General features: G+C 71.4%; 79 protein-coding genes and 2 pseudogenes. 38 read left to right on the forward strand and 43 right to left on the reverse strand.

Features of this window, described 5'->3' with window-relative positions:
- Positions 1–155: 155 nt before the first annotated feature.
- Together AB0J71_RS37195 and AB0J71_RS37200 are read right to left on the reverse strand one after the other, a co-directional pair.
- A complete protein-coding gene (locus tag AB0J71_RS37195) occupies positions 156–470 on the reverse strand; it encodes a hypothetical protein (protein ID WP_364418662.1) in 315 nt (104 codons plus the stop codon).
- Positions 467–1024 (reverse strand): helix-turn-helix domain-containing protein, encoded by a 558-nt coding sequence (locus AB0J71_RS37200; RefSeq protein WP_352331188.1) that lies wholly within the window; start codon positions 1022–1024, stop codon positions 467–469. Before AB0J71_RS37200 ends, AB0J71_RS37195 begins: the two co-directional genes overlap by 4 nt.
- Positions 1025–1100: 76 nt before the next feature.
- On the opposite strand from AB0J71_RS37200, the gene AB0J71_RS37205 reads away from it, so the two are divergent.
- The gene (locus AB0J71_RS37205; protein WP_364418664.1) at positions 1101–2129 is read left to right on the forward strand and encodes an acyl-CoA desaturase; all 1029 of its coding nucleotides are present in this window, start codon (positions 1101–1103) and stop codon (positions 2127–2129) included.
- The gene (locus AB0J71_RS37210; protein ID WP_364393828.1) at positions 2126–3658 is read left to right on the forward strand and encodes an MFS transporter; all 1533 of its coding nucleotides are present in this window, start codon (positions 2126–2128) and stop codon (positions 3656–3658) included. The genes AB0J71_RS37205 and AB0J71_RS37210 overlap by 4 nt, the downstream gene beginning before the upstream one ends.
- Positions 3659–3722: 64 nt before the next feature.
- Here the strand turns inward: AB0J71_RS37210 and AB0J71_RS37215 are convergent, their stop codons facing one another.
- The gene (locus AB0J71_RS37215) at positions 3723–4277 is read right to left on the reverse strand and encodes a helix-turn-helix domain-containing protein (RefSeq protein WP_352325136.1); all 555 of its coding nucleotides are present in this window, start codon (positions 4275–4277) and stop codon (positions 3723–3725) included.
- Positions 4278–5146: 869 nt separating this feature from the next.
- Between AB0J71_RS37215 and AB0J71_RS37220 the strand changes: the two genes are divergently transcribed.
- Entirely contained in the window at positions 5147–5602 is a 456-nt protein-coding gene (locus AB0J71_RS37220) for an HIT family protein (RefSeq protein WP_352325143.1), read from the forward strand.
- A 282-nt stretch (positions 5603–5884) separates the two neighbouring features.
- On the opposite strand, the gene AB0J71_RS37225 is transcribed toward AB0J71_RS37220, so the two are convergent.
- The 7 genes from AB0J71_RS37225 to AB0J71_RS37255 all read right to left on the reverse strand — a co-directional run bounded on the left by AB0J71_RS37225 (position 5885) and on the right by AB0J71_RS37255 (position 11962).
- The gene (locus AB0J71_RS37225) at positions 5885–6718 is read right to left on the reverse strand and encodes an alpha/beta fold hydrolase (RefSeq protein ID WP_352325144.1); all 834 of its coding nucleotides are present in this window, start codon (positions 6716–6718) and stop codon (positions 5885–5887) included.
- Between the two features lie 27 nt (positions 6719–6745).
- On the reverse strand, positions 6746–7168 hold the full coding sequence (locus AB0J71_RS37230) for a DoxX family protein (RefSeq protein ID WP_352325145.1): 423 nt from the start codon (positions 7166–7168) through the stop codon (positions 6746–6748).
- Between the two features lie 103 nt (positions 7169–7271).
- On the reverse strand, positions 7272–8117 hold the full coding sequence (locus AB0J71_RS37235) for an ABC transporter permease (RefSeq protein WP_352325146.1): 846 nt from the start codon (positions 8115–8117) through the stop codon (positions 7272–7274).
- Complete coding sequence (locus AB0J71_RS37240) at positions 8114–9079, reverse strand: ATP-binding cassette domain-containing protein (RefSeq protein WP_364418666.1); 966 nt, start codon at positions 9077–9079, stop codon at positions 8114–8116. Before AB0J71_RS37240 ends, AB0J71_RS37235 begins: the two co-directional genes overlap by 4 nt.
- Positions 9080–9183: 104 nt before the next feature.
- On the reverse strand, positions 9184–9825 hold the full coding sequence (locus AB0J71_RS37245) for a PadR family transcriptional regulator (protein WP_352325148.1): 642 nt from the start codon (positions 9823–9825) through the stop codon (positions 9184–9186).
- Positions 9826–9929: 104 nt separating this feature from the next.
- On the reverse strand, positions 9930–10178 hold the full coding sequence (locus AB0J71_RS37250) for a hypothetical protein (RefSeq protein WP_364418668.1): 249 nt from the start codon (positions 10176–10178) through the stop codon (positions 9930–9932).
- Positions 10179–10708: 530 nt separating this feature from the next.
- On the reverse strand, positions 10709–11962 hold the full coding sequence (locus tag AB0J71_RS37255) for a hypothetical protein (RefSeq protein WP_364418670.1): 1254 nt from the start codon (positions 11960–11962) through the stop codon (positions 10709–10711).
- Between the two features lie 224 nt (positions 11963–12186).
- Here AB0J71_RS37255 and AB0J71_RS37260 point away from each other — a divergent pair, with 224 nt between their 5' ends.
- Together AB0J71_RS37260 and AB0J71_RS37265 are read left to right on the forward strand one after the other, a co-directional pair.
- Positions 12187–13281, forward strand: coding sequence for a tyrosine-type recombinase/integrase (locus tag AB0J71_RS37260; protein ID WP_364418672.1), 1095 nt, complete (start codon positions 12187–12189; stop codon positions 13279–13281).
- 737 nt (positions 13282–14018) lie between these two features.
- Positions 14019–14366: a hypothetical protein gene (locus tag AB0J71_RS37265; RefSeq protein WP_364418762.1), complete on the forward strand. Its 348-nt coding sequence runs from the start codon at positions 14019–14021 to the stop codon at positions 14364–14366.
- Positions 14367–14423: 57 nt separating this feature from the next.
- On the opposite strand, the pseudogene AB0J71_RS37270 reads toward AB0J71_RS37265, so the two are convergent.
- Both AB0J71_RS37270 and AB0J71_RS37275 read right to left on the reverse strand, forming a co-directional pair.
- Positions 14424–14606 (reverse strand): annotated as a pseudogene (locus AB0J71_RS37270) (Tn3 family transposase); the annotation flags it as partial.
- A gap of 545 nt (positions 14607–15151) precedes the next feature.
- Positions 15152–15346 carry a hypothetical protein gene (locus AB0J71_RS37275; protein WP_364418674.1) on the reverse strand — a complete coding sequence of 65 codons (195 nt, stop codon included), beginning with the start codon at positions 15344–15346 and terminating at the stop codon, positions 15152–15154.
- A 116-nt stretch (positions 15347–15462) separates the two neighbouring features.
- Between AB0J71_RS37275 and AB0J71_RS37280 the strand changes: the two genes are divergently transcribed.
- The gene (locus AB0J71_RS37280) at positions 15463–15825 is read left to right on the forward strand and encodes a DUF2255 family protein (protein WP_364418676.1); all 363 of its coding nucleotides are present in this window, start codon (positions 15463–15465) and stop codon (positions 15823–15825) included.
- On the opposite strand, the gene AB0J71_RS37285 is transcribed toward AB0J71_RS37280, so the two are convergent.
- On the reverse strand, positions 15799–18465 hold the full coding sequence (locus AB0J71_RS37285; RefSeq protein ID WP_364418678.1) for a LuxR family transcriptional regulator: 2667 nt from the start codon (positions 18463–18465) through the stop codon (positions 15799–15801). The two genes, AB0J71_RS37280 and AB0J71_RS37285, sit on opposite strands and share 27 nt — an antisense overlap.
- Before the next feature lie 109 nt (positions 18466–18574).
- Between AB0J71_RS37285 and AB0J71_RS37290 the strand changes: the two genes are divergently transcribed.
- From AB0J71_RS37290 to AB0J71_RS37310, 5 genes are all read left to right on the forward strand, one after another.
- On the forward strand, positions 18575–19912 hold the full coding sequence (locus tag AB0J71_RS37290; protein ID WP_364418680.1) for an MFS transporter: 1338 nt from the start codon (positions 18575–18577) through the stop codon (positions 19910–19912).
- The gene (locus AB0J71_RS37295; RefSeq protein WP_352331255.1) at positions 19909–21246 is read left to right on the forward strand and encodes a carotenoid oxygenase family protein; all 1338 of its coding nucleotides are present in this window, start codon (positions 19909–19911) and stop codon (positions 21244–21246) included. The genes AB0J71_RS37290 and AB0J71_RS37295 overlap by 4 nt, the downstream gene beginning before the upstream one ends.
- Positions 21243–21683 (forward strand): SRPBCC family protein, encoded by a 441-nt coding sequence (locus AB0J71_RS37300; RefSeq protein WP_364418682.1) that lies wholly within the window; start codon positions 21243–21245, stop codon positions 21681–21683. Before AB0J71_RS37295 ends, AB0J71_RS37300 begins: the two co-directional genes overlap by 4 nt.
- A gap of 534 nt (positions 21684–22217) precedes the next feature.
- On the forward strand, positions 22218–23165 hold the full coding sequence (gene pip, locus AB0J71_RS37305) for a prolyl aminopeptidase (RefSeq protein WP_364418684.1): 948 nt from the start codon (positions 22218–22220) through the stop codon (positions 23163–23165).
- Between the two features lie 472 nt (positions 23166–23637).
- Positions 23638–24729 (forward strand): glycosyl hydrolase family 18 protein, encoded by a 1092-nt coding sequence (locus tag AB0J71_RS37310; RefSeq protein ID WP_364418686.1) that lies wholly within the window; start codon positions 23638–23640, stop codon positions 24727–24729.
- 1048 nt (positions 24730–25777) lie between these two features.
- Here the strand turns inward: AB0J71_RS37310 and AB0J71_RS37315 are convergent.
- The 5 genes from AB0J71_RS37315 to AB0J71_RS37335 all read right to left on the reverse strand — a co-directional run bounded on the left by AB0J71_RS37315 (position 25778) and on the right by AB0J71_RS37335 (position 36441).
- Complete coding sequence (locus tag AB0J71_RS37315; protein ID WP_364418688.1) at positions 25778–27043, reverse strand: pentapeptide repeat-containing protein; 1266 nt, start codon at positions 27041–27043, stop codon at positions 25778–25780.
- Between the two features lie 878 nt (positions 27044–27921).
- The gene (locus AB0J71_RS37320; protein WP_364418690.1) at positions 27922–28392 is read right to left on the reverse strand and encodes a GNAT family N-acetyltransferase; all 471 of its coding nucleotides are present in this window, start codon (positions 28390–28392) and stop codon (positions 27922–27924) included.
- A gap of 244 nt (positions 28393–28636) precedes the next feature.
- On the reverse strand, positions 28637–32293 hold the full coding sequence (locus tag AB0J71_RS37325; RefSeq protein WP_364418692.1) for a hypothetical protein: 3657 nt from the start codon (positions 32291–32293) through the stop codon (positions 28637–28639).
- 106 nt (positions 32294–32399) lie between these two features.
- Positions 32400–36122, reverse strand: coding sequence for a WD40 repeat domain-containing protein (locus AB0J71_RS37330; RefSeq protein ID WP_364418694.1), 3723 nt, complete (start codon positions 36120–36122; stop codon positions 32400–32402).
- On the reverse strand, positions 36109–36441 hold the full coding sequence (locus AB0J71_RS37335; protein WP_352331082.1) for a CU044_2847 family protein: 333 nt from the start codon (positions 36439–36441) through the stop codon (positions 36109–36111). Before AB0J71_RS37335 ends, AB0J71_RS37330 begins: the two co-directional genes overlap by 14 nt.
- 210 nt (positions 36442–36651) lie before the next feature.
- Here AB0J71_RS37335 and blaOXA point away from each other — a divergent pair, with 210 nt between their 5' ends.
- Both blaOXA and AB0J71_RS37345 read left to right on the forward strand, forming a co-directional pair.
- Positions 36652–37518 carry a class D beta-lactamase gene (gene blaOXA / locus AB0J71_RS37340; RefSeq protein WP_364418696.1) on the forward strand — a complete coding sequence of 289 codons (867 nt, stop codon included), beginning with the start codon at positions 36652–36654 and terminating at the stop codon, positions 37516–37518.
- Positions 37515–38768: an MFS transporter gene (locus AB0J71_RS37345; RefSeq protein WP_364418698.1), complete on the forward strand. Its 1254-nt coding sequence runs from the start codon at positions 37515–37517 to the stop codon at positions 38766–38768. The genes blaOXA and AB0J71_RS37345 overlap by 4 nt, the downstream gene beginning before the upstream one ends.
- Here the strand turns inward: AB0J71_RS37345 and AB0J71_RS37350 are convergent.
- The 10 genes from AB0J71_RS37350 to AB0J71_RS37395 form a co-directional block, all read right to left on the reverse strand.
- Positions 38758–39102: a ferredoxin family protein gene (locus tag AB0J71_RS37350; protein WP_352328960.1), complete on the reverse strand. Its 345-nt coding sequence runs from the start codon at positions 39100–39102 to the stop codon at positions 38758–38760. The genes AB0J71_RS37345 and AB0J71_RS37350 overlap by 11 nt on opposite strands.
- Complete coding sequence (locus AB0J71_RS37355; RefSeq protein WP_352328962.1) at positions 39099–40682, reverse strand: FAD-binding protein; 1584 nt, start codon at positions 40680–40682, stop codon at positions 39099–39101. The genes AB0J71_RS37350 and AB0J71_RS37355 overlap by 4 nt, the downstream gene beginning before the upstream one ends.
- A gap of 83 nt (positions 40683–40765) precedes the next feature.
- Positions 40766–41791 carry a 2-oxoglutarate and iron-dependent oxygenase domain-containing protein gene (locus tag AB0J71_RS37360; protein WP_364418700.1) on the reverse strand — a complete coding sequence of 342 codons (1026 nt, stop codon included), beginning with the start codon at positions 41789–41791 and terminating at the stop codon, positions 40766–40768.
- The gene (locus AB0J71_RS37365) at positions 41788–42459 is read right to left on the reverse strand and encodes an alpha/beta fold hydrolase (RefSeq protein ID WP_352328966.1); all 672 of its coding nucleotides are present in this window, start codon (positions 42457–42459) and stop codon (positions 41788–41790) included. The genes AB0J71_RS37360 and AB0J71_RS37365 overlap by 4 nt, the downstream gene beginning before the upstream one ends.
- A 22-nt stretch (positions 42460–42481) precedes the next feature.
- Entirely contained in the window at positions 42482–44413 is a 1932-nt protein-coding gene (locus AB0J71_RS37370; RefSeq protein ID WP_364418702.1) for an ABC transporter ATP-binding protein, read from the reverse strand.
- Complete coding sequence (locus tag AB0J71_RS37375) at positions 44410–45243, reverse strand: ABC transporter permease (protein ID WP_364393778.1); 834 nt, start codon at positions 45241–45243, stop codon at positions 44410–44412. Before AB0J71_RS37375 ends, AB0J71_RS37370 begins: the two co-directional genes overlap by 4 nt.
- Positions 45240–46190, reverse strand: a complete 951-nt coding sequence (locus AB0J71_RS37380) for an ABC transporter permease (RefSeq protein WP_364418704.1) — start codon at positions 46188–46190, stop codon at positions 45240–45242. Before AB0J71_RS37380 ends, AB0J71_RS37375 begins: the two co-directional genes overlap by 4 nt.
- Positions 46190–47839: an ABC transporter substrate-binding protein gene (locus AB0J71_RS37385; RefSeq protein WP_364418706.1), complete on the reverse strand. Its 1650-nt coding sequence runs from the start codon at positions 47837–47839 to the stop codon at positions 46190–46192. The genes AB0J71_RS37380 and AB0J71_RS37385 overlap by 1 nt, the downstream gene beginning before the upstream one ends.
- A gap of 102 nt (positions 47840–47941) precedes the next feature.
- Complete coding sequence (locus AB0J71_RS37390; protein WP_364418708.1) at positions 47942–48157, reverse strand: hypothetical protein; 216 nt, start codon at positions 48155–48157, stop codon at positions 47942–47944.
- Between the two features lie 123 nt (positions 48158–48280).
- Positions 48281–48769 carry a GNAT family N-acetyltransferase gene (locus AB0J71_RS37395; RefSeq protein WP_364418710.1) on the reverse strand — a complete coding sequence of 163 codons (489 nt, stop codon included), beginning with the start codon at positions 48767–48769 and terminating at the stop codon, positions 48281–48283.
- Between the two features lie 398 nt (positions 48770–49167).
- Between AB0J71_RS37395 and AB0J71_RS37400 the strand changes: the two genes are divergently transcribed.
- On the forward strand, positions 49168–50226 hold the full coding sequence (locus AB0J71_RS37400; protein WP_364393773.1) for an LLM class flavin-dependent oxidoreductase: 1059 nt from the start codon (positions 49168–49170) through the stop codon (positions 50224–50226).
- Between the two features lie 686 nt (positions 50227–50912).
- On the opposite strand, the gene AB0J71_RS37405 is transcribed toward AB0J71_RS37400, so the two are convergent.
- From AB0J71_RS37405 to AB0J71_RS37415, 3 genes are all read right to left on the reverse strand, one after another.
- Positions 50913–51707, reverse strand: coding sequence for a neutral zinc metallopeptidase (locus tag AB0J71_RS37405; protein WP_352327162.1), 795 nt, complete (start codon positions 51705–51707; stop codon positions 50913–50915).
- A gap of 497 nt (positions 51708–52204) precedes the next feature.
- Positions 52205–53242, reverse strand: coding sequence for an aldo/keto reductase (locus tag AB0J71_RS37410; RefSeq protein ID WP_364418712.1), 1038 nt, complete (start codon positions 53240–53242; stop codon positions 52205–52207).
- A gap of 78 nt (positions 53243–53320) precedes the next feature.
- The gene (locus tag AB0J71_RS37415) at positions 53321–53782 is read right to left on the reverse strand and encodes a VOC family protein (RefSeq protein ID WP_352327160.1); all 462 of its coding nucleotides are present in this window, start codon (positions 53780–53782) and stop codon (positions 53321–53323) included.
- Between the two features lie 138 nt (positions 53783–53920).
- Here AB0J71_RS37415 and AB0J71_RS37420 point away from each other — a divergent pair, with 138 nt between their 5' ends.
- The 3 genes from AB0J71_RS37420 to AB0J71_RS37430 all read left to right on the forward strand — a co-directional run bounded on the left by AB0J71_RS37420 (position 53921) and on the right by AB0J71_RS37430 (position 57147).
- On the forward strand, positions 53921–54916 hold the full coding sequence (locus AB0J71_RS37420) for a YafY family protein (RefSeq protein ID WP_364418714.1): 996 nt from the start codon (positions 53921–53923) through the stop codon (positions 54914–54916).
- 1054 nt (positions 54917–55970) lie between these two features.
- Positions 55971–56435 (forward strand): sigma-70 family RNA polymerase sigma factor, encoded by a 465-nt coding sequence (locus AB0J71_RS37425; RefSeq protein WP_352327158.1) that lies wholly within the window; start codon positions 55971–55973, stop codon positions 56433–56435.
- Positions 56436–56580: 145 nt separating this feature from the next.
- A complete protein-coding gene (locus AB0J71_RS37430; RefSeq protein WP_364418716.1) occupies positions 56581–57147 on the forward strand; it encodes a hypothetical protein in 567 nt (188 codons plus the stop codon).
- 69 nt (positions 57148–57216) lie between these two features.
- On the opposite strand, the gene AB0J71_RS37435 is transcribed toward AB0J71_RS37430, so the two are convergent.
- Positions 57217–58170 carry a helix-turn-helix domain-containing protein gene (locus tag AB0J71_RS37435; protein WP_364418718.1) on the reverse strand — a complete coding sequence of 318 codons (954 nt, stop codon included), beginning with the start codon at positions 58168–58170 and terminating at the stop codon, positions 57217–57219.
- Positions 58171–58655: 485 nt separating this feature from the next.
- Here AB0J71_RS37435 and AB0J71_RS37440 point away from each other — a divergent pair, with 485 nt between their 5' ends.
- The 7 genes from AB0J71_RS37440 (at position 58656) to AB0J71_RS37470 (ending at position 68235) form a co-directional block, all read left to right on the forward strand.
- A complete protein-coding gene (locus tag AB0J71_RS37440; RefSeq protein WP_364418720.1) occupies positions 58656–59564 on the forward strand; it encodes an LLM class flavin-dependent oxidoreductase in 909 nt (302 codons plus the stop codon).
- Positions 59565–60188: 624 nt separating this feature from the next.
- Positions 60189–62903 (forward strand): AAA family ATPase, encoded by a 2715-nt coding sequence (locus AB0J71_RS37445; RefSeq protein WP_364418722.1) that lies wholly within the window; start codon positions 60189–60191, stop codon positions 62901–62903.
- Positions 62904–62971: 68 nt separating this feature from the next.
- Positions 62972–64219: a M24 family metallopeptidase gene (locus AB0J71_RS37450; RefSeq protein WP_364418724.1), complete on the forward strand. Its 1248-nt coding sequence runs from the start codon at positions 62972–62974 to the stop codon at positions 64217–64219.
- Positions 64216–64632: an SRPBCC family protein gene (locus tag AB0J71_RS37455; protein ID WP_364418726.1), complete on the forward strand. Its 417-nt coding sequence runs from the start codon at positions 64216–64218 to the stop codon at positions 64630–64632. Before AB0J71_RS37450 ends, AB0J71_RS37455 begins: the two co-directional genes overlap by 4 nt.
- Positions 64633–64634: 2 nt before the next feature.
- Positions 64635–65618, forward strand: a complete 984-nt coding sequence (locus AB0J71_RS37460; protein WP_364393835.1) for an MBL fold metallo-hydrolase — start codon at positions 64635–64637, stop codon at positions 65616–65618.
- 106 nt (positions 65619–65724) lie between these two features.
- Positions 65725–67368 (forward strand): alpha/beta fold hydrolase, encoded by a 1644-nt coding sequence (locus AB0J71_RS37465; protein ID WP_364418728.1) that lies wholly within the window; start codon positions 65725–65727, stop codon positions 67366–67368.
- 30 nt (positions 67369–67398) lie between these two features.
- Entirely contained in the window at positions 67399–68235 is an 837-nt protein-coding gene (locus tag AB0J71_RS37470; protein ID WP_364418730.1) for a serine protease, read from the forward strand.
- A 15-nt stretch (positions 68236–68250) separates the two neighbouring features.
- Here the strand turns inward: AB0J71_RS37470 and AB0J71_RS37475 are convergent, their stop codons facing one another.
- Positions 68251–68820: a DUF2332 family protein gene (locus AB0J71_RS37475; protein ID WP_364418732.1), complete on the reverse strand. Its 570-nt coding sequence runs from the start codon at positions 68818–68820 to the stop codon at positions 68251–68253.
- A 188-nt stretch (positions 68821–69008) separates the two neighbouring features.
- On the opposite strand from AB0J71_RS37475, the gene AB0J71_RS37480 reads away from it, so the two are divergent.
- The gene (locus AB0J71_RS37480) at positions 69009–69245 is read left to right on the forward strand and encodes a DUF6289 family protein (RefSeq protein ID WP_352329212.1); all 237 of its coding nucleotides are present in this window, start codon (positions 69009–69011) and stop codon (positions 69243–69245) included.
- 30 nt (positions 69246–69275) lie between these two features.
- On the opposite strand, the gene AB0J71_RS37485 is transcribed toward AB0J71_RS37480, so the two are convergent.
- Together AB0J71_RS37485 and AB0J71_RS37490 are read right to left on the reverse strand one after the other, a co-directional pair.
- Complete coding sequence (locus AB0J71_RS37485; protein WP_364418734.1) at positions 69276–71654, reverse strand: glycoside hydrolase family 65 protein; 2379 nt, start codon at positions 71652–71654, stop codon at positions 69276–69278.
- Positions 71651–72409, reverse strand: a complete 759-nt coding sequence (locus AB0J71_RS37490) for a beta-phosphoglucomutase family hydrolase (RefSeq protein WP_364418736.1) — start codon at positions 72407–72409, stop codon at positions 71651–71653. The genes AB0J71_RS37485 and AB0J71_RS37490 overlap by 4 nt, the downstream gene beginning before the upstream one ends.
- 164 nt (positions 72410–72573) lie before the next feature.
- On the opposite strand from AB0J71_RS37490, the gene AB0J71_RS37495 reads away from it, so the two are divergent.
- Entirely contained in the window at positions 72574–72798 is a 225-nt protein-coding gene (locus tag AB0J71_RS37495; RefSeq protein ID WP_352327468.1) for a 4-oxalocrotonate tautomerase family protein, read from the forward strand.
- 13 nt (positions 72799–72811) lie between these two features.
- Here AB0J71_RS37495 and AB0J71_RS37500 read toward each other — a convergent pair whose 3' ends face one another.
- On the reverse strand, positions 72812–73369 hold the full coding sequence (locus tag AB0J71_RS37500) for a PadR family transcriptional regulator (RefSeq protein WP_364418738.1): 558 nt from the start codon (positions 73367–73369) through the stop codon (positions 72812–72814).
- 61 nt (positions 73370–73430) lie between these two features.
- Between AB0J71_RS37500 and AB0J71_RS37505 the strand changes: the two genes are divergently transcribed.
- The 3 genes and pseudogenes from AB0J71_RS37505 to AB0J71_RS37515 form a co-directional block, all read left to right on the forward strand.
- Positions 73431–74189 (forward strand): alpha/beta hydrolase, encoded by a 759-nt coding sequence (locus AB0J71_RS37505; protein WP_364418740.1) that lies wholly within the window; start codon positions 73431–73433, stop codon positions 74187–74189.
- On the forward strand, positions 74186–74734 hold the full coding sequence (locus tag AB0J71_RS37510; protein ID WP_364418742.1) for a hypothetical protein: 549 nt from the start codon (positions 74186–74188) through the stop codon (positions 74732–74734). Before AB0J71_RS37505 ends, AB0J71_RS37510 begins: the two co-directional genes overlap by 4 nt.
- 280 nt (positions 74735–75014) lie before the next feature.
- Positions 75015–75788 (forward strand): annotated as a pseudogene (locus tag AB0J71_RS37515) (S8 family serine peptidase); the annotation flags it as partial.
- On the opposite strand, the gene AB0J71_RS37520 reads toward AB0J71_RS37515, so the two are convergent.
- Complete coding sequence (locus AB0J71_RS37520) at positions 75773–76012, reverse strand: hypothetical protein (protein ID WP_364418764.1); 240 nt, start codon at positions 76010–76012, stop codon at positions 75773–75775. The pseudogene AB0J71_RS37515 and the gene AB0J71_RS37520 overlap by 16 nt on opposite strands.
- A 752-nt stretch (positions 76013–76764) precedes the next feature.
- Here AB0J71_RS37520 and AB0J71_RS37525 point away from each other — a divergent pair.
- Together AB0J71_RS37525 and AB0J71_RS37530 are read left to right on the forward strand one after the other, a co-directional pair.
- Entirely contained in the window at positions 76765–77517 is a 753-nt protein-coding gene (locus AB0J71_RS37525) for a hypothetical protein (protein ID WP_364418766.1), read from the forward strand.
- A gap of 126 nt (positions 77518–77643) precedes the next feature.
- Positions 77644–80028 carry a cellulase family glycosylhydrolase gene (locus tag AB0J71_RS37530; RefSeq protein WP_364418744.1) on the forward strand — a complete coding sequence of 795 codons (2385 nt, stop codon included), beginning with the start codon at positions 77644–77646 and terminating at the stop codon, positions 80026–80028.
- 64 nt (positions 80029–80092) lie between these two features.
- On the opposite strand, the gene AB0J71_RS37535 is transcribed toward AB0J71_RS37530, so the two are convergent.
- Positions 80093–81031: an MBL fold metallo-hydrolase gene (locus AB0J71_RS37535; protein ID WP_364418746.1), complete on the reverse strand. Its 939-nt coding sequence runs from the start codon at positions 81029–81031 to the stop codon at positions 80093–80095.
- Positions 81032–81106: 75 nt separating this feature from the next.
- On the opposite strand from AB0J71_RS37535, the gene AB0J71_RS37540 reads away from it, so the two are divergent.
- Both AB0J71_RS37540 and AB0J71_RS37545 read left to right on the forward strand, forming a co-directional pair.
- A complete protein-coding gene (locus tag AB0J71_RS37540) occupies positions 81107–81778 on the forward strand; it encodes a TetR/AcrR family transcriptional regulator (protein ID WP_352327476.1) in 672 nt (223 codons plus the stop codon).
- Between the two features lie 176 nt (positions 81779–81954).
- The gene (locus tag AB0J71_RS37545) at positions 81955–83280 is read left to right on the forward strand and encodes an erythromycin esterase family protein (protein ID WP_364418749.1); all 1326 of its coding nucleotides are present in this window, start codon (positions 81955–81957) and stop codon (positions 83278–83280) included.
- A gap of 99 nt (positions 83281–83379) precedes the next feature.
- On the opposite strand, the gene AB0J71_RS37550 is transcribed toward AB0J71_RS37545, so the two are convergent.
- From AB0J71_RS37550 to AB0J71_RS37565, 4 genes are all read right to left on the reverse strand, one after another.
- On the reverse strand, positions 83380–83532 hold the full coding sequence (locus AB0J71_RS37550; RefSeq protein ID WP_352327478.1) for a hypothetical protein: 153 nt from the start codon (positions 83530–83532) through the stop codon (positions 83380–83382).
- A gap of 101 nt (positions 83533–83633) precedes the next feature.
- Positions 83634–85508, reverse strand: a complete 1875-nt coding sequence (locus AB0J71_RS37555; protein WP_364418752.1) for an alpha/beta fold hydrolase — start codon at positions 85506–85508, stop codon at positions 83634–83636.
- Positions 85505–88264, reverse strand: coding sequence for a class IV lanthionine synthetase LanL (gene lanL / locus AB0J71_RS37560; RefSeq protein WP_364418754.1), 2760 nt, complete (start codon positions 88262–88264; stop codon positions 85505–85507). Before lanL ends, AB0J71_RS37555 begins: the two co-directional genes overlap by 4 nt.
- Positions 88265–88497: 233 nt before the next feature.
- Complete coding sequence (locus AB0J71_RS37565) at positions 88498–88635, reverse strand: hypothetical protein (protein ID WP_352329937.1); 138 nt, start codon at positions 88633–88635, stop codon at positions 88498–88500.
- Positions 88636–88989: 354 nt separating this feature from the next.
- Between AB0J71_RS37565 and AB0J71_RS37570 the strand changes: the two genes are divergently transcribed.
- The 5 genes from AB0J71_RS37570 (at position 88990) to AB0J71_RS37590 (ending at position 93025) form a co-directional block, all read left to right on the forward strand.
- On the forward strand, positions 88990–89973 hold the full coding sequence (locus AB0J71_RS37570) for a winged helix-turn-helix domain-containing protein (RefSeq protein ID WP_352329940.1): 984 nt from the start codon (positions 88990–88992) through the stop codon (positions 89971–89973).
- Between the two features lie 100 nt (positions 89974–90073).
- A complete protein-coding gene (locus AB0J71_RS37575) occupies positions 90074–91009 on the forward strand; it encodes an alpha/beta fold hydrolase (protein WP_364418756.1) in 936 nt (311 codons plus the stop codon).
- A 9-nt stretch (positions 91010–91018) separates the two neighbouring features.
- On the forward strand, positions 91019–91627 hold the full coding sequence (locus tag AB0J71_RS37580; protein ID WP_364418758.1) for a TetR family transcriptional regulator C-terminal domain-containing protein: 609 nt from the start codon (positions 91019–91021) through the stop codon (positions 91625–91627).
- Positions 91628–91742: 115 nt separating this feature from the next.
- Positions 91743–92204 carry a nucleoside deaminase gene (locus tag AB0J71_RS37585; RefSeq protein WP_352331298.1) on the forward strand — a complete coding sequence of 154 codons (462 nt, stop codon included), beginning with the start codon at positions 91743–91745 and terminating at the stop codon, positions 92202–92204.
- 263 nt (positions 92205–92467) lie between these two features.
- Positions 92468–93025, forward strand: coding sequence for a DUF2165 domain-containing protein (locus AB0J71_RS37590; protein WP_364418760.1), 558 nt, complete (start codon positions 92468–92470; stop codon positions 93023–93025).
- A gap of 88 nt (positions 93026–93113) precedes the next feature.
- On the opposite strand, the gene AB0J71_RS37595 is transcribed toward AB0J71_RS37590, so the two are convergent.
- A partial coding sequence (locus AB0J71_RS37595) for a proprotein convertase P-domain-containing protein (protein WP_364393735.1) occupies positions 93114–93548 on the reverse strand: 435 nt, incomplete at its 5' end.

Genomic DNA, 93548 nt, shown 5'->3' on the forward strand with positions numbered 1-93548 from the left:
GGCCATGACCTTCATCTCCCACGCAGCATTGCAATCAGAGATGTCTGCCTACATAACATTCCTCCTGCATTCGTGACACACGGAAGCGATCTTCAACGCTGCACCATTCCTCCAGGCGGGCCGTACTCGTGAACACCCCCAGGCTGTCCGTAGGCTCAACCCCGGACCCAGGATCCGGGCAGCAGCCCCACCGCTCGCAGTCCCTCTTCATAGCCGCCCTCGGAACATGCCCAAAATCGCTCGGCGGCGGTGATGACCGCCAGGCGCTGGCATGTCGTCCATGCTTTGATCACGTCCAACAGGGCGCGCCCTTCCTCCGCCCATACCGCCTCCGCGCCCAACGCGATCACTGCCTCCACTTCCCGTGCCAGCAGGCGCGTGTTGGCCAGGCGGTCGGCGGAGTCCATGCCGTTCACCGCATCCACGATCAGCAGGGCCTGACGCAGGGTGAGTGAAGGCATCGCCGTCATGCGGTGACACGTGCACGTACGGCACGCAGCGCCTCCGTCAGCGATTCGGCGGTGGGGGCGCGCTCCGGGTCGATGAGGCGTTGCATGATCAGCCCCGTCAGCAAGGTCAGATAGAAGGCGCCGACCGCCCGCTGCGTCGCCGGGGGCGACGTCGCTTCAGCGAGCCAGTGGGTCAACTCCAGGCGGGCGGCCTCCTGGGCGTCGGCCAGTGCTTGGCGCAGCTGCGGCCGGCGCTCGGCCTGAGCGAAGACCTCGATGCTTGCCACGAAGACGGGGCGGTGGAGGTCGAGCAGCTCGATCGCCTGCTGCCACAACTTCTCATCCCCCTCGCGCGGCACTTCGCCCGCCATGGCCTGGCGCAGCCTGTCGGCCCACTCGGCGGTCGCCTCGACCATGGCCTCGGCCAGCAGCGCGTCCTTCGATCCGAAGTGGTAGCCGATGGAGGCCAGGTTGGCGCCGGAAGTCCTGGCGATATCGCGTGCCGTGGTGTGCGCGTAGCCGCGTTCCTGCAGGCAGCGTTTGGCGCCCTCGATCAACTTGTCTCGCTCTTTCATCCTCCCACCTTATCCAAACAAACGTCAGAAACAGATGTTTTGCACAAGCGTTTCAAACATGTGTATGGTCGTCGGCATGGCACAAGCAACCGCAACGGCCACGGCCGCGAGCGACTTCAGCCGCCTGTCCAGACTCATCCGGCAGGCTGGACTCCTCGACCGGCGCCCCCGCTACTACCTGATCCGGACCGGTGCCGTCGCAGCCGCCTACCTTGCAGGAGCGGCAGCGTTCCACTGGCTGGGCGACTCCTGGCTCCAGCTGCTGCTGGCCGTCTACTTCGCGATCGTCTTCGCGCAGGTCGCCCTGGTTCTGCACGATCTGGCTCACCGGCAGGTCTTCACCAACCGCCGCCCGAGCGAGATCCTCGGGCGGCTCGGCGGCAACCTCGCCATCGGCCTCGGCTACGGCTGGTGGATGAACAAGCACACCCGCCACCACGCCAACCCCAACCACGAGGAACTCGATCCGGACGTCACACCCGACGTCCTGGTCTGGTCACAGGAACAGGCACGCAACGCGCGTGGCCTGGCTCGGCTCATCGGCGGCCGGCAGGCGTTCCTCCTCTACCCGCTGCTCCTGCTCGAAGGGCTCAACCTGCACGTCAGTGGTGTGCGGGCACTGCGGCAGCCCTGGATGAAACAGCGCTTCCTGGAGGGCGCGCTGCTGTTCGCGCACTTCGCCTGTTACCTGGGCGTGCTGGCTTGGACCCTGCCACCGGGCAAGGCACTGGCCTTCTTCGCCGTTCACCAAGGTCTGTTCGGCGTCTACATGGGCTGCGTGTTCGCCCCCGGTCACAAAGGAATGCCGACCCTGACCGGGGCGGCCCAGCTCGACTTTCTGCGCAAGCAGGTGCTCACCACCCGCAACGTGCGCGGCGGCCGGTTCACCGACCTCGCCATGGGCGGACTCAACTACCAGATCGAACACCACCTGTTCCCCAACATGCCCACCCCCAACCTGCGCCTGGCGCAACCCATCGTGCAGGCCCACTGCCGGCAGCTGCGCCTGCCGTACCACGAAGTGAGTTTCGTCGCCTCGCACGGCGAGGCGCTGCGCCACCTGCACCAGGCCGGTGCCCCGCACCGAAAGAAGGGCCGCTCATGAAAGCCGGACGCAAACAGTGGATCGGACTGGCCGTTCTGGTCCTGCCGGTGTTGCTGATCTCCGTCGACCTGCACGTGTTGTCGTACGCGCTGCCGTTCATCAGCGCCTCCCTGGCGCCGAGCGGCTCCCAGCTGCTGTGGATCATCGACATCTACCCGTTCATGCTGGCCGGCCTGCTGCTGCCGATGGGCACGCTCGGTGACCGGGTCGGGCGGCGCCGCCTGCTGATGGCCGGGGCCGCCGCGTTCGGCGCCGCCTCAGCGGTCGCCGCCTTCTCTCCCAGCGCCGACCTGCTGATCGTCACCCGCGCCCTGCTCGGGGTGGGTGGCGCCACGTTGATGCCCTCGACGCTGTCGCTGATCCGCAACATGTTCCACGACGACGGCCAGCGCCGCGTCGCGATCGCCATCTGGACCGGCGCCTTCGCCGGCGGCGCCATGCTGGGCCCGCTGATGGGCGGCGCGTTGCTCGAGCACTTCTGGTGGGGCTCGGTGTTCCTGGTCAACCTGCCGGTCATGGCGCTGCTGCTGATCCTGGCCCCGCTGCTGCTGCCCGAATCGCGTGACCCGCGTCCGGGCAGGTTCGACCTGCTCGGCGTGGCCCTGTCGCTGGGCGCCATCCTGCCGACGATCTACGGGATCCAGCACATCGCCCAGGACGGTCTCGGCTTGGCGCCGGCGCTGGCCATCGTCGCCGGGCTGACGCTGGGGGCCGCCTTCGTCAGGCGCCAGCGCTCGATGGCCGATCCGATGCTGGACGTGCGCCTGTTCGGCAGCCGCGCCTTCACCGCCGCGATCGGCGCCAACACCCTCGGGGTCTTCGCCATGGTCGGCTCCAGCCTGTTCACGACGCAGTACTTGCAGATGGTCATGGGCGCCAGGCCGCTCATCGCCGGGCTGTACGCGCTGCCCTCGGCGGGCACGGCGATGCTCGCCGCCGGGCTCGCGCCGGCGCTCGTCCGCAAGGTCAGGCCAGGGCTGGTGGTCTGCGCCGGGCTGCTCGTCGGTGCGAGCGGGTTCATGCTGCTGTCCCGGCTGGACGTGACGGGGCAGAGTGGTCTGCTGATCGCCGGGATCATGCTGATGGCCGGGGGCGTCACCCTCGTCCTGACGGTCTCCTCCGACCTGATCATCGCCACCGCTCCGCCGGAGCGCGCGGGATCGGTCGCCGGGCTGTCACAGGTGGCCACCGAGTTCGGCGGCGCGCTCGGCATCTCCCTGCTGGGCAGCATCGGCACCGCCGTCTACCGGGGACACCTCGCCGAGACGGGCGCCCCGTCAACGGCACTCGACACCCTGGGCGGCGCCCTGGAGTCCGCGCGGCAGCTGACGGACCCGGCCGCGACCATGCTGGCCGCCGCCGCCCGGGAGGCCTTCACACAGGGTCAGCACTACGCCATGCTCGCCGCGGCCGCCGCGTTGTGCGTGATGGCGGTGCTCGCTCCCGTCATGCTGCGTGCCGTACGGCAGGCGAAGGCCACCCCGCCGCCACCCCAGGACCAGCACGCCGGCCGCCACGCGATGCACTGAAGAGGCCCCGACGGCAGGCGGAACCGGGCCGCTGGGGCGATGCGCCCGGAGCGGGACCGAGCGATCAGGCGGGTGCCGCCTCCCCGCCTCCCGCCGCCTGGGCGACCGCGCGGAGGCCGGTGGCCAGGTCGTGGGCCATCGGGGCGTTGTCGGGGTCGATCTGCCAGCGCACCAGGAGCCCGATGAACAGCGTCAGCAGCACCTGGGCCCCCGCCTCGTCGTGCCCGGGCAGGCGCGCGCTCAGCTCCCGCTGGGCCAGCGCCTGCCCCTCGGCGAGCCGGGCCCGCACATCAGGCAGGTGAGAGGCCTGCGCGAGCGTCTCGACGTTGGCCCGCCAGACGGTCGGGTTGGTGCGGAAGGACTCGATCAGCTCACCCCAGAAGGCCTCGAACCATTCCTTGGAGTCGGCGGGAAAAGCCTTGAGGATCTCCGCGACCGCCTCGCCGGTCACCTCGATCATGGCCTGGGTGAGCAGCGCGTCCTTGGAGCGAAAGTGGTAGTTGATCGCTGCGAGGTTGCTGCCGGAGACCGCGATGATGTCGCGCACCGTCGTGCGGGCGTATCCGCGCTCGGACAGGCACTGCTTGGTCGCGGCCAGCAAATCCTCAGGAACTCCCACGTGATGATCCTACCAACGCCGCAAAACAAGCGTTTCAAACATCCGTAGTCCACGGTGTAGCCGGTATCGGAATCGAACCTTTGCCGCCAGGGATCGGATCCCACCAAGGCCGATTCCGGCTCCCGTGCCACCTGCTCACCCTGTGCGGACCCGGTGACGTGACGCGACTTGCCCAGTCCGTCCTACTTTGGGGCTTGGGTCGGTTTCGGGAGCGGAGGGCCATCAACGGCCTGACGAACCAGGCAGAGACGGAAGGCGCAAGCCCTGCATTCACCGCCACCACGTGCCTTTGCCGGTCAGAGGCCGACATTCCGCATGGCGTTGTCCCGCCAGCGATCCACCGCCCTGATGTACCACAAGACCACGGGTAAGGCGGGAGCCCAGCGGCCGTGTTTGGCGATGACCGCGACAGGGACGCCGGCGACGGTGGCGCCGCCGGCGCGCAGGCTGTGCGCGGTGACCGTGTCGGCGAAGGGCACACGCGCGCTGCCAGGTCACACACGATGACGTTGACCGCGTCGGCGCCAAGGGAAGGGCCGATGTCCGCTCCTGGCCACGCTCGAAGGCCACCACGTGATCGGTCACGGCGACGGCAGCGGAGGAGCACGCGCCGACCTGAAGGTCACGGCGGACACGATGCGCATTGTGGGACGACTTCTGGAACGCGATCTCTGCCGGAATGCCCGGTTCGCATGATCCGGCAGCCGAGCGTGCCGTGCCGTTCCGCTTCCAAGGAAGTGGAACGGGATCTCTGCCAGGTTCCGCGTTCTGTCCGAGCACCTCGATAAGTGCGTGTCGCTGAACCAGATGATCAGTTGAGACGCCGACGGGCGAGGTAACGGTGTGTAGGGGTGGAACCTTGACAAGAGATGGATCAATTCCGCCATCATCGCTGGATGATCATGTGTCCGTTCTGCCTCATTGGGACAGGCGAAGCCGATGCTGAGCTGGTCGCGTACCGCACGTCGAATACCTTTGTCGTGCCTGTTCCTGATCAGCGTCCGAGGAACATGGGGCACTGCCTAATCCTGCCGACCGAGCATGTCACCAGCCTGGATACCGCATCGACGGAGCTTCGGAACGAGATATTCGAGGTGGTGAGCCGCGTCGTAGCCGCTGTGCCCAAGGCCTTCAACGCTGTCGGGAGCATCGTTCAGCAGAACAACAGCATCCCCGGGCAAGTCCTCCACCACCTGCATGTTCATGTGATCCCGCGCTTCCACGGGGACGATTTCTCGCAGCCCGACCCAGATAAGGTCAAAGTGCCGTTCGAGATGCGCGCGCAACAGGCCAAGCGGTTGCGAACCGCGCTAGCGAGTAGGTAACCGGCACCCGTACGCGCATCGATACCATCTGTCAGTGGCGGTAGTGGCGGCTGGCGGTATCTGGGCTGATGTCGAGGACAGCGGCGATCTCGTCCCAGGACGCTCCGGCGGCTCGGTCGGTGGCAACGGCTGCGGCAAGGACGGCGTGGGCCAGGGCGAAGAGCGGCAAGGCGGAGGCGGTGTAGCCGGCTCGACGCCACCTGTCCGCCCCGTGTCCCTGGCGCGACGAAGATCTGCTTGCGCGGTGCCTAATTGGTCTTCCCGCAACACCTCGCGGGCCCCTCAGTGTTCGCTGCTGAAGAACCGTAGCAACAGCGGGCCGACGGTCTGTGGGTCGACGACGTGATCCGGCCCCTCGAGGGTCTCCCGTTGAGCGTGGGGTAGTAGGTCTGCAAGCTCGTCGGCTGCGCGGTCGAAGAAGTCCGAGGGCAGGCCTGCCATGTAGGGGGCCGTGATCGGGCCTCCGGTGGTGACCAGGACCGGTTGGGTGACCGTTGCCAGTCGATCGGCCGGCAATTGGTAGCGGTTGAGGAAGACGCTGTCGTGGACCAGCGTGGGCGCGAGGGCGACCGAATGCGCCCAATGCGCCGTCTGCTTGCCTGCCGCTTTCCTGGCCGCGATGTTGTCGTCGGAGGCGCCGGTCATGCGCATGAACAGTTCGAGAACCTCCTCGTCTCGCCCGGCGTCGAAGGCGCGTCGGGTGTCTGCGATGTACTCCTCGAATCGCGGGCGTATGTCGTCCCCGACCGCGTAGGGCACCTCCCACACGACGATCGTGTCGATGGCTGACCCGGCCGCGGCGGCCTCCATCGCCAGCGCGCCGCCTGAGGACGCCCCGAACAGGTGTGCCGAGCCGCCCGCCTCGGCGATCAACGCATCCAGGTCCTCGATCTCCCTTTCCACGGCGTAAGGCTCGGTGAAGTCGCTCGCGCCGCGTCCCCGACGGGCATAGTTGTAGACCGTGAAGTGCTCGGCGAGAGCCGGCGCCAAGGGAGCGTTCTCCACCCCGTCGTCGAGTCCCCCGCCTACCAGAATGACGGCCGGACCGCTTCCTTCCCTGTCGTAGGCGATGGTGGTGCCATCGTTTGATGTCACGCGAAAGGCCATCTCGTTCATCTCACATCTCCGTTCGAGAGGTTTGTCTCAGCGCCTGAGCAGCGTGCCGACGACGGCCTCGGTGCGCGACCACCGCGCCCTTGCGATCACGGCCGCCACGACGAGAAGGGCGAGCGGCAGCCAAGGGCTCTGCTCGAGCACGAACTGATCGGTGATGACAGCACCGGTCAGCAATGCCGCCAACCCGAGACTGGCCAGGCCCGCCAGAGCCGGGATCAGAAGTCCAACCCCTCCCGCGACCTCCAGCGCTCCGACCAGGTACCGGAGCCACTGGCCAGCCCCGATGTCGGCGAACATGTCCACCATGACCGGGTCGCCGGCGAGCTTCGAGATTCCGCCGCCGGCGATTATCGCCGCCAGCATGACTTGCAGAATCCAGACCCCGATGCTGGTCGCCCGCCCGGGCGTGTGCGCAACGGTTTCCGAGTTGTTCTTGGGGATGGTGCTCATTCGGCTCTCCTTGTCGTGTCTGGGCCTGGTACCGGTGATGGCGTTGGCCGAGTGGGCCGGGTTGTCGGAGTTGATTTCGACCAGGTGCTCGCGGTAGCGGCATCTACTTCTTGTTGCGGTAGAGGACCATGGTGATGGGACCGAAGACCGCGACGAGAAGTACGGACGAGACGAGAACCCAGCCGATTTCCCCGGCGGGCACCGAGCCGTCCATCAGGCCGCGTACCACGGTCGCCAGGTGGGTGATCGGGTTGACCTCGACGACCGCCTGCATCCACCCGGGCATCGTCTTCGGGTCCACGAAGATGTTGCTCACGAAGGTCAGCGGGAACATCACCATCATGCTGACCCCCGCCACCGAGTTCGGCGTGCGCAGGATCAGGCTGAGCATCGTCCACAGCCACGACAGGCAGAACGAGAACACCAGCAGCAGCACCACCGAGAGCACCACGCCGACGGCGCCGCCCTCCGGCCGGAACCCTAGGACCAGGCCGAGCGTGATCACGATCGCCGACCCGATCGAGTAGCGCATCACATCGCCGAGCAGGGCGCCGACCAGCGGGGATGGTCGCCACACCGGAAGTGACCTGAACCTGTCGAACACCCCCTTCTGGATGTCGGTGTTCAGCGTGATGCCGGTGTTCATGGTGATCATGACGTTCGCCTGCACCAGGATGCCGGGCAGCAGGAACTGCAGGTACTCCTGTGTCGACCCGGCGAGCGCGCCGCCGAACAGGTAGGTGAACATCAGCGTGAACATGATCGGGAACAGGGTCACGTCGACGAGCTGCTCCGGGACGTGTTTGATCTTCAGCAAAGCCCGCCAGCCGAATGTCAACGAGGTGAGCACCGGGCCGGGGCGAGACGGCCGCTCGCCGGCCAACAGCACACTGCGCAGCGCGTCCTCGGTGACCGGCGCCGACGCCTGCTCCGCGGTCGTGGCATTCATGCGGCAGCCTCCTCGGGTGTCTCCTCGGCGGCGTGTCCGGTCAGGGTGAGGAACACCTCGTCCAGGCTCGGCTGACCGAGCGCGAACTCGGTGACGTCGATGCCGCTGCGGGACAGCTCGGCCAGGGCGCGGGCGACCCGCTCGGGGTCGGAGATCCGCGCGGACAGCGCGGCCGGGTCGGCGGACGGCTCGGCCGGCACCTCGAGGACGCCGGCGAGGACCCGTTCGGCCTCGGCCCGCTGCACGTGCGCACGTAGGCGCACGTGCAGCGAGCCGGCGCCGACCGATGCCTTGAGCTGGCCGCTCGAGCCCTCGGCGATGACCTTCCCGTGGTCGATCACCGCTATCCGGTCGGCCAGCTGGTCGGCCTCGTCGAGGTACTGCGTGGTCAGCAACACGGTGGCGCCCTCGGCGACCATGCCCCTGACGATCTCCCAGACCTGGTTCCTGCTGCGCGGGTCGAGCCCGGTCGTGGGCTCGTCGAGGAAGATCAGTTCGGGGGTGACGACCAGGCTCGCCGCGATGTCGATGCGCCGGCGCATCCCGCCGGAGTACTTCTTCACCTGCCGGTCGGCCGCCTCGGCAAGACCGAACGCGTCGAGCAGGTCGGTCGCCCGCTGCCTGCCTCGGCGGCGTGAGTAGCCGAGCAGTCTGGCGAGCAGCAACAGGTTCTCCACCCCGGTGAGGTCCTCGTCGACCGACGCGAACTGCCCGGTGAGGCCCACCCTGCTCCGCACCGCCTGGGCGTCACGCACGACGTCGTAGCCGAGCACTTGCGCCTCTCCGGCGTCGGGGCGCAGGAGCGTGGCCAGCATGCGGATCGTGGTGGTCTTGCCCGCCCCGTTCGGACCGAGCACGCCGTACACGCCCCCGGCGCTCACGGCCAGGTCCACACCGGCGACCGCGTGGGTCGTGCCGAAGCTCTTCTTCAACCCTCTCGTCTCGATCGCGAACTTTCCCATGGGTTCGATTCCTTGTCTTGGTGTTGCGAGCGGATTGGTAGAGGCTAGTCAAGTTTGACTACTTAGCCAGAGTGCACGAGGAGGAAACGTCTAGTCAAGGTTGATTAGAAGCGCATCTTGAGGGGATCGTGGACCGTTCGCCACGAACCCGGATCATCGGCCATGGTGTAGGCGCCCTCAGACAGTCGTTTGCTCAGGTTCTTCGCCCACTCCAGTTCGGTGCGTGCGTGTCCCGCCCACAGTTCGGCCTGATCGCGGACGTGTTCGGGAATGTCGGGGTTCGGGTTCTCCCGCCACTTGGCCTGCTCTACGAGCTCCGCTTCCAGGCGCGCGACCCGCTCGTTAACCTGCGCGATGGCATCTGCCCTGGTCAGCATGGGCAACATGGCGATGGACGCGTTGAGCATGTCCGCGTCGTGGGTGCGCCGCAGACCGTCGCGGACCAGTTCGACCATCTCGTCACGTCCCCGAGCTGTCGCGCGGTACAGAACGCGCTCCGGCCCAGAGTTGCCCGGCTCGGCGTGTTCGGTGAGGAGGCCATCAGCCGCCGCCTTCTTCAGCGCGTGATAGATCGAGCCAGGCTTGATCTTGGCCCAACTCTCCGCACCCCAGCTCTGCAGTTCGGACCGCACCTGGTAGCCATGCGCGCCGCCGGAGAGGTGCACGATACCGAGTACCAGAAGCTTCGTCGCCGACACGCGCCCACCTCCGCTCAACCCTCTCGTCTCGATCGCGAACTTTCCCATGGGTTCGATTCCTTGTCCCGGTGTTGCGAGCGGATTGGTAGAGGCTAGCCAAGTTTGACTACTTAGCCAGAGTACGCGAGGAGGAAACGCCTAGTCAAGGTTGATTAGAAGCGCATCTTGAGGTTACCGGGGACCGTTCGCCACGAACCCGGATCATCGGCCATGGTGTAGGCGCCCTCAGACAGTCGTTTGCTCAGGTTCTTCGCCCACTCCAGTTCGGTGCGTGCGTGTCCCGCCCACAGCTCGACCTGATCGCGGACGTGCTCGGGGGCGTCCCGATTGGGGTGCTCCCGCCACTTGGCCTGCTCTACGAGCTCCGATTGCGTGCCCGCCAGGGTAGTGTCAACTCCCACCAACACTAGGGTGCCCTCCTGGTCCGGGTGGTGTCAGCACTGACCTACAAGCGGTGCTGGTGGAGACCTTCAAAGCCAACAATGCGAGGTCGCCGTCCTCCGCGTCGACCGCTTCCCCATCTGACTCGCGGTCCCAAGCTCGCGGGACTCAGCCTGGGTTCGTGACTTGCGGGAACCCCGTCCGTGAAGCGCAACCGAACGAAAAGTCACGGCAAGGAGCCGAGTCGAGCTCCGCTAACGGGACTTTTCGTTCCGATGCTCGTCATGCCCCCCATCCGCCCCGGGAGTACCACCGACGTCCCGGCCATCACCACCCAGAGTGCCAGCTGGAACGAGCGCGAACGCCGCCTCTTCCGGCAAGTCGACGTCAGCGTCGCCCCCGATCGCCTCCAACTGGCAGACCTCGTCGGCGCCTCCTGACAGCGCCCACCCTCCACCCGCCCAGAGCGCCGCCCCCTTCTGAACCTCCTCGGGCTCTTCTCGCTATTGAAGCTGCGCCTTGGTGATCGTGTGTTGCCGGGGTCACGCCCTTAGCCAGGGGGCGAAGCGGTAACGGCCTGCAGAGCGGCGCTCAGGGCGCGCGCCTGCGCCGGCGACTGAGCGGCCTCACCGAGTGCGATGGTCCCGTCGCCGCGGTGCAGCGTTACCACACCTTCCTGCAGGGTTACGGCGTCGAAGGCGCCCCCGGGCAACCAGACGCCTGGCCGGCCGTCGACATCGGTCAGCGACGGCACCACCATGCCCGTGGCCGCCTGGGCGGCGGCGAGCTGGTGGCGCAGCGTCTGCAGTTCGCGTTCGGCCATCTCCAGCCGGGTTTCGGCGGTGGCCTGCTCCAGCCGCGCCTGGTCACGTTGAGCCTGTAGCCGTTCGCGTTCGTCCTCGAAGCGGCGCTGCCGGCTGTCCAGATCCTCCCGTACGGCGCGGGTTTCGGCGCGGGCCTGCTCGGCGGCCGTCGTGGCCTGATCGAACTGTTGCCGGGCGGTGGCCAGGTGTTCGCCGGTCTGTTCCAGCTGTTCGTTCAGGCGGTGCAGGTCGGCACGGGCCTGGTGCAGTTGACCGTCGCGCTCGGCCAGGGCGGCGCCGCGTTGTTCGGCCAGGTCGGTGACGCGGGACAGATCCGCCTCCAGGGCGCGCAGTTGCTCGGCTTGGCGCGAGGTCAGGCTCTGCTCGTCGTGCAGCTGGGTGGTGAGCTGACCGATCTGGATGCCCAGGCGCTCGGCGTTGGCGCGGGCTTCGCTGTGGATGCGGTCGCGATGCTCCTCGGCCGCGCGCTGAGCGTCGAGGGCTTCCTGCTGCGCGTGCAGGGCGGCGTCGCGTTCCTGTTCGGCCGTCTGGCGGTCGGCCTGAGCGGCGCGCATCGAGGTGCGGGCCTGCTCGGCGTCGGCTTCGGCCTGCTGCACGCGCGTCTCGGCCTGGACCAGCTGGGTGGCGATGGCCTCCCCCACCTGCTCCAGGCGCTCGTCCAGCCGACGCAGGTCCTCCAGCTCGGCGGCCAGCTGGGCGTCGCGCTGGTGCAGAGCGAGGCGGATCTGACCGGCCTCAGACGCGAAGAGGCTGACCGCCGTGTGCGTGGCCAGCGCGGCAGGGGCGCTGTCGGCGGCGCGGCTGGCCTCGTTGCCGCACAGCTTGCAGCAGTACTTGCTGGGGCGGCCGCCCTTGCCGGGCTCCCGCTCGGGCTTGGCCCGCCCGCAGCCCGGCCGGGCACATTGCCGCAGCACATCGTCGGTGGCGAGCGCCAGGCAGTCGCGAGTGTGACCACGCCCGCCTCGCACACGCTCATCCACGCCCGGCCCCTGAGGCGCTGGCTCCTGGGCCGGCGCCTCAGGGTGGGACTGGTCCTGACCGCGGGTGGGCGGCTCGCCCGAATCTACGCTGATCTCCGTCACGCCGCCAAATTAGCATCAGCACATGCTCTATCAATCCCCTGTTTAGCATTTCGCACCTGCGATTCACTTATGATCACTGAGAAGTGAAGTTCTCAAAGATCATCTCTGCTAGGGTAGGGAGCGTGACCGAGTCCGACACGACCTCCGGGCCGATTGCCCGACTGCTCCCCACCGCCGCGTTCCCCGCCCCCGCCGCAGGACTGGCGCCGGTCGCTCCTGCACGCGACCCGTACCTGCTCTATCTGGGGCGCCTGGGCAGTGCCGACTCCCGGCGCGTGATGCGGATCTGCATGGACCACATAGCACGTATGCTCACCGGCGACCATCTCGACAACCCCGCGGTGACGGGCCAAGGTCAGCCTTGGCACCACCTGCGCTACGAGCACACCGCCTGGATCCGCGAGCAGATCGACCAGATGGACTGGTCACCCGCCTACCGCAACAAGCACTTGGCCGCCCTACGCGGCGTGCTCAAGGAAGCCTGGAAACTGGGCCTGCTCAGCACCGACGACCATCAGCGCGCCGTCGCCCTGGCCCCGTTCACCGGCCACCGGGAGCCGGCCGGCCAGCACGTTCCCGACACCGTCATCGGCGCCCTCATCGCCGCCTGCGACGCCGACCGCTCCCCCGCCGGCGCCATCACCAGCGCGGGGCTCCGTGACGCGGCCATCATCGCCGTCCTGGACGCCTGCGGCCTGCGCCGCGCCGAACTGGTCTCCCTCCAGTACGCCGACTACGACCGGTCCCGCCGCATGCTCACCGTCATCGGCAAGGGCGACAAACAGCGCCGTATCCCCGTCAACTCCTTCGCCGCCCGCCGCCTGGAGGCCTGGCTCGCCTCCCGCGGCACCCACCGCGGCCCGCTGTTCCCCCGTCTCACCCGCGGCGGCGCGGTACGCCGCACCCCCGACGGCCGTCCCTGGCAGATGAACCCGCAAGCGGTACGCGACATCCTCGCCAAACGCACCGAACAGGCCGCCACCACGCCGGTACGGCCGCACGACCTGCGCCGCACCTTCATCTCCAACCTCCTGCCACAAGCCGACGCGATCATGACCGCCCGCCTGGCCGGCCACGCCAGCCCCAGCACCACACTCCGCTACGACGTGCGCCCCGACGAAGAGGCCCGCGACGCCGTCGAACGCCTCCGCGTCCCCTCCGTCACACCCCTGCTGCCCACCACACCCGCGCAGCCGCGCCCTGACGCCACGACGTGAAGAATCAGGATCAGCCTTCGCATCCGTGGACATGGAAGACACATAAACACGGACAGCTTCTCCCCCGCCGTCGCCCCTGCGGGAAGCTCCACTTCCTCCAGCACGCCGGCGTACGGAGCTCCTGCCGAGCGCCGGAATAAGAACAAAAACCCTGAATCGGTCAGATGAGCTAGACCGACCCCAACGAAACGGGCGACTGGCAGCACCGGCCGCACCAGCGAATGGCTTTCACCGTCCGGAGGCGCAGTAGCACTGCGCACACCAGCGGATCTCTCACCCGTCCTCTCACCCCCCGAGCAAGTCTCGGGATGGGCGACCACCTCGGAGATCTAGCATGTCCATGCCTTCAGCGCTGCCCCGCGGCTTCTACTGTGAGCACACGAGCGTGAGAGGCAGAGTCTTCGCACTTGTCTGCCACCAGACCGGCCCACTTACACCCCAGGCGCCGACCGCGAGGCAGGCTCGCGGGACGCACCAGCACGAACCCCGCGCAAGGCATACTTGCGCTGCTCGAAGTTCTTCACCACCAGCGGGTACGCTCCACGACTACGGGATCGGCTGGCCCGCGAACAACAGCTCATCCAGGGCGCCATCGAACAGGGCTGGCCCCGCGAAGCCGAACGCCACACAGCCATCTCAGGCCGCATCTGCGAGCTGCTCACCGACCTCGGTGAGTCAACCGAGAACGGTCCCGGCACCAAGAACTGTCGCTGACTGACGTCGGATAGAACCTCGTCATGATTGATGCCGGCATGCGGCCTGGACAAGTGTGGCGACTGTTTCGAGGCGAGATCCCCATCGGGGAGATCCACGTCGCCGATGCAGACTTCCCCTGGCTCAACGGGCGGTTCGTCGCCGGAGACGGGTTCGAGAATGTCCGCCACCTTTTTGAAGCAGAGTTCGCCCTCATCGACCACGAGGGCGAACTCGACGTGGAGGCATGGGAACTGGTCTACAAGCAGATCACTGACGCGATCACCCTCGTCAAAGCCGACGGCACACCGGTCGCCGAGTTCATGCTCCACATCAAGGACACCGAAGCCTGGTTCCGCTGGAGCGACGAACCCTTCGACACCCATGAGTGACCAGGCACCCAGGAAAGGATCATGACGACTCGGCAACATGTCCAGATAAAAGTTGATGTGCTCGAACAGCAGAGGTGACAGGCGGGCCTTGATCTCACGGCTGACGCCCAGGCCACCGGCCTCCAGCCGGGCAAGGGCGGCGTCGATGTAGCGGCTGTTCCACCAATTGATCGCATTCAAGCCGAGGCCAAGGGCACCGAGCTGGTGGCGGGACTCTCCAGTCAATCCGGGAACGCTCACCGTCTACGTTGGGTGCACCCGTGACCGCCTGATGCGGGCCGGTGCTGAGTCCGAAAGTGTGGCCTCTCATTACATCGGAAACCCTCGAACCTACGGGTCTGGGTTTCCGGCTAGCTTCTCGGGCATGAGTCCAGGCCGATGTCACCCCACCCGATCTCAGTCAACGCGTCCTCGTCGGGCCCCCGCTCCGGTCCGCGTCGCCGGCCGCAAACCGCCCACTTGGTGAAGGAGGCGACGGGCTCCTGTTGGCGACGCTCCTGTTCGCGTCGTTAGGCCGCCCAAGCCACGCTCTGGTGCTCCGCCTCGATCGTCCGAAGACGGAGCCGTTCCTGGCTTTCGGTCCGGCGCCTGGACGACGAACCGGGTCCCGGCCGGCGGCAGCCCGCCGGTGAGCAGCAGGCTCGTCACGGCGAGCCTGGCCAGGACAAGGGCCGCGGCGGCGTACGGGAGCGGGCGGGACCGCCGGGCTACGAGCGCGGCCGCGGCGGCCATGACCGCGAGGGCCGGCAGCATGTCGGTGAGGAAGAGGGCTGGGCCATCGCGCGTCAGTCCCATAGGGCGATCGCGGCGAGCAGGGCGGCGGCGGGGAGCAGCAGCCACGGCTCGGCCAGGACGAGCCCGGCCGTGAGGAGCAGCGCGAACCACGCCAGCCCCTTCGCCGCCCGCCGCCTGGCCTTGGTCTTCTTCGCGGGCTTGTGCTCGCCGCGAACCGTGGACGAGATGTCGTCAGTCGTTGTCATGCCGCCCACTGTGCCCGCGACCGCCTGCCGCTCGCGTCGGTGAAACCTGCCTACGCGGGAGAGGTAGGCAGTCATCGCCGACGCGGTCGCGGCTCGCCCGGCGGCACTGTGAGCCCATGGACGGACTCGCCGAGGCAGAGGAGATCGTGATGCGCGTGCGGCATGCGGACGGAAGGTGGTCGGCCCGGCCGATCTGGGTGGTGGTGATGGACGGCGTCGCCTTCGTCCGTTCCGCGTTCGGTCACCGGAGCGGGTGGTACCGCAGGGTGCTGGCGGGTGCGGCGACGGAGATCGAGCTGGACGGGACGACCGTCCCCGTACGGCTCGCGCCCGTGGACGAGCCCGCGCTGGTCGAGCGAGTCTCCCGCGCCTACCGCGCCAAGTACGGCCTGAGCTGGCCCGGCCCCGTGCTGACGATCACGGGGCCGGAGGCCAGGTGCACCACCATGCGGCTAGCGGATGGCGGGGAGGTCTCTTAGCTGCCTGCGGGAGGTGAGGCCGAGCTTGCGGAAGATGTTGCGCAGGTGCGCGTCCACCGTGCGCGGGCTGAGGAACAGCTTGGCCGCCACCTCCTTGGAGCTCGCGCCGTCGGCGACCAGCCGGGCGATGTGCAGCTCCTGCAGCGTGAGCTGGTCCGACGCCTGCGACGAGCGGCTTCTCGCGTGCTCGCCGGTGGCGCGCAGCTCGGCCGCCGCGCGGTCGGCGAACGCCTGCGCGCCGAGGTCGGACAGCAGCTCGTGGGCCGTGCGCAGCCGCTCGCGGGCCTCGCGCCGACGTCCCTGGCGGCGCAGCGACTCCCCGTACAGCAGGTGCGCGCGGGCGCGGTAGATCGCCATCGGGGTGGCGTCGAGGTGGTTGACGGCCTCGCGGTAGGCGTCCTCGTCCTCGGTGACCAGGGCGCGGGAGTACGCCTCGACGCCGAGGCCCCACGCCTGCCGGCCGGCTCGCGCACGTTCGGAGAGCGTACGCAGCGCCGCTGCGGCGAGGTCGGTCTCGCCGCAGCGTACGGCCGCCTCGACCAGCTCGGGCAGCGCCAGCCCGGACAGCCCGAGGTCGCCGTGCGCCACGGCCTGCCGGGCGGCCTCCAGCGCCGCCCGGTAGTCGGCCAGGCCGTTGTTGAGCACGCTCGTCGCCCACTGGACGCTGAGGCTCATCCGCTGGCTCGCCGCGAGCACGCTGTCGAACAGCTCGACCGCCTCCTTCCGGCGGCCGCGCATGGCGGCCAGATGGATGCGCGGGTAGACCAGGGGCGCGGCGCCGGTGGCCGCGGCGATGGCCTCCTCCTCGGAGATCATCTCCGTCGCGGCGCCGAAGTCTCCCGCATGGACAGCGGCCGTGGCCGCCATCGCGAGCCCGATCGGCAGCAGGTGGAACGAGCCGGACTCGCGGCCCGCCGCGACGACGCGGGCGGGGATGCCGTGCAGCGCGTCGTGGTCCCACAGCTCCACGGCCAGCATGAAGCCCATCGACGGCCAGCGGGCCCACACCTCGTCACCGGGGTTCCCGACGACCGGCCCGAGGACGGGCGCCGCGGCCAGGTGCCCGTCGGTGACCAGGGTGACCAGGCCGTCCAGGACGGCGTCGGCGCTGGTGGGCGGCTCGGGCGCGGGAGGGGCCTTCCGGGCGGCCGCCACGACCGGGCCGAGGCCGCCGATCAGGATGCCGGTCTCCATCGCGTCCAGGTAGCAGGCCCGCGACCAGGCGGGGTCGAGCCCGGCCAGGCGGGCGGCCGCGCTCAGCAGGTACGTCGTGGGCCCCTCGCCGCCCCGGCGCCGGGCGAAGGAGAGCTTCCCGCGCAGGAGGTCGATCCTGGCCCGTTGCCGCTGGTCGAGCGGGGCGGTCTCGGCGGCCGTGAGGAGTTCGGCGGCCACGTCGTACGCGCCGACCGAGAGCTTGGCCTGGGCGGCGGCGAGCACGCGCTCGGTCCGCAGGTCGGGGGTGAGGGTGAGCGCGGCGGACCGTTCCAGGAAGGCGGCGGTGGCGGCCAGGCCGCCCCTGGCCTGGGCGCGGGCGGCGGATCGTGCCAGCTCGGCCGCGACCTGCTCGTCGGGGCCCGTGGTGGCCTCGGCGCGGTGCCAGGCCAGCCGGTCGGGGTCCGCGGCCGGGTCGGTCACCGCGGCCAGCGCCTCGTGCGCCCGCCGCCGGTCCTCCGCCGAGGCGGCCCGGTAGGCCGCCGACCTGGCGAGGGGGTGGCTGAAGCGGATCCTGGTGCCGAACTCGACCAGCGCCGCGGCCTCCGTGCCGGCCGACGCCTCGATGCCGAGCCGCTCGGCCGCTCGCCACAACAATCCCGGGTCGCCGACCGGGTCGGCCGCGGCGACGGTGAGCAGCAGCCGGGCCTGCGGCGACAGCAACTCCAGCCGGGCGCGGAAGCTCTGCTCGATCACGCCGGGCACGGACGGGGGCAGCGCGAAACCGCCCGCCATCCCGGCCAGGCCGGCGCTTCTCGGCAGCTCCAGCAACGCCAGCGGGTTGCCGCGCGCCTCGGCGAGGATGCGGTCGCGTACACGCTCGTCCAGCGGGGCGCGGATCGCGGCGGCCAGCAGCGCGCGGGCGTCGAGCTCGGACAGGCGCTTCAGCTCCAGGGCCGGCAGCTCGCCGAACTCGGGCAGCCGGTACGGCTCCCGTACCGACAGCAGCAGCGCCACCCGCTCGCCCGCGACCCTGCGCGCCAGGAAGGCGAGCGCCCTCGCCGAGGCGTGGTCGAGCCACTGCGCGTCGTCGACCAGGCACAGCAGCGGACGTTCCGGGGACGCCTCGGCCAGCAGGCCCAGGGTCGCGACGCCGACCAGGAAGGGATCGGGGGTGCCGGTGTCCAGGCCGAAGGCGATCTCCAACGCCTTGCGGTGGGGGCCGGGCAGCGCCGCCACGTCGCCCAGGAGCGGCGCGCACAGCTGGTGCAGGACGGCGAACGGCAACTCCATCTCGAACTCCGCGCCGAAGGCCCGCACGACCAGGAAGTCGCCTGCCGCCCGCTCGGCGTGCCGCAGCAGCGACGTCTTGCCGATGCCGGGCTCGCCGCGCAGGACCAGGGCTCCGCCCTGCCCCTTCCGGGCCGCGTCGAGCAGCGCGTCCACGCGTGCGATCTCTTCTTGTCGTCCGACCAGCGATGCGTCCATATGCTGGCAATCCTTGCGTAATGACGTAGGTCATACGTAGGCGGGTCGGTCCCGGATAGGTGAGAACCACCGACGCGAGCGTTCCCCGTCCGCTGCGAGTGTCATGGCCATGAGCAGCGCTTCCGTCTCCCCGGCCACCGTCACGACGGGCTGGACGCCGCTGGCGGCCCTCGCCACGGCTCAGTTCCTCGTGGTGCTGAGCACCTCGATCGTGAACGTCGCGCTGCCGGAGCTGCGCGCCGGGCTCGGGCTCGATCCCGCCGGGCTGTCGTGGGTGGTCAACGCCTACGTCCTGGCCTTCGGGTCGCTGCTGCTGCTCGGCGGCCGCTCCGGCGACGTGTACGGCCTGCGCCGCGTCTTCCTGACCGGCGCCGCCCTGTTCGCCGCCTCCTCGCTCGGCGCGGCGCTCGCGTACGACGTCGTCACGCTCATCGTGGCCAGAGCCGTCCAGGGCGTCGGCGCGGCACTGCTGGCGCCCACCGCGCTGGCCATGGTGCTGACCCTGTACCACGACGGGCCACGACGCGGCGCCGCGCTCGGCGTGTGGGGCGCGGTCTCCGGCGTAGGCGGGGCAGCGGGCGTGCTGCTCGGCGGCCTGCTCGGCGACGCCTACGGCTGGCGCTCGGTGTTCTGGGTCATGGTCCCCCTGGCCGTGGCGGTGCTGGCGGCCACCTGGCGGGTGCTGCCCGCCGACCGGCCGCGCGGCGGACGGCTCGACCTGCCGGGCGCGCTCGCCGTCACCCTGGGGCTGACCGCTCTCACGTACGGGGTGTCCGGCGGCGTCTGGCCCGCCGTGGCCGCCGGGGTGCTGCTGCTCGGCCTCTTCCTCCGCCTGCAACGCCGGTCGGCCGATCCGCTGCTGCCCGTACGGATCCTGCGGGCCGGGCCGGTCGGCGCGGCGAACGTGCTGATGGCGCTGCTCGGCGCGGTCTGGCTCGGCCTGTTCTTCTTCCTGCCGCTCCACCAGCAGCGCGTGCTCGGCTACACGCCGATGGAGGCGGGGCTGACCCAGCTCCCGCTCGCGCTGACGATCACGCTGGCCTCCTGGGCGACTCCCCGGCTGACCCGGCGGCTGTCCGGCCGGGTCGTGCTGGCCGGCGGGCTGCTCCTGCTCGCCGCCGGGCTCGCCTGGCTCGCCCGATCCCCGTCCGGCGGGACCTTCGTGAACGCGCTGCTCGGCCCGTCGGTGCTGATCGGCGCAGGGCTGGGAGCGGCGTTCGTCCAGCTCACCGCGCTGTCAGCGGCGGGCGTGCCGGCCGCCGACAGCGGCCTCGCCGGCGGGCTGGTCAACGCGAGCCGGCAGATCGGCGGCGCGATCGGGCTCGCCGTCCTGACCACCGTCTCGCTCACCGGCGGCTACCGCGGAACGTTCGTGGCCGCCGCCCTCATCGCCCTCCTGACCGTATTGATCACCCTTGTCACGATCCGAAAGGACGCCCTTCGATGACTGAACTGTCCAAGCCGTACCTCACCGGCCACTTCACCCCGGTCACCGATGAGATCACCGCTCGCGAGCTGACCGTGCGCGGCACGCTGCCGCCCGAGCTGAACGGCCGCTACTTCCGCAACGGCCACAACCCCAAGCCGGGCATCACCCCCAGCCACTGGTTCAGGGGCGAGGGCATGATCCACGGCGTGCGGCTGTCCGGAGGGCGCGCGGAGTGGTACCGCAACCGCTGGGTACGCACCCCGTTCCTGGACGGCGTGCCGTTCACCGGCACCGAGCTGGAGGTCAGCGCCGCCGCCACCAACATCATCTTCCACGGCGGCCGCTACCTCGCTCTCCAGGAGGCCAACCTGCCCTGGGAGGTCACCGCCGACCTCGACACCGTCGGCGTGTACGACTTCGGCGGCAAGCTCACCAGCGCGATGACCGCCCACCCGAAGGAGGACCCGGTCACCGGCGAGCTGCACTTCTACAGCTACAGCCCGTTCCCGCCCTACCTGACCTACCACGTCGCCTCCCCCTCCGGGGAGATCGTCCGCTCGGAGGCCGTCGACGGCTCCGGCCCCTCGCTCATGCACGACTTCGCCATCACCCGCGAGCACGTCGTGTTCCTCAACTCGCCGGTGGTCTTCGACCACTCCGAGCACTCGGGCATCCCGTACCGGTGGCACGACGACGTGCCGTTCAGGATCGGGGTCATGCCGCGCACCGGCCCGTCGCGGGTGACCTGGTTCGAGGTCGAGCAGGCCGCGCTGCTGCACGTCACCAACGCCTACGTCGACCGGCACGGACGCGTCGTCGTCGAAGGCCCGCGCTACGACCGTTCGTCGTGGGAGAGCTCCTGGAAGTGGTGGATCGGTGCGCCGGGGTACGGAGTCAGCCCCGACGCGGGCTCGACCCTGCACCGCTGGATCCTCGACCCCGTCACCGGCAAGGCCACCGACGAGCCCCTGGACGACCTCGCCACCGAGTTCCCCTCCATCAACGACGACCTCACCGGCGCGACCAACCGCTACAGCTACGCCGTCGCCTTCCCCGGCGCCGGCCTGTCCGGCTACCACACCATCAAGTTCGACACCGCCACCGGACGCCGGCAGCTGCTGTCCCACGGCGAGCACCGCATGCCCGGCGAGGCCGTGTTCGTCCCCGCCGAGGGCGCGACCGGCGAGGACGACGGCTACCTGCTCACCATCGTCAGCGACCTGCACGCCGACGCCTCCCAGCTGCTCGTGCTCGACGCCACCGACATCGCGCGCGACCCCATCGCCACCGTAGAACTCCCCCGCAGGGTGCCCGCCGGCATCCACGGCCACTGGATCGAGGACAACAAGTGATCACCGGAATCGACACCTCCGCCCCCGTCGTCGCCCGCCACTCCATCACGATCGACGCGCCCTTGCGGCGGGTGTGGGACCTGCACACCGACGTGTCCGGCTGGACCGCCTGGCAGGACGACATCACCGCCGCCTCCGCCGACGGCCCCCTGGCCCCCGGCTCGGTCTTCCACTGGACCACGTTCGGGATGGAGATCGCCTCCACCGTGTATGCGGTCGAGGAGCCGTACCGCATCCTGTGGGGCGGCCCCGCCCACGGTATCGACGGCATCCACCAGTGGACGTTCACCGAGGTCGACGGCACGGTTCTGGTACGCACCGAGGAGTCCTGGGACGGAGACCCCATCCGCGCCGGCGCAGAGGGCATGGCCGCCGCGCTCGACGCCTCGCTGACGGCCTGGCTGGAACGCCTGAAGAAGACGGCCGAGAACGCCTGAAACAGTTTCCAACGCCGCGCCGTTCATGAACGGCGCGGCGTTCTGCTTCCTGTGTGGTTCGGTAAACGCATGTGCCGGAATTCCCGTTCAGCATGGGCAGCCTGGGGTTGGCGTTGAACGCGGTCGTGTGGTGGAACAACCTGTATCTGGATGCGGCCGTCAGCACCTGCGCGAGCAGGGCTTCCCGGTCACCGATGAGATGTGCGCGCGGCTGTCGCCGATCCAGTACGACCACATCGACTTCCTGGGCCGCTACGCTTTCTTCCGCGCCAAGGTGGGGAGGCTTGCGTCCGTTCCACGACGGCGCTCAAGAAGCCGATGACCCCTCCCTGTAGCGCAGACCGAAGCCACTCAGCGCCGTTGAGAGGTCGGTGTCACCGGCCACGGACGGCATCGCGGCTGAGAGCAGGGCGAGGCCGAGCCCTGCCCAGGCTGCCCCCATGGGAGCAGCCGGTGGAGCAGGCCTCGGTCAGCAGTGCAAGGACGTGCGGATGGAGCTGCCGACTCGGGCGCCGGCGCTTGTATCGTGGGGCGATGTATCCCCCGATCGAGCCCTATGACCACGGACACCTCGACACCGGTGACGGTCACCTCATCTACTGGGAGGTTTGCGGCAACCCCGAGGGCAAGCCTGCGCTCGTCGTCCATGGCGGCCCTGGCGGGGGCTGCACGCCAAATCAACGCCGCGGCTTTGACCCCGAGCGTTACCGCATCATTCTGTTCGATCAGCGCAACTGCGGTCGGAGCCTGCCGCATGCCAGTGACCCGGCTGTTGATCTGAGCACGAACACCACCCAGCATCTGGTCGCGGATATGGAACGGTTGCGTGAGCATCTCGGTGTCGACCGGTGGCTGCTTTATGGCGGGTCGTGGGGATCCACGCTGATGCTTGCCTACGCCCAAGCCCATCCGGCGCGGGTGTCGGAGATGGTCATCTGCGGCGTGACCATGACCCGCCGCTCTGAGATCGACTGGCTCTACCGCGGTGTGGGCCGCTTCTTTCCCGAGCAGTGGCAGCGCTTCCGCGAGGGCGTCCCCGAGAGCGAACGCGACAGTGATCTGCTGGCCGCGTACGCGCGGCTGATGTCCGACCCCGACCCTTCCGTACGCGCCAAGGCCACTCACGACTGGGTGGCTTGGGAGGATGCGGTGATCTCCCTGGAGGTCAACGGTAAACCGAACGCCTACAGCGACCAGCCAGAGGCCGATCTGCTGGCCTTCACTCGCATCTGCGCCCATTACTTCTCCAACGCAGCCTGGCTGGAGGAAGGCATCTTGCTGCGCGATGCGCACAAGTTGGCCGGCATCCCCGGTGTGCTCATCCACGGCCGCTTCGACCTGGGCTGTCCGCTGGAGAACGCCTGGCTATTGGCCCAGGCCTGGCCCGATGCCCGGCTCGTCGTGGTGGATGACTCGGGGCATACCGGCAGTAGCACCATGGCCAAGGCCGTTCCTGCTGCCTTGGATGGCTTCGCGAGCTGAGTCGGGCCTGGCAGCGTCGCCTCTACGATCATGTAGGTCACCCGGCTCAGGCCGCATGGTCTTCGACCGCCTGGAGTCCTCATGCCCCTACGACGTATATCCGACCGGCACCTGATCGGCATCGTCGACGTCCCCGCCCCCTGGCCGCCATGAGGTGCTGTTCAGCAACTCCTCCGGCACTGCCATCCGCCCCGGCCCGGGCGTTGCGCCGGCGGACGTAGGCACCGATCGCCGCGTTCTGCTCGTCATGCCTGCGGTGGTCGGTGCCGTTCAGCGTGTAGGAGCGCAGCGCGGCGACTCTGATTCGATCCAGTTCAGGGTTCACCGCCGAAGGTCGATTACGTGTCCGACATTCGGTGATGGGCCACTAGCTGAGCGCTCATGGGGACGCGAGCCGTTGTGGGAGCCGGGTGTGTCCTCCTGGGGAGGGACAGCACCGTGCAGAATTAGTTAACCTCCTTTCCAGTTCCTCGTGAACGGAGGTATCGGCATGCGCCGTCCGGCCGCGCTCGTCTCCTTACTCCTCCCCCTCCTTCTCCTGCCCGTCCCCGCACAGGCCGCTGCGACCCCGCTGCAGGTCTACGGCGCCTGGCACTGCGGTGATGACGCCTGTATCTGGGGCAACGTCCGCAGCCCAGCAGACTTCGACGCAAAGAACCACTGGCTGATCGACCGAGGAGACGGCCGCCCCTCGGTCAACCTCGTGGTGCTCAGCTTCGTCCACCCGGTCAAGTTGCTGCACAAGACCACCGACACGCAGACCCTCGACGGCGTGCCGCGTGGCATGACCGCTGACATCGTGAACTACTTCACCAGCCGTGGAATCCGGGTGATGCTCTCCATCGGCGGCATCACGTACACCACCGCGTGGAACTCCGCCCTGGCGGAGAATGCGGCGCAGTTCGGGCGCAACGCGGCCGAGGTCGCCCAGCGGCTCGGCGTCGGCATAGAGATCGACTACGAGGAGAACAGCAGGCCCGACCTGGCCGGTCTGCAGGCCTTCGTCGACGCCTACCGCTCCGCCCTGCCGTACGACGCGAGCGGTGCGAACCCAGCCGCCCGGCTGACCATCGACCTCGCCGCCGGTGACCGCTGGCTCATCGACATCACCAGGAAGGCGACCGCGGACTGGCTGCGCACCGACCCCCCGGTCCTGGACTACGCCAACGCGATGGTGCCCGCCCAGCAGCCCAGGAGCTCCGACGCCATCGCCAACTGGCAGGAGCACATCGACGGCAAGACCACCTACTCTCCGCCGATCCCGTCGCTGGCTCCGGCCAAGTTCACCGGCGCGTTCTACATCGCTGAAGGAAGCAAGGTCCGCGCCGAATGCACGAACTTCAGCACCTCGCTGCAGAAGTCCACGGGATCGTTCGTCCAGACGGCCGCGCCGAAGGGCGCCGGACTCACTTCCGGCATGCTCGGCTACATGTTCTGGGCCGCCGAACGTCCCTCCACAAGGGGCGTGACCACCGCACCTCCGAACTCCTGCGAGGGAGGAGTGGGCGGCGGCGCCACGGCGTACGCCGTCCCCCTCCCGATGCCCGCCCTACGGCAAAGCTGACCGCCTCCCGGGACCGGGCCCCCGGTCCCGGGACAGACCGATTACCCGTCCGAGATTCGGTGACGGGCCACCAGGGACTGTTTCTTAGATCGAGTTCGGAGGCAGATGACCAGAGTGGCCAGGGTGACGGTGCCGGGGAAGATGTAGGCGCGCTTGTCGTAGCGCGTGGCCACGGCTTGCCCGGGCGTCCTCCTCGACCGACAAGACGCATTCTTCGACGGTGGCGGCGCGGAACTTCGCCGCCAGTCCTTCCACCCGCCGGCGCAGCGGCAGGTCCTGGCCACGCAGCATGTGTGGCCCTGCGCCTTACGGCTGGCGCGCCTTGGCGGCGTTCCTGGATGCGGCGTTGCCGGTCATGGGCAGGCAGGACGGGGTCTGGAAGACCACCCCGTCGAGGAAGTTGCCGATCGCGGGGTTGTTGCCGGCGGCTGAGACCGAGACGAAGGCGAAGCGGGTGAGGGTCTGTCCGGCGGGGACGACGTAGGTGCCGGTGTAGTGGCCCCAGGCGGTGTTGCCGTCGGAGATGTTCGGGGAGATGGCTCCGTCAGGCGTCTGGGGGGTGGGTAGAGGGACCAGGTCATCACGGCGCCGGGGACGGTGGGGACGTCCTGGTAGAGGGTGGAGACCTCGTTGGCGTTCAGTTCGGCGAACTGCTGGCCGTCGGCGGCCGGGACGCCGCTGGCGCTGTTCCAGAACTCCAGCTTGCGGTCGGAGGCGGTGGCGTGCCTGCCGACGGCGGGGTTGGTGGAGGCGTCGGGACACGTCAGCGTCAGAAGGTTCCCGGGACTCCCAGCCAGAACGCGCCCCCTGGCCGGGGCCTTCAGCTCCCACCGTCCGCCACGGCGGCTACCGATCCCCTGGAGAACCAGCCGACATGACACCTCGCGCCCTACTCGCCCTGCCCTGTCCCTCGTCCTGTCCCTGCGGATGCTGCTCGGCTCCGCCCTGGGCCAAGCCGCCCCCCAGCGCGCCCCACTGCAGTCCGTGCTGGACGCCATCGCCAGCGGAGCCCCCGGCGCCCTGGCCGAAGGCCGCACCGTCCGAGCCCTCATGTGGCGCTGGACTCGCCTGGCTCTCCATCGTCATCGGCGCCTTCGGCGGGCGGGTGCGCCAATCGAAGCGTCCGCCCTCCCGTGCCGTCCGGCGCCTCCTTCCAGGCCGTCGGCCATGTCCTCACCACGTCCTCGGCCACCGGCGCTAGGTGCACGCCGCCCAACGCTGCGGTCTCCAGGCCCACTGCCCTCTCGAACAAGGCACTGTCAGTGAAGGTCGCCCCACCGAACCAGGCATCGCTGTCGAAGGTCGCTCCTGCGAACCAGGCGCCGGCAAAAGTCGCGCCACCGAACCAGGCGGCACCGACGAAGGCCGCCCCAGTGAACCGAGCAGCGCGGTTGAACGTTGCTCCCTCGAACTGAGCGGCGATGGTGAAGGTGGTCCCCGCAAAAGTGGCGGGTCCGGTGAAGGTTGCTCGCTCGAACCAGGCGGCGCCATCGAAGGTCGTTCCGCCGAACCGGGCGGCTCCGTGGAAAACGGTCCCGTCGAACATGGCATCGCCGACGAAGACCGACCCGGCAAACGTGCTGTCACCTATGAAGATGCTCTGGGCGAACCTGGCTTCGCTGATATGGCAGCTACGGAAGTCGAGGTCAATGAGTGTTGCGCCGGAGAGGTCGATGCGGACGTCTGGCCAGTGACGGGCGTTGCGGTCAGCGGGACGAACCCGCCGCCAAGGACGTGCGGTCGCAGAGTGATGGCGCAGGTGATTCGCAAGGATGCGCTGGGCGGCCAGGCGGACCTGCCGCTCCTCCTGGGGGTCACGGCCAGCGGGGTCCGAAGTGGTTCCCTCTGTGGGCGGAGTGAACGGCATGCGCAGGTAGGCGCAGATCACGTCCACGATCGTCTGCCGGAACTCGGGATCAGGCGTGCCCTGGGCGAGCTGCTCCAGCGCGTACAGTCCCCCCAGGCGGACCGGGGCCTGGGGGCTGCCGAGCTGCTCGACGGCTTTGCTGTAGCGGTCGGTCACGTGGCCGCGCTCGCCGAGTTGGAAGGAACGGCGGGCAGTGTCGGCGTTGCGCGCGGTGTAGAACACCGCCAGCAGAGCAGCCAGCCCGGTGGCCACGGCCAACACCCTGCCTCGGACCGCGTCCAGAGCCGCCGCCAGATCCTTGCCGGTCAGTCCGGTCGGCCCGCCGACTGTCACCCCGTCGATGTTCTCGAGTATCCAGCGCGTCCCTGGGCCCAGCATCCAGACGATCGATGCCACCAGTGCACCACCGATCATGGGGATCACGATCGAAATGGACTTCTTCGCCATGGGCCCGATGATGCGGCCGGAACCGGGCTCAGTGGACGCCGAGTGACGCGATCGTGACCCCTGGAAGGATCCTCTTGCGCTACGCCGCACCGCCCGCGCCCTCCAGCTTCAGGGCATGTCAGACGTATCGCTGGAGGAGAAGCTGACCAACTCCTGGTAGGTCAGCGCACCTGCCCGGAGAGGAACGACGGTGGAACGTCGGCCTGCTGGTCGGGCCGTCCGGCGCCGGAAGACCACGCCGGCCCGCGAGCTGTGCCTGGGCCGGCTGGTCAAGGTGCACGTCTGGGGAAACGGGCACTCATAGAGCCGGTTCCGGTCGACGTCGAGAACCTCGACACCGAGTTCCGGCGCGCCCGCATCCGCTCCAACGAGTACGTGCACTGGGCTACCGCCACCGCCCGGCTCCTGCCCCGCCTGCTGAACGGCCACACCGCCGGCCCGGTCTTCCTGGCCGACCGGCGTCCCCACCTCCGGCCGACGCGGGCCCGCCTCGGGACGGCTTGGCCGGGCTCGCGCGTCGGCCGCGACGCGACGCCGGGCGACGGCGCATGCCTCAGGACATGCAACTGCTGATCGAGGGGCTGGGGCTGCAACACCTGCCGCCGAGCATCGCCACCATCCACCGCCAGGGCGCCGTCGTGGCCGCCGAGCAGGGCTGGCCGACCCCCGGCTACGCCACCACCTACGCGGTGGTCTCTGCCTTGGCTCCCGCCCTGGCACGTTGGCTCAGGATGGCACGCGCGGTTATCGGGAGCGGTATGAGCTGGTGCATCGCCGGGAGGGGAGCCGGCCCAACTTCACGGTGTCGCTCATGAGGCATCATCGCCCTCGGCGCCGACGCTGATCAAGGCCGCATTGGCGATGGGCCTGGACCGCCGTCAGAGGCGCATGCCGTAGAACTGGGTGCCGGGGTCTTCGGCGAGCAGGTGGAGTCCCAGGTGGCGGTAGAAGCCTTGCGCGTTGGTGTTGCGGGCGGCGACGCCGAGGTGGACGCCGTGCACCCCGCGCAGGCGCAGGGCGTCCATGGCGGTTTCCCACAGTCGTCGGCCGTATCCGCCGCCCTGCGCTTCGGGCAGGAGGTCCACGTGGATGTGCGCGGGATAGCGGGTGGTGATATCCGTCGGAGTGCGGGGCGGCTGATCGACGTACGAGCGCAGCCACGCGTCCGGAGTTCCCGGCCGGACAGGCGGGCGCGGTCCCCGCGCCCGCAGGGGCGGCCACCATTCGCGTTCCAGCCTGTCCTCGAAGGCCACGGTGTCGGCGACGGCGAGGAAGTAGCCGACGGGTGCATCCCCTTCAGCGGCGAGGACCCAGGCGAGGTCGGACGAGTAGGCCAGGTAGGGCCCCACGAAGATGTCGCCGAGCAGCCGATGCTCGGCGACATGCCCGCTCGCGTCCTGGCCCCAGGCTGCTGTACGCAGACCGATGTCATAGAGCCGGCCGACCTCCTCGGGTCGTCGGCGCGGGCCGGGCGGACGGTCAGCGGCGCGGCCGCCTCCGCGGACGCCGCCGACCTCGGCGACAGGATGCTGCTGTCGCCGGCCGCTGCACCGGCCTCGTGCTCAACCGCCTGCGTTCCTGGCGGGCGGCTGATCACCGAGGAGGCACGGCCGGGGCGAGCGCCCGGAGGGTGCCCGTGCCGCGGCCGTCGAACACCGTGTCGTACTGCGGGGCGTAGTCGACGAGTCCGGGGCTCCGCACCGTGAACGGCGTCGCCGCGTTCGAGGCCGTCAGGTACGTGTGCCCGCCCGGGAACAGGCGCAGTGGCTGGGCCACGCGGGTCTCCCTCCAGCCCGCCCCCGAGACGCCGAACTGCGGGTAGGTCACCGCCGTGGCGTCGACCGTGACCGGCAGGCCGGTTGCGGTCAGCGTCGTCGTGCCCGTCCCGGTGAGCTGCGCCGACCACTCGGCGTCCACGGTGACCCGGCCGTCGGCGCCGACGCGGAACTGCGGGCTCGGCGCGGACACTCCGGGCGCGAGGTAGGCGTGCGGGCCGGGGAGCAGACGCAGGACGCGGGGCTGGCGGGCATCGTGGTAACCGGTCGCGGTGACGCCGAAACCGGCGTAGGACAGACCGGTGCCGTCGACGGTGACGGGCCGGCCGTGCGCGGTCAGCGTGCGGGTGCCGGCGCCCGAGATCACGCCGTCGTAGGCGGTGTCGTAGTCGATCAGGCCGCCGCCGCTGATCCGGAACGGCACGCTGGTCACCCCGGCGGCCAGGTAGCTGTGCGGGCCGGGGAACAGGCACAACGTCCGCACCTGCCGGGCGTCCCACCAGCCCGTCCCGGAGACGCCGAGGTCGGCGTAGGACAGGCCGGTGCCGTCGAAGTCCACCGCGAAACCGCGTGCCGTCAGCGTCGAGGTGCCCTGACCGGCCAGCAGCCGCGGATCGTCGTAGTCGACCGTGCCTTCGGCCGTCACCCGGAACCTCGCGCCGTCGCCTCCGACCGGGACCAGGTACGTGTACTCCCCCGGCACCAGCGACAGCGTCGTCACGGCCCGGCCGTCGTGCCAGCCGTGGCCGGGGACGCCGAAGTCGGTGTAGGACAACCGGGTCGGATCGATCGTGATGGGATGAGCGACCGTCGGCGCCACCACGCGGGTGGTCAGCGTGGCCTCGTCGTCGACGCCGACGGGATCGGCCCCCTTGAGGTCGTCCACCAGGACCCGGGCGGTGAGCGGGGCGGTCGTGCCGGGGTTCACGCGTACCGTCAGGTCCACGGTCCGGGAGGCGCCCGCGCGTACCAGTCCGACGCGGCACGTCACCGTACGGCCCGCGACCGCGCAGGACGGGTCGGCGCGCACGAAGGTGACCTCGGCGGGCAGCGTGCCGGTGAGGACCGCCGACGTGGCCGGGTTGCGGCCGTGGTTGGTGAGGGTGGCCGTGTAGCGCAGGCGAGTGCCCGAGATGACCGGATCGTGGTCGGCGGCGAGGGCCACGCCGAGGTCGGTGACGGCGTCCGCCTGACGGGCCCGGTCCATCTCCTCGGTGGTCGGCGAGAGCTCCGGCTCGGTCGCCGCCTCCCCGGTCTGGCCGATGAAGTGGGCGAACGGCAGTGAGATGCGGGCCCAGTCGTCGTGACCGCGCAGTTCGTCGGTCCTGGACGTGTTCCCTGCGCAGTCGCGGGGCTCGCCGGTGACGAGGTCGGCGGTGTTGACGTTGACGTGGGGCATCGGCACGGTGTCGGACGGGTCCCACTCGGCGGGCGCGTCCAGGTCGTTCGGGATCTTGTGGCCGGTGGAGTCGACGAACCTGAACCGGTTGGCGTTGTCCGTCGGGTCCTGGACGGCCGTCTCGCTCAGGGCGTCCTCGTGCAGGATCGGCAGCGGGGCCTGGCCGCGTCGCAGGCCGTCGAAGGCGAGACGCGGCGGCGAGTAGTCGATGATGGTGCCGCCGCTGACGCGCCGGATTCCGACGCTGTTGTCGTAGTTCATCACGCTGACGTAGTTGGGTTTGCAGTTGACGTCGTCGGCGCCGCCGTGGCGGAGGTTCAGGTTGTGGCCCAGTTCGTGCATGAGCACCGCGGGGTGCCGGCTCAGCATGAGCATGTAGTGGCCGCCCGTCTCGGCTTGTCCCCCGTTCAGGCAGCCCGGTGGGGGCGCCGCCAGGATTCCGTAATGGAAGAGCCTGCCGCGGCCGGAGTCGAAGTTCGCGCCCGCGGCGGCCACGTAGTTGCTGCCCAGGTTGCAGGCGGCGACCGTGGGTACCACCTGGCCGCCGCGCTGGTCGTCCGGGTGCAGCCGGTCGCCGATCAGGCAGTCGTCGTCATCGGCGTCGGCGCGTCCGTCGCCGTCGTCGTCACGGCCGTTGCCGCAGGTGGGCGGGCTCGGCGGGTCCTCCACGTACGTGTCCTCACTCAGGCAGTCGGGGTCGGAGCCGTCGACGAAGCCGTCCGTCCCGTTGTCGAGACCGTCCGCGCAGGTGAAGGCCGGTACGCCTTCGCTCGCCGAAGGGTCGATGCGGTTGCCCGCGTCCACGTGCAGGGTGATGCCGGGACGCCCGTCGGGGTTGGGTGGGGCGGACTTGCCGCGGGGTGTCCCGTCCGTCGGGATCGCGTCGGCGTCGTGTCCCGCGTCGGCGGGCGCGAGCGCGAAGGCCTTCTTGACCGCGGCGATCCCGGCGTGGGAGGGCGCCTGGCCCTGCTCCCAGTCGAGTTCGAGGTAGATGTCCTTGTGCCGGGGGTCGGCGCCCATCTCGGGGAGGTTGACGTCGACGTCGTGGTCGCCGTCGCTGTCGCGGCCGTGGATCTCCCAGTCGTCCTTCAGGCCGTCCCCGTCGGTGTCGGCGTCGGAGGTGCTGCGGGCCTGGTTGGTGTTCCAGACGCGGTTGGCGTGCAGGTCGAAGCGGTTGAGGTTCTGGTCGCGTCCCGGCGGGGAGGCGAAGTACGTCCTGCCGGAGTCCCGATCGAGGACGACCAGTCCGGCCAGATCCCAGTTGTCGGCGTCGATCTCGTAGTTGTTGTCTCGGGAGATGTGCTCGAACTCGAAGCCCTGCACCAGGTCGCGCCGGGGCACGCAGGGCGTGAGGGTGCCGTTCCACTCGAACGTGGCGCGGCCGAGATCGCCGGTTCCGCCCAGGTGGAACGGGTGGGCGTCGGGCTCTCCGTCGCCGTTGGAGTCGTCGAAGACGACGCGGCGCCCAGCCAGGCGGATGATCTCGGTGGAGTCGTCGCGGATCCCGTCCTCGAAACCGGTGGTGACGGCGAACGTCAGCCGGCAGATGTCGGCCGTGGCCTTCTCCTCGACGGGGTTCGCCAGGTTCGAGTTCCAGACCTGGAACTGGTTCTTGTAGAAGCGGTGCAGCCGCCTTCCCGCGTGACCGGCACGGAAGAACACGTGCCCGGTGAGGGCGTCGGCGACTTCGAACGTGCGCAGGTCCCAGTTGTCGGCCCACTCGGACTCGGTGATGTGCCGGATCGTGAAGCCGTCCGCCAGAGCCGATCTCGGCACACAGGCGGGAAGTTCGGCGTCCCAGACGAACTGGTCGTAGCCGCTGTCACCCGTGCCGCCCTGGTGGTACGGGTTGCTGTCGGGCTCTCCGTCGCCGTTGGAGTCGGCGAAGACGAAGTCCTGCCCGGCCAGGCTGATGACCTCTCTGGAGTCGCTGCGCAGGCCGTCCTTGCCGGTGCCGACGGTGAACACGACCGCGCAGATCTGGGACGGATCGACGGCGTGCGCGGCGGGCGGCGACACGACCAGAAAGGGAAGGCATAAGGCGACAACGGCCACGATCCGGGCACGTATGCTCATCGAGCGGCTCCTGGGGCGCTTGGGCGTCAACCCTGCTTTCGCGAAGGGCCGCGAAGTGTTTCGCCTCTCGCTTAAATCCCGGACCGAATCACTGTTTTCATGGCCGTCATGAGTCACACGTGTGCCGGAACGGCACGGCCGGCACCATCCGCGCCCACGCCGTCGGGATGAGCTCACCCACTAGGGCGCAGGCCAGGCCACGGGGGTCGCGTACGGCGTCTCGCAGGGCGCTGACGTCCCGGACGGTGGCGGTGTTCCGGTCGTTCACGGTGACGAGCGTGCCGGCGTCCGGGCCGAAGGCGAGCTGGGAGAAGTCGTTGTCGTACGCGGTCACGGAGGTCAGGCGCTGCGGCGCGGTGACGTCGCTGACGTCCCAGACCTTCAGCGTCCTGTCGTAGCTGCCCGCGGCGAGCATGCGCCCGTCGGGGCTGAAGTCGATCGAGAGGATCTCGCCCGTCTGATCGGTGATCCTCGTGACGAGCGCGGGACGGGCCAGGTCGGTCGTGTCCCACAGCAGGATGGTGCCGTTCCTCTCCCCGGCGGCGACGAGCCGCCTGCCGGGGCTGAAGGCGACGGCCACCTGGCGCGGGGGGCCGATGGTGGAAGGCGGCACGGCGGGATCGGGCGGGATGGGGGACGTCCGTACCGGGTGGGCGGGGTCGCCGACGTCCCACAGGGCGCTCACGTCGTACATGCCGCCGACCGCCAGGGTCCTGCCGTCCGGGCCGAAGGCCATCGTCGCGATCCCCTGCCCAGCGGGGTCCGTGACGACGCCGAGGCGGGCGGGCGCGCGGCGGTCGGCGACCGTCCACAGCTCGAACCCGGACCCGACGCCCACGTTCACGGCCAGCGTGCGCCCGCCGGGGCCGAACACCAGTCGCCCGGTACGGCCGGGGATCGTGCTCAGCAGGCGCGGGCGGGAGACGTCCGCGACGTCCCACAGCGACACCGAGCCCTCCCGCGAGGCCGTCGCGACCGTGCTCCCGTCTGGGCTGACGGCGACCGCGGTGTCCGCAGGACCGGCGGGCAGGCGGCCGGCGACCCTGGGCCGGGCGGGGTCGGTCAGGTCGTACAGGAGGCTCGGCTCGCCCGCCACGGCCATCAGGCGGCCGTGCCTGGCGGTGGCGGCCGTGCCGGTGGCGATGGTGGCCACGGCGCGCGGCTCGGCGGGAGCGTGCACGTTCCACAGGGTCGTCACCCCGGTGTCCTCGCCGGCCGCGATCTGGGTGCCGGCCGGGTTGAACGCGACGGCGCCGGGCGATCCGGTGGTGGCGAACGTCGTCCGCCTGACCGGGGTGGCCGGGGTTACGTCCCACAGGACGGCGGCGTGGTCCTGGCCCGCGCTGGCCAGGGTGGTGCCATCCGGGGAGTAGGCCAGGGAGTAGACGGATGCGTGGTGGCCGGTCCAGCGCGCGGTCACCCGGGGGTGGCGGGGATCGCGGAGGTCCCAGGCGATGAGGTTGCCGTTGTTCTCGGCGGCGACCAGGCGGTCCCCCTTGGGGCTCATGGCCAGCGCGTCGAGGTAGAGGGGCCTGGCGATGGTGGCCAGGCGTACCGGACGGCGGGGGCGGGACACGTCCCACAGGATCACGCCGTCGCGGGCGCTGGCCAGGAGCCTGCCGTTCGCGCTGTACGCGAGATGGACGACGACGTCGTGGTGCCCTTCGGAGGCCGACAGGGTGACCGGCCTGGCCGGGTCCTCGACATCCATCAGCTTGACCGTCTTGTAGTCGCCCACCGCGAGCGTGCCGCCGTCCGGGCTGAAGGTGAGGACCAGCGCGTCGGTGGGCACGCGGCTCAGCAGCCGGGGGCCCGCCGGGTCCCGCACGTCCCACAGGCACGCCGACGACTGGCGGGTGAGCTGGGCGAGGACGTGCCCGTCCCGGCCGAACGCCACGGACCTGGTCTCCGTGCCCGGGTCGCAGCCGGTCGTCGTGGACAGGCGCCGGGCGGCCCGCGTGTCGGCGACGTCCCACAGGATCAGCGAGCCGTCGGAGCCGCCGGTGGCCAGCGTCCGCCCGCCCGGCGCGTAGGCCAGGGCGGAGATCCGCGAGGCGGTGCCGGGCAGGCCGGCGGCGTAGTGCGTGGTGGTCAGCGCCGAGACCAGCGCGGACCTGGAGGCGGTGTCGGGCCGCAGGGCCAGCGCCGCCGCGCCCAGGCGCAGGACCTGGAGCGGGCTGGTCTCCCGTTGCGCCCTGGCCAGCAACTGGCTGCCGGCCGCCGCGACCTCCCGCCGCTCGTTCAGCCGGGCGTTCCTGTCGAGCAGGACGACGGTGACGGCCGCGAGGACGGCGGCGACGACGCCGATCGCCGCGACCAGCCGTCGTCTGCGCGCCGCCCGGTGGCTCACGGACGCTTTGACGAACGCGCGCTCGTGCGGCGGCAGCTCCTCGCCCTTGAGCCGGGTCCAGCGCACCGCGTGGCGCAGTTCGGTGCCGCTCAGCAGTGCCAGGTGGCGCTCACGGCCCGGCTCGGCGGTACGCCACCGGTGCAGCGCGGTGCGCAGGCCCTCCTGCCACACCCGGAACGCGCGCGTCTCGTCCACCCAGTCACGCAGCTGGGGCCACTTGTCGATGAGCACCTGGTGGGCCAGCTCGGCCGTCCCGGGTCCCGCCGGATCGGCGCCGCCGGTGGTGACGACCAGCCGCGCCTCGGCCAGGTGCTCGGCCGTCGCCCACTGCCGCTCGTCCAGGTCCTCGCGGTCCGCGACGCGGCGGACGTCCTGCGGCTTGCGCCCTCCGGCGGGGTCGTCCGGGCGTACGAGCTGGACCAGCAGGCCGCGGGGGTCGTACCCGAGGCTCTGGGAGCGGGCGACGACCTCGTCGGCGCGTTTTCGCAGAGCTCCGGTGACCCCGCCGGCGTTCTGGTACTCGTCGATGACGAGCCGTCCGGCCCGCTGGCGCTGGTACAGGGTCGAGAGGGTCTCCTCGGCCAGCGGCAGCGCCGACGAGCTGTCCCGGACGTCGGTGATGAGCTGGTTGACCAGGGCCTCGTCGACGGCGCACCCGACCGTGCGCAGCCGTTCGCGGATCATCAGCTCCAGCTGGCGCTCGTTCGGCTGGTCCACCACCCGGCCGCGCGCGTCCCACGCCTCGTAGATCGCCGGGGTGTGGGCGGCGGCCAGGCCACGGAACGTCTCCCGTACGGTCACCACGACGCTCACGGCGGGCGGCCCGGCGCGGGTCAGCTCGCGGACGAACGCGTCGATCTCGGCGGCGGCCCGCGGGTCGGCGGCGAGCACCTCGTCCAGCTGGTCGAGCGCCAGTGCCAGGCGGGCCGCCCCGCAGCTCCGCGTCAGGGCGGCCATGGCCTCGGTGGCAGGCGCCCTGGCCACCTCGTCGCGCACCCGGTCGGGGGCCGGTTCGCCGCCGATCAGCAGGCCACGGGCGATCTCGGCCGCGAGGTCGACGCGGGGGTGGAGGCGTACGGCGGAGGTCGCGAAGCCGAGCGCGGACAGCCTGGGCAGCACCCCGCCGCGCACGAGCGACGTCTTCCCCACGCCCGAGACGCCGGACACGAGCCTGCCGAGGCCCGGCGGCGGCTCGTCGGCCAGCTCCAGGACAGAGATGTCGCCGTGCAGCCCGTCGGCGGGCTCGACGACGGCGGCGCACGCCCACAGGCGGTCACCGCCGGACTGGGGGAAGTCGACCTCGACCTCCCACCCTTTGCGTGGCAGGGTGGGACGCCTCCTGCGGCTGCCGCGCGTGTGCGCCAGCACGTGCGTGCAGGTCAGCAGGGTGCGCGGGCCCACGAGGAACGCCGACCCGACCGGCTCCGCGCCCATCCCCCAGACGCGGGCGACGGCCCCGCTGAAGTCAGGCGCGGGCATCGCCGCCCGTCCGGTCGCCCTCCCACTCCATCTCGATCAGGAAGTGGGCCTCGCCGCCCGTACGGGTCAGGATGACGTTGGCGTCGGCCGTCAGCTTCACGCCGAACTCCACGCGGATGCGTTCCGGCTTGCGGGGCAGCGCGGAGAGCTTGTCGAAGACGTGCCCGGCGATCTCCTGGACCCGCGACAGGCTGCGCTGAAGGCTCTCCCCCGCCGTGTCGAACTGGTCCTGCACCCGCCCGACCCGGGTGGTGCGGCGATCGATCTCGACCAGGATCGGCTCTGCACCGTCGACGGGCATCTGCACGATGTCAGGCATGGTCCTCCTCCGCTTAGGACGGGCGACGGGCAGACCGTATCAGGCAACACCGGCGGTTCGCGGCGTAACGGATTATCGGCAGGGCGACCCGTCGGACGCGGTACCGGCGGGCCTGGCGGCCTCTCTGCCAGTGGATATACGGGTTCCAATATCGGTCGTCCATCGATATCGATATTGGACAGCTCAGATGTCCCGTGATGTCCTCTGCGCATGAAGAAGGCAATCCCCCAGGCCCTCCGTTCGGGGCTGGGTGTCATCGTGGTCACCTCACTCGCCCTCCTCGGCACTCCCTCGTACGCGGCCACCGCCTCACCCGCCGCCACGGCCACCGAGGTACGCCCGGGAACGACCGTGCGCGACGACCTGCGCACGGTGTTCGACACGGCCGGGGTGCGGGGCACGTTCGCGTTGCTGGACGTGTCGTCCAAGAGGACGACCGTGGTGGACCGGCGGCGCGCCGAGACGCCGATGGTGCCCGCCTCCAGTTTCAAGGTCCCGCACGCGCTCGTCGCGTTGGAGACGGGCGTGGTCAAGAGCCCCGACGAGGTGATCCCCTGGGACGGCACGCCGCAGCCCTATCCCGAGTGGGAGAAGGACATGACCATGCGGGAGGCCGTGCGCATCTCCAACGCGGCGGCGTTCCAGGTGATCGCCCGCCGCATCGGCCTCGCGCGTGAACGGCAATGGCTGCACCGGCTGGGGTACGGCAACCGGCAGACCGGGACCGTGGTCGACCGGTTCTGGCTGGACGGCCCGCTGAAGATCTCGCCGGTGGAGCAGACCCGGTTCATGGAACGGCTGGCCGCCCTGCGCCTGCCCGCCTCCCGCGCGAACCAGCGCGCCGTCCAGGACCTGATCCTGATGGAGAAGAAGAACGGGTACACCCTGTACGCCAAGTCGGGCTGGCAGAACGCCCCCAACCCCGGCACCGGCTGGTGGACCGGCTGGGTCGAGCGCGGCGGACGCGTGTACACCTTCGCCCTGAACATGGACGTCACCGGCGACGCCGACGCCGCCAAGCGCGCCACGCTCGCCCGTCAACTGCTGCACCGGCTGAACGTCCTGCCCGCGGCGTGAGCCTCACTCCCGCAGACCACGGTGACCGTCGCACGGTCACCGTGGTCGTCACCGTTCAGGCGGCCATCTCGCTGGGCTACTTCGCGGCCATGGCGCACGTCGTCCTGCACCTGCGAGCCGACCTCGGACTGGCCGCCGGGCTGATCGGCCTGGTGCTGGCGCTGCGCAATCTCGTGCAGCACACGCTCTCCCTCCCGGTCGGGGCGCTGGTGGACGTACTCGGCCCGGTACGGATGGGCATCCTGGCGTGCCTGCTCCGCGCGGCCGGGTTCGCCCTGCTGGGCACCGTGTCCAGCCTGCCCTGGCTGATCGTCGCCGTGGTCCTGCTGGGCACGGGCGGGGCGCTGTTCCACCCGGCGGCGCAGTCGCTGCTGGCCGGGCTCGCCGAACGGCGAAGGACGCGCGGATACGCGGCGTACGCGATGACGTTGCAGGTCGCGGCGGTGCTCGGCCCGATGCTCGGGCTGGCGCTGCTGAACGTCGGCTACTGGCTGGTGGCGCTGACGGCGGCGGCGCTGTGGGGCGCGGCGGCGTTCCTGTTCGCACTCCTGCGGCACGTTCCGCGCGTACGGGTGCCGCGCGGCGTCGTCTCCGGGGTGCGAACGGTGCTGCGGGACCGGGTCTTCATCGGGTTCGCGGCCGTGTCGGCGCCCGCCATGCTGCTGACCGACCAGTCGTCGGTGGTCGTGCCGTTCGGCGGCGCGGACGCGGCGGCGGTGACCGTGTTCTCCTGCGTGCTCGCCATGGTGTCGGCCGCGGTCCAGCCGTGGTGCGCCGTACCCGGCCGCGCCGACCGACCGCACGTGCTGCGCGCGGGACTGCTGCTCGCCGCGGGCGGCCATCTGCTGCTGGCGGCCGGCGCGGGCGCCGGGTTGACGGGCCTGGTGCTCGTGGCCGTGCTGCACGGACTCGCCGACGGACTGTTGCAGCCGGCGGTGTTCCAGACGATCGTCCGGCTCGCCCCGCCGACGCGTTTCGGGGCATATCTGGGCGTACAGACTTTCCTGTCGGGTCTGTGCGCGTTCGCCGGGGGCATCGCGGTGGGATGGTTGTTCGACCAGGGACCAGGCGGCGCGACCACGGCGCTGTCCCTCCTCGCGTTGATCGCGTGCGTCGTGGCGGCCTGCGTCCGTTCCTCGCCTGCGCAGGTGATCGACGGCCGAGACACGATGCCAGTGCGGGCCCGGCGGCCCCACCCCGGAGGCGGCGCCGACGGCGAGCACGACCGGTGTCGCCCGATCACGAGATGATGGCCTGCGACGTCGAGGGCAGCGCCGGCCCGATCGCCCGCCGGGCGCCCGGGGTGCGCCCGTGTCCCCAGCCGATCTGCCGGCGGTATCCGCCCAGCAGCCCGAGCTCGGCCAGTTCCGTCACATCGGGCGGCTCCGGGAGCGGGTGCGCGGCCGGGGCCACGTAGAGGGCGTCCACCGGGCAGTACGCCTCGCACATGAAGCACGTCTGGCAATCGCCCTGCCGCGCGATCAGCGGCACCCCGTCGTCCCCGCGTACGAACACGTCCGTCGGACAGGCCTCGACGCACTTGTCGCAGGCGATGCACCGGTCACGCAGCACGATCTCGATCACGACGCCACCGCCGGCGGCCACCCGGTCTCCGGCAGCACCCAGACCTCGTCGAGCCCGCCGGAGATCAGCCGGTGGTGCTGGGCGGGGTCGGAGCCGGGGTGGTCGCCGCGCTTGTGCATGCCGCGGCTCTCGGTCCTGGCCAGCGCGCTGGCGTACATCCATCGGGCGTGGGCCGCCATCGCGGCGGCCGAGCGGGCGCGCACGACGTCGGGGCCGTCGGCGTGCAGGCCCTGCCTGGCCCGCTTCCAGGTCTCGTCGAGCGCGGCCAGCGCGGGCGCGAGCCGGTCGCCGTGGCGCAGGTAGTTCTTCTCGTACGGCAGCACCTCGGCCTGGACCGCCTCGATGATCTCGCGATGCCCGGCCGGGTCGCCGCCGGTCGGCCGCAATCCGGCGCCGCCCGCCCCGCGCACGGTCCGCGTGGCCGCCCGAGCGCCCAGAGCACGGGCGTGACGGGCCGCGGCCTGCCCCGCCCAGGTGCCGGAGGACATCGCCCAGGCCGCGTTGTGGCTGCCGCCGCCGGTGAAGCCCCCGCAGATCGGTTCCCTGGTGGCCGCGTCGCCGGCGGCGTACAGGCCCGCGACGGAGGTGGCGCAGTCGTAGCCGGTCAGGCGGATCCCGCCGGTTCCGCGTACGGTCCCCTCCGCCAGCAGCGTGACGGGGAAGAGCTCGGTGAACGGGTCGATCCCCTGCCGGTCGAAAGGCAGGAAGAAGTTGGGCTGAGCCAGCCGCATCGCCTGCCTGATCCCCTCCCCCGCCTGGTCGAGGCGGCAGAAGACGCGCCCGGACAGCAGCGCCCGCGCGATCACCGACCGGCCGCGCATGCTGCCCGCGCCCTCCAGGACGCTTCCGTCGGCATGGTAGAAGGTGGCGTAGGAGTAGAAGGCGGTCTTGGTCACGGAGGTGAACTCCGGAGCGATCGCGTAGGCGTTGGAGAACTCCATGCCGGACAGCTCGGCCCCGGTCTCCGCCGCGAACAGGGCGCCGTCGCCGGTGTTGACGTCACAGCCGAGCGCCTTGCTGAGGAAGGCGCAGCCACCGGTGGCCAGCACCACCGCGCCCGCGCGCACCCGGTAGGAGCGGTCGAGCTGCCTGCGGTGGCCGGCCGCGCCCGCGACCGCGCCGTCCGCGTCCACCAGCAGTTCGGTGACAGGGCTGTGGTCGAGCACGCGCACCCCCGAGCGGCGCGCGCGGATGCGCATGCGGCGCATGTACTCCGGGCCCTGCAGGCCGCGCCGGATCTGCCCGCCGTCCTCACCCACCGGGAAGGGGTAGCGGCTCACCTCGGCCAGCTCGTTCATGTTCGCGTACGTCTGGTCCAGGACCCGGGCCATCCAGGCGCGATCGGCGAGGTACCCGCCCAGGGCCTCCCGGGAGGCCATCGCCGCCTCGCGGGAGGCCGGGTCGGGATCGACGTACCAGACTCCGGTGCCGGCGGCAGCAGTGGCGCCGCTCGTGCCCAGGTAGCCCTTGTCGACCAGGACGACGTCGGCGCCCGCCTCGGCCGCCTTGACGGCGGCCCAGGCGCCGGCCGGCCCGCCGCCGGCCACCAGGACGTCTGCGGTGAGATCCAGATCGGTCATGACTCCCTCCTCATGGGAGATCCGCAGGGCGGCTCGTCAGTCCTGCGCCGAAGAAAGTGACGGGACGTTCCTCCTCGGACATGTCAGGCCTCCGCCAGCTCGGCCACGTACGGGCGGCCCTCGCGCCACGCCGCGACCTGGTCCGGCCGGCCGAACACCTCCAGATACTCCTCGACCTGCCGCTTGGCCTGGTCCCACAGCAGCACGGGCTCGTGGTCGGAGCCCTCGGGGCCGACGAACGGGGCCAGCGGCTCGATCACGGTGTCCAGGCTGGGATGCCAGAAAACGCCGGTCGAACGCCTGGTGACCGAACCACCCGCGACCACCCGGTGCGTACCGGCGGACAGGCGGCCGTTCGTCCACCTGGCGAGTATGTGGCCGGAGAAGACCTGCAGGGCGCCGGGCACGATGGGGACCGGGATCCACTCGCCGTCGGGGCCGCGGCCCTGCAACCCGGCGTAGTCGCCACGCTGGTGCAGCACCGTGAGCGCGGAGCCGTCGGCGTGCTCCAGCAGGAGCAGCTTGTCCCGGTCGGTGTCGCCGCCGTCGTCATGGGTCCAGGTCGGGTAGTCGTTGACGACGAAGCTGGTGTAGTAGGGGCGTCCGGAGGTGGGGAAGGTGCCGGCGGGGACGCCGAGCAGGCGCGCGTACAGGGTGAGCACCTTCTCGGCCACACCGACCGAGGCGTCGTGGTAGCGCGCGGCCAGCTCCTTCAGGCCCGGCTCCTGCGGTGGCCAGACGTTGGGGTGGGCGTAGAGCTGCGCGTGCTCCTCGCCGAGCCCGGCCGCCTTCGCCTCCTCGACGCTGCCGAACTGGCCGATGACGAAACGTTCCAGCTCCAGGCGGCCGTAGTCGTCCGGCCACTGCCGCCAGCCGCGGTACGGATGGCCGGTGGGGCTGGCCAGCTGGGCCTTGTCCTCCCGGGGCAGGGCCAGGACGCGGCCGATGGAGTCGTGGAAGCCGTCGATGAGCTCGTCGGGCACTCCGTGGTTGGTCACCTGGATGATCCCTATCTGCTCGGCCGCCTCGCGGGCGGCGTCGAGCAGTTCGGGCGGGGCGTCGTCGCTGAGGGCGAGTTCGAGGTCGATGAGGGGGATCTGGGCGGTCATGCGCGGCTCCTCGTGGTCGGGCCGGTCAGCAGGAGGTCGGCGAGCAGGGCTGCCGTGAGCCCGGCCGCGGTGGGTGGTGGTCCGTCGGGCGCGGGGCTGTGTCCCTCCGAGGCGACGAGCCGGGCGGACGGCACGCGCTCGCCCAGCTCGGCCACGGCGGCGTCGCTCAGGCTGCCGCGGACGACGGTGACGGGCGCTCCCCCGGCGGCGAGCCGGGCGAGCCCTTGCCAGAGGTGCTCGGCGTCGTCCGAGGGAGCGGGATGCCCGGGGAGGGTTCCGATGAGAACGAGCGCGGGGACGAGGTGCGGGTGCCGGGCGGCCAGCGCGGCGGCGGCGAGCGCGCCGAGCCCGGTCCCGGCCACCGCCTTGGCCTGCGGGGCGAACGATCTGATCGCCTCGGCGATGGGCAGCACCAGTTTGCGGGGCGCGTAGACGGCGCTGTGGCGGCTGGAGCGGCCGTGGCCCGGCAGGTCGAGGGCCAGCGCGGGACGGCCGAGCCCGGCCAGCGGGCCGTCCCAGTCGCGGGCGCTGCCGCCGGCGGCGTGCAGCACGACGACTTCCGGCGGTCCCGACCCCCAGGCGACGCCGCTCACGTGGTCCCCGGTGGAGACGGTGACCCATCGGCGCTGCACGGGGCCGGGCAGACCGGCGAACTCGTGGTCGGACATGGTGCCTCCTCCAGGAGAGCGGTTATGGTGACGTGCTGTTCCCGGCTCGACGCGGGAGCCGCCCGGGATCGAGGTGACAGCGGACGACGTGCCCCCGCCCGAGGTCGCGCGCCGGTGGCGCGCTCGTGTCGCACAGTCCGCCGACGCGGCTGGGGCAGGCGCCGGCGAACGGGCATCCGGCGGCGCTCGCCCGGCCCGCGGGTCCGGCCCGGCGGCTGCCGACCAGCGACGCCGTGTAGGGGTGGTGCGGGCCGTGCAGGACCTGCCCGGCCGGTCCCTGCTCGACGATCCGGCCCTGGTACATCACCGCGATCCGGTCGGCCAGGTAGCCGACGACGGCCAGGTCGTGCGAGATGAACAGGTACGACGTTCCGCCGGCCCGCTGCCGGTCGTCGAGCAGCCGCAGCACGCCGGCCTGCACGCTGACGTCCAGGGCGGACACGGGCTCGTCGCACACCACCAGGTCGGGTTGGCCCGCGAAGGCGCGGGCGATGGCGACCCGCTGGCGCTGGCCGCCGGACAGGCGGTCGGGCCGGGCGTCCAGGACGTGCGCGTCGAGGCCCGCCTCTCCTGCCAGGTCCGCCGGGTCTCGCGGGCCGCCGAGGCTGCGGCTCGCCTTGGCCAGGATGACGCGGACGGTGTGGCTGGGGTTGAGGGAGGCGTGGGGGTTCTGGAAGACCATCTGGACGGCGCGCCGCTGTCCGTGGTCCCGGCGGGTCACCAGGGGATGGAGGGAACGTCCGTGCAACGTGATCGTCCCAGGCCCGCGTCCTGCCAGCCCGGCGACCGCCCTGGCGAGCGTGGTCTTGCCGCTGCCCGACTCGCCGACCAGCCCGACGACCTCACCCCTTCGGATCACCAGATCGGCACCGTCCACGGCCACGGTCCTGCCGTACCGGCGCGTCAGTCCGCGGATCTCCAGCAGCGGCCCGCTCTCCGGCACGGCGGGCTCCGTCTCCATGGGTTGCGTCTCCGTAGCCTCCGTCTCCGTAGCTTCCGTCTCCGGGCGCCCGGCCTGGCCCGGGTGGTGGCAGCTCACCTGGTGGAGAGCCGCCACCGCGGACGGCGCCGGGGCGGTGGAGTGGCACGAGGCGTCCGCCCGGGGGCAGCGGGGGGCGAACGAGCAGCCCGCGAGCTCCTCTCCCGGGACGGGCGGATGGCCGGGAACGGGGGTCAGCGGGTGGGTGCGCCGGGTACGGCCCAGCCGGGGCGTACCGGCCAGCAGCGCTTCCGGGTACGGGTGCGCGGGCTCACGGAGGACCGTCCCGGCCGGTCCCTCCTCGACCAAGCGGCCCGCGTACAGGACCCCGACGCGGTCGCACAGTCGTCCGACGAGATCCAGGTCGTGGCTGATCAGCACCACCGCCGCGGCGAGCTCGGCCCGCAGCTCGCCGATCAGCTCCAGGATCTCCCGCTCGACCGTCGCGTCCAGCCCGGTCGTCGGCTCGTCGAGGACGAGCAGCCGGGGGCGGGCGGCGAGGGCCGCGGCGATGACCACCCGCTGCTGCTGCCCGCCCGACAACTGGTGCGGATACCGGCGGGCGATCGCCCGGGGATCGGGCAGGCGCACCCGTTCCAGCAGTTCGGGGACCTCCCGGCGGTCGCGACCGCGCGCCCGCAGCGCCTGGGTGAGCTGCGTGCCCACCAGCATGGTCGGGTCGAGCGAGGCGCTCGCCTCCTGGTGCACGACGGCCAGCGCCGCCGCCCGCCAGCGCCGCAGGCCCGCGGGCGGCAGCCCGAGCACGTCCACGCCGTCCACGACGATCCGGCCCGAGGTGATCGCCCCGCCCCGCGCGACCTGGCCTCCGAGCGCCCGCCCCACGGTCGTCTTGCCGCACCCCGACTCCCCCACGAGCCCGTACGTCTGACCGGGCGCCACCGTGAACGACACCCCGCGCACCGCCGCCTTCCCCGCGTAGGCGACGGACAGATCCTCGATCACGAGCCCGGTCATGACGCCTCCCAGCGCCCGCGTAGCGCGTCCGTGACCAGCGCGATCCCGACCACGAGCGAGGCGATGGCCAGCGCGGGCCCGAGCACCGTCCACGGCGCGAGCTGCAGCCACAGCCGGTTGTCCGACACCGACGCCCCCCAGTCGGGCGAGCCCGGCGGCTGTCCGAGACCGAGGAACGACAGCGTGGCCGCGGCGAAGATCGCGTCGCCGAAGCGGGACGTGGCCTCCACGAGCACCGTCGGGGCGACGTTCGGCAGGATCTCGCGCACCGTCAGGCCCCAGGACCGCTCGCCGCGCAGCCGGGCCGCCTCCACGTAGGACTTCTCCCGCTCCACCAGCGTGGCGGCACGCACGCTGCGCGCCACGATCGGCACGAACGACGCGGCGATGACCAGCACCATGACCGTGACCGACCGCCCGGCCAGCGCCACGACCAGCACGGTCGCGATGATCGAGGGGAACACGACGACGGCGTCGAGGAGCCGCATGACGATCTCGTCCACCAGTCCGCCGTAGGTGCCGGCCGCCAGCCCCACCAGGGTCCCGGCCACGACCGCGAACGCGGTCGCCGCCGGCGCGACCAGGAGCACCGGTCTGGCGCCGGCAAGCAGCCGCGAGAGGGTGTCCCTGCCGAACTGGTCGGTGCCCAGCCAGTGCGCACCTCCCGGCGGCAGGAAGCGGGCGGCCGGGTCGTGCAGGTCCGGCTCGTACGGCACGAGCTGTGGCCAGAGCACCGCCACGACCGCCCACGCGAGGACGATCGCCGCGCCGATGCCCAGAGCGGCCTGGTGCCGGTGCCGCCGCGCCGACGGCAGCGCGATGGCCGTCACGCCGCCGCCCCCAGCCGGATCCGCGGATCGAGCAGCCGGTACGCCACGTCGGCGGCGAGCACGATCAGCATGTACAGCAGCCCCAGCACCATGGCCGTGGCCTGCAGCGTCGGCAGGTCCTTGTCGACCGCCGACGACAGCAGCAGCGCCCCGATCCCGGGATGGTTGAACAGCAGCTCGACCGTGACCAGCCCGCCGAGCAGGAACTGCAGCTGCACGCCGAGCGCGCTGGTGGCCGGGATGGTGGAGTTGCGCAGCACGTGCCGCCGGACCACCTGCCACCGGGTGAGGCCGCGCAGTTCGGCGGCGCCCGCGTACGCGCTCTCGATCGCGACCACGGCGCCGGCGCGCACGTGCCGGGCGACGTATCCGGTGCACAGCAGCACCAGTGAGAGCGCCGGCAGCGCCAGATGGCCCAGCCGGACGAGCAGGGAGGAGCCGTCCGGCGCCTGCGCCGAGGAAGGGAACCAGCGCAGCCGCACCGCGAACACCACCAGCAGCACCACCCCGGTCACGAACTCGGGCGTCGCCCCCAACGCCAGCCCGCCCACGCTGACCAGGCGGTCCACGGGCCGGTCGTGGTTGACGCCCGCGACCAGCCCGAGGCCGACGGCGACCGGCACGAGCAGGGCGAACGCCAGCGCCGCCAGCAGCATCGAGGCCGCGAGGCGGTCGAGCACGAGGCCGCGGACCGGCACGCCGAGCGTGTAGGACTCGCCCCAGCGGCCGGTGAGGAAACCGCCCAGCCAGTCCGCGTACCGCTCGGGCAGGGGTGCGTCCAGGCCGAGCTGGGAGCGCAGGCGGGCGACGGACTCCGCGCTCGCCTCGCGGCCCAGGATCGTGCGGGCGACGTCGCCCGGCACCAGCTCGGTCGTGACGAACACCAGAACCGACACCCCCAGCAGGGTCAGCGGCACGGCCACCAGCCGGCGCAGCAGGAAGCGCATCACACGACCTGCGAGACCGAGCTGAAGTCGACGTAGCTGGAGGGGTGAGCCTGGACGCCGGTGAACTTCCGGCCGTTGTAGGCACGGACGGTCCCGCTCCAGACGGAAACGATCATCGGGACGTCCTCGTGCAGGGCCTTGGCGATGATCTCGGCCTGGGTCGCGCGTTCCTCCGGAGTCCGGGCGGCGTCGTAGGCGTCGGCGGCCGCGTCGAGGGCCGGGTTGGCGTACTTCGAGCCGTTCCACACGCCACCGCCCTTGACCATGGGGATGATGAACTGGCTGGGGGTGGCGCGGCCGGCCCAGCCGACGAGGTTCGCGGTGGAGAACAGCCATGGGGTGTCCTTCTCCTGGTCGCCCCCGTAGAAGTCGGCCGAGGTGCGCTGGTCCAGCTCGACCTGGATGCCGGCCTGCTTGAGCTGGTTCTGGACGGTGAGCGCGTAGTCCTTGCTGGGCGGGTCGTACGTCAGCGTGAACGTCAGCGGCTGCCCGCCGAGCAGCTCGGCGACCTTCGCCGGGTCCTTGGCGCGCTGGGCGATGCCGTCCGGCGCGGCCGGGAACAGCGGGGCGAGCAGGTGGTCGTTGCCCAGAGCCGCGATGCCGTCGTAGACGGCGGCGTTCACGCCGGGCCGGTCCAGCGCGTACGCGACCGTCTGCCACGCCTCCTTGCGGTCGAACGGCGGCCGGTCCGTGCGCAGCGTGAACGCGGTCAGACCGGTGCCCTGGACCTGGTCCACGGTGATGTCGCCGAGCCCCTTGAGGGGGCCGACGAGCTGCGGGCGGCTGAGGATCTGCGCGTCGATCTCACCGCTCTGCAGCGCCAGCAGGTCGGCCTGGTCGTCGGCATAGAACGTGATCTTCACTCCGTCGAGGTACGGCTTGCCCGGCTCCCAGTACGCCGGGTTGCGGGTGAACGTGGCCCCCGACGACGCGTCGTACGACTCCAGCAGGAACGGCCCTGTGCCGATCGGCTTCTTCGTGAAGTCGCCCGCGTAGTCCTTCTTCAGAATCACCGCGTTGTAGTTGCCCGCCGAAACCAGATACGGGAAGTCGGAGAAGGCCCGTTCGAGCGTGAAGACGACCGTGGCGGCGTCGCGCACGCCCACCCCGCCCTTCGCCAGCACCGTGTCGAAGGCGGACAGCGCGGCGGACTTGGACTTCGGGTCGAGCAGCCGGTCGAAGCTCGCCTTGACGGTCTCCGCGTCGAGCGGCGTGCCGTCGGAGAAGGTGACGCCCTTGCGCAGCGTGAACACCCACCGCTTGCCGCCGTCCTCGGGCTCCCACTTCTCGGCCAGCCGCGGCTTCAGGGTGAAGTCCCGGTCGAGCCAGATCAGGTAGTCGGCGACGAGCTGGACGATGGCGATGGCCGAGCCGTCGTACATGGTGACGGGGTCCACGGCGGTCGGCGGCGGAGGGGAGCCCGCGCGCAGGGTCCCGCCGCGTCGGGGTGGCGCGGACACCGCGGCGTCCGCGCCGGACTGCAGGGCCCTGCCGTCCGCGCCGGTCAGCGGAGCACCGCCGCCTGCACCACAGGCGGCCAGCAGGAGCGAGAGGGTTCCCCCTCCTGTCCCGGCGAGCAGGACCCGCCTGGTCAGATCGGTGGCCCCCGGAAGGGCGGGCCGGTCGAAGGGACGGGGGAATTCCCTCATGGGGGCTCCTTCACGACGAACTACAACCCACTATTCAGGTAGGAATACTCGGATGTCAACCCATGGAGACGCCCACGCCGTCCAGCCCGCCAGGACGGCCCGTCACGGCCGGACGCCGGACGTGCGCCCCCCTTCCCGACGCCTCGGCGACCCTCCGGGCGAGGCCAGGGGGCGCAGACCGCCCGTCAGCAGCAGGCCGACCGCGTCGAGGTCCGGCGAGCCCGAGCGGCTCCGCGCCGGAGGCGGGTGACGGGCCGTGACCACCAGCGTGACCAGGCCGAACGGCACCGCGAGGAGGAAGACCCGCCGCCGGCCCATGCCCGGACCGAAGGCCGCGATGACGGCCCCGCCCAGCGGCGGGGTCGCCGGAACGGCTCCGGAGCCGGAGGTCTGCGGGGGGTCGTGCTCCGTGACATCGGCGGGTTCGTCCTGCGCGGGAGCTCAGCCGACGATCCGCTTCTCGAAGCAGGTGGAGTGGGGCATCGAGGTGTAGGGCGGGAAGATCGGGATGCGGGTGTAGCCCTCCCGCTCGTACAGACGGATCGCGTCAGGCTGGCGGTCCCCGGTTTGCAGGATGACGCGTCGCGCGCCCAGCGCGCCCGCGGCCTCCTCGGCCGCGGCGAGCAAGGACCGCGCCACCCCGCTCCCCCGATGTGACGGGGCCACGTACATCCGCTTGAGCTCGACCTCGTCGCCGAGGCGGCGCAGCAGCACGTGCCCGACGGGCCGCTCGGCGTCGAAGGCGATGCCGGTGAACAGCACGGATTCCGCCCGCACGGCCATCCCGGCGGGAAGGTGGCCGGGGTCGGCCGCCAGCCTGTCGGCGTAGCGCCGGCCCATCTCCTCCTGCATGGCCGCGCGCAGCGCCTCGGCCGCCGGATGGTCGAAGGGCAGGGATCGGACGGTGAACGTGGCGTTGTCCATGGTCATGCGTTGCCTCCCGTACGTGTTGCTCACCCGTGACCGGTTCACCGGCGGCGCGTGGCCCATGCCCGATCCTGAGGTCGTGGAGCAGTCCCCGGCTCATGGCGCAGGACGCCAGCCGAGCAGGGACGCCAGCTCCTGGGCGCCGGCGACGAGCAGCCGGACGTGCTCTGCCGGGATCGGCGGCCACTGCGTCCGGCCACACTGCCGGTACGGGCGCTCACCTTCGAACTGATGCGACAGCCGATCAGCGCTGACATGGCGCGCCTGCGCAGAAAGCGAAGTCGATCTCTCGCCTGGAGTACCGAAGGAACCCGCCCATGATCTACACTTTACCTACATAGATACTAGGTTTTAGGCGATCCGGGTCATAGTGCGCCGAACAGGACAGGAAGATCCCGCTGATGAGCCTTCAGTTCCTCTGGTACATCCCGAACCAGGCCCAGCCCGGACACCGCGGTGACGACGTCGTCGCGGACCACAACAGCCTGGAGACCCTCAGCGGCCACGCCCGGGCCCTCGAGGAGCACGGCTGGAGCGGGGCGCTCATCGGCACCGGCTGGGGACGGCCCGACACCTTCACGATCGCCACCGCGCTGGCCGCGCGGACCACGACGTTCCAGCCGCTGATCGCGGTCCGGCCCGGCTACTGGCGTCCGGCCAACTTCGCCTCCGCCGCCGCGACCCTGGACCATCTCACCGGTGGCAGGGTGCTGGTCAACATCGTCTCGGGCAAGGACGACCTGGCCGCCTACGGCGACAGCGAAGGCGACCAGGCGCACCGCTACGCCCGTACGAAGGAGTTCATGCGGATCGTACGCAAGCTGTGGACCGAGGACGACGTCACCTACCACGGCGAGCACTTCAGCGTCACCGGCTCCACCGTGGTGCCGCGCACCGTCGTCCGGGGCGGGCGCCGCCACCCCCGCCTCTACTTCGGCGGCGCCTCCGAGGCCGCCGAGCAGGTGGCCGCCACCGAGGCCGACGTCCAGCTCTTCTGGGGCGAGCCACTCGACGGCGTCGCCGCCCGGATCGACCGGCTCAGGCGCCTCAGCGACAAGCTCGGACGCGAGCACCCGCCGCTGGAGTTCGGGCTGCGCATCACCACGCTGGTGCGCGACACCACCGAACAGGCCTGGGCCGACGCCGAGGCCAAGATCGAGGAGATGGCGAAGGGCGCCATCGAGCGCGACCCGAACCGGCACGCTGCCGTCGGCCAGCAGCGGCTGCTCGACCTGGCCGCGCGGGGCGACGTGCTCGACGACAACCTCTACACCGCCCCCGGCAGGTTCGGCGCCGGCGGCGCGGGCACCACCTGGCTGGTCGGCTCGGCCGAGGACGTGGCCAAGTCCCTGCGCAACTATCAGGCCCTCGGCATCACCCACTTCGTCCTCTCCGACACTCCCTACCTGCCTGAGATCAAACGCCAGGGCGACCAACTGCTCCCCCTGTTGCGCGGATGAGCGCGACGTTCTCGCCCGCTCATGGCGCGACAAGCCGACCGATGCCGCCTCCCAGGCCCGACCGCGCGAAACCCTCCGGCTCCACCAAGCGCCACCGGTGTACTCCAGGACGAGGCAGGGCGCCGGAACCCGTACGGTGCGGAAGTCAGTGGTACGGCGCAGACAGAAGCCGAGCCGCTCGCACACGCAGATCGCGCCGACATCGGCGTTCCTGCGTGCAGGAACAGCGAGACGTCGAGGGCATACCGCAGCAGGCAGCCGCACCGTTCGGTCAGAAGGAACACCGAACACCTCAACCGGCTGACCCTCGACAGCCAGGTTGCCCCACAAGTCGGCCTGGTTGTTGTCCAACGAGCGGCGCGGCCGTCGCGGTTCGGCCCGGCGCGTAGGTGCCCTCATGCAGGTCTTGCGCTGCTCCACCTCCACCTGGCCCAGGTTCTCCACATGGCCGGCCAGGGCGTCGGGAGCGATCATGAACTCCAGGGCGAAGCCGCAGTTCGTCGTGCCAGCCGGGTGAGTGAGACCACCGTTCGTATCTCAACACGCGGGACTGCGCCTCGCGTGGTGATACTCGGGTGTGTCCCAGGACGCGATGAACGGTCGCGCGGCCCGGCCTGCGCGAAGCCTGTCAAGGAGATCAACGTCCGTGCCAGCGAGGCGATGCGGCAGACAGGGGCTCTGTGCGATCAGGAAACCTTGGACGAGGAGACCGTCCAGGTGTTGCACGCCTGCGGGGATCTGGCGCGGAAGCCCTTGTCGAGCCAGATGGCGATGTTGCGGCCTTTGCCGTGGTCGCGGTTCTTGTACTGCTCGTCCCCGCTGTTCCGCGTTATCTGGAGCAAGATCTCCCAGTCTTCCTCGCTGCGTTCTGTCAAGGAGTCCCAGACGCTGCCGGTGAACACTCCGCCAAGGCACTCCGCCTGCAACTCCATGCGGCGGCTCTGCTCGTTCAGTTCACTCTTGTTCCGGTACGGATGGCGGTCGTAGCTGCGGGCGATCCCAGTGAGGTTCTGCAGGTGGTGCCCGTACTCGTGGGCGGCCGTCTGGAACAGGAACAGGTCGGTGGGATCGTCGAGCATGTCGTCGTCCAGAAGGACGAGGAAATGCCGTTCTGCGTCGCAGTATCTGGCTGCGGCGGAGCCCCAGGGCTCCCCGCAGTACTTGCGTGGCTTGGTGATGAATCCGATCTTGGCCTTGGCGAAGGGCAGGCCCGCCTTCTTGAAGTGGGCGCCCCACGACCGGTTGAGACAGTTCAGCACCGCAGTCAGGTACCGCTTGGCGGACGCGACGGTCTTCGGCCCGATTTCGCGCTCCGGGCACCGGCTCGCTTGGAGTTCGCCCGTACGGTACAGCTTGTTCGCGGTCAGAGCCCGGGCCCGGACGGGGAAGGCGGATGTCGCGTGTGCGGTTCCGGATAACGGGGTGCCGGATAACAGCAGGCCGGCGAGCGTGGTGGTGGCGACAAGGGTGACGAAGCGCATGATCGTCATCTTAGGGTGGGTGCCGGGCCTGGTGCCGCCGTCCTCAGGCGGCCCCGTCGGGAAAACAGGGACGGCGACCCGCAGCACGCTGCAGCTCGCGGACGAGCCCTGGCCGCCGCGCTATTGGCCCTGCCCTTCGAACACCCCTGATCGCCCTGGCACGACCGCTGCTCTCCCCCCTCTCGCGGGCGTTCCGGTCGAAACGGTCTCGGTGATTGCCCTTCCCGTCTCCCCTCCCATCGGTGCCGACGGACCAGCAGCCCTCCCCTACTGCCGCTCCCCACAGTCCCTCGCTCCTGGAAGCCGGGCACGAAGAACGCGGGTCTGGACTGACTACTCCCTGTCGATCGGCCGCCCTCCCCGCCCGTGGGTCGCACGTCAGCACCTTCGTCGCAGTGGCCAAGGCGATGGACCGTCCCCCGCACCCGCGTGCACGGGCTGCCGCTGCCGTGGATCACCCCCGGTACTGGACGACGCAGTGGTCGTGGACAGGCACGTCAGGCGGCGGCGCGGTCGCCGGTGCGGCGGCGGCGCAGGTCGGCTTGCTCGAGTGCGGGTGGGACGTAGGCGATGTCGAGCGTGCCCGGGTTCACCCCGGGCGGGACCACCTTGTCGATCTGGTCGAGGGTGTCGTCGTCGAGGGTGGTGCCGGCGCCGGCGAGCAGGTCGCCGAGCTGCGCCATGGTGCGGGGACCGATGATCGCCGAGGTGACCGCGGGATGGCTGATGACGAAGGCCAGGGCCAGATGGGTGAGCGACAGACCGGCCTGCTCGGCGATCGGGACGAGTTCTTCGACGGCATCGTGGTTGCGCTTGTCGGTCATGTGCTTGGGCACCCAGTGCATGCGGGCGCTCGAGACTTGTTCGTTGCCGCCCTTGCGGTAGCGGCCGGTGAGCAGACCCGAGGCCAGCGGGCTCCAGACCAGCGTGCCCAGCCCGTAGCGCTCGCAGACCGGGAGGACGTCGCGCTCGATGCCGCGGTTCAGGATCGAGTACGGCGGCTGTTCGGTGCGGAAGCGGGCCAGCCCGCGCCGTTCGGAAGCCCATTGGGCCTCGACGATCTCCGCGGCCGGCAGGCTGGAATGGCCGATCGCGCGTACCTTGCCCGCCTGCATCAGGTCGGTCAGGGCGGCGAGGGTCTCCTCGATGTCGGTGCCGGGCTCGGGGTGGTGGACCTGGTAGAGGTCGATGTGGTCGACGCCGAGACGCCGCAGCGAGTTCTCGACCGCGGTGACGATCCAGCGGCGGGAACTGCCGCGATGGTTGGGGTCGGCGCCCATGGGGCCGTTGAACTTGGTGGCGAGCACCACGTCGTCGCGTCGGCCGCGCAGCGCCTTGCCCACGATCCGTTCGGTTTCGCCGTCACCGCCGTAGACGTCGGCGGTGTCGATGAAGTTGATGCCGGCGTCGAGGGCCCGGTGGATGATGGCGACGCAGTCGTCGGGGTCGGGGTTGCCGAACGGGCCGAACATCATGGTGCCGAGGCAGTAGGGACTGACCTTGATCCCGGTACGGCCCAGAGAGCGAGTGCGCATGATCTGTTCCTTCGAGAAAGCCGGGTGGTCGGAGACGGCCTGGGCAGGCCGCCTCGGACCGGATGAGTGCGTGGGGGGTCAGCCGGCGTACGGGGCGGCGACGTCGAGGATCCAGGTGACGCCGAAGCGGTCGGTCAGCATCCCGAAGCCCGGGGCCCACTGCGACGGGCCGTACTTCTCGATGATGTCGGCGCCGTCGGCCAGCTTGTCCCACAGCGCGCCCACCTCCTCGGTGGTCTCGCCGCGGACGGACACGAAGAACCGCTCTCCGGTCAGCGTCATGCCGTGCTCGCGAGTGGTGGCGGCGGGCGCGGTGGCGGCCGGTGCCTGGCCGGGCACGTCGTACGCCATGATGCTGAAGCCGTTGTCGGCCGTCACCTGGCCGAAGACGATCTTGTCGGCGTCCGGCAGTTCCTTCGGCATGCCGAAGTCGCCGTACGAGATGGCGGTGAGGCGGCCGCCGAACACGGTCTGGTAGAACTCCAGCGCTGCGCGAGCGTCGCCGCGGAAGTTCAGGTGGGTGGTGGTGGAGATGGCCATGCTGATGACTCCTTATTGATTTTCCGGGCGCCAGTGTCAAAGGGGGGCCGTCCGGGTGCCGTGGCTGACCGGCTCGATACGAAGGTTCGCAGAGGTAGGTGACAGGATGTGGCACCTACTTCGGGCAGAATGAGGTTCATGCAGAAGACTTCTGCCCGGCTGCTGGCTCTGCTGTCGCTGCTGCAGACCCGCCGGGACTGGCCCGGCACGGCGCTGGCCGATCGCCTGGACATCAGCCTGCGGACCGTGCGCCGCGATGTCGACCGGCTCCGCGAGCTCGGCTACCCCATCGCCGCCGTCAAAGGCCCTGACGGCGGCTACCGGCTCAGCGCCGGCACCGAACTCCCCCCGCTGCTGTTCGACGACGAACAGGCCGTCGCCCTCACCATCGCCTTGCAGATCGTCGCCACCAACCCCGGCGACGGCCTCGCCGAACCCGCCGAACGGGCACTGAACACCATCCGGCAGATCATGCCCTCCCGACTCCGGCACCGCATCGACGCGCTGCGCGTCACCGCCGTCGAACGACCTGTCACCCGGCCGGCCACCCCGGTCGACGGCGACGTGCTCCTGACCATCAGCGCCGCCGTCCACGCCCGCGAGATCTTGCGCTTCGACTACGGCGCCGAGGTCACGGACAAACCCCCACGCCGCGTCGAACCTCACCACGTCATCACCTGGGACGGACGCTGGTACCTCATCGCGTGGGACCTTGACCGCGACGACTGGCGCGCCTTCCGCGCCGACCGGATCACCCCGCGCACCCCCAGCGGGCCCCGGTTCACTCCGCGCGTACTGCCCGGAGGAGACGTCGCCACCTTCGTCACCAGCACGTTCCGCGGCTCTGGCGACGCCTCGGGCAACTGGCCCTGCCAAGGCACAGTGATCCTCGACCTGCCCGCCGCCACCGTGGCCCTCTACACCCGCGAGGGAATCGTCGAGGAGACCAGCCCCCACCGCTGCCGGCTCACCCTCGGATCCTGGTCCTGGCCCAGCCTCGCCGCCGCCGTCGCCCGCTACGACGCCGACATCGAAGTCATCGGCCCCGACGAACTCACCGACGCCTTCGAACACCTCGCCCGCCGATTCACCAGAGCCGCAACCGGCCACGGCCTCGCATCACCGACATCGTGAGTTGCCTACGAAAGACCCAGGGGCTGAACAGACCAGCGAACTCGCCGGCACCATGCGTGACCGGTCAGACGCAAGCGGCCGGCTAGTCGCACACTGAGCCTCAACGCCCGGCACCGGCTCCGAGCAAGAAAGGGAGCGTCCCCGAACACCTCGCCGAAATCGCCGACGTCCCGCAAACTGCTCACCTACGCGCGGCCGCGCGCGTCTCCGAGATGTTCCGCCTCGTAAGCGGCACCGGCCACATCCTCGACGTGCTCGACGCTCTCCACCGCGACCAGGTGGCTCTGCGCATCCACGACTACGCGTTCTCCGCGATGGACCTCACCACCCGCGCACCGGCGACCTGCTTCTGTACTGCCGGGCGCCCATGCACCCGGCCCCTCAATCGGCGAGGACCTGCTGTGAGAACTGTGCCATCGCGGCTGTGAGCTGTCCTTCTACGTAGACTAACCGGCCAACCAGCTTGGGAGTCGGCCCTGGCCAGCCCGATTGTTTCGGTCGGCGACCTGCGCCTGGCTGAGGCCCCCCAGTGATCCGGCCGACAGCCCGGGCCGGGTAGCTCGATATTCGAACGGCACATCATTGAGTCGCTCGTAGTGGTGACGGGGTGGCCGGGAATCACTTGAGCTCCCGGCGCCCTGGCAAGCGGACGGGAATCCCATGGATCCGGACGGCGCGCTCCCCGGCTCGATCCGGACAAGGTCGCAAACTGCTTCCATCTGTTCAGAGCCGAGAGCGAAAGCGAAAGCCGACCGGAGGCGGCCCGGCGCCTCGAACGGAGGAGAAATACAGGGGGAGCCCGTCATGAGCGCATCGGCGTGTGTCCGGGGTGTTAATTGGTGGTCATAGGGGTGACCGCCCGGCGCGTGCGATAAGCGGGGGCGGAGTCAATCGGGCCGTGCTCAGGTGGCCCGGAAACGTCCGGCGGTGGTCCTGGTGCGGCGGTTCCGCATGTCTGCAATCTTACGGGGCGACTTTGTCCGGGCTTTTTCGTATGCATGAAAACGGAGAGGGCCGTGGCATGAATGTCACAGAACAACGTTGGCATGTCCTGATGGCGTACCGGCCGCGACTGCTGGCCTTGGCGATACGCATGGGGGCGGGGGCGGACGCGGAGGACGTCGTCCAGGACGCGTTGCTGCGTACCGCCACCTTCGCCGGGCTGGAGGAGGAACGGGCGTGGCCCTTCCTCGCCACCGTCACGGCACGACTCGTGGTCGACCACCACCGCCGAACCGCCCGCGACCTGGTGTTACGCCGCCACGCGGCACTCATGCCACGCCCCCACGGCTTCGAGGACGCCGTGGCCGACGGGGACGAGGCCAGGCGCGCGGCACCCCTGATCGCACTGCTCGACCCCGAGATCCGCCATGTGGTCCGCCTGCGGATGGAAGGCGCCACCTGGGGACAGATCGGCGTCGCGTGCGGCGAATCGGCCGCCGCCGTCGAGATGCGGTATCGCCGCGCGACGGCTCCCGTGCGGCGGGCCATGAACCGCCCGGCCGGAAATCGGCGATGAATTCTGTCGAGCTCGCCGGCCAGGAACGTACTACCGGTGAAAGGTTCGTTCGTTCAGGCCGATGTGCGATTCTTGGGAATCGCGGAAAAGGACAGCCATGAGAAGCTCTCGAAGGCGCATTCCGCCCGTACGGCATGCGTTTGTCGTGCTGCTGGCGGCGGCGCTCGCCTGCTTGATGTTCGCGCCCGCGGCGGGAGCGGAGAGCAGGACGTCCCAGAAAGTCTCGTCGTCTCTTACGGATCCCGACACCGAACTGGCCACCACGGAGAACGGCGAGGAACCGCTGGACTCCATCTCCAGCGAGGATTATCTCGCGAAGCTCGCCCAGAACGATGTCATCGTCTCGGCGGAGGAACGGACCCAGATCATGGCGAGTTCCTGCTGGATCTACACCGGCTACCGGGGCGGCAAGAACCGCGTCGGCCAATGGCTCTGGAAGTATTTCCAGAGAATGGACTACTGCCGCGACGGCTCCCGGATCACCAGCGCCCACTTCTACACCAGGTGGGCCGAGGTCTACATGGTGGGCTGGTCGTTCAAGGGTCACGAGTCGCTCGTGAGCAACGGCGGCCGGGGAGCGGTCCAATGGCGCAAGCGGACCCAGGGCGTCTTCTGCCTGGTCCCGTACCTCTCCTGCATACAGGAATCGCACCCCTGGGTGGACATGACCGTCTACGGTAACGGCGCGAGGTCCTTCAGCGCCGGCGGCTGACAGACGAGAGCGCCGGTCCGGGAAGCCCTCCGGGCCGGTGCTCTGTGCCGTCGGCGGCGAACGGAAGCGTCATGATCTCCTGCGGAAACGCGACGGTGAAACCCCGGCCCACGCCACGAACGCCTGCCGTAAGGACTCGGCGGAGGAGAAACCGCACCGCCGGGCGATGGCCGCGACCGGCTCACGAGTGCCGGTGAGCAACTGGGCGGCCGCTTCGAGCCGCGTCTCGCGCACCAGCCGCGAGGGAGTGCGGCCGACGCACTCGACGAACAGCCTGCTCAGATGCCGCTCGCTCACCCCGGCGAGGGCGGCCAGACGGGCGACACCGAGGTCCTCGTCCAGATGGCTGACCACGTGGTCGACGACTCGGCGGACCAAGACCTGGTCGGCGTGCGCGATCCGGTTGAACATGCTCACCTGCGCCTGGTCCCCCGGCCTTTTCAGGTACGTGACCATGCCCATGGCGACGCGGCGGGCCAGTTCGGCCCCGTGGTCCTCCTCGATGAACGACAGCGTGAGATCCAGCGAGGCCGTGACCCCGCCTGACGTCGCGACCGTGCCGTCCCGTACGAAGATCGGAGCGGGGTCGACCCGTACGTGCGGGTATCGGGCGGCCAGCCGTCCGGCCTCGTACCAGTGCGTGGTGGCCCGACGGTTGTCGAGCAGCCCGGCCGCGGCCAGCACGGTCGCCCCCGTGCACACGGACGCGACCCGCCGCGACAGCCCGGCGAGCCGCATGACCTGACTCACGAACCGAGGGTTGGCGGCGGCGGTCTCATGCCCCTGGCCGCCCGAGACGATCAGGGTGTCGATGGGGCCGCCCATCGTGTCGATCCGTCCCTGGCCGGGCAGCTCCAGCCCGGAGTCGCAGCGTACGGGCCGGCCCATCGGAGTCGCGAACACGACCTGGTACACCGGGTCGGCACCCTGCCGGTTGGCGTAGTCGAAACCGGTCGTCACACACGCGACGTCAACGAGTTCGATGCCGTCGAAACCGATGACGACCACCAGCTGTCCTGTCATGACTACACGGTACGAGCGAGCGACGGAACACGCGCTGCCGAAATTCCACGAATGGGCCCCAGCGCGCCGGAAGCAGCGGACGACTGCTGCATCACCTCAGACTTTCGCACGACGACGGTCACGCTGTGGGCTTCAGCAGGGTCACGTCCACGAATGTGGTGCATGAGTCGCCCTGTTTCTGCAGGTCAAGAGGACAGTGTCTGCGGGATCGGGGGCGCGTCCAGCGAGAACCGCAGGTCAGACGGCGGCGTTGGAATCGCGGTTTCCAGAGCTCCGGCACGGCCCATGTCCGCCGCATCTCGGTGGCACCGCTGGACGACTCCATCCGAACCGGCGCGGCACGGCCGGGAGGTGCGGCTGCTGCGGGTCGGCCGCCACGCCATGGTCGTGTATGCCCTGACCTGGGAACTGCCGATCCGCCGGCCCGCCTCGCCTTCCGGAGGGGAATTGACCTCAAGCCCGCCTGAGGTTGCATAGTCGGCCGCATGAACAACTTCGAGATCGGTGTGATCCTTCCTGGCGTCGGCGAGCAGCGCACAAGGGGCCTCGACCTGCGAGAGGCCGCCCGGCACGCGGAGGACGCCGGGTTGGACGGCGTCTGGCACGGCGACCACCTGGCCATCGGCGCGCCGACCCTGGACGCGTCGATCGCGCTGGCCACCGCGGCCGCCGTCACGTCGAGGGTCAGGATCGGCGCAAGCGTGTTCGTCCCGGCGATCCGGCCGCTGGCCTGGGCGGCCAAGCAGGTCGCGAGCCTGCAGCACGTGTCGGGCGGCAGGCTGGTCCTGGGCGTCGGCTCGGGCGGCGGGCCGGGGCAGTGGGCCGCCGCCGGGGTGGCGTACGGGCGGCGCGGACTCCGTACGGACACCGCGCTGGAACTGCTCCCCGGACTGCTGGCCGGGAAGGAGACCAGGCTGCCGGACGAGCCGGGGCAGCCGCCGGTCACGCTGTCCCCGGCCGCGGCCATGCCGCCCGTGTGGGTCGGCAACGCGTCGGAGGCGGCGATCCGGCGGGCGGCGCGGCTGGGCGACGGCTGGTTCCCCTCGCTGATCTCCCCGCTGGAGGTCGCCGAGGGACGGGGACGGCTGGCCGAGCTGGCCGGGCAGGCAGGCCGTCCCGTTCCGATCGTCGCCATCGGTTGCGCCGCCGCGCTGGGAGCCGGGCCCGACGTGCCGTCCCGGGCTCAGGTGGCGTCCGGGATCAGCGCCGGCTACGGCCGTCCGCTTGAGGACGTGCTGCCGCTCCCCCTCACCGGCCACCCCGAGGAGGCCGCCGGACGGCTGAACGACTACCGCGAGGCAGGGGCGAGCCACGCGGTCGTCGGGATCTCGGGCGGCGACTGGCGGCGGCAGGTGGACCTCCTGGCGGAGGTGCGAACCCTCCTGCACGGGTGACGTCCCGGACGAACCGGGGTCGTGATCACATCCAGCCGAGAACTCCCGCCAAGCGGTTGGGCCCGCGACAGACGTGCCGCCGGCGATGAACGGGGCCAGTCACATCCCGCCGAGATCGCAGGCTCTGGAGGCCACATCTCGTGGGATCCCGGCCCTGTTGAGGGAATCGCGGCACTGGAGCCAGCCTCCAATCTCGCCGCTGGCGGCCACCGCGCATGACGCCCTTGTCCGTGCGTTCGGGCCGTATCCCTTGCCTTCCAGGTAGGACACGCAATCGCCGGCGTCGGCCTGCGCCGGTGACGCGGTGAAGGCGACGAGCCCAGCCGCCATGGTCGCGGCTGCCGCCACAGTTGCAAGGAAAGCTTTTGACATGCGAGCTTCCTCCCTTCGTGGGCCATTGGTGACCGCATGCAAGCATGTCCAGATTTCGGCCGGAACGGGACGGTGACGTCGTGTCTGGATCTTTGGGCTTGCTGTCGGGTTCCCTGTGCCCGGCTCGCTGTCGTGGGCCGAGCGGCAAGTCAGACTATGCCCGCCGGAAGCCCATATGATCGCATTGGGCGCAGGGGAAGGTCGTGCACCTCCGGCGATCGAGTGGATGCGCCGTGACTGCTGAGGATCTTCATGTTGCACGGCCGTCAGGCGGAACAGGCCCGGATCGACCAGATGCTCGATGGACCGGGCGGCGCTCTGGTGGTGCGCGGCGAGGCGGGCATCGGCAAGACGGCCCTGCTGGAGTACGCCGCCCGGCGGACGCCGGGGCGCGTGCTGCGAGTCGCCGGAGTCGAGTCGGAGGCCGAGTTGCCCTTCGCCGCCCTGCATCTGCTGTTACGCCCGGTTCTCGACGGCGTCGGCGCGCTGCCCACGCAGCAGGCGGAGGCGTTGCTGGGCGCGCTCGGCCTCGGCGAGGCGACCCGAGGAGACCGCTTCCTCGTCGGCCTGGCGACCCTCAGTCTCCTCGTGGAGTTGTCTGCGGAGGGACCCCTGGTCTGCCTGGTCGACGACGCGCAGTGGCTGGACAGCGAATCCGCCGACGCCCTGGTGTTCGCCGCCCGCCGCCTGCACATCGAGCCCGTCGTCGTCCTGTTCTCGGCGCGGGAGGACGGCGGGACCTTCCCCGGCGGGGGGCTGCCCGAGCTGCGGCTGGACAAGCTCGACGCCGACACGGCGGGGCATCTGCTGGCCGAGCAGGCGGCGGACCTGCCGCTCGCCGTCCGCGATCAGCTCGTCGCCGAGGCGCAGGGCAACCCGCTGGCCCTGGTCGAGCTGCCCCGCATGCTCAGTCCCGAGCAACGGGCGGGCGCCTTCACCCCTCTGGCCTTCTCACTCGGGCCGGTGGAGCCGGTGACGGACCGGGTGCTCGCGAGCTTCCGCGACCGGATCGCCGCTCTCCCCGCCGCCACTCGTTCCTGCCTGCTCACCGCGGCCCTGGACGACCGCGGCGAGTTGAAGGTTCTCGCCGCCGCACTCGGCCGGCTCGACGCCTCGCTGGCGGACTTCGCGCCGGCGGAGCGAGCCGGACTGGTCCAGGTCAGCGCGGCCGGTGTCGTCTTCCGTCACCCACTGGTACGCACAGCGGTCCTGCTCGCCTGCGACATCGCCGCCCGGATGGCCGCACACCGGGCCCTGGCGGATGCGGTCGACGACGACCGCCGCGCCTGGCACCTGGCGGCCGTCACCCTGCGACCGGACGAGGACGTGGCCGGTGAACTGGAGAGCCTGGCGCTGCGCGCCCGGCAGCGCGGCGGGCAGGCGACGGTCTCGGCAGCTTACGCGCGGGCGGCCGAGCTGTCCGCCGACCCCGCCCACGCCGTACGCCGGTGGACGACCGCCGCCGGGGCGGCCGCCGAGGCGGGGCTGAGCCGGCGGGCGGCCGAATTGGTCGCGGCGGCGCTGCGGCAGGCGGGCTCGTCCACGCTGGACCGATCGGTCCTGGCCGAACTGGCCCGCGTGCGGGCACAGCTCGCCTTCGAGGCCGACAGGCCGCTGGAGGCCGTGCGGCTGCTGCAGGAAGGCGCCGAGACGGCGGATCCCTCCACGGTGCTCTCGCTGCTCGGCCTCGCCGGCTTCTACGCCTGGACCAGTGCGCCCCACCCCGATCAGATCGCCCTGGCCCGTCGCACCGAGGAGCTGACACCCGACGGTGGCGGGCTCGCCGCCGCGGTGCGCGCGATCAGCCGTGGCTTCCGCATGATCCTGGAAGGGGACACCACCCCCGTACCGGCCTTCCCCGACGGTATGGGCGAGCCGGCGGCCGTGCCGTTCGAGGTTCGCATGGTCATCACCTACCACGCGATCGTCCGCGCAGAACGCGAGGAGATGCTCACCGGCGCGACCGCCCTGGTCGAGGAGTGCCGGGCGCAGGGGCGTCTGGGCCGCCTCCCCCAGGCCATCACGCTCCTCACCATCGCCCAGCTGGTCGACGGGCGCCACCGGTCGGCGCGTGCCATGGTGGCCGAGGGGCTGAACCTGGCCGCCGACGTCGGCCAGCCGTTCTGGCGCGGCTACCTGGGAGGCGTCCAAGCCTGGCTGTACGGGGTGGCGGGCATGGAGGAGGAGTGGGCCGCGTGCACCGCCGAGGCCCTGCGGCACGCCGACGACAGGTCCTGGCTGCCGGCGGGCACGTGGGCCGAGTACGGTCGGGTGATCCTCGACCTCGGGCTGGGTCGCAACCAGGCGGTGCTCGACCGGCTGGACAGGGTGACGGAGGGCGCCTCGCGGCACGCGTTCATCTGGAGGTATGCCTGGCCGGACTACGTCGAGGCGGCCGTCAGGGCGGGCACGCCGCGACGCGCCGAGCCGGTCCTGCGCCGCTACGCGACCTGGGCCGAGGGCGTCGGGCAGCCCGGTCCGCTCGCCGTGCTGCATCGGGCACGAGCCCTGCTGGCCTCCGACGAGCAGGCCGCGGGCCTCTACGAGCGTGCGCTCGTCCTGCACGGCCGGCACGAGCAGCCCTTCGACCAGGCCAGGACCCGCCTGGTGTACGGCGTGTGGTTGCGCCGCCAGCGGCGGCGCGCCGAGGCCCGCGTCCAGCTCGAGACGGCGATGGAGGCCTTCGACCCGCTGGACGCCTCCCCGTGGTCCGCCCGCGCGGCCGGGGAACTGCGCGCCACCGGCGCCTCGCCGGCCCGCCGCGTCAAGGCCGACGACCCGCTGGCCACGCTCACCCCGCAAGAGCTCCAAGTGGTACGGCTGGCCGTCACCGGCGCGTCGAACCGGGAGATCGGCGCCCAGTTGTTCCTCAGCCCGCGCACGGTCGCCTACCACCTGTACAAAGCCTTCCCCAAGCTGGGCGTCTCCTCGCGCGGTGAACTGGCCATGCTGGGCCCGATGACCTAAGCGGGCCGCGGCGGCTCCAGCAGGATGACGGAAGCGACGTCAGGGCGGCCGTTCCTAACGTCTCCCCCATGAACGTTCCCACCTACTCCCTCGCCGAGCGCGACCGCCGCTGGGCACTCGCACGGGAGATCATGGAAGCCGAGGGCGTGCAGGCGCTCATCGCCTACGGCGAGCACGAGTGCGCGGACCTCGCGCCCTTCGCGCCGGATGTCTACTTCACCAACGACCGTCCCGGCGCGATCGTCATCTTCTGCCGGGACGCCGACCCGATCGAGCTGACCTGGTCGACCCTGCCGGTCGCCGACCACATCCAGGCGCTGCGCCGCGGCGAGGAGTTGTGGATCCCGCCCGAGCGCATCCGCGTCGCCAAGCACGCGGCCGGGGTGGTGGAGGTCCTGCGCGAGCACCGCCTGGAGAGCGGGAGGGTCGGCGTGCTCGGCCTGGACCCCTACCCGCCCTTCCACATCAACCCGATCATGCCGCACGGCCTGTGGAACCAGGTGCTGGCCGAGTTGCCCGGCGTGGAGTTCCAGCCGGTCGGGCTCAGCTATCTGTTCGCCACCATCTGCCAGTCGGAAGAGGAGCTGGCCGTCGTCCGCCACTCCGCCGCCACCGGCGACGCCATGGCCGAGGCGATGGTCGAGGCGGCCCGGCCGGGCGCGAGCGAGGCCGACGTGTACGCCGCGGGCATGACGGCCGCCTTCCGCCGCGGGCTGGCGGCTCCCGACATGCTGATCTCCTCCGGGCCCGGGTTCGTCTCCTGGGGCCCGCCGGCCTGGTCCTACCGGCCGCAGGCGCCGCGCGTCATCGAGGACGGCGACGTGATCATGGCGGAGGTGTTCTGCCGGTTCGGCATGAAGGAGACCCAGCACCAGGTCGCCATCGCCGTCGGCGAGGTCCATCCCGACATCGAGGTGGGCGCCAAGGCCGCCCGCGCCGCCTACGAGGCCGGGCTGGCCGCCGCCCGTCCCGGCAACACCTTCGGCGACCTGGTCGAGGCCATGCGCGCGCCGCTGGAGGAGGCCGGGGCCTGGAACGTGCACCCACTGGTGCACACGCTCAACCCCATGGGGCCGGTGTGCGGGTTCGGCGCCGGGCTTCGCCGCCTGCCCGAGGCCGCCCGCTACGGACGGCTGTTCGAGGTGCCCACGATGGGCGGCGAACTGCCCCTCGCCCCCGGCATGACCTTCGCCTTCGAACCCAATGCCGTCATCGGCGACCGCCTGACCAACCTGGGCGGCACCGTCGTCATCGGCGAGGACGACCCCGTCGAACTGAACCCGCTGACCGCCCAGCTGCTGAGGAGCCGGCCGTGATCACCATCGACCACACCACGACGTACGCGCGGCCCGCCGCCGCCGTCTTCGCCGTCCTGTCCGACCCCGCGCGTTTCCCCGAATGGCAGGCCGACGTCCTGGAGTCGCGGGCGGACGGGCCGCTGCGTGAGGGCGTCCACGTCGAGCAGGTACGCAAGGTGATGGGCCGCCGCACCGAGATCGGCCTGACGGTCACCGACTACGTGCCGGGTGAATCGCTCACGCTGCACACCCCGCCGCAGGCCAAGCCGGGGGTGAGCCAGGCGTACCGGGTCAGCGACGTCGACGGCGGCTGCCGGGTGGAGTTCCGGCTGGAGCTGGAGGGGGTGCCGAAGATGGCCGAGCACCTGGTGCGCGCCCAGCTCGGCAAGCAGGTGCCGCAGCTCTTCGAGCGACTGGGGACGCTGCTGTGAGCATGCACATCCCCGAGCGGGAGATCGCCGAGCGGCCCGCGGCCTACAACGGGCCCAACCTGTCGCCGGTCGGTCTGGAGCTCGTCCCGAGACGGCTCGCCGACGGCGTCCACGCGCTGATGGCCGTCCCGGCGCCCAAGGACAACAACGGGCTCATCGCCGGCCGAGACGCCGCGCTCGTGGTCGACGCCGGCATCACCCCTGACGTCTCGCGCACGATCCAGTCGCTGGCCGCCGAGCTGACCGACCGGCCGCTGCGCTACCTGGTCAACACGACCTACCACGGTGATCACACGTTCGGGAACATGGCCTTCCCCGCCGACACCGTGATCATCTCCTCCCGCGCCAACCGCGACAACATGTCCGACCTCGGCTTCGAGAAGCAGGTCAGATCGGGCAACATGTACGGCGACGAGGCTCTCTTCGACGCGGTGACCACCTGGCGACTTCCCGATGTCGTCTTCGACTCCTTCGCCGAGGTCGACCTGGGCGGCCGGACGGTCGAGCTGTGGCACTTCGGGCCCGGCAACGGCCCGGGCGACACCGTGGTCCACGTGCCCGACGTCAGGACGGCCTGGACCGGCAACCTGCTGTGCCACGCCGGCATCGCCCACATGCTGCTGCAGGGCGGGCCCGCGCCGTACCTGGCCACCCTGCGTGCCATGAAGGCGGCGCTGCCCGAGATGCGGACCATCGTGCCCGGCCACGGCCCCGCCGGCGACGGCCACCGGGCCATCGACGCCCTGATCTCCTACCTCGAACGGCTCCACGAGGAGGTCCACACCGCGACGCGGCAGGGCCGCACCTTGGAGGAGACCACACGGACCTGCACAGATCCGTGGGCCGAACGCCTCGACCCGGCGCTCGCCTCCGCCCTCGGGCCGCCCCAGGCTCAGGACGCGATGCTGCACCTGTGCCGCAACCTGCACAGACTCAACATCCTGACCACCTACCGGCTCTACACGATGGAGGCATCCGCCGGGTAGGGAACGACCCCGACGAGGGTGATGCTCGTGGCCGGCCGGAGCCGGCCACGGCCTTTCCCCCGTATGGATGGCGCCTGCGGCAGTTGCGTGGATACACAGCGGATACGTGGCCGCGTGGTCGCCGATACGGGGTCGCGACGGGGCGGGAACCTGGGCCCTTCAGGGTGGGCGACGTACGCCTGACGGCGTGCCCCGCGCGCTTGCAGGTGTGCGGGCAGGACCGTCGAAAGATGCGACCATGTTCAGCACCCGTGAAATCCCAGGCACTCGTCCGGCGCGCGTGGCGGTCGCGTGCCTGGTCGGCCTGGCGAGCCTCGCAGCCGCCGGCGCGGCCGAGGCCCGCACAGACGAAGACCCTCTGACGTGGCGTGCATGCGCCAAGACGGCCAAGGACTGGCCCGTCGAGAACGACACCAGGACCGAATGCTCCTTGCTGACGGTTCCCCTGGACTACGCGAACCCGCAGGGCCGCAAGATCAAGATCGCCGTGAGCAGGATCAAGGCCGCCGACCCCGGCAGGCGCCGTGGTGTGCTGGTCATCAGTCCCGGCGGTCCCGGCATCAGCAACATCGACGCGCCGGCGACGTACGCCCCGAGCAGGCTCGGCGCGCTGGCCGTCGACCATGACCTGATCGGGTTCGATCCCAGGGGCGTGGGCTACAGCGACAAGATCAAGTGCACCGCGGAGGAACCGTCGCCCGCCGCGTCCGCCAAGAGCCGGGAGTCGCCGTCCAGCACCTCCCCCAAGGAGACGGCGAAGGCCGCGTTCGCCGAGACGGCCGCGTACAACAAGCGGTGCGCCGCCAAGGATCCCGCCTTCGTCCAGCAGTTGACCACCACGAACATAGCGCGTGACGTGGATTCGATCCGCGCGGCCCTCGGCGAATCGAAGATCAACTTCTACGGGGTGTCCTACGGCACCGCGGTGGGCGCGAACTACCGGTCGCTGTTCGACAACCGGGTGAACGCGATGTGGCTGGATTCGGTGATGCCCCCCGTCATCGACCTGGCCGCCATGGACGCCACGACGGACGCGCTCAACGAGAAGCGCTTCAACGCCTTCGTTCCATGGCTGGCGCGGCACGACAGCGAGTTCCACTTCGGGACGACCGACGCCGTGGTCCGCCGGACCATCCTCACGCTGCACGACGAGCTTCGCCGGGCACCGCGTCGGGTGGACGCGAACACGGTGCTCGACGGCGAGTGGGTCAGGCAGCAGCTGGGAGGCGGGCCCAGCAGCTGGATCTCCGCCGCGAGGGATCTCGCCACCGTCCGCGAAGGCGGCGTCCCGCTGTCGGCGCGTCCCGCTCCGCAGGCCGCGAAGGTGTTCGGGTTCGACGAGACCCCGCTGGGCCTGAACCTGATCCAGTACCAGGCGATCTTCTGCAACGAGGGTGTCGGCGGCCGCGATTTCGAGCAGATGTGGGCGGCCGCGCAGGCTCGGCGGGCCGCCTTCCCCGCGACCGGCGGCTATTTCGAGCGCAGCGGCTGGTGCGGGGAATGGCCGTGGGCCGCGCGTCCGTGGAAGCCGGTCAGGGGAACCAGCCCGCTGCAACTGTCCGGCCACGCCGACGAGGACACCACGCCGTACGCCTGGGCGGTGGACACGGCGAAGGCGACCGGCGGGGCTTTGCTGACGGTTCAGGACGACGCGCACGCCTCGCTGCGTCGGCTGCCCTGCGCCGCGAAGGTGATCGACTTCTTCCGCACCGGCCGTACCGTCGCGGGCACCTGCCCCGGTACGCGCTGACCGCGGTCCCCTCCCATGAACGGACATGAGATGCGTGTGTTTCGGCGAATCGGCGCGGCACTGGGCGCCGCCATCCTCGGCCTCAGCCTGCCGGCCCTCCCCGCGCGGGCGGCGGCCGCGGACCTGGCGGGCGCCGTCAACGTGGACGGTTGCTCGGGATCGCTGGTGCGGATGCCGGCCAGCGCGGCCGACGACCGGGCCTTCGTCCTGACCAACGGGCACTGCTACGAGGGCACCTGGCCGGTGCCCGACGAGGTGCTGGTGGACCAGCCGTCCCACCGCGTGGTCGACCTGCTCGACGGCGCCGGCGAGCCGGTGGCCACCCTGCACGTGGCCAGAGCGGTCTACGTGACCCTGACCGGCACCGACGTCGCGTTGTACCAGCTGGACCTGACCTACCGGCAGTTGGAGCGGGCCTACCGCGTCCGGCCGCTCACGGTGTCGGCGGAGCGTCCCGCGCCGGGCACGGACATCCGGGTGGTCTCCGGAAGCATGAAGAAGGTCTTCTCGTGCGAGATCGACACGCTGGTCCACCGGGTGCTGGAGGTGGGCAACGTGACCAAGGACGTCATCCGCTACACGCGGAAGTGCGACACCGGCCACGGCACCTCGGGATCCCCGATCGTCGACGCCAGGAGCGGCAAGGTCGTCGGCATCAACAACACCAGCAACCACGACGGCGGCCGATGCACGCTCGACAACCCGTGCGAGATGAACCGCGACGGCGTCATCAGCGTGCGCAGAGGCATCGCCTACGGGACCCAGACGTACTGGCTCGCCACCTGCGTCAGCGCGGGGAACCGGCTCGACCTGGAGCGCCCCGGCTGCCTGCTGCCCAGGCCGGACCCGCGGCTCTCCGCGAGGTGAGGCCGTCTCCTCGCATCACGTGAACCAGGTGATCTCCTGGCCGTGCGATCGGGTCCAGGCCAGCGGCCGCCCGTCCAGCGCGAGCACGTGGTGGTTCGCCTCGTCCGGCGGCGTCGGGAGCGGGTCGTAGGGCAGCACATCGGGGGTTTCGTTCGAGATCCAGTGTCCGGGGAGCCCGCGTACCGTCTCGGCGAAGGCCATCCGTCGCGGCATCGGCACGTGGTACAGCACCGAGCTGTGGAACACCACCAGCGTCGCGTCGGGCGGGGACTGCGCGGCCAGGGCCGGCAGGTCGTCCACCAGGTCGCCCCGTACGAGCAGCGGCGGGTCGGCTGCGACGACGGCCGCGGCCGCCCGCAGCCTGGCCCGGCGGTGCGCGTGCTCGGGCCAGATGAGGGCGTCGAGCCAGGCCAGATCCGCCGGGTCGGTCACGTCGAGCGGGTTCAGGTCCAGGCCGGCCCGCCACACCACCTGGGGCAGGCCGGTCGGCGGCGTCATGCCGGCGGCCGTGCAGGCGAGGACCGGGTCACCTGAGCCGACCAGGTGATCGCCGTAGCGGTAGCCGTACCGTTCGGGGTCGGGCACGGTCGTCCTGGGTGTGCGGGAGCCGGCCGGCGCGTGGTCTATCGGCGTACCGAGACCGGTCACCTGCTCGCCGGCCAGGGGGAAGGCTGAGCAGGACGGGCCGGGTGATCCCCTTGCGTTTTCATCCCGCGCGACGGATCATTTCGTGCGCATCGTACCGTTTCCCTGCGAATCAGGAAGGACGATCCATGATCCGTCGCGTACTGGCCGTCGCGGTCCTGGCCGCCGCCACGCTAGCCACCGTCCCGGCCGCCGCGCAGGCCCTGCCTGCCTGCCCGGTCGGCTACCTGTGCAACACCCAGTACTTCTCCGACGCCGCGCGCACCCACCTGGTGGGCGTCAGGACGCAGTTCTGCGACCGTTCGGTCTCGACCTGGGGCACGCTCAGCGGCTACGTCACCTGGTCCTCCAGCCCCTGCAACTGACGGCGGGCCCCCGGACGGGGCCGGGGAGCCTCAGTCACTCGTCCTCCTGCCGGAGCCTCGGGGACGGCGCGGGCCCGGTTCGCGGCCGGGCGGCTGGCAGACCTGCTGCTCCGGCGCCGGTCGCGACGGGTTGGGCCGGGTGACCTCCGTCCCGTCCAGGAGGATCTGCTCGCCGTGGTGGGTCACCATGATCGACGGCCCCCGCAGCAGCCGGTAGACCGTCGCCTCCGGGGTGACGCCGACGCTCAGCAGGCTGCCGCGGTAGCGCAGCCGGAAGGCGAGCCGGGTGATGCCGGGAGGGAGTGAGGGGGCGAAGCAGATCCGTCCCCGACCCGCGCGCATCCCGCCGAAGCCCGAGACGAGCGCGATCCACGCCCCGGCCAGCGAGGCCATGTGCACGCCGTCCATGGTGTTCCGCTCCAGGTCCGCCAGGTCCATCAGCGCCGCCTCGCCGAGATAGCGATAGGCGAGCTCCAGATGGCCCACCTCGGCGGCGATCACCGCCTGGGTGCAGGCCGACAGGGACGAGTCCCGTACGGTCAGCGGCTCGTAGTAGGCGAAGTTGCGGGACTTCTGCTCCGGGGTGAAGGCGTCCCCGCGCAGGTGCATGGCGAGCACCAGGTCCGCCTGCTTGACCACCTGCTTGCGGTAGAGGTCGAAGTACGGGAAGTGCAGCAGCAGCGGATACCGATCGGGCCCGGTGGCCGCGAAGTCCCAGAGCGCGTGCTGGGTGAAGCCCTCGCACTGCGGGTGGACCCCGAGCCGCTCGTCGTAGGGCACGGACATCGCCTCCGCCGCGTCCCGCCAGCGGCGGATCTCCTCGGCGGTGACCTGGAGCCGTTCCGCCGGGCCCGGATGGCGGTCCGCGGCCTCGGCCGCCGCGCGGAGGTTCTGCTGGGCCATCAGGTTCGTGTACACGTTGTCGTCGACCACGGCGGTGTACTCGTCGGGGCCGGTCACCCCGTCGATGCGGTAGCGCCCGGCAGCGTCGTGGTGGCCGAGGGCGCACCACAGCCGGGCCGTCTCGACCAGCAGCGGCAGGCCGGTCCGCTGTTCGAACGACAGGTCCTGGCTGGCGTCCACGTACTGGATCGCCGCGTGCGCGATGTCGGCGTTGACGTGGAAGGCCGCGGCTCCGGCGGGCCAGTAGCCGGAGCACTCCTCGCCGTGGATGGTCCGCCAGGGGAAGGCGGTGCCGTGCAGGCCGAGCTGCCGCGCGCGCTCACGGGCGAGCGGGATCGTGGCCCGCCGCCAGCACAGCGCGTCCGCGACGGCCGCCGGATGGGTGTAGGTGAGCACCGGCAGCACGAAGATCTCGGTGTCCCAGAAGGCGTGCCCGTCGTAGCCGGAGCCGGTCAGGCCCTTGGCCGGGATGGCGCGCTCCTCCAGGCGCGCGGCCGACTGCAGCAGATGGAACAGCCCGAAACGCACCGCCTGCTGCACCTCGGCGTCGCCCTCCACCTCGACGTCCGCGCCTTCCCAGAAGTCGTCGAGGAAACGTCGCTGGTCGGCGTGCAGGCCGTCCCAGCCGTCCAGGCGGGCGGAGGCCAGCGCCGCGGCCACCTGGTCGTGCAGCGCGGCCCGCGAGCGCTGCGCCGACCATCCGTAGGAGAAGAACTTGACCAGCCGCAGCGTCTGGCCGGGCGCCAGGCGGGTGGCCACGGTCAGCCGGCTGATGTCGTCGGTGCCCTGCGCCTCGATCCGGGTGCCGTCCGGCCCGTCGATCTCGTGGCACATCCCGGCGGCCACGCGCAGGCGGCTGGCCCGGGTGCGGTGGACCATGATGGCCGTTCCGTCGCTGCTCGGCAGGTTCTCCTCCGCGACCAGCGGCGCGTGCAACGGCGCGGCGGCGCGCGGGTCCCTGCCCTCGTAGGTCTGGGTCTCGTTGGCGATCAGCTCCGACTGGACGACCACGCGCAACGGCCGCTCGACGGCCTCGACCTCGTACAGGATCGCGGCGACCGCGCGGTGGGTGAAGGACACCAGCCGGGTGGACGTGATCCGGACCGGGGCCCCGGTCGGGGAGCTCCAGTGGGCCGTGCGGGTCAGGGTGCCGGCGCGCAGGTCGAGGACCCGTTCGTGCTGGTGGAGCGTCCCGTACCGCAGGTCGAACGGCTCGTCGCCGACCAGCAGCCGGATCACCTTGCCGTTGGTGACGTTCACCACGGTCTGTCCCGACTCCGGGTACCCGTAGCCCGCCTCCGCGTACGGCAGCGGCCGCACCTCGTAGAACCCGTTGAGGTACGTGCCCGGCGCCCCGTGCGGCTCGCCCTCGTCCAGGTTGCCGCGCAGCCCGATATGGCCGTTGGACAGCGCGAACACCGACTCGGTCTGCGCCAGCACCCGCAGGTCGAGATGCCGCTCCCGGACGGCCCACGGCTCGACGGTGAACGCCGGATGCCGGATCATCCGGCCTCCCGGGACGGCGGCTCCAGCAGGTCGGCGAGGTCGGTGACCACGACGTCGGCGCCGTGGTCGCGCAACGCCTCCGCCTGCCCCGCCCGGTCGACGCCGACGACGTGGCCGAACCCGCCCGCCCGGCCGGCGGCTACCCCGGCCAGGGCGTCCTCGAACACCGCCGCCTCGGACGCCCGCAGCCCCAGCGCCTCGGCGCCCGCCAGGTACATGTCCGGGGCCGGCTTGCCGGCGAGCCCGCGGTCCCGGGCCACGACGCCGTCGATGCAGGCCTCGAACTGCGCGGCGAGCCCGGCGGCGGCGAGGACCTGCTCGGTGTTGGCGCTGGAGGACACCACCGCGCGGCGCAGCCCCGCGTCCCGGACCGCGGCCAGGTAGCGGACGGAGCCGGGGAACACGTCCACGCCGTCCCGGTCGATGATGGCCTGCACCAGGGCGTTCTTGCGGTTGGACAGGCCGGACACGGTCATCGTGCCGGGCGGGTCGTCCGGCGTCCCCTCGGGCAGGCTGATGCCTCGGGAGTCGAGGAAGCTGCGCGCGCCGTCCGCCCGTTTCTTGCCGTCGACGTAGCGGTCATAGTCGGCGCCCGCGTCGAAGGGGACGAACGCGGCCCCGGTCCGCTCGCTCCAGGCCCGCAGGAAGTCGTCGAACATCGACTTCCACGCCCTGGCGTGCACGGTGGCGGTACGCGTCAGCACGCCGTCCATGTCGAACAGGCACCCCCGAATCCCGTCAGGCAGCCCCAGCATGGATCCCCCGTTTCCCCTCACACCAGCTCCCACCTGCGCATACCCTCCGCCTTCGGTCCTCATCCGCGCGGCGCCCGGGCGGCGTTTGCCCACGTCGCCGAGGGGCATGTCGGCTGGACGGCGTGAGGTGCCATGGGTGCGCCGCATCGGGGGAAGGGGAGCCCATGCCGCTCGTCAACGTGAAGGTGATCGAGGGTGTGTTCAGCGCCACCCAGAAGGCCGAGATGGTCAGGAAGCTGACCGACACGATCGTCGCCATCGAGGGTGAGCACATGCGTGCGCTGACCTTGGTCGTGATCGAGGAGATCAAGAGCGGCGACTGGGGTGTGGGGGGACAGCCGGTGACGGCCGCCGACGTGCAGGCGCTGGCCTCGGGCGGGCCCGGCTGACGTCCTGCGGGCGCTACGTGCCCGCCCCTCCTTCCGGCGCCGCGCTCTGGACGTCCAGCGCGGCCAGGGTCTCCCGTAGCCAGCCGATCTCGGTCCTGCTGGTCGCGGTGGCGATCGTGAACAGGCCCTTGCGGAACGGGTCGTCGAAGTCGGCGGCCCGCAGGGGGCGGTCGCCGTCCCAGAAGAAGCTGGCCGGTTCGGTGAGGAAGGTCAGTCTGCGTCGCAGCACACCCGCCTGGAGCGCGGGGTCGTCGAGGTGGCGCAGGAACGCCAGCATCGTGAACCAGCGGTTCTCGTCGGTGACGAACGGCTCGTCCGGTTCGGCGAGCCGCCTCCGGAGCTCGGCGCGCCCGGCGTCGGTGAGGGTGAGCACGTGTCTGGGGGCGGCCTGGGCGCCGGGCTGCAGGTCACGTTGGAGCAGGCCGTCGCGCTCCAGGCGTTTGATCGCCGGGTAGAGGGTGCCGTCGGCGATGGGCCGGACGTGGCCGGTCAGGGCGGCGACGCGTTTGCGCAGCTCGTACCCATGGAGCGGTTCGTCGTAGAGGAAGCCCAGGATCGACAGCTCAATCATCCCGCTATGCTATCTCGATGTCTTGGTACATCGACATCTAGGTATCTCGGAGGGGATGTTTGTGAGAGACGCGCAGGTGCTGCCGGACGGGAGCCGCATCCGCTGGGCCGAGGCGGCCGGCCGGGAGCCGGTCCGCGTTTACGTGCACGGGCTGGGCGCGGCGGCGGCGCCGTACTTCCTGGAGGCCGCGAGCCGGCCGGAGCTGGCCGGGCACCGCAGCCTGTTCGTGGACCTGCTGGGGTTCGGCACCAGCGACCGGCCCACCGCGTTCGGCTACACCATGGAGGAGCACGCGGACGCGCTCGCGACCGCGTTGCGCGCGGCGGACGTGCGCGCGGCGCAGGTGGTCGCGCACAGCATGGGCGGGACGATCGCGGTGCACCTGGCCGAGCGGCATCCGGAGCTGGTGGCCGAGCTGGTGCTGGTGGACGCCAATCTGGACCCGGCCGAACCCGCCCCGCGGCCGGGCGGCTCGGGCATCGCCGCCTACACCGAGGCAGACTTCGTCCGGCACGGCTGGGAGGAGACGCTGACCCGGGTCGGGCCGCACTGGGCGGCCACGATGAGGCTCGCCGGGCGGGAGGCGCTGCACCGCAGCGCGGTCCACCTGGCGCGCGCGGACGTGCGGGGACGACTGCGGAGGCTGCCGATCCCGCGCGCTTTCCTCTACCCGGAGCCGGACGGCGAGCTCGGCGGGGCGGCCGAGCTGGCGGCCTCCGGGGTACGGCTCATCGCCGTCCCGGACACCGGCCACAACATCATGATCGACAACGTGGACGCCTTCGCCAGGGAGGTGAGCGGCCTTCTCTCCGGCCGGTGAAGACGCTGGCCTTCCTCGGTTACCTCATGGGCGAGCCGCCGCCGGGGTTGTCGGTGGTGCTGACGTTCCGGGGCGAGGAGGTCGCGCTGGACGCCAGGACGATCGCGGCGCGGGCGGCACCCTCGGTGTCGCGGGCCCAGGTGGGCCTGGAGCCGCTCGACGTGGCCGAGACCCGGGAGCTGATGACCGCGATCCTCGGCTCGGAAGGGGTGTCGGAGGAGTTCGCCGCCCATCTGTGCGAGCGGACGTCGGGATTGCCCTTCGCGATCCAGGACATGGTGGCGCTGCTGCGCGAGCGCGGGACGCTGATCAGGCGCGGATGCGGATGGGCGCGTAAGGCCATCGACGAGCTGAACGTCCCGACGGCGCTGCGCGACTCGGTCCTGGAGCGGGTGGGCCGGCTGCCCGCCGGGGCGCGGGCCGTGGTGGAGGCGGCCGCGGTGCTGCAGGTGCCGGTGCCCGTGCCGGTGCTGGTGGCGATCTGCGGCCTGGAGCGCGCGGACGCGCTGGCCGGCTGGAGGAGGCGCTGCGTTCGGGGCTGCTGAGCGAGCACACCGCGCTCCCGCGCGGCGCCCCCGACGGCTCGGCCCGCACCGCGGGTGTGGGGTTCCGGCACATGCTGGCCCTGCAGGCGGTGTACGAGAGCATCGCGCTGCCCCGGCGTCAGGTGCTGCACGGGCGGGCGGCCGAGGCGGTCGAGCGGTTGCGGCCGGTGCCGATCGGGCAGATCACGCACCACCGTGGTGGGCGACGACGGACAGGTGGATCACCGCGAACGGCTGCCAGACCTGCAGCGAGGGGGACCTCGTCGCGGCCGCCCAGTGGATGCTGGCCCCCACCGACAGCCACGGCCAGAACCCGGACGTCAGCAAGCGGCCGCACATCATCAACAACTCGTGGAGCTCGACGGAGCCGACCGACGAGCCGATCATCGAGGACATCCTGCAGGCGTGGGCGGCCTCGGGCATCATGGGCGTCTGGGCCAACGGCAACAGCGGCCCGGCGTGCAAGACCAGCGGCTCGCCCGGCAGCCGCACGCTCAACCACTCCGTCGGCGCCTACGACGTGAACGGCGCGATCGCCTCCTTCTCCAGCCGCGGCCCCGGCCAGAACGGCGAGACCAAGCCGAACATCGCCGCCCCGGGCGTCGACGTGCGCTCGGCGCTGCCCGGCGGCTCCTACGGCGTGATGTCGGGCACCTCCATGGCGGCGCCGCACGCGGCCGGCGCCGTCGCGCTGCTGTGGTCCGCCTTCCCCGACCTGGTACGCGACCTCGACGGCACCCGGGCGCTGCTGGACGCCTCCGCGATCGACACGGCCGACGCCCGGTGCGGCGGCCCCGCCGAGGACAACAACGTGTTCGGCGAGGGCCGGCTGGACGCCTCGGCGCTGCTGGCCGTCGCCAAGGTCGGGCTCGGCACGCTGGCCGGGACCGTCACCGACGCGGAGACGGGCGAACCGGTGCCCGGCGCCACGGTCTCCGTGACCGGCGCGCGCTCCCGTGACGCCGTGACCGGCCGGGCGGGCGACTACTCGCTGCGGCTGATCGGCGGCGAGTACCAGGTCAAGGTCAAGGCGTTCGGCTACGACGACGCCACGCGGGCCGCCACGATCGCCAAGGACGGCACGGTCACGCTCGACGTCCGGCTCGCGCCGACCGCGCGGGTCCAGGTCGGCGGCACCGTGCGGGACGGCTCCGGCCAGGGCTGGCCGCTGGCGGCCAAGGTGACGGCCTCCGACGGCGCCGGGCACACCTGGACGGCCAGGTCCGACGCCGAGACCGGCGCGTACCGGCTGGACCTGCTGCCCGGTACGACGTACACGCTGGAGGCGGCGGCCGTGCCGCGCGGCTACACCCCGGCCGTCCGGCAGGTGACGGTCGGCACGGCGCCGCTCACCGAGGACTTCGCGCTCACGGTGACGCTGGCCTGCGAGGCTCCGGGTTACGAGCCGGTCCTGGAGGGCGTCACGGAACGCCTCGACTCCGGCCTGCCGGGCGGGTGGAGCGTCACCAACGCCGATCCCGGGTTCCCCGGGTACGCCCACGAGCCCGGCTGGGTGCTGAACGACCCGGGCGGCCGCACCAACAGGACGGGCGGGAAGGGCGGGTTCGCGATCGTGGACTCCGACCACTACGGCCTGCACCACGTCCAGGAGACCACGCTGACGTCGGCGGCTGTGGACCTGACCAAGGCCGCCGCCCCGGCCCTGCAGTTCGCCTCCGACCTGGAGCCGAGGGTGAACGGCACGGCGCTCGTGGACGTCAGCCTCGACGGCGGCCGGACCTGGGCGAACGTCTGGAAGAAGGCCGGCTACCCCGGGGCTCGCGGGCCTGGGCTGCAGGTCGTGGAGCTGCCCCAGGCGATCGGCCGGACCGCGGTGCGGGTGCGGTTCACCTTCCTCGGCCAGCTGTCGGGGTGGGGGGGATCGACGACGTCTTCCTCGGCCACCGTACCTGCGAGAAGAAGTAGCCCCTCCGGGGCCCGTCGCTGGCGGGCCCCGGAGAACGACGAGCGGGCACGGCCGGACGATCTCTGTAGACCGTGCCAAGTTCCTGCCCCTAACATCCCGCTTCATGATGATCCGCGTGCTGGCTGCCACGGCAGCCGGACTGATGGCGTTCTCCGGTACGGCAGCCGCCTACCCGATCCAGGGCGTTCCCGAGCTGACCCACAACGCCCTGTACAAGAAGGGCAAGCTCCCCAAGATCAGCTGCAAGCTGACCAAGGGCACGACGAAGTCCTCGACCACCACCTATCTGAACACCCTCGTCGGCTGTCTGAACGACGCCTGGGGGCCGTTCATCCCCGACTTCCAGCCGGTCAAGACCGACATCAGAGCCGCCTTCGAGAAGGGGCCCTGCTACAACGGCATAGAGATCACCGGCTCGTTCGTCACCACCTGCTACTCCCAGCTCCAGGTCCAGCTCTCCGCCGACTGGATCAGCGCCAAGGACGACCTGCCGATCCGCGCCCAGGTCGTCCAGGCATGGAGCGGCGTGGTCATGGGACAGACGGGCATCGGCGCGGCCTACTGGGCCATGCCGAACGACGCCGACGAGAAGCAGCTCGACGAGCAGGGACGTCGCTTCGACATGCAGCGGCTGTGCCTGTCCGGCGTGACGCTCAAGGCCCTGGGCGCGAAGTCGAAGAACTGGAAGGCCACGCTGAAGGCCGAGGAGCCCACGCCGAAGGACAAGCGCTGGCGCGACCGCTTCAGCAAGGACAAGCTCAGCGCCAACGATCTCCACTGGTTCACGCAGGGCTACACCAAGGGCACTCCGGGCGCGTGCAACACCTGGAAGGCGCCGGAGTCCAAGGTCGCGTGACGAGCTCCTCCGCCGTCTTCTCCCAGGCGGCGGGATCCGCGTCGCACGACCCCGCGCGCGGCCGGATGCTGACATGGATCTTGACTCTTCATTTGTGAGCGATGCTCATGTATGGTCGCCGTCACTATGAGGAACCGCTGGTTGTCGCCGATCGCCGTCGTGGTGCTGGCCGCCGTCATCGCACTGGGAGCGGTGTTCGACCCGTCGGGGCTGGCCGCGCCGTACACCTGGACCGGGGCCGACCTGCTGCCCGTCGCCGGGCTCTGGCAGGTGGCCGCGCCGGCCGTCTACGTGCCGCTGCTGCTGGCGGGGGTCGGCGTGCTGACGTGGGCGGTCGCCCGCGGACGTGGCCCGCTGCGTACGGCGCTGCTGGTGTGGGGCGCGGTGGTGTGGTCGGCGATGGCGGCCAAGCTGCTGATGTCGCTGGCGATGACCGTCGAGGACGTGCTCCACCTGGCGTGGTCGACCGGCTTCACCGGCGTCAAGGCGGCGGTCTTCGGCCTGCCGGTGGCGGCGGCCGCCTGGCTCGCCCAGCTCCTGCACCGCCGCCTCGTCCCGCCTTCTCCCGCGTCGGAGTCCGCGGGGTCCGGCGCGAGCTCGGGGGCGTCGGCGCCGGGATGGGCCGCGGCGGCAGTGGCCGTGGTCCTGGCCGCGTCGGTCGGCGGGGTGTGGTGGGGCGGCTCGCCCGTCGGCTATGCCATCGGCGACTCCCCGCTGGCGCCGGCGCCCGAGGCGGGACCGCTGGGCTGCCTGGCCGCCGTCACGCTGCTGGGTGTGCTGACCTGGGCGGTCAACCGCCGGCTCAGCGCCACCGACTCGCCCCGGGCCGTCGTGGCCGGGCTCTCCGCGCTGGCGGCGGCCGGGACGCTGGGCCTGGTCCAGGTGGCCGCCGGGATCCCCGGCGACCTGGCGGGCGGCGGCCTGTTCTGGGCGCCGGCGATCATGCTTCGCCTCGCCCCCGCGCTCTCCTTCGGCGCCCTGCTCGCCGCGGCGACGGCGCTGCTCGTCGCCCTGCTCGACGCCGTCCGGCCGGCGCGCAGGGGCGTCGCCCTGGCCGCGCCGCTCCCGACGGCGGTCGTCGTGGCCGCGGCGGCGCTCGCCTTACCGCTCCTGCAGCCCGGCACCGCCACCCCGCAGCTGCCGCGCACCCCGGGGCTGACGCTCTCGGCCGACCGCAGGATCGTCGACGCCGACGGCAACGAGGTGCTGCTGCGGGGCGTGAACGTCAACCAGCTCGAAGACTATTTCCAGCAATTTCCGGACAAGGCGGTGACGCGGCCGCTCACCGAGGCCGACTTCGCCGGCATGGCGCGGATGGGCTTCAACGTCGTCCGTCTCGCCCTGTCCTGGTCGGCGCTGGAACCCCGGCCCGGCCAGTACGACCCGGCCTACCTCGCCAAGATCTCCTGGGCCGTCGGGACCGCCGCCCGGCACGGCCTGCGCACGGTCATCGACATGCACCAGGACGCCTGGGGGAAGGGCGTCGCCGCCGCGCCCGGGACCACCTGCCGGAACGGTTCCCCGATGCACGGCTGGGACGGCGCCCCCACCTGGGCCGACCGCTTCGACGGCGCCCCCAGGTGCGAGTTCACCGGACGCGACATCTCCCCGGCCGTCGCCCGCGCCTTCACCAACTTCTACCAGGACCGGGACGGCATCCAGACCCGCCTGGTCGCCGCCTGGGGCATGCTGGCGCAGCGGTTCGCGAACGAGCCGATGGTCGCCGGGTACGACCTGCTGAACGAGCCCGGCTTCGGCGAGGCGCCGCCGATCACCTCCGGCGTCCTGCTCGGCCGTTACTACGACCGGGCGATCAAGGCCATCCGGGCGGGCGAGCGGCGCGGCTTCCCCCACCTGGTCTTCTTCGAGCCGTCCGTGCTCTGGTCGGGTCTCGGCTTCGAGGTCCCGGTGCCCAAGGGCTTCACCGACGACCGGCTGCTCGTCTTCGCGCCCCACCTCTACAACGAGTCGATCACCATCGACCAGGGCACCGGCCTCACCGTCACGAGCATCGAGCGCGGCTTCGAGCTGGCGAGCCGGGCGGCGGAGTACTACGGCGCCGGGCTCTGGTCGGGCGAGTGGGGCTGGTTCGGCGACCCCGCCGCGGCCCCGATCGCGCGATACACCGACCAGGAGGACCGGCACCGCATCGGAGGCGCGTTCTGGGTCTGGAAGCAGTCCTGCGGCGACGCCCACGCCACTGCCGGCGCCAGGACCGGCGGCAACCTCATGATCGAGGACTGTGCCACCGGGAAGGACCTGCCTCCGCCCGCCGAATACGTCGCCGAGCTCGCACGCCCCTACCCCCGTTCCGCCCCCGGCCGGCTGACCGGCCTGACGTCGGACCGCGCGAGCCTCACGGCCCGGGGTGAGGGCAGCGGGTGCGGTCTGGACGTCTGGTTCCCGGGCGAGGCCCGGCCGTCCGCGGCAGCGGACTGCGCGGCGTCGCCGTCCGGCAGGCGCCGGGCGGCTGGCGCATCACCGGCTGCACCTCGGGCTCCTACAGCGTGACGGCGGACGTCTAGCGCCGTCTAGCGCTCCCCCGGCGCGACCGGTCGGGTCAGCGGTGGTCGGGTCAGCGGTGTCCGCCGACGTAGAAGGCGCGGGCGGCGAAGCCGATCCACTCGGGGCGTTCCCAGGTGCTCCAGCGGGCGCGCGCCTGCTCGTCGATCTGCGCGGCCGCCTCGTCGGCGGAGGCTCCGGCCGCGCGCAGCCGGGCGACCTCCCCGTGCACGAAGCCGAGGTAGTCGCGGACGTCGCGGATCAAGGACAGGTCGCCCACCTCCCCGTGGCCGGGCACGACGATCTCGGGGCCGCCCGCGATCAGGTCGTCGAGCACGCCGATCCAGCCGGGGCCGTCCACGTCCACGTCGTACGGCGGGAAGTACGGCGCGATCGGGAAGATGCGGGTCTCGATCAGGTCGCCGCCGAACAGCACCCGGTCGTCGACGACGACGACCTGGTCGGAGCCCGTGTGCGCGGGCCCGACCGCCCGCAGCGCCACCCTGCGCCCGCCCAGGTCGAGCTCGGCCCGGCCCTCGTAGACCAGGTCGGGATCGACGAGCTCGACGCCTTCGAGCTCGGCCGCCGCGGCGGCGCTCAGCCCCTTGAACATCTCGACGTAGGCGGCGCCCTTACGGTGCAGCTCCGCGCGCTGGGAGGCGTTGTAGACGATCGTCGCGGCCCCCTTGAACGCCTGCGCCCCGAACCCGTGCTCGGGATGGAAATGCGTGATGGTCAGGTACAGCCGCCGGTCGCCGGCCAGGCGCCTGGCCTGCTCCAGGACATGCTCGCCGTTGCGGCGGCCCATGCCGGTGTCGACGACCAGCGCGGCGTGCTCGCCCACGACGATGCCGACGTTCGGGACGAGCTCGACGCGGTTGTCGGGGATGACGTACACGCCGTCGGACACCTCGACGGGCTCGCCGCGCACGACCGGCGGCGGGCTCGTCCGCACGTCGGGAAGGTCACCCAGGTCAGGGGACGGGTTCGGCGTCACATCGGCGGGGCACATGATCCGGCTCCAATCTGAACACTGTTGAGATGCTGGCGAGCGTAGCAGAGATCTGAGCGGTGTTAAGATCGGGCGATGGCGAAAGGGCGATACCACCACGGTGACCTGCGCAGCGCGCTGCTCGACGCCGCCGAGGCGCTCGTGCGCGAGCGCGGCGCCGACGGCTGGTCCCTGCGCGAGGCCTCGGCACGCGTCGGCGTCAGCCCCAGCGCCGCCTACCACCACTTCGCCTCCCGCGACACGCTGGTGCGCGCCCTGTCCGAACGCACGCTCGCCTGGCTCGGGGAGCGCCTGCGACAGGACTGCGAGCGCGCGCCCGGCCAGGCCGGCGACCCGCAGCGGCGGCTGATCGCCCTGGGCTGCGGCTATGTGCGCTGGTCGCTCGACGACCCGGCCGTCGCCCGGCTCGTGCTGCGCGGCGGCGCGACCGCCCCCGACTCCGCCATCTCCCCCCACCCGCACGACGTCCTCACCGCGGAGCTCGACCGGCTCGCCGCGGCCGGCGGCCTGCCGGAGCCCGCCCGCGAGGGCGCGGAGTTCGTGGTGTGGGCCGCGCTGCACGGGCTGGCCGTGCTGCTGGCCGACGGCCTGGTGCACTTCGACGACCCGAGCGCGGTCGACCTCCAGACCGCGCGCGTGATCCGTACCACGCTCAACGGCCTGGCCCAGGAGGCGTCCCACGCGGCGGGCCGCCCGGCGGGCCGCTCGGCGCACACCGAACGCCTGGCCCGCCGTTCGCGCGGCTGACCCCTTGCGGTAGGAGGAGACGCGCGTGCTCGTCCGCGCGGCCCGGTAGGGCTGGCCCTACCTGTTCCGGGCCCTGTGCACGCCGAAAAATACGCAGGTCAGCGGCATCGTCCGGGCATCGGGACGCGTCATACGGTTCTTGGCGTCAAGCAGAGCGACACCAAGGAGCAACTCACATGACCGTTGGCCGGAAGCTGGCCGCCCTCGCGGCGGGCCTGACCCTCGTGCCCGTCCTGGCCCAGGCGGCCTTCGCGGCCGAGCCCGCCGCGCCCGCCGAGCCGGTGCGCGCTCTGGAGGCGGCGGCGCACGAACTGCGCTCGACCGAGCCGGGCGCGGAGTCCGGCGACCTGAGGGCCTTCGGCCGGATGGTCGGTGACGCCCGGGTCGTCGGCATGGGCGAGGCGACCCACGGTTCGCACGAGTTCTTCACGGTGAAGGAGCGGGTCTTCCGCTATCTCGTGGAGAAGAAGGGTTTCACCACGTTCGCGCTGGAGGCCAGCTGGTCGGCAGGATTGCGGCTGGACGAGTACCTGCGGACGGGGAAGGGCGACCTGCGAGCCATCGCCAAGGAGGTGCTGCGGTCTTCGCCGTGGGAGCGCGAGGAACTCGTCGGAATGCTGGAGTGGATGCGCGAGCACAACCGCCGCGACCCCGGCCGTCCGCTGCACGTCATGGGCGACGACGTCGGCGCGCCGAAGGTGGGCGAGGAGGTCTTCGCCCGCATCGCCCGGTACGTCCGGAGCGCCCACCCCGGCTCCACCGCTCACCTGACCGCGCTGTACGAGGGGTTGCGCCCGCTCGACGACGTCTTCGCCTACCTGAACCGGCCGCTGGACGAACGGCGGCAGCTCGCCGCCAAGGCCCAGCAGGCGCTCGACCTGCTGATCACCCTGGGAGGGCCGCAGGCGTCGGCCGCGTACGACAGCGCCGTCCAGGACGCCCGGTTCATCGCGCAGACCGCCAAGTTCGCCGGCTACGACGTGGCCGACAAGTCCTGGCTGAGCGTCATCGAGCGCTACCGCGACCAGGTCATGGCCGACAACACCGTCTGGTGGCTGCGACACCACGGCGGCAAGATCCTCATGTCCGCGCAGAACACCCACGCCGGTTACGTCTCCAGCGACCCCGCGCTCTACCCGAAGACGCAGGGCGCCTACCTGCGCGACACCCTGGGCGAGAAGTACGTCGCCGTCGGCTTCACCTTCGACCGCGGATCCTTCCTGTCGAAGGACGCCGCGCTGGGCGGCGACTGGAAGCAGTTCACCGCCGGCCCCGCCGAGCCCGGCAGCAACGAGCACACCCTCGACCGGGTCCGCCACGACGACTTCTACCTCGACATGCGCACCGCGCCGGCCACCGCCCGCGACTGGCTCGCGGTGGCCCGGCCGACCCGCAACATCGGCACGCAGTACCCGTACCCGCCGCTCGACACCGCCCTGTCGCGCGCCTACGACGTGCTGGTGCACCTGCACGAGGTGCGTTCGGCGCAGGTACTCAAGTAGCGAGGCAGCCGGTGGGGCCCGCGGCAGACGCCCCGGGCCCCACCTCATTCAGCTGTCCACCCGGTCATCACCCGGCACGCCGCAGGCGTCCCGGACGGCTCAGTACCAGCCACCCGTGGTGGTGATGGTCTGGGTGTTCATGGTGGCCCCGCTGCAGTTGACGCTCACGTCGAAGCAGGTCATGTCGCAGTACATGAGGCCGGCCTCGTCGGCGGCCGGCAGCATGTCCAGGGCGGAGACGTTCAGCTCCATGGCAATTCCCTTCCCTATGGTGGTGAGCGGGCGCCGCCTGGCGCGGCGCCCCTTTTTCACGGCCGGTCCCGGAGCGGGCCCGTACCGGCCGAGCCGGTGAGCTACGCGCCTGGTCCGGCGCGGAGGAAGTCGACGACGCGGTCCAGGACCGCGGTGTCGCGGACGTCGTGCTGCAGGTCGTGACCCCCGCCGGGGACCTCCAGATAGATCGGTGCGGCGCCCTCGGGCCACCGGGCCGCGCGCAGGCGCGCGTACAGCCGGCGGGAGTGCCCGACGGGGATGATCGGGTCGTCGTCGCCGTGCACGATGAGCAGCGGCAGCCGCATGCGGCCGGCGAGCCGCAGCAGGTCGCGGGGGCCGAGTTCGTCGTCGAGGTCGGTGCGTCCGCCGAGCCGGTCCAGCAGGGCGCGCACCGGGGGCGGGCCGTCCTCGTACAGCTCCCGTCCGGACAGGAAGGGCGCGACGACCGCGGCGCGCGACCACAGGTCCGCCTGCGCGGCGCAGGCCAGCAGCGCGAGGTACGCGCCGTAGCTGGCCCCGTACACCATCGGCCGCGGTGCGCCGGGGTCGCGGGCGGCGGCCAGAGCCCGGCCCAGGGCGAGGACGTCGGCGAGGTCGGGGCCGCCCCAGGCGTCGCGGATGGCGTCACGGTGGGCGGCTCCGTAGCCGGTGCTGCCGCGCTGGTTGGGCGCGACGACGGCGATGCCCGCCCTGGACAGGCGCTGGAAGAGCGGTTCGTGGGCGAACCGCCAGGCGGCCTCGGGGCCGCCGTGCAGCGCGACCACCACCCGGTGGCCGGCCGTGGGATCGCCGTACACGATCGCCTCCATCGGCCCCGCCGCGCCCGGACAGGACAGCACCCGGGCAGGGGACGGCCGGATCCCGCCGTCCGCGATCGCCGCCGGCGGACGCGACACGGAGCAGCCGGCGATGCCGACCAGGCCGGCGGGGCGGCCCGGCGCGCTGTGGACGAGGTGCAGGCCGCCGGTGTTCCAGCGGGCGGCCGGATGGATCACCCCGGCGGGCAGGCGGGCCTCGGTCCCGGCGTCCGCCGCCAGGTCGTGCAGGACGAGGTGGGAGCGGGTGCGGCGGTTCACCGCGAGGGCCAGCCGCCGTCCCGAGGGGTTCAGCGCCAGTGGCGTCACCTCTCCGTCGAAGGCGTTCAGCCGCTCGGGGTGGCGGGCAGGCCCGTCGTCGTCGCGGTCGCGGACGCCCAGGCGGTACGCGCCGTCGCGGCGCACGGCCGTCAGCAGCACGCCCGCGCCGGGGGCCGCCAGCAGGACGTACTCGTCGGCCGCCGGCCCGGCCGGCGGGGTGAGCGCGCCGGTCAAGGTGTCCAGGACCACGGTGGCCGGCTCGGTCCCGGCCCTGGTCAGGGCGAGCCGGCGGCCGCTCTCGTCGAGCCAGATCCCGCCCCTGACCGGGTACGGCGCCGTGGCGATCCGCTCCGGGCGTTCCGCCCGGCCGGACAGGCGCCACACCGAGGTGCGCCCGTCGGCGCCGGTGGCCAGCACCAGGGCGGCGATCCCCGGGGCCGCGCCCGCCACGACCCTGACCACGCCGCCGCGGAAGACCGCCAGCTCGTGTTCCTCTGCGTTCCCGTCGTTCCCGTCGTCCCCGTCGTCCCCGTCGTCCCCGTCGTCCCCGTCGTCCCCGTCGTCCCCGTCGTCCCCGTCGTCCCCGTCGTCGCGGGACGGAGCGGTGAGCAGCGTCAGGCGGTGTGCGTCGGTCCCGGCGCGGCACAGCAGCACGTCGCCGCCGGCCGTGGGCGTCGGCACGCTCGCCGAGGTCTCACCGGTGCGGGTGCGGAGGGTGCGCGGGCGTGCGCCGGCGACGTCCCACACCTCCGGGACGAGGAGGCCGCGGCCCCGCCGGGCGAGGCAGGCGGCGTACCGGCCGTCGCCGGAGAAGCGGAAGTTGATGCGGCTGACGTCGGGCAGGTGGCCCTCATCCGCTGTCGTGACGTGCCTGCTCATCGGGCGGCCCGCCCGGAACCGCCGTCGGCCGTCCAGGGGCGGGGGCCGCCGTGCCGGAGCCTGTCCAGGAAACTCAGGACGCCCGCCAGCCCGGTGTTCCAGCCGACGCCCGTCGCCGTCCCTCCCTCGTCCGGCGTCACCAGCGATCCGTCGCGCACGAAGGCACGGCTCCACAGCACCGCGGCCAGTTCCTCGGCCTGCGCCCGGTAGCCGGGCTCGTCCAGGAAGTCGGCCAGGTCGAGCAGGAACTGCCCGTCACCGGCCAGGCCGTGGCAGGCCGAGGTGCCCGAGGCCAGGCGCCGGGCGTACACGGTGGCGGCGGCGCCTTCGGCGGCCGTCCTGAAGCGCGGGTCGCCGGTGGCCACGTGCAGGCGGACGAGGAACGTCCCGATCCCGGACGATCCGCTGCACCAGTGAGGGATCCTGCCGCCGCCGCCGGGAGAGTCCGGCCACCAGGCCGTCCCGTCGCGGTGTTCCGCCGCGGCCAGCAGCGTCTCCCCCGCCGCCACGGCGGTCTCCAGGCAGTCCGCTCGATCCAGCGCGGTGCCGGCGGCCAGCAGGAACGTCGCGATCCCCGCGACCCCATGGGCGAAGCCGTAGTGCACGAGACCGGCCAGCGCGGAGTCGAAGTCGTCGGGGACGGGCCACAGCACCTCACCGGCGCTGTGCCGGGCCGCCTTCAGCAGGGCGTCGGCGCACTGACCCGCGCGGTCACCGAAGCGAGCCTCGCCCGTCTCCCGCCCGAAGTGCAGCAGGGCCAGCCCGGCGCCGGCCAGGCCATGGCACACGTCGGGGTTCGGCCAGGTCACCGGCAGGGTGAGCGCCATCTCGACGCCCGCGGCGCGGACGGCCTCGTCACCGAGCCGGCGTCCGGCCTCGAACAGGCCCCAGGCGATGCCGGCCCGGCCGAAGTACAGGCCGGGGGACGGCCGGTGCTCGCCCTCCAGACGGCGGATCGTCCAGTCCGCGGCCTCCCGCAGGACCGCGCCCGCGTCGTCGCGCGCCTGCGGGGTGAGCGCCCGGTCACCCGCGAGGACGGACGCCAGCAGGTGGAGCACCCCCGCCGAGCCGTACTGGACGGCACACGGATCGGCCGTCGCCCCGAACCCGGAGGCGGGCCACAGGGCGCCCGTGGGCTGGGGGGCGGCGAGCGCGTCCGGTGACATCGCGCGCCGGAGGTGGGCGATGCCGTCGCGCAGGAGGCGATCCTGGCCGGACACCTCCAGGCGGCGGACGTCGGCCGCCGCGGACGGCACGTCACGTGCGGACAGCGCGTCCAGGAACTCCTCCGCCCGGCGCAGGTCCCACCGCTGCCCGGGGTCCTCCGCCATCAGGCCGAGCAGCAGGGGCGCCATCGCGGTCGTCACGGGATCACCGGCGGCGGCGACGCCGACCAGCGTGGCCAGCCGCGCGTCGCGTGACCGCCCGCCGGGGGGATCGTCGTCCAGCAGCGTCGGCGTGGACGCGGTGCACAGGTGGTACAGCGTCGCGCCCAGCGCGTACAGGTCGGCGGCGCGACCGGGCGCGGGCGCGTGCACGGCCGCGGCACGCTGCTCGGGGGCCGCGTAGCCCGGCGTGTAGCTCCGCTGGACGGCCGTGCCGGGGACGGCGGCCAGTTCCAGGTCGATCAGCCGGCATTCGCGCTCGGGAGTGACCATGACGTTGTTCGGGGTCAGATCGCGCAGCACGTACCCCTGGTCGTGCACGGTGGAGACCAGGGCCACCAGGCTCCTGGACAGGCTCAGGACGATCGCCGGCCACGCCGCGCCCGAACCGGCGCGACGGTGCTCGCCGGCGCAGGCGCTCAGCGTGGTCCCGGGCAGCCGTTCCTGCGCCAGGAACAGGTTGCCGTCCTGTTCGAAGAGAGCCACCTTGCGCGCCGTGACGCCCGGCGGGCCGAACAGGTCGAGCATGCGCGCCTCGTGCCGGAGCAGGTCACGCATGTCGCGGCCGTCGATCGACGCGCCGAGGTGGGGGCGGGCCTGCTTGATGACCACCTCGCCGCCCTCGTGCCGGTCCTCGGCCAGGAACACGCCGCCCTTGGCGGCGTGCCGGACGGCCTTGCGCACCACGAACCGGCCGGCGAGCAGCACCTGCTCGGGGCGGGCCGTCTTCGGCGGCGCCTGCTCCGGCTCGAAGGGGCACGCCGCCCACGACGGCGGGCAGTACCACGCCTCACGCCGGTCGATCTCCTTGGTGCCGTCGGGCGCGGTCAGCCGGGAGAGGTAGGCGCCGTCGTGGCCGAGTTCGCTCGGGGCGGCGAACACCCCGTAGCGGTAGTGCACCAGGCTTCCCGGCCGGTAGGCGCGGTCGGACAGGATCGGCGGGCCGCTCAGGGCGTAGGTGGCCGCGTGCAGCTCCTCGGCGATCAGGGCGGCGGCCCGGTCGTCCGGCGGGTACACGGTGACGAACTTGCCGACCGAGCCGCGCGGCGTCTCCCGGGACAGGAGCGCGGCCACCTCCTGAAGGGTGGAGGCGAACTTGAACGCGCACCGGTGACGGGTCAGCACGCCGACGACCCGGGTCAGCACCAGGGGCGCCGACAGCGGGGTGGCCGACACGTGCAGCTTCCAGCCCTGCGCCCGCTGGACGGAGTCCACCGGGGTCACGTAGGTCCAGGGAGTGCCGGGGTGGATCTCCCAGCCGGCGATCGCCTCCTGTCCGGCCGGCTGCCGGCCGGTCGCCCGCGCCAGTGCCGCCCTGGCGACGTCCTGGAGCAGGAGACGATCCCCCTCGTGGCGCTCACCGTTGTCCATGGGCTCACTTCCGTCCTCGCGTCTGTGCCGTTCCCGTCCCGCGCGGCGTCGCGCGGGACGGGGACGAAGGTACGGCGAGGAGTTGTGGCCGGCTTGTGGGCGAGTTCGGCGTCCCGGACCGTCGGGGACGTCCGGGACGACCGGCCGCCACAAGTGATTCCAAGGTTCTGTCAGGACGGGGACGGCGGAACCGTCACCGTCGGGTGCAGGCGCCGTCTCCGGCGCCGCGGCCGTCAGTACACGTCGAACATCACCAGCCCCTCCACCACGGTCCGTCCGCAGCCGGTGAACCCGCAGCTCATCATGCAACCGGAGAGCTGGGCTTCCTCCTGGGCGGGAAGCATGTCCAAGGCGAGAATGTCGAGTTCCATGCGGCCGACTGTCCATCACCGACCTTGTGGCTCACATGTGGCCGGTGATGAGAACGCGGCGGACGGCTCACTTCTCGGCGATGAACCCGTGGTACCGGCCCATCCCGTACGGCAGCAGGTAGGACGTGCCGTCTTTCTCGCCATGGACGTTCGTGGCGGTGCCCCTCCTGGGCGGGACGGACGTCCGGACCGCGACGATCCCGCGGGCCGACGCGGTGCTCGGCGCGGCGGCAGCCCGCTTCCCCGGTCCGGTCGCGCCGCCATGACCCGTGCCCGGCGAGGACGTTCCGGCCGCGCCCGCGTCCCGCTGGACGGCATGCTGGGATGGCCATGCCGACGCGTACGGAGGGGCGGATGCACCGGATTCACTTCACGGCCGAGGACCTGGTGCGCATCCGGGTGGCCCCCACGCTGGGCCCGCTGGCCGAGACCCTGTTCAGCCTGGCCGCGCTGCGCGGCCGGACGGAGAAGGCGATGTTCGGCGGATGGCGCAGCCGCGTACGCGGTGGCCTCGACGCCAGGTCCGCGGTCCTGGGCGCGATCAACCCCGCCCGGCCGCCGTGCCTGGACCTGGTCAACCTCGTGCGCCAGGCCGGCGACCTGGCCGAGGGCGCCGAGTCCTTCCTGGCCAGCACCCGGCACGCCGTCCGGGCGGAGCTCGACTTCTACGCCGGCCACCACCGGCGGGTGCCGGGCCCGCTGACCGGGCTCGTCGACAGCCTCACCGCCAGGCGGGAGGTGTTGTCCACGGTGGAGGCCTACCATCACACCGCCCTCGGCCCCTACTGGCGCAACATCCGCGCGCACCTGGACGCCGAACGCGCCCAGCGCGGCACGATCCTGCTCGACCGCGGGGTCGACGGCCTGCTGTCCGGCCTGCACCCCGGCATCCGGTGGTCGCCGCCGACCCTCCACCTCCACGCCGGCGACCGGCTCGCCACCGACTTCACCCTCGACGGGCGGGGACTGCTGCTGGTGCCGTCGTTCTTCATGCGCGTCCCGGCGGTGATCTACGATCCGGGCGATCCCGCCGACTGCATGCTGATCTATCCCGCCGCGCTCGGCGTCGACCACGCCGCGGGCATCTGGACGGACGGCCCTTCGCCGCGAGCGCTGGCCAACCTCCTCGGACGCACCCGCGCGTCGGTGCTCACCGCCATCGCCGACGGCATGACGACCACCGGAGCCCTGGCCCGGCGGCTGGACATCTCCTCCGCGGCCATCAGCCAGCACACCGCCGTGCTGCGCGAGGCAGGCCTGATCACCACCCGACGCCATCACAACAGCGTCCTGCACCACCTCACCCAGACCGGCCTGACCCTCCTGGGGTCGTCGTAGTCCCCCGTATCAGGGACACGTCTGTCACCTTCGCAGCACCTCGACGGGAGCCGCCCAGCCGTTAGGATACGACTGTATCCATACCGGAGATGGGGGTACGATGCGCATTCCCGACCGCCCGTCCGCCTTCACCGACGACTCCGCCCGCGACAGGTACCACGCCGTCTACGACCGGTTGCTCGACGAGCTGTGGCCGGTGCCGGTGGACGCCCTCGACGTGGAGACCCGCGCCGGCCGCGTGCGGGTCCACCGGGCAGGGCCGGCCGAGGGGGATCCCGTGGTCCTCGTGGCTGGCGCCGGCGGGAACGCGCTGGCATGGTACCGCTACATCGAGCCGCTGGCGCGCACGCGTCCGGTCCTGGCCCTCGACCCGCTCGGCGAGCCGGGCCGCTCGGTCCAGAGGCGGACGCTGGCGACCGCCGCCGACGTCGGCGGCTGGCTCACCGACGTCCTGACCGCTGTCGGGGCCGAGCGGGCACACGTGGCGGGCTTCTCCGCCGGCTGCCTGACCGCGGTATGGGCCGCGACGCACCAGCGCCCCGGCGAAAGCGGCCGAGTCGCCGCGCTGACGCTACTGGATCCGGGCGGCTTCGCGCCGATATCCGGGCGGTTCGTCCGGTGGGCCGCCGCCGGCGCGGTCGCCTCCATGCTTCCGCGTCCGTTGCGGCACCGCATGGCCGACGTCGTGAACAACGGCGTGCTGCGCGAGGACGGGCTGGTCAGGCTGGCGCGGGCGGGCGGATGGTCCTTCCGCCGGCACGTGCTCATCCCCTCCCCTTACACCGACGAGCAGATCCGCGAGGTGCCCGTGCCCGTGCAGGTGCTGCTGGGCGCCCGCAGCGCGCTGCACGACTCGCAGGCGGTGGCCGCGCGGCTGGCCGGCATCGCGCCGTCCTGGCGCGTGGAGATCGTGCCCGGCACCGGCCATTCGCTGCCCGTCGAGGCTCCCGGCCTGGCCGTGGAGCGGATCCTCACCTTTCCGGCCCAGTGGCAGCCCGGGGCCGCGGCCCCGAGCCACCACAGGAACAGCAGGTAGGGATCGGGCATGCCCCGGCAGGTCGATCACGACGAGCGGCGGCGCCGGTTGACCGCGGCGCTGCTGCGCATCGCCGGCACCCGCGGCCTGCAGGCGGTGTCGATGCGCGAGATCGCCGCCGAGGCCGGGGTGTCCCTGCGTGTCGTCCAGTACTACTTCACCAACAAGCAGGCCCTGCTGGAGTCCGGCCTCACCGAGCTGGGCGCCCGCATGGACCGCCGGGTCAGGCAGCGGGCCGCCGCCGTCGCGGGCGAGCTGACGGCACGGGACGTCCTCACCGCCGTCCTCGACGCGGTCCTCCCCTGCGACGAGCAGAGCCGCCTGGACTCCATGGCCTGGACCGCCTACTACACCGCGGCCCTCACCGACCCGGTGCTCGCCGCGGTCGGGGTCACCCTGCCCGACGCGTTGGAGAACTTCCTCACCGTGCGGCTGACCGCCGCGCAGCAGGCCGGGGACATCGCCCCCGATCGGGACCCGCGTACGGAGGCCGCCGGCCTGCTGGCCCTTGCCGCCGGCCTGACCCAGAGCGTCCTGAGCGGGCAGCGCAGCCGCGAATCCGCCGCCGACATCATCGGCTACCACCTGGACCGCCTGTTCACGCCTGCGCCGGCCTGACCCGGCAGCGCCTCCACCTGGCGAGGCCGATCAGGCAGGGCCTGGGAGGTACAGGCCGTGGAAGGGGATGACCACACCTGGCAGACCGGACCATCACCTTCGCCGGAGGGCAGTCATGAAGGACGAGCCGCCGTGGCCGAACGACGACGCCATGATGCAGATCGCGATCGAGGAGGCGCAGAGGGGGTTCAGGCAGGGCGGGATCCCCGTCGGCGCGGTGCTCGCCACCCCCACCGCCCTGCTCGGTGCGGGGCACAACGAGCGCGTCCAGCGGGGTGATCCGACGGCGCACGGCGAGATGGCCTGCCTGCGCGCCGCGGGATCCCGGTCCTCCTACGCCGGCACGACGCTGTACACGACGTTGTCGCCGTGCCCGATGTGCAGCGGAGCGATCATCCTGTTCCAGATCCCGCGGGTGATCGTCGCCGAACGGGTGACCTACGCGGGGGACGTCGACTTCCTGCGCGGCCACGGCGTCGACGTCGAGGTCCGGGCCGATGAGCGGTGCGTCGCGCTGATGTCGGAGTTCCAGCGGCGCTCGCCTCAGCTGTGGAGCGACGACATCGGCGGCCGGTGAGCCGCGTCCGGCACCCGCTCGTGCCGCTCGGCACGAGCGGGTGCCGTTTTTATGTGTGCTTTGCGGAGTCGGCTACTATAAGTCACGTTGTTCCACCTCAGGCTGAGGGGCCCGCGACGTCACCACCAGTGACGGAGCCAGTGGAGCGGCCCGGCGAGTTCCTCCACGCCGGGCGAGCGGGCCCCGTGGATCTTTCCCCTGTCAGGACACCTCCTCTGGGCTCGTGTGCTCATTCGATTTCAGAGATGTCAAAGGAAAGAACCTTGGCCCGCTTCGACACCATCGTCGCTCTTCGCCTGGCGAAGGCGCTGCTCACCTTCACCGTCGGCGGCTTCGCGCTGCTCGTCGTCTTCGGCAACCTCACCGACTACGGCACGAACTTCGAGTTCGTCCGGCACGTGCTGGCCATGGACGCGCAGAAGCCCGAGCTCGCCGCGGTCAGCCAGATCAACTACCGCGCCATCTCGTGGACGTGGGCGCACCACGTCGCCTACGTCGGCGTCATCCTCACCGAGGCGGTCATCATGGTGACCTGTCTGGTGTCGGCCTGGCAGCAGGTCAGGGCCGTCGGCCGCGACGACGCCGCCTTCCAGCAGTCCAAGCGGTGGGGCGTCGTCGGCTGCACGGTCGCCCTGCTGCTGTGGTTCTTCGGCTTCCAGGCCATCGGCGGCGAATGGTTCGGCATGTGGATGAACGGCACCTGGAACGGCATCCCCGACGCGGTGCGGCTGTGCACCTACATCGGGATCGTGCTGGTCTTCCTCAGCCTCCGCAACGACACCCGCGACGAGGCCCGCAACGAGGCCCGCCAGAACGCCTGACCCGGAGCCCGGCGCGCGCATCCGCCGGCGACGTGCAGGAGCCCCGGCCGGTCCTCCGGCCGGGGCTCGCTACCCCTGATTCCGACGATCAGAGCGTGATGCTCCAGGTGTCCAGGAAGCCGGTGTCACCGGCGTAGACGTCCCTGATGTCGAGCGTCCAGGTGCCGGCGGCCTGCTGGCTGACCGGGACCGAGAAGGTCCTGGTGCCGTACTGCGTGCAGCTGGTGCCGCCGTAGGGGTCGACCAGGTAGTAGGTGCCGTTCGGGCCGCGGAGCCGGATGTTCAGGTCCTCGGCGCAGGTGTGGCTGATCGTGATGGACAGCTTGACCGGGGAGACCGCGGTGCCCGTCGCGTTGGACGTGATCGAGCTCTGCGTGGTGGTGTAGTCCCTGATCTGGTAGTCGGTGTTGTTGGTGAACATCCGGCCAGGGCCGCCGGTGCCGACCGTGAGGGTGTAGGTCGCGGTGTGCGTGGTCGAGCCGGTGCCCGTGATGGTGATCGGGTAGGTGCCCTGGGCCGTGGA

Origin of the sequence: Nonomuraea sp. NPDC049637, assembly GCF_040675235.1 — a bacterium.
Lineage (GTDB): Bacteria > Actinomycetota > Actinomycetes > Streptosporangiales > Streptosporangiaceae > Nonomuraea.

Bases quoted from the DNA above. Each gene is read 5' to 3' on its own strand.
- AB0J71_RS37195 (WP_364418662.1), bottom strand. From the start codon at position 470: ATGACGGCGATGCCTTCACTCACCCTGCGTCAGGCCCTGCTGATCGTG.
- AB0J71_RS37200 (WP_352331188.1), bottom strand. From the start codon at position 1,024: ATGAAAGAGCGAGACAAGTTGATCGAGGGCGCCAAACGCTGCCTGCAG.
- AB0J71_RS37205 (WP_364418664.1), top strand. From the start codon at position 1,101: ATGGCACAAGCAACCGCAACGGCCACGGCCGCGAGCGACTTCAGCCGC.
- AB0J71_RS37210 (WP_364393828.1), top strand. From the start codon at position 2,126: ATGAAAGCCGGACGCAAACAGTGGATCGGACTGGCCGTTCTGGTCCTG.
- AB0J71_RS37220 (WP_352325143.1), top strand. From the start codon at position 5,147: ATGGATCAATTCCGCCATCATCGCTGGATGATCATGTGTCCGTTCTGC.
- AB0J71_RS37225 (WP_352325144.1), bottom strand. From the start codon at position 6,718: ATGAACGAGATGGCCTTTCGCGTGACATCAAACGATGGCACCACCATC.
- AB0J71_RS37230 (WP_352325145.1), bottom strand. From the start codon at position 7,168: ATGAGCACCATCCCCAAGAACAACTCGGAAACCGTTGCGCACACGCCC.
- AB0J71_RS37235 (WP_352325146.1), bottom strand. From the start codon at position 8,117: ATGAATGCCACGACCGCGGAGCAGGCGTCGGCGCCGGTCACCGAGGAC.
- AB0J71_RS37240 (WP_364418666.1), bottom strand. From the start codon at position 9,079: ATGGGAAAGTTCGCGATCGAGACGAGAGGGTTGAAGAAGAGCTTCGGC.
- AB0J71_RS37245 (WP_352325148.1), bottom strand. From the start codon at position 9,825: ATGGGAAAGTTCGCGATCGAGACGAGAGGGTTGAGCGGAGGTGGGCGC.
- AB0J71_RS37265 (WP_364418762.1), top strand. From the start codon at position 14,019: ATGATTGATGCCGGCATGCGGCCTGGACAAGTGTGGCGACTGTTTCGA.
- AB0J71_RS37275 (WP_364418674.1), bottom strand. From the start codon at position 15,346: ATGACAACGACTGACGACATCTCGTCCACGGTTCGCGGCGAGCACAAG.
- AB0J71_RS37280 (WP_364418676.1), top strand. From the start codon at position 15,463: ATGGACGGACTCGCCGAGGCAGAGGAGATCGTGATGCGCGTGCGGCAT.
- AB0J71_RS37285 (WP_364418678.1), bottom strand. From the start codon at position 18,465: ATGGACGCATCGCTGGTCGGACGACAAGAAGAGATCGCACGCGTGGAC.
- AB0J71_RS37290 (WP_364418680.1), top strand. From the start codon at position 18,575: ATGAGCAGCGCTTCCGTCTCCCCGGCCACCGTCACGACGGGCTGGACG.
- AB0J71_RS37295 (WP_352331255.1), top strand. From the start codon at position 19,909: ATGACTGAACTGTCCAAGCCGTACCTCACCGGCCACTTCACCCCGGTC.
- pip (WP_364418684.1), top strand. From the start codon at position 22,218: ATGTATCCCCCGATCGAGCCCTATGACCACGGACACCTCGACACCGGT.
- AB0J71_RS37315 (WP_364418688.1), bottom strand. From the start codon at position 27,043: ATGGCGAAGAAGTCCATTTCGATCGTGATCCCCATGATCGGTGGTGCA.
- AB0J71_RS37325 (WP_364418692.1), bottom strand. From the start codon at position 32,293: ATGAGCATACGTGCCCGGATCGTGGCCGTTGTCGCCTTATGCCTTCCC.
- AB0J71_RS37330 (WP_364418694.1), bottom strand. From the start codon at position 36,122: ATGCCCGCGCCTGACTTCAGCGGGGCCGTCGCCCGCGTCTGGGGGATG.
- AB0J71_RS37335 (WP_352331082.1), bottom strand. From the start codon at position 36,441: ATGCCTGACATCGTGCAGATGCCCGTCGACGGTGCAGAGCCGATCCTG.
- blaOXA (WP_364418696.1), top strand. From the start codon at position 36,652: ATGAAGAAGGCAATCCCCCAGGCCCTCCGTTCGGGGCTGGGTGTCATC.
- AB0J71_RS37355 (WP_352328962.1), bottom strand. From the start codon at position 40,682: ATGACCGATCTGGATCTCACCGCAGACGTCCTGGTGGCCGGCGGCGGG.
- AB0J71_RS37360 (WP_364418700.1), bottom strand. From the start codon at position 41,791: ATGACCGCCCAGATCCCCCTCATCGACCTCGAACTCGCCCTCAGCGAC.
- AB0J71_RS37365 (WP_352328966.1), bottom strand. From the start codon at position 42,459: ATGTCCGACCACGAGTTCGCCGGTCTGCCCGGCCCCGTGCAGCGCCGA.
- AB0J71_RS37370 (WP_364418702.1), bottom strand. From the start codon at position 44,413: ATGACCGGGCTCGTGATCGAGGATCTGTCCGTCGCCTACGCGGGGAAG.
- AB0J71_RS37380 (WP_364418704.1), bottom strand. From the start codon at position 46,190: ATGCGCTTCCTGCTGCGCCGGCTGGTGGCCGTGCCGCTGACCCTGCTG.
- AB0J71_RS37385 (WP_364418706.1), bottom strand. From the start codon at position 47,839: ATGAGGGAATTCCCCCGTCCCTTCGACCGGCCCGCCCTTCCGGGGGCC.
- AB0J71_RS37390 (WP_364418708.1), bottom strand. From the start codon at position 48,157: ATGGGCCGGCGGCGGGTCTTCCTCCTCGCGGTGCCGTTCGGCCTGGTC.
- AB0J71_RS37395 (WP_364418710.1), bottom strand. From the start codon at position 48,769: ATGACCATGGACAACGCCACGTTCACCGTCCGATCCCTGCCCTTCGAC.
- AB0J71_RS37400 (WP_364393773.1), top strand. From the start codon at position 49,168: ATGAGCCTTCAGTTCCTCTGGTACATCCCGAACCAGGCCCAGCCCGGA.
- AB0J71_RS37405 (WP_352327162.1), bottom strand. From the start codon at position 51,707: ATGCGCTTCGTCACCCTTGTCGCCACCACCACGCTCGCCGGCCTGCTG.
- AB0J71_RS37410 (WP_364418712.1), bottom strand. From the start codon at position 53,242: ATGCGCACTCGCTCTCTGGGCCGTACCGGGATCAAGGTCAGTCCCTAC.
- AB0J71_RS37415 (WP_352327160.1), bottom strand. From the start codon at position 53,782: ATGGCCATCTCCACCACCACCCACCTGAACTTCCGCGGCGACGCTCGC.
- AB0J71_RS37420 (WP_364418714.1), top strand. From the start codon at position 53,921: ATGCAGAAGACTTCTGCCCGGCTGCTGGCTCTGCTGTCGCTGCTGCAG.
- AB0J71_RS37425 (WP_352327158.1), top strand. From the start codon at position 55,971: ATGGCGTACCGGCCGCGACTGCTGGCCTTGGCGATACGCATGGGGGCG.
- AB0J71_RS37435 (WP_364418718.1), bottom strand. From the start codon at position 58,170: ATGACAGGACAGCTGGTGGTCGTCATCGGTTTCGACGGCATCGAACTC.
- AB0J71_RS37440 (WP_364418720.1), top strand. From the start codon at position 58,656: ATGAACAACTTCGAGATCGGTGTGATCCTTCCTGGCGTCGGCGAGCAG.
- AB0J71_RS37445 (WP_364418722.1), top strand. From the start codon at position 60,189: ATGTTGCACGGCCGTCAGGCGGAACAGGCCCGGATCGACCAGATGCTC.
- AB0J71_RS37450 (WP_364418724.1), top strand. From the start codon at position 62,972: ATGAACGTTCCCACCTACTCCCTCGCCGAGCGCGACCGCCGCTGGGCA.
- AB0J71_RS37460 (WP_364393835.1), top strand. From the start codon at position 64,635: ATGCACATCCCCGAGCGGGAGATCGCCGAGCGGCCCGCGGCCTACAAC.
- AB0J71_RS37470 (WP_364418730.1), top strand. From the start codon at position 67,399: ATGCGTGTGTTTCGGCGAATCGGCGCGGCACTGGGCGCCGCCATCCTC.
- AB0J71_RS37480 (WP_352329212.1), top strand. From the start codon at position 69,009: ATGATCCGTCGCGTACTGGCCGTCGCGGTCCTGGCCGCCGCCACGCTA.
- AB0J71_RS37485 (WP_364418734.1), bottom strand. From the start codon at position 71,654: ATGATCCGGCATCCGGCGTTCACCGTCGAGCCGTGGGCCGTCCGGGAG.
- AB0J71_RS37490 (WP_364418736.1), bottom strand. From the start codon at position 72,409: ATGCTGGGGCTGCCTGACGGGATTCGGGGGTGCCTGTTCGACATGGAC.
- AB0J71_RS37495 (WP_352327468.1), top strand. From the start codon at position 72,574: ATGCCGCTCGTCAACGTGAAGGTGATCGAGGGTGTGTTCAGCGCCACC.
- AB0J71_RS37500 (WP_364418738.1), bottom strand. From the start codon at position 73,369: ATGATTGAGCTGTCGATCCTGGGCTTCCTCTACGACGAACCGCTCCAT.
- AB0J71_RS37525 (WP_364418766.1), top strand. From the start codon at position 76,765: ATGATGATCCGCGTGCTGGCTGCCACGGCAGCCGGACTGATGGCGTTC.
- AB0J71_RS37530 (WP_364418744.1), top strand. From the start codon at position 77,644: ATGAGGAACCGCTGGTTGTCGCCGATCGCCGTCGTGGTGCTGGCCGCC.
- AB0J71_RS37535 (WP_364418746.1), bottom strand. From the start codon at position 81,031: ATGTGCCCCGCCGATGTGACGCCGAACCCGTCCCCTGACCTGGGTGAC.
- AB0J71_RS37540 (WP_352327476.1), top strand. From the start codon at position 81,107: ATGGCGAAAGGGCGATACCACCACGGTGACCTGCGCAGCGCGCTGCTC.
- AB0J71_RS37545 (WP_364418749.1), top strand. From the start codon at position 81,955: ATGACCGTTGGCCGGAAGCTGGCCGCCCTCGCGGCGGGCCTGACCCTC.
- AB0J71_RS37550 (WP_352327478.1), bottom strand. From the start codon at position 83,532: ATGGAGCTGAACGTCTCCGCCCTGGACATGCTGCCGGCCGCCGACGAG.
- AB0J71_RS37555 (WP_364418752.1), bottom strand. From the start codon at position 85,508: ATGAGCAGGCACGTCACGACAGCGGATGAGGGCCACCTGCCCGACGTC.
- lanL (WP_364418754.1), bottom strand. From the start codon at position 88,264: ATGGACAACGGTGAGCGCCACGAGGGGGATCGTCTCCTGCTCCAGGAC.
- AB0J71_RS37565 (WP_352329937.1), bottom strand. From the start codon at position 88,635: ATGGAACTCGACATTCTCGCCTTGGACATGCTTCCCGCCCAGGAGGAA.
- AB0J71_RS37570 (WP_352329940.1), top strand. From the start codon at position 88,990: ATGCACCGGATTCACTTCACGGCCGAGGACCTGGTGCGCATCCGGGTG.
- AB0J71_RS37575 (WP_364418756.1), top strand. From the start codon at position 90,074: ATGCGCATTCCCGACCGCCCGTCCGCCTTCACCGACGACTCCGCCCGC.
- AB0J71_RS37580 (WP_364418758.1), top strand. From the start codon at position 91,019: ATGCCCCGGCAGGTCGATCACGACGAGCGGCGGCGCCGGTTGACCGCG.
- AB0J71_RS37585 (WP_352331298.1), top strand. From the start codon at position 91,743: ATGAAGGACGAGCCGCCGTGGCCGAACGACGACGCCATGATGCAGATC.